The sequence below is a fragment of the Xanthomonas sp. BRIP62418 genome, assembly GCF_003993495.1.
GTDB classification, from domain to species: Bacteria; Pseudomonadota; Gammaproteobacteria; order Xanthomonadales; family Xanthomonadaceae; genus Xanthomonas; species Xanthomonas euroxanthea.
This window is the reverse complement of record NZ_QEZG01000037.1, coordinates 1-114,143: the sequence shown is the minus strand read 5'-3', so window position 1 is coordinate 114,143 and position 114,143 is coordinate 1. Positions and strand designations below refer to the sequence as shown.

Below are 114,143 nucleotides of genomic sequence, written 5' to 3'. Positions count from 1 at the left end.
CTGGCACCGGCGGATTGTCCAGATCTCCATCCCACTTCTGGAGCTCAAAGCGAGCGATCAGCTCGTTGATGACAGTCGTGTCGGAACCGGACAATGGAGCTTCATATAGCGGGCCGATGTCCCCAAACAGCTCGTCCTGCCCACCGCTGGCGTTGCCGTTTGTTCCGGACGCCTTAAAGGGACAGAAGTAGCGTGCCCTGCCCTTTAGCAGAGCCACGGAAGCGTTGATGCCGGTGGCCTTCAGGAACGCGGGAACATCGCGGTCGTATAGCTGCGACTGCAACGCAACTGTTCCAGTGCTGAGGACCAGCTTCCGTCCAGTGTCCAGCGCCAAGGGCACACCTGGAGTCAGGTAGCCTAGACTCTTGCCGACGCCCGTGCCCGCTTCAATAAGCGCTACGCCGCCAGTTGTACCCAACGCACGAGAAGCGATGCCGATCATATGGCTCTGGGAGCGACGCACGGCAAAGCCAGGTGTGTTCGCCTGCAGCTCAGCGTAAGTGCTGCGGATCCTCGTGCGCTGATCTTCGGTCAGCGACCGGCTGGTTTCGGGCTGGGACATGGGAGGGTGGACGGCATCGAGCTACCCGCGGTCGGGCTGTCGCCCGCCATCGGATTTCACCCTGGCCGCAAGCTTTCCTTGAGAATTCACCCTACTTTCGCAAGCGCAGCGTTCGGCACATGGGGGTACAGGTTTTCTGCTCTGAGTATCCGGGCCGGCTGTGGTTGCCAATCAGAGTGTCGATCTACGGCGACAAGGATGCAGCGTGCGGACGCCCTAGCTCGCCTCGCCAAATCGCGCGTGCCGGGCCCAGGCCGCGACCGGAGTGTCTGTCCGCCGCCATTACGACGCCGTGGACGAGTAACACCGCCTAATCAGGCGGGTACCTTGGTAGATGTGGACCATGGTCCTCACGGTCCACGTTCAACGGACACGAGGTTTGCCCGCTGCAGGCCAGTGAAAGCTGGGCAGCATCGCGCAGCCCAGCTTTCAATCATCGAGAAGGTTAGGCGACGAGTGCCTTCTCACCCGGATTCTGGCCATCATTCGCCGCATTGTCGCCGGCGCCGACCTCACCCGCGCCCTTGCCCGTGCCGGTGTCCGCATTGGCACCGTCATTGCGGGTGGGATCAGGATCGGAATCGGGGTTGGTCTTGACTTCGGGCTTGGGGGCTTCCAGCACCTTCGTTCCAGCCTCAAGGAGGCGCACCAACGTTTCCTGGTCGGCCAGCTTGATCTCGATGTCGCCGTTGGTCAGCGCCTCGATGGCGCTGCCGACGTTCTTGGCGCGGATCAGCACCGGCTTCTTGTTGGAACCTTCGGCGGGCGCTAGGCGGACAATCTTGGCGCCCTTGATATCGGCCTCAATGCTGGCCGGATGCAGCGTGCCGCCGGCGGCGTAGTGATTGGTGATGTCGTCCTGAGTGGCGATGCTCGGCTTCCAGCTGTTACCGGCCAGAACCAGCAGGACACCGGATTCCTTGGGGGCACGCACCAGGTTCTCGGACTGGTCGCTTTTGCGGACCACATGGAAGATTTTTTCCTTTGCCACGATTGATTCCTTGCTTACGGGGGTCGATTAGGGATGCGATCGGCTGGCCAGGCCGCGAATTAGGCGAGTATCTCCAGTGATAAGAAATTACTACTCGGTGGCCACCGACGCAGTGTGCGTGGGAGGCGTCTCAGGTCATGCGAACCGCACTTTCGACAGCGAGTCGCTGCCCAGTTCGGGTGGAAAGGGGTGCGGGCCTTGTGCCGTGCACCCCACCCCGCGTGCACGGGAAGGGCCTGCCTTAGCGCCTTCGTTATCTCCCGGCGGGATCGATCGATGCTGAAGTGCATGCGGATGAAGGAGGCCAGGCATCGTTCGCCAAAGAGCCGAAAAGGGTACTGCATGTCGTCTTGCCCTGAGCTGCGCTCCACTTGTCTTTGGGCTATTCGCAGGTTTGCTCGACGGCTCTCGTTACCGTGAAACATCAGTGCAGGCTCACCGAAGACGCTGACATGCTGGACTTGCGTGCCGCTGAGGTCTGTTGGGGCAAGCACACAATGGCTGTGATCTTCACCCGGACATCCTTCATGCCCGCTCTGATAGCCTCCGACACGATGAGCTCCCGGTACTTTGGCAGCGCTTCAGCAGAATACTTCTCGCGGGAGAAAACCAGTCGCTCGCCCTTGTTGGCACGGAACCCTTGCGCCCGGGTCTCCTGCCCTCTCAGAGCGGACTGCCAGTGGAATTCGATGCGGTAGGCGTGCATGTGATGTCTCCGGTATGCACACAGGTTATGCAGTTGAGAGGATGCGAAATTGGGGTGCAGAAAACATGCTCACAGCACTTCCCTGCCGAAGATCAGCCTGCCGACAGTGGAGTCAGCTTTCAGGCCTTGTTTTCTTCTCAGACGATGCCAGCTGGTCCAACTGCTTAGCCTCTCGCCGGCTGACCTTGGTGGTTTCCTTCAGCATCAGCTTGAATCCGTAACTGGCTGCCGCGAAAAGCGCATCGCCCTGATCCAGCACGATGTCATGGAAGGTTTCCATGAATTCCAGGTCGTGCGCGTGGCTGCCCGAATCCTCGGTGTCGTGGAGGTACTCATGCACCAGCAGATGCGCTAGTCGCATGAAGCCTGGCAGGCCCTGCTTCATCATGTCGGCCGCAACACTATCGACCACGGCTACATAGCTCTGCCCGTCTGTGTACGCATCGATACCCTCACCGCGGCCGAGCATCAGCTCCCGCCTGGCAGTTATCGTCCCGGTTTGCTGCCGGATCGACGCAAGCACAGTGTTGTGGGTTTCTTCCGCACAGCGCAAGAACAATCGCTGCTTGCTCGAAAGCTCAGTCGCCATGATCTTGGACGACTGCATTTGTTTGTAGCCCGGGCAGTCCGCGAAGTTCTCGTAGATCGTCAGCTCTTGACGGTTGCTCTGCAGTGCATCCCATGCCGCAATGACGTCTTCGCTAGCCTTAAGGTGCTCAGGGAGGCTCCACGTCAGCCGATCGCCGGCCGCTTCCAACCGACGCCTCCAGACTTGAACCAATGCGGCCACCGACTCAACCCCGAAGCGTTCCAGTGTCACCTGCCCAAGCACCACAGCCGTCTTATCGCGGATCATTGCTTCCGCCATACGGTTACCCATCTCTGCGACTGTGATTGGTGTGCCGCCGTAGTAGCCAGGCTTTAGGACGTCATAAAGCGTGACGTGCTTGCCGTTGGAAAGTGTGATGATAGGCCTATCGAAGTTGTCAACGTTAGCCGGATCGGCAGTCTGTAACGCGAGATAGGTCCGGTCCGAATCGTTAAGGCGCTTCGACTTAGTTCTAGACGCCAACTCCGCGATCTTGGGCCGAAGTTTGGCCCAAACCGGACAGCTCTGGCGCATGATCTCATTCCGAGAAACGTTAAGCGTGAGGTCGTGACCTCGGCGAGTCACTAGCGTGCCAGCGATGCCCACGTTGCTAGAAGACAAACTTGCGACAAATATGCCCTGATTGTAGATGGCGAGAGAATAACCATCGGAGACGCGCAGGAATGCTTCCTCCGTGGAGATCGTCCACATGGACTCAGAGGGCGCTCTTGACAGCTGCTCGCCGTTGAACATGATGGGTACTTCCGAGTAGCGGACCAGCTTCTCCAGCTCAGTGCGGAACTCCACCATCTCTACGTTCGTCAACGGTTTGTAAAACGTTGCTTCGATACGCAAACCGTGAACGTGGGGTTCTTCGGTGCCGAGATACCAGTTGAATCCGCGCTGGCGAACGTCCACGTCGAACAGGAAGTTGTGGGAGTACATCTTCGACTTGCACCACGCCCATAGCTGCGCGCGCCCAAGTCCGAAGCGTCCAAACTCACGAACATGATTCGTGTGGTCGAAGCCAAAAACGTTAAAGCATTCGAGAACTTCTTCCCTGGTCCTGAATCCATGACCGTCATCGGTAATCGACATCGCGGCGGACGACAAGTTGATGCAGATCTTGCTCGCGCCCGCGTCAATCGAATTCATGATACAAGCAAGGGAACTCCTCCCGAGGGTGCTTGACTGCGAATTTACGGCGTGTATCAGGAACGCTGAGGAGAACTCGAACGTATGCGATTCGAGCTTACTGGTGCTGGACCGGTCGGTCATTTTGTCATCCGTCAGGGAAGTGAGAGGCATAGACTTCGCTGCTGCGAAGACGATCGACTCACGTTGACGGATTCGCAGATCCGCACCATCGGGCCCGGGCTTTCTGCGACCTCAGCAGCGACGCAAGGTCAGCGACTGCTGCTATATGTCAACGATCGCATGCCCTTGCTCGGTCGCGATGCGACATCGGCAGGCACATCCATGCGATGACAACGCAGGGAGCATCAAGCCTGCGCTTAGCAACATTCCCAGACGGAAATGGACTCTTCAACGTCTATCAGTCGCGACCTTTCACTTCTTGCTCGACGCCGCCCGGCATGAGCCAGCGCCCAGCTACGACGTCGACAACATAATGGTCTTCGGATTCAGCCAGGTCGCGGGCAACTGCTTCATCGCATGTTCCCTCTATCTGCCCTTCCATCGTATTGGTGATGATGTAGCGGTACTTCATAAAATTGCTCCTTCGTGGTGCCGAACTAGATGACTTGGACGCCCTGCAGGAGCGTGGCGCGCTGGCGCGCTGGCACATCCCTCGGCGTCAGCAGGTCGATACGACCGCGCAGCAACTCCTCCAGCTCTGCATGCAGGCGTGTCATGTCTGCGTCGGATGTTCCGGGCTTGAGATCCACCAGAATCGATGCGTCGACATTTGGGGATCCCGCTCCCACCAACCGCGGGTTCGTGGCGCCGTGACTGGCCACCAAACGACGAATTGCGGAGCGATGCGATGTGACTTCTAGGCTCATGCTATTGGAAGTTCCTTGTTGGATGATGTGATTGCTGCTGCAGCCCTCTCTCAGTGTGTGGTTCGATCTGACACAGTTGTGGGCACACGGCTATTGCTTCCTCACATCCGAATGTCGCCGGCTACTCCACTTCTGAGCGAGTTCCAATTCGGTCTTTGAGAGCTCGTCGGATAGCACGTTCCATATGTCGAGCTCGACCTGAAGGTCCAAACTGTGTTCTGCAAGGGAGTGGAGATAGGCGACTTCATCATGAGTCAATGGTTGCAAGCGTTTCGCCGCTGCAAGATGAGCGCGGTGAACTGATGCATTGGTTAGCCATCGAGTTAGACCGACCAACATTGCGCCCGCTCCTAGCGTCAAACCGGCTGTGCGTAAGGACACCAACTCAAGCACGGAGATGGCACCAACCGTCATCAGGAGAAGTCCAATGGCCACACCTGCGCCGATTGCGACTCGAAGTAGGTTCTGCTTGTGGTTGAGATGCAGCTTGATCCGCTCCATGTCCCTGTCGAAAGCGGACAAGGGCGAGTGTTTGCGCAGCTCAGGGATGCCGCTCTGCCCGGAGGCTTTCATTAGGTCGCCTCTGGTCGCTTCAGCTCACCGAGGACTGCCTCAAGCAGCGCACGGGTTTCCTTGGAAAGGCCGTCGTACCCCGGGTCGCTGGTGACGGCGGATGTTGCTTCGTGGAGCCGTGGAGCCGCCTTCTTGAGCGCCTTCTTGAAGGCTGCCTGCGGCAGGTTGCGGACTGTCAGTTGCTTGTGCCCGGCGTTCTTGGCACGCTCGACCATCTCCAGCGCCATGCGCTGCGCTGCCACCGGGCCGTGCTTACGGATCAGTTCCACAGCAACCTTGGCTGAGGCCTGGCCACTGGCCACCAGTTCAGCTAGCCGCGGCGGGGCGCTGGCCAACGTAATCAGCAGCTGAAGCTGTGGTGGGCTAAAGCGCTTCTTCGCTAGCAGTTCCTCTTCGGTGATACCAAGGTTCATGAGGCGTTTGACGACGATTGCGGTTTCGTATGTGGTGAGGTTACGGCCGTTGTTACTGTCGATGAGATCGAATTCCAGCTCCTGCGGGGAGATGGTCTTAGGCTTGAAGATGACCGGGACCTCTGTGATTCCGGCGCCCTCATTGTTGGCCAGCTGCAGAGCCTTCATGCGTGAGTGGCCGCGGATCAAAGTCACCCGGTCTTCGCCGTCGATCTTTGCCACGTACACGACCACCGGCGAGTCGGCATGGAAGCCCTCAGCCTTCATAGAGTCGGCCATGCTTCGCACGTAGGAGTGATAGTCATCCCCCTCATAGCGAACGTTGTAGCCGGGAATGACGTGGATCGTGGCCGGGTCGATGAAGTACAAGGAATCCGATCGGCGGTTCGCGTTCTTGATGACCTTTACGTTGCCTGGGACCAGGCTGGTTTCGACTTCGGAGGTAGGCAGGGCTGTGCTCATGCTGGTCTCGGTGCGATTGAGTGGACGAACCCACTTTCACAACATCGGCCGCCATCAGTCGGGGGCGCGCATTTCCTGCGGAACGCAAAAGTGGTTTAGCAAGTCTGCGAAACAACTTTTCCTGCCGTAACCGGGGTTGGGGGGTAATTCGTTGGCACTGCAGATCCAGGTCGTTCGTAGCGACGCAACGAACGGTGCTGCTCAAGGACCAACGCTTCGAGGCGTGAGGTACAGATAGAGCTACTGGGTGATGTCGTCACCTGCGGCATAGAAGTGCCGAGCCTTATGAAGAACATGGTGACTGTATGCGACCAACAAAATTGGCGGCTCCTTGGCCGCCCAATTGCTTGCTAAATCAATTTCTCGTTAGTGCTTCTGATGGTCATCGCTCGAATAGAGAGTCATTTTGGCGACCTCTAACATTGCCTGGTCCAAAAGTTTTCTTCTGTAGACCGTCCGTAAATTAGGGTGAAGTCGGACGCAACGGTAGATGAGAATGACAGCCACCAGTGAAAAAACCAAAGCTAGCAACCCGTCCTTAAAAGTTACCCCATAAAAAGCAGCCACGGGTATGGTCAAAATCAGCATAGCGAAGAGCAGAACAGTCTCCACTACCCACATGAATCTGTCATGCCGGAGGATGATGAGACGACTAGGGGTCCACCCGACATCATGCGGAATCGGCTCTTTCGCGTACTTGTTTACTATCGCGAGACGTTCATCTCTTCGCTCTTTTTCATACAGTCCCAGTAGCCAACCATATACGATGCGAAATTTAAATAATAAGAATCCCATTAGTATTCACTGCGTTTAATAATTATTGTCATAATTGCCCAAACAGCACTAAAAAAAGCTAGAACTACAAGCGCCACCATGGCCCACCACTCCAGCTCGCTGCCTGAGAAATCGGGTTGGACCAGCCATGCTCCACGGGCTCCAACAAGGCATAGGGCCAATGAACCGAAGGCGACGCCGCAAGGAGGATCCTCCTTATCGCCTTCGGCAAGCGATTTAGCGAGAGGAAAGGTCGCTGCAAGTGCCGCGACAATTGCGGGGGGCCAAAATTTACCACCGAAAGTGATGATGCTGACAATAAGTTCGTTGACTGCTCTCCAGTTAGCGAGAGCCATGACCAGCAAGCTAATGCATAGCATGATGGCGACATGGAAGAACATGTAGGTAGGTAGCCTCGTGCCGGGAACTGAGGGAACAATTTTCATGTCGATGTCTCTGGATTCGGAAGTCATACCCGCACTGACCTGCCTTCAAACACCCGTATTTCATTCGCAAATGCTCGCACCTCGACCACTGCAACTGCAAGGCGCAAGCCGCCCACGAGGCAGCCTGTCAAGGGCATGATGTACAACAAGTAGTCCAGAAACGGCAACATAGTTTCGAAGTACTTTTGCATTGCGGCTGGCTGCGCTGCGGAGGCTGGTCCCTGAAACAGATCCAAGAAGAAGAACCTGAATATCGGAGCCCAGACGCAGACGAATGCCATCACTGCTGACTTTACTAATGTGTCACTCGCAACGCCGCCGACAATGAGCAGCACCGCTGCACTCACAGTTGCTAGGGTAACGAAAGACATGGGGCTTGCGGCAAGATTCCACACCATGATCGCGATTGCCGCGAACGCAAGATAAGTCCAAGCCTTGCCAAGACGAATTTGGGCAAGCGAGTGCAGCAACTTCATTTCGTCAAGGCTCAGTTTCATTTGGTTTCCTTATTTGCAGATGTGGCGATATCGGCCGATGACAAGCGAATTTTAGGGGCTGGGCAGTTCGCAAACCAGATCCGACATGCGGATGCGGGATCCTAACGAACTCACAACTCGCATTTTCTCGCACCCGTCGAGATGTGCTTGCGGGTGCACGATTGTTCTCACGCAGGCAGTAGCGGCGGCCTCCCTACAGCAAACACGCCTCCAAGCCAAAGCGGTTGGCCATCGTCGTCGACGGGGTTCGGGTAGGATACTAAGCTCTCCAATTGCTCGTTTCCCAGCCGCACCATCTCATCGAGTGGGCGCCTGGATTGATGCAACGTGTAGCCCGTGCGCTGCTCGATGTCTCTGTACTGTTTGTACAGTTCAGGGCGATACCTGGCACCGTTGGCGATATCGCGGGCACCTGCAAAGAAGCAGAACACGCACGACAAGCGGCTGCTGCCTGAGAGATAGGCTGGGTGGGGTACTTGGCCGGCGGCAGCGATCGTACGCCAGACCTCTGCGGTAGTCATGTCGTGGATCGGCAACCACTCGAACCAATCGCGGCCACGAACTGTGCCTCGTTTGTTGATCGTGAGTGCGATGCGCTTTGCCCTGGCAGGGCTCTCCGCTGCACGCATTCCCATGCAACTGACAACCGTTGAGAAGAGCTTGTCTTTTGCATATCGGCGCACCTCGCGCTCTATTGGGCCCCGCTTGAGATCGGACGTGCATTGACGACTTTTTGCCCCTGGCCAACAGCTAGAGTTCGGACCAGGTCGCACCTCGTAGCGCCGCTCAACCATTTGCAGGAACGTTTTAGGTGCACGCGCCACAAGGAACGGCAAGCCTGCAACCTCTGCCTGTTCCTTCGCTAACTCTAGCGCGCCGTGCCACTCCGACTCACCGAGCGAGGCATGGATCACCAACAACTGCGCAGGCGGAATTCGATCGATCAGCTTGATGAGCATTGCCTGCGAGTCCTTGCCACCGGAGTGGCTGACCACGAAGAGAGCGTTCCGCTCGATCAACTGCTGGATTGTGGGTAGCTCGTCCATACAGTACTCAGCGGCTCAACATCGGGTGGCTGGCATCGCGACTGCCATCGTTCATGGCGGCATCCAGCTCGCCGGGATCAAGCGATTCCAGCAGCTCGGTATCGATTCCCTCACACGCACGCATGCAAGCCAGCATGCGACGGACAGAGGCCTGTGCTCGATTCGGTCCTTCCGCATCGAGGCCGTAGGCAAACCACGCCAGCAGCGATACTTCGTCGCTGTCTATCCGAAGGCCCTTCTCGCCACGGGCGGTGCTGTCCTCCCTCGCCCGCCAGGCGTAGCCCAGCGTCATGCCCAGCTTTGCTTCCGCGCGAGAGTTCGCCACAAGCTCATGATGCGTCTGAGCTGTGACCTCGGCCATGCGCCGCGATTCGCCGGTTAGAAGCTTGGCTAGTGCTAGCAGCGTGGCCACGGAGGAGTCCAAGGCATTAGCTAGCTGTCCGGTCAAGTGTGCCGGCGGCGCCGGTGCGGTCTCAGGTTCACGCTCCAGCTGATGGACTAGCTGCTCGATAGTGGCCACGGACATATGCTCCACCTCGGCATGCTCCTCACTTGCCGGAGCCGACTCCTGCACCCTCGCGAGCAGCCTCCGATAGTCAAGCAGAACAGGGGGGATGGCCTGGGCGAGCTGGCGAGCGATTGGGGACATCGATGCGGTTCCGGTGGGTAACGAAACCAGTATCAGCCCTTGCGCTGCCGCGACACGCGGGCGCGGTATTCCTACCGCTTATCAGCTATCCCGCTCGTAGGAGATTTCTCGGCTGCGCTCCACAGATACAGATTCCGTCTCGACCAACCTGCGCTAGTAGGAAGCAAAAAAAGTGAGCGATCGCGCCACGCTCAATTGGATCGAACTCCTACCATAGGCGTAGCAAGTCCCACTCTACCTGCTGTGATCGACGGGGACGGCAATCGAGACCCAGTCGGGCAGTTCGACCGTGACGCCGTTGTCTTGCCGCATGACCAGGTTGTTAGTCCATGGATGTACAGAGTAGCGCCCAGATACCACACATGAGCGTTCTCGCATCTGTCCATTGATCGCGACGCAAGCTTGAGAGTCGAGCCTCACCGTTACCTCCGCCGGACGGGGGTGCCAATAGCTCCACCATGCGAGGGCTTGAAGGACACCGTAACAGACCGCTGCCGCTCCGATTAGCTGGGAAAGCGTGCTGTAGGTCGGCTTACGATCTTCTGATTGCATTTTCAGGTTCAATGAGGTTTCTTGAAGCGAACAATGATACCGTCAAAACGCGACCGAAGATCCTAAGCTCCAGTTTGGCAATCTGCGAGGGATCATCTCCTAGATCGCGACGCTGGTAAACGCAGTCGTGGTCTTCATAGGAAAACTGGCATGTCGCAAAACGAGGCGTAAGCCCTACACCCGGATGCCACTTTTACCTTCACACTCGGGTGTCATAGACCATCGTCAGGGTTGAAATACCGGAAGAGCGCGAACGTTGTTCGTTCGATCGCAATACATACCAAAAACGCGATAACAGGCTTCGAGCTGAAGACCATAGCCATGCAATGCATGAAGGTCCAATCTTCCCTATAAGCTTCTACCTCAGCGAAGAACCAGAATATAAGCACAGCAGTGCAGCACAGTATGCTGGCGGCACGAGCAAGGTGATTGACGACGGCAATTAATGCTATCGATATGTTTTGCAACCTCGCTCGATGTGTAGTGGTTTTCATGTCCTTTCCTAGTTAAGTGGAGACACGGCTTACCAGTCCGTACCACCGATGCTGGTGCTGTCAGACGAACAGCTGCTGAAGACGCTCCCGTCTGAAGAAGCTACGGCACTGTCAGTGCAATTTGTTGATGAAATGTTGGGTACGAGAGCGTCGCCGATTATGGCACCCGTAATCGATCCGCCTGTGGCAAAGCCTATCAACGCGTTGTTTGTCGCAGCGGCGGTTGCTAGCGACAAGCTGAAATCCTCGCTTTCATGCTTCTCACTGTAAGCGCTCCGCCTGACAGACCGCGAAGATTGGGTATCTGCCGTTGGCCGGAGGGGTTTGGAGTCTGGCTTGGAAGCGAGTTGTACAGGGGGCTGATGCAGTGCATTGCCAAACCAGTTGTAGCGGAACGCGAGAACTCCAGCAATAAAAAACGCCAGGATGACAAAGGTAAGGATCACCACCCATTCCAGATATCCAGAATTAATTATGTCCACTACGTTTTTTACCATTTTATCCTCATTAATCGTCATAATTTGTAAATCCATGTCGGACTTGCCTGGTGATTGCTGGACTGCTAATCCCCTAAATTGCATAACTTTAGGATCTTTGGGAAATACTACTTTTCATCAGCTTCATAAGTTCTACCGGCTAACTCCTCATAAATCGATTGACGCTCGGCTGGCTCTTCTAACAACAAGGCCTGGTCTTCTACTGCACCAGCTACCTCTTCAGCGGCTTCAAGGTCACGCATTCGGAAGACAAAACCGGCAGCAGCTGCTGGCCTGACCCATTCCAAAATATCGACATGAGCCTGAGCAAGCATCTTGAGCCTTTTGAGCTCTCCATTATCCAGAGGCTCAAGACTACCGCTGCGAGGCACAAGGCCAAAATAGGGAAGGAACAATGCGGTTACCGTCAGAAATGCAAGGCCCATCATCCAGTAGATGTTCGTCGATAAGGTTGCCGGGAATAAAAGAGCGAACGCGATGACTACGATAAATCCTACGTAGTATTCTGACAAAATGAAACTGACAGTTTTTTTTACCTTTCTTGCTTCTTCATCGGTATAAACAGCGTGATTTTTTGAATTGGACATATTCGTTCCGGTTTATGCATCGCCATGTCGTTTGCATGACAAGCTATAAATGTTTTGCATCACGAGTGCGACAGGTCATCTCCTAGTCGTCGCGTACCGCCTGCGAACCGCACGGGTCGGCATTTTTAAGGGGCAAATGGTAATAATGGCCACGCCACAAAATCCGGTCGCACTTATCGGGTACCTGCTGCACGAAAGCGTCGGTAAGCGTAATGGCATGTCTGCGCGGGTGCCAGTGGTTATGATCCTGCGCATTCCACACGCGAGGCGCATCACAACTGCCGCCGTTGGCTAAGTAGGCAGGACTGCACGGTTCCCACTCGTCCGGGTTGATGACCGTCATGGCAATGGTGTCGCAACTGGACGCGGCGAACGTGTCTCGCACGATTGTCTCCATCCACTGGCGGGTGTTCGGACCACTGCTGTCGCGCACCTCGTGCCCATCTGCACGCAGCGCCAAAACGAGTTCCGACCAGGCGATCGTGCAGGCCAATCCTAGTCCCCTGGGTGCCGATGAGAGAAGCTGCGCAGCGGGATCGCGCGGCATCACTGCTCCCGGGAAGAGATGTTCAGGGGTGTTTTTGTCCATGATTGATCAGGTCCAAGTTTGCACGAATGAAGGGTTACAGCAGTTTGGAGTAGATTTAAATCAGGCCAAGATGCTGGGTGGCTTCGTCTTCTTTTCGGCATCTCTGCTATTGCAGCGGTATTGCTTTCCGTTCCGAATAAGAAGTGGACCCGGCGGCATCTGCGCTAGCTCCTCCGGAGTGAACTCGATAACGCAGCTGGCGCCATTGGGAAATTGGGCACGGAACATGTCAGTGACCGTCTCATTCGGACGAACCGCACTGACGGGATCGATGACGGTGAGGGCGGCAATCAGGAGAAGTTTCATCGTGCTCTTCGGAGTTGGTATTGCTACGTTATGGCTGGGGAGTATTGGTACGAATAAACGTGCTTCCGAACGTTCATCCTACTTATTAGTAATCGATTCAGAGCTGGACCTGGTTTACTCCATCGCTGTATGGAACGTTTGCGAGTATCTGCCTCTTGTGAGCTGCCACATTGGGGCGCTGAATTTTTCAGCTATCCGGATTCAACTGTTGGTGCCCACAAGTTGTCGCGGAAGATTCGGAACTCCAAGTCTGTGCAACAGCTTGGCGACCAGGCAGGCCACGCCGTAACTCCAACCTCCGCCAACGACCGCGCAAGTCGCATAGACCTTGGCCGCAAACAATGGCCGCTCGACCCACGAGAACGGGGCAAGCCGAAGCGGCTCATCGAACGCAACGCCCACTGTCGCTCCGATGTACCCACCCAGCGGAACGAAGACGACGGCGGCACGAGGCCAGCACACCACACGGCTATAGAAAGCCCCGTTGGTCGGCAGCACCAGAAACCAAACCAGCACGCCTAAAGGTGCAAGAGTCGCCAAGTGCATGAAAACCGATGTTGCGTCCATGTTCACATTTGCGTCCATGCAACGCAGCACACCGAACATGGACCGCATTCGCGCCCTACAGCGAGAGGTTCTTCATTCATGGATCTTCACTCGTGGACGTAGCCTAACGACATGATCCGTCCTCGACCCCTCCTGCGCTAGTGGGTTTTCAACCATTTCCGGGTGCGGCCTTGCACCTATCCAGCGCAGCCAACAAGCACTCAGCTGCTGCTGCTTGATGACGGCTCTTGTATGTCGGTGCTGCATCGCCGCGTGGGTCGCACACGACGCGCCACCTCTTGTCCGGGTAGTTGCGTGAGACGCAGCCGATAGCGCCGTTGGCGTATCGAATGCTGGGGACATACCAGCCCCCATCGCGCCACGGCGTGTAGGTGAACTTGGTGGGGATAGTGTCGACCAGTGCGGCCAGCTGGTCGTCAGGGACGATCGGCATTTCCATGGGACAACCCGTTGAGGTGATGTCCCATCATCGGATCCGGAAACATGCCCACATGCGGGCGCGCGATTCCTGCTGTGACCAGCGAATCCCCCGCCACCTCCGCAGTACTACTGGGGCATGGACGGGGACGGCTACTGCTTAACCTATCGCGGCTGCATTGCTATGTGCGACCCCAACAGGGCGCCTGGCGATGGATTCGTGGCCAATGCGGTCACTGTCCGTGGCGATGAAACGTTGATCGCATCGTCTCCTGGCAAATTCTCCTCCCTAACACCAGAAGCCGCCTTCTAGTTCGCCAGCCATTGGGCAATACGCTGGATCGATACGTATACCGGGTAGGCCACCCGAAGTCGATTACGCCATTGCCCCAGCAATGCGGTCCACATTGGCCTGCCCGATCACGTCTATCGTTGTGCGATGGAGCCCGAACGGGTCCGCAGCCAGGCCTGCTGCCATCCGGTGCTCACTTCGTTCGTTTGCATCATGGATGCGGGTGATGAAGAGGTCCACGCATCCCTGAATCCCATCGCGCTCTGCAGCATCGACCATCTCGCGGACGTGACATTTGTTTAGTACGAAGAAGACACGCTCGTCCAGCACAAGGGCAGTGGTGACGCACCCATAGTCGGAAGTGTGGTTGTTGTAGCTGATGTGGAATCGATCGAAGTTTCGGACACGGTTCGTCGCCAGCTGCCGGGTGACCGGGCAGCGCTGGGAAGAGAGGCTGTTTGCGGTGTTGCGCGAAATTTGCGAGGTGTTCATGTCCATACTCGACTAATGGAGGGGCGTGTGGCTGAGTCGATGGCCCCGCTCAGAACGGCAGGATCTTGATGAAATCTTCGATGATCGCTCGGGACTCCTCCTCGGTCAGACCGTGCAAGGCATGCAAGCCCGTGGCCGAAGACACCAGGCGACGCGTAAGGCTGTTGGCCTCTGCCATGTCGATCGAGACGCTCACCCGCTGCTTGTTCTCGTAAAAGGGCTCGGACTGGCACAGCAGAAGGTAGGCAATCCCTACGGTCTCGGCATCGCGGTGCAGGTAGTGGGCCCACAAGGGCAGCATCGCTGTCAGCTTAGCGAAGAAGTCGCGCGCCTCAGGCACCTGGTAGATCTGCCGGGGATCATCGTTGTAGCCGTCGAACATGAAGAAGACACGACCCACAAAACGGCGCACATTCTCGGCGTTGTGGCTCAATGCATTGAGCTGGCCTAATGTGTCGCCAATGTCGCCCCGCTCCACGCGCTCCCGTGAGAACACGAAGATGATCGCATCGTGATTGAGGATGCTCGGATCGAGGGGAGTGCCGTCGAGGATGTGGAATATTTTCATGGATCTATTGAACTACGTTGCCAATCATGACCTTGAGGGAGCGAAATTGCTGCGCATTGCGTTTGCTTACATCAGACCCTAGGCCGTCGAGACATTCTGCGTTCTTCTGAATTTGAGCGAGCTGGTGGAGTACCTGCCATGTTGAGTGGGCGGGCCCATACTCAGCACCTTCATGCACCACCAGCCAGCCTTCTCTCACTGCGGCAATCGTTGCCGTGGTTCCATCCGCCATCACTACTCGCTTGCCATCACAAACATCGCCGTGTGTCGGATGGAACTGGTCAAAAGCAACTGCCGGCATGCGTCACCTCCTTCTCGATGAAAAGTATTCCGTCCCTCAGGGGGTCTCGTAAGTGGGGTTTTGGCTGGATTCGCTAAACCCGAAGCTGCATTGGTAGGTCCGCAGCTCTTGTGCATTTGGGAATATCTGATCGAGGTGCGGAGCTAGTGCCGCGTACAAGGCTGTTTCGACAACGTCACGACACTTGTTTGTCAAGCGACCAGTCAGATCTGTCGACAACATCGTCATTAGGGAGTCACCATTTGTGTTAACAGCATGTACGGCGCGAGCAGCTGCAGCCTGGAGATTGAATGAGCTTGGAACTCGCTCAACTCCGGTAGCCAACCAGCCCTTCAATTCGGCTTCCACCTCATCGGCGCGATAGTCGCGCTGCACCATCTCAAGAAGTCGTGTGATTCGCCAGCGCGGAACTTGGGTAAGAGTGAGAGGTGAAACCTGTTTGCCGTTCATGCCTAAGTTCCTTGTCGGGATACAGAGAGCATGTATCAGTTGCGATAGCTCACTTGGGCGTGCAAAAAACAGAACCTCGCTACAAGTGAAGATTATTCACGTGTTTCAGCAGTTCAGAGAACAGCTTCTCCAACTCCTGTCGCTGGTATCCCTGAGGATAGATGCTGTTGGCATGCGAATCGCGGTCGCGGATGTACTCGTCCACGTGTCGAACCAAGAATTCGTTGTGGACCTTTGCAGCGAGCATCCTATCCAGTGCAAATGTCTCAAACGCACGAGCAAACAACTCCCGCGGCTGCGCCCAATAGGACTTTCCCGCGTGTGTATCTCGTTCCTCGCTGCGCCGATAGAACGAGTCATTGCGTTTCCTGGTAAAAAGGCTTTCGAACAACGAGTCCATCGCGCGTACGTTGTATACATGAATTCCGCCCCGCAGCATTTCAACTACACCGCTACTGATCGTGTATCGACCATCCTCGTCGTAATAGGACGCCATTAGGTCGGACAAGAAGTACGTGTCAGCGGGCAATTTATCTGCGTCGAAAAAAGCTTCCAACATCATGGCGTCTAGCGCATGAGCAAACTCGTGGCACAGCGCACCGCCGCCGCGGGTCTTTGTCAGATGCATCAGCCATTGCTCGCGATCAAAATGTGCGGCACCTGTTGCTGCTCCCCTACCCTGGCTGCCGAAACCAATACCCAAACGCCCCGAACAAGATGCACGGTACAAAGGCGCCTGTAGGATTTCGCATAGATCAAGCGAGGCGTCGTAGAGTCCATTGAGGAATGCTTGGCGCTCGGAGGCTGTGATGCTCTTTCCGAACTCTAGCCCCTTGAAGCCAAATGCCGTAAGCAAAATCTCTTCCGTGACGTCTTCACCCTGGCGCCAGTCCTGCCCTGTTCGTTCATAGGCCAGCACGGCGGAGCCACCTTGCAGCTGGGACATCTCAGCGCGGCGCCTCAGCTCCTCTGCTGCGTCACGCGCAGCTGCAGCTTTCGTTGCGAACGGGTCGTGTCGAATAGGGACTACGCGACCACCTACCGTGGTCAGCGCAGGGTAGTAACCGTCTTGGTAGTCTGAAACAGGTTTTTCAGCCGTCACATGGATGACTCCAATATTGGAGTCATCTGGTACATCCTGGTCTTCAGGCCAACCCATCGCCTGCAAGCTGTACATCCGCATCCTGATGCTGGCTGGGAAATCAGTAGGTGACGTGCTGGGCGTGAGGCGGCCTTTTGCCGTTGCGGCAGTAGCAAAGCGACGCTCCCCTTCAGTTAGGGTTAGCGACTCCTGCGAAGCGCGAAAGGCCCGCGTTAGCCGATCGGCCGTGTGGTATTGGCGCAACTCCCACGCGCGACGCATGAATCCTACACCCGAGCGGTACATGCGCGACCAGAAGCCCAGGGTCAGCTCATCGGTCTCAGGTCTGCTCACCGCTTTGCGGCGAAGGTTGTCGTACACGGCCATGTAGAGAAGAGCAACCGACGGCTTTACGTCACCACTCAACGCCGCAGCGCGGAAGTCCGGTCGTGGCCAAAGGTCTGCCAAATTGAGTTCGGCTAGAGCCCGCTTTCGCTGAACTTCAAACTTGCGTGCACCCTTATACGCTTGGCCAAAATCACCATGTTCCATGCCTGCTGTTTTCTCTTCGTTGTCAGGCATGTTAGGTGTGCCACTACCCGCGGCCAAAGGTGCAATTTAGATTCCAGAAACGCAATTTGACATCAAGCAGGCAAACGCGCTCGTACTGCTCCAGCAGTCACCAGCTGAGCCCTGCTCTCATGAGATTCCGGAAGGTAGTCTCCCCATCCTTCCAGGGTCTTAATCGTAACACCCAAGGCTTTGGCAGCCTCAGACGAGCTTCCCAGAACCTCAATCAGATGGTTGACCTGGATCGGGCTGCAGCCATTGACGGCGATTGGTCTATCGATCAATGACTTGGAGACGGTATCCTGCACCAGGTGAAGACGACGCAAGCGTGTAATCACGGAGAGAAGATCAGGATCCAGGCCCGTCGGCAGCTCTTTTGACAAATCTGCCAAGTCCAGCAGCTCGCGCCCCGTCATGCGTTGTGGCCCTGTATCGGTAGGCTTGCGGAATTTCTTCGGCGGCACCTTCTTCAGTTCGCTAATGATCGACGACACCACCTCAGGTGAGATGGTTGGGGGCAGTGGGCCCGTCGCGTCGAGACCTAGCACTTTGCGGGTGGTTTCCACAACGATATCTGCGCCCAACTTCGTCTTGAGGATGCCGATGTAGACGGTCTGGTTTTCGGTACCGAACTTGATCTTGTCGAGCATGTTCCCTCCTCTGAGAGATTTGACAGTTGCAGCCTATCGGGCGTCAGCTGCAACGAAGGTGGGTTTGAGCGCCTATATTTCGGCGATCGCGATTCAAACAGATAGGGCCGCACAGTGGCGGCCCCAGTAATTCGCTTGTTCATTCACGACGCCATCTTTCGACTGCGCCGGGGCCTCGCATCCATCACGCTCCTGGCTTCCTGCCATTCGCGCATGTTGATCACCACATCGCTCGGATCATTTCCGTTTCGACGGTACGTCTTCCCCTTCTCGATCGGCTTCCTTCCCGTCGGATGACGAAGCGTTTGCAGCACCTCATCGACGTGCTTCCACCTCAGCGTGGCCTGATAGGACAGCTGAGCCTGGGAGTGGATGCGTCGCACGTAACCGCCTGCGCATAGCAGGGAGATTATGTGATCTACCCACACGCGAAGGGGGCGCACCAACATCACTTCGTCGTCCCAGTTCACAGCATCGGCCGTAGCGATCAGCACCATGGAGCGCGGAACCACCTGGCCCGTCGCAAGCAGCCCCTCCACCAATAGACAAGCTCGCTCGCTCGGGAGAATGTGGTAAAGGGTAAGATGCTTGTCGGAACGTTTGTTGGTTTGCATGACGTTACCTTCGGCGATTGCTGGTGGCCTGCAGCCCGTCGGCGAGCTGCTCGGAACCGGTTTTGTGGTTCTTGGCGAGGGCGCGGCAAGGCGCGGCGGAACGCTTGGGCGTCCACGTATCCAGATGGGCCTCTATATCTTTCACACAGGCCTCAAGCAGGCGTTCGCGCGTCAGGTCGCTCGCTCCGTATCCCACCGTCCGTAGCGGATTGCGCTTGCGGAAGTCTTCGACTCCCACGAGTTCGGCTTTGATGTGTGCCTTCTCCGGCAGCTGACGAAGACGTTTGTTGAGGAACGGCTGCTCCAGAATGCTGCAGCAGGTGAGCTCCACCAGGCGCGAGGTTCCATCCGGAATGCCGATCGGATCATTCCAAGATAGACGGCCTGTGTAAGCTGGCATCTGCTCACCGGGAACCTCGATGCGTACATCGAACGTCGGCTTGTAGATCGTCAACCCAGTTGCGTTTGACATACGGAAAGCGAAGATGGCGCGATTATTCGCAACCTTGACGTCGCCATCCGGCGGCGGAATAAATGAGGGCGGATTAAACTGCAGCTGATCCAGGGAGAAGTAACCGGCCTGATTGAGCGAAAGGCGATTACTCTCCAGCGCTTTCAGCTCCATCTGCATCGTTTCGACCATGCGGGAGTTGATCCAAGTCGGATGATCGGCCGGTAGCTCCGTCATCTTTGTATCCTGGATCTGGCGCGCCTGATTGATGAACTCTGCGACGGTGATACCGCTTAAAGCTTTCAGTGGCGTCGCTGTGTCCACATCAGACTGATCGCTTCCTTTCAGGTGCGACAAGTAGATGTCTAGGGCTTTCTTCAGCTCATCGCCAGTTTCTTTTTTGCTCGCAGCAGCCATCGTGGCCACGGCCTTTCGCAACCCCGCCTCGCTTCCGTCGAACTCGATTAAGCGGCCACCCTTCTCTCCACAGCCGATCAGTAGGCCGGCGCAGAGGGTCGCAGTGAGCAGTGTTTCCTTGTGCTTTCGCATCGGAACTCATGGGTTGAGCAGATGCGACACATGGTCGGTGGTGTGGGATGTAATGAACCCCCGTATGGGCAGCTGAAAAAGCCCCCACCAAAGCGCATTCGTTACATGCAATCGATCGACGCGTAGCTTGCCGGCCGCACTTCGGAATATTGGTGGCTGTCCAGCTGCAGCAGGGATTGCGAGGCGAAACGCTCCCGTCCCATATCGGTTATCGACTGTCGCGTACCGCTCTCATTGGCCTAACGGCGGGGCTCTGGGAGCAACGACTCGCAACGGGACAGTGCCGGCAGTTATCCGGCTCCCGGGTGGGGAGTGCCGTCGCTCCTGCATTCACTTTCCAGTAGCGGTCGTACAGATCGACCAGCTCTCTATCAGTGAGTAGCGGCGTCCTCAGATAGACCGGGTTCCGGCCAGGCGCAATTTTGCGGATGTAGCCCCACGTCGCCACACGACCGGAGGGCCTATCTGCGGACGAACTGTGGCGCAGCACAGTAGCCTGCACTGAAAGCTCCACCATATCCTCCCGTCGAACGACACGGCGGTACCCGGTCTTCGTGTCAACGGGAACCAAAATCCCTTCCGTCGTGCGATACACCTGGTCGGCGCGAGCCCCCAAGCGACGCGGGACCTCGCAGCGGAGATACCGCTCCGACAAGACCAGGGTTCCATTGGCGATCTCGGCAGGCTGGAACTGACGCTCCTGGTCGCCATAGTCCAAATCGCCAGCCCGTCCACTCTCGACGGGCTGGCGATGGACCAAGTAGATGGCAATGACGAGCAGTCCGCCGCCAACCACCATTCCAAGCTGGAGCAAGCTCATCACTCGGTCCCCAAGTCCGGGGCTCGCTCGTACTGGACCATCAGGATCGGACCATCATCGGTTTCCTTGATTACCAGCGTTACCGACTTTGGCCGTGCGTCTTCGCACAAAGACGCCATCACCGAGCGCAGTTCCTCATAAGCGACGAGCGTCTTGGCTTGGTAGGTGCCAAGCTGGTGGCACAGGCTTGCGGTAGCCCGCGAAATGTCGCTTCGGTGAAACGCCCGCGCAGCGTGCATGCCACCCAGAAGGATCGTAGTGGCTTCTAGGGAACCCAAAAGCGCCCAACACCGCGGGTCGGAGCTAAGTTCCTGCGGATGGTCGACCCACTGCGTGATCTCCTCCATCTGGCGGAACTTGTACGGCGCAGAGTGATCCCGCAGCTTTCGCGTCATGTGGAGCGAATAGTCCCGAAGGTAGAACTCCAGCCTCTGCCATGCCGTACTGGCCGCGACTGCATCGTTACGGACGGTCTGCGCGAGCTCGCGCACCCGCAACCACAGATCCGCGACGGTCGCGATTCGCGCCACGTGGCTCATCCAGTAGGGCTCATGGTTTCCAACCGGCTCAACCAGCTTCCGGTTATTGCGTGCGCTCATGCTCTCCATCACTTCCTTTCTCCAGTAGCGGGCGAACCATCCTGGTCCTTGCCCAGTCCAACATATTGGCCACCAATGCAGCTGCTCTCGGCCTCATCGAAAGCCAGCGCGCAAGCGGTGGGCTGATGGCGTAGTAGATGACCACCGACCACGCCGTCCACTTCGTACGCAACAACACCTGATCGCGAAATGCCCGAAGTTCGTCTGTTCTGCTGTCGTCGTGCCCATACACCGCTGATGCCACGAAACAAGGGCCGCGGCGGCCTTTCACTTCCACACGATTGTTACGGTTGTGGGCCGAGGTCACCTGCTTGTGGAATCGAAGGTGCTCTGCGATACCCGCCCTTCGAGCGGCTTCTCCCCTCTCCGATACGACCTGGCCGTGCTTCCTCTCTATTTCGACCAGGTGCTCGCAACGACCGAAACGTGCCAACTCAGACGCCGGGAGGTAGTCCACAGGCTTGTAACGCCGAACTTGGCGCGAACGCTTCACTCGATCACTCCCTGCTTCGCGCCAGCGACGAACGATCGCGACACAGCTTCAGCAGTAAGCCCCATGTCTGTCATGAAGGACGACTTCGCGCGGTACTGGTAGATCCGCTTGTCTTTGAAACGGGTCAGCTTCAGGTCTTCCAGTACCGCTATCTCGTCGACCAACCCCAAGGCCACCGCGTCCTGCGCTGTCCAGATGCGGCCCGACATCAAGTCCTCTCGGCTCCCCTTGAGCCTGGGGCCGCGAGCTGCCTGCAGCTGGCCGTAGAACTCACTCGCAACCTGGACAACCAGCTCTGCCATCAATTTTGAGTCCTCCGGAGAGCTGCCCGACAGCGTGGAAGGCCCACCCTTCAACTGACCGGACTTGTACACCTGCTCGACAAGGCCTAACCGCTGAGCCAGGCCGCTTGCGTCCACGTAGCGGGTGATGGCGCCGATGGAACCGACGAGCGAGTATCGGGAGGCGTAGATCCGGTCCGTGTGCATAGCGATCATGTAAGCGGCACTGGCACCCATCGAGCCAATCACCGATATCACCGGTCGCTTAGCTGCCTTGCAAATCTTGAGTGCGGACACGATGCGGTCGGCGTCGGTGGGGGAGCCACCCGGCGAGTCGATCAGCAGTACTACCTCTGTCACTCGCTCTGCTCGACAGGCCTGCTCGATGAGAGGGATGACGGACGTGGCCGAAGCCTTGCCCATCTCGCCGATACCGCCGTTGATCGTAATCAGTGCTACCGAGTCCCGCACCGGATCGGCGTTCAAGCCCCATAACCGCCGGAAGTTATTCAGGTTTACCAGCACAGCAAACACGAACACTGCTGCGAGGGCGGCGAACTTGGCTGCATTCCAGTACCCCTTTCGGCGCTCGTTTCGAGTAGCGGTATCGGCCAATGCGGATAGCGCAAACATCGCATCTTTGATAGCCGGCGCCAGGTCTGCCAGTACGTTACGGCTCGACGCCGGCGTTTTCTCGTCCATGTTACTCATCAGGTTTCCTTGTCGTCGCCAGCAGTCGTTTCGGGACGGCGCAGCGGAAGAATGGTTGCGGACTTGTGATTCGCGTTCTCTGGAGGTGCATCGCCCTGGCGAAGGAACGCATAGGGGCGGCGCAGCACCGCTGACAGCGGGACCGGCAAGTTCAGGTAGCTACGGAGCGCATCCCACAAGCCGACGTCGGCCGCGGTCATTGGGTGGGCAGTGGCGGTGATATGCATCTGATCCAATCCTTGGTTCTCATCGTCTGGGCGGCCATTCGTTGGCTTCGTATCAGTCATACACCGCTCGCTGATGGTGGGCCAAACCGCTTTGGGGGAATTCTGCGGACGCTGCGACCTGAGTGTCATGCGCCAACACCTCGTTCGATGCCAGATCAGCCGTTGGCGAAACCAGTTGCGTCACCTCCGCCGTGTCGGTGCCGCGCGTGGGCACGGCTGACAACTCCTCTACCTGCTTGTTGATCATTCGCAGGGCGAGCCGAAGCGAGACAACCCTCGACCAGAAATCCCGAAGCGAAGTAGCCCTGCGTTCGGCTTCCAGCACCAGCGGCAGTTCGTAGTCACGGGCCTTGGCCGCAAGCTTGTTCACGTCGTAACTGTGCCGCTTGCCCTTGTTCATGCGCGTCCTGAACCAGCCCGTCTTGCCGCTCGCATCGGGCTTAGTCTTCCCCTTGATCTCCGACCAATAGATCTCAAGCGTCCCCTTGTGCATCCGTGCATGGAGCGACAGGGGTGCAAAGCGCTCACGGTATTCCTGCTTGGTGGTTGCCGCCCCCAGCAATGCTTGGATTTTTTTCCGCTCCTCTTTGAACCACTCGCACAGGTCTTGTGCCTGCATCTCTGCGAGCGTCTCCATGACCGCGATCTGGTTGTTTATGGTCTCGGCTGGCTCCATGACCAGCTTGACGTCGAAATGTTGCGGGTGTTGTTCGTTCTCTGTCCTCATCCCATCTATCTACTTTACGTGGGACTGAGGAAAATCCCACTAAAGGAACGCAAAGGTAAGGTAGGTTTGGGGGTGATTCGTTTGGCGTCTCTACACTCTAGTGTGGGGAATGGATCACGGTCCTTTTCTTATTAGTGGGGAACGCCTCATAGTCCCACTCCTGCCTCTCTACCCCACTCGCGTGGACTGCATGCCCAGCCCCACTAAATTTAGTGGGATCGCATTACTCTCCCCACGTCTAGCTGCTCGCGAGCGCTTCAATCCCTTGGTCGTGCTGTCTCATTCGCTTTTCTGAAGCGATCGGGAAGTCTTTTTTCCGCGCTGCCTCGCTCGCTTTCGCTGGAGCATGACGAAATCTGCCCCTGCTCTCTCAATCATCGAACAGGTCCGCTCCTGGTTGACGAGTGACCGGCGAAGTACAGATTTCCGTTTGCCGCCATAGCTTTGTGCAGCAAAGAATTTGGCGCATTCCGCGGTGAGTTGTCCCGCTTTAAAAGTGCAGTTTCGCCTGCCGCCAGATTAGAAGCCACGTTGGAATCTGCACTTTTTGTGCCCGAAGTACAGATTCTCAGAACGCCGAAACGCCTGCGAATTATGACTCATGCCGTGATTCTGACGTTTTGATCGAGACGGAAGAGTCGAGATTTTTTTGAAACACCCTGCAACCCTACTTACGCGCGCATATTGAGCAGTCAACGCTACCCATGTGACTGAAAAGCGGAATTCCCCGCCCACACGGAGTAGTTGCAATGAGCGCTTTCCCCTTTACCGCGGCCGGACTCGATGTTGGATACGGCAACGTCAAGCTGAGCGCTCGCGCCGCTGGAGAACCCATCCTGCGCGAGCTGACCATGCCCATCGGCGCCGTTCCTCTAGAGCAGGCGCCGAAGAAAATCGTCGGTGGCTACGATATTCGCGACGGCGTGATCGTGTCTATCGACGGCCAGGCGTGGGCAGCCGGCATGGAGCCTTCGCACCTGCAGGGCTTCTCACGTCCGACGCACGAGAACTACCCGGCCACGAACGAGTACAAGGCACTGATGATCGGCGCACTCGTCAAGGCTGGCCTGACCGAGGTCGACATGCTGTACACCGGCATTCCTGTGGCCCAGTACTACGGCCATAACGGCGTCGCCTTACGGACGCAGATTTGCAACACCATGACCGGCACCCACTGGATCAATTCGACCACCTCGATCAAGGTCAAGGCCACGACGGTCGTGCCACAGGCAGCCGGTGCCTACATGGATATCTTGGCGCGCAGCCCGGATCTAAAGCCCTCCAAGGGTTCACCCACCCTGGTTATCGACGTTGGCTACTTCAGCGTGGATTGGGTTCGCGTCATCGACAACGCGGTGCTTGACCGCTCCAGTGGTTCGTCGCTCAATGCCACCTCTGTTCTGCTGGAGAAGGCTGCGGCGCTGATCGGCATGAAGTACGAACGCCCGATTTCTGCTGCCCGCTTGGAGTCAGCGTTCCGCAGCGGCGAGGAGACGCTGAACTGGGGTCAGGTTTCCCTGCATGTCGGTGAGTGGATGGAAACCGCGGCAGAGGAGATTGCACCGAAGGTGTTGAATGACGTGGTGCGTATGCAGCGCCATGAGGAGGACTTTCCGAACCTGGTCGTCCTTACCGGAGGTGGCGGATCCCTGTACAAAAGGGCCGCCGAGCAGTTCTTCCCTCACTCAAAGGTTGCGCTGAGTCGTGAGCCGGTCATGGCCAATGCCCGGGGCTTTCAGCACTTGGCACACCATAAGATCTCGGCTCAGCAGAAGGCCCAGGCCAGTGCTGCCACAAGCCAGGCGGCGGCCTGAGTAAGGGCATGCGCGGCTACCTTCCGAGTCAGAGTGACGACAGCAAGCAGCCCCCCCGAACCTCCCTCCTGGTTCGGTGGCTGCCGTCTGATCATGTGCTTCTAGATGCCCTTCGGCCTTTCAAGGCACGAGCGAGGGGCCGGCGCTTCAAGGAGCTGGCCACGCTCGGGGCCGAGCTGGAGCGTCGCGGCTTTCGCCTGGAGGCCTCCGGCGACGGCTATCGGCTGATGCTTCCAGTTGAAATGGCAGCCGGCCTGGAAATTAGGGCAGCTGCTCTGGTTAGCCTGGATCAGGCCCGCCTGATTGACACCGCCCCGCTTCCGCCCGCTTCTGCTGCGAGCGTCGTGGCCGTGCAGGACGCAGCACTCGAACTATCGGTGCATGCGGCGATCGCCGAACATCAAACGGGACCAGTCACCCCGTTGGTCGACGACGACACTCTAGAGTTCGCGGCCAGTTTCGGTTGAACTCCAGGGCGAATGTACAGGGGGCTTCGGCCCCCTTGGACTGCTACCCACACTGCGCTCAGAGCCCTGTCTCCCAAATCAGTCCTCTCGATAGCCCATTTGCTCCAGCAATCCATCGAGCACGTCGTTGTCCGTAAAACTGAACGTAAGCGTTCCACCCATTCCAGGCCTAGTTTCGATCGTTACGCCCGATCCAAACGTGTCCGTGAGCTTTCGTTCCAGGCTGGCTACATTGGGATCCTTGCTTGCCTCCTCCAAGAGGCGGCGGCCCTTGGCTTTCATGACCTCGCGTCGGAGAGTCTCGGTGGACCATCCTCGTGCCATTGCTCTACGTAAGAGCTCTTCCGCGAGATCCGCTCTGAGAGCTAGCACGTACTCGACGTGCTTCAGTTTCAACCGTCCTACGTCCACCCACTGAAGCCATTCAGGCCTAGCTTTCCTAGAGATTCGGGCAATGTTGGCTACGCGCGACCTAGACATACCCATGTCGCTAGCGATCTCGCGCTGTTTCGCCTTGGTCAGTAGCTGGCCTTTGACACGTTCGACGTCGGAGGTTCGTCCTTTGGCCACCGCGATACTCCTCTATTGTTCCTCAGGAACATTATAGTGGAGTTGAATCATCCGCATTGTGTTCCTGGGGAACATTATGTGCCAATGCTTGCTCTGCGGACCCGACACTTCTCCCTGCTTTTGTTCCTCAGGAACATTATAGGAATACGATGGCGCGCCAATTTGTTCCTGGGGAACAATTTTGCGTGTTCACTGCATCGTTTGCGGGGCTCTCGCCGCGTCGCAGGACGTTTCCATCACAGCTCGTCCTGGCGAGCCAGGTGTTCACGCTTAGCCGCAGCCAGCTGTAATCCTTACCCACCGGGACTGATGAGGAATCGTGCCCCTAAACGAGCCCTCGCCTTCACAGTCCGAACCTCCCAGCAGGATGCGTAATCTGTAAGCCAGGTTCGCGTCATTGGCGAATTAGATGGAGCTGCGTCGGCGTGTGTACCTAACCCCGAGAGAATTGGATGACGCGCTCGGCTGAGCCAATGCGCCGAGGTGCAGATGGTCAGAAGGACCGGCTGGAGCTGGCTATCGTCTTTGAGCCGATGGATTTGGCGAAGTAACTGGCATCTGTACCCTGGAGACATCTTGTCTGGCCAGCGATGCGTTCCGAGACGGTCGGGGGCCCTGTCGGCACAGACCATCGCATGCAGTGATGTCTGTGCGGCAGATTTACTAGTGGCAGCGCCGGCAAGCCGATGTCAGTTAGAGTGTGACGGGCACCTGGACTGGATCGATGTTCTTGAATGCTGTCGGTACACACATGCTGCTTCTTGATGATTTCGTACGTCTTGAAATCGCCTAGTCGTTGGTTTGTCTTTGCGCCCAGGCATTCCGTCTGCAGTTGGTAACGCACCTCATGGCCCAATGCGGTCTGGCCGTGCAGGCCTTTTGCTGATGGCAACCGGAATCAATGGCAATTAACAGCACTAGTTCCCCGGGTAGCGTTGGCGTGGCTGAGGTTCTTTCAAGCCAGTGGGTGTTCTCAACGTCGGGGCACGTCAGGGCTTAGCGGCCCTTTTTTCCGACTCCGGATGTTCTGCAATTCTTCCGCTTGTTACATGGGGCCGCGTTGATCTTTTTTCGCCGTTTCAACCAGGCGAGTGGGTCTTGAGGTAGCCGGTGTTTTTGACGTACGGCTTTTGCATATCTGCTCTTGGCGTAGCTTAAGAGCTGCTTATAGAGTTGCTAGATCAAAAGCTAAAAGACTGCTAGCCGAGCCCAAGAATGCCTGGAAAGGCTTGCGGCACTTGGCTTGCCGGTTCGCTGCTGTGGAGTAACTATCGCACTAGTGTGGAATAAGCGTCGCAGGTCCGTGGGGAATTCGTCGCATGCCCGTGGATTAACCATCGCAGGGCCGTGGAATAATCGTCGCCCCTATGGGGAATCGTGCACCCTGATCCATCTTCTGGTGTGGAGAAATCGTCGCGGCATCGCTGCAACTAGCGGCTTTTGGGTGCTTCAGACCCTCCCAATTCCTTGTATTCAAAACATGACGGTCGTCAAGTTTCCCGTGACATGGAGAAGAGCACGAGCTGCTTGTATTGCCTCGTCCCCTGCCCTGTCTGGGACGGTCTAGCTATCAATTGGGCTCACCACCGGCATGTGTGGCGTTGTCGACATGCTGTCGGGGCTGAGGTGCGACGATTTCTCCACGCTTTTCATATATTTTGGGGCCTGGAATTCGGGCTAGGTGGACACCGTAGTGCGACGATTTCTCCACGCCTGCGGCGAGACACGAGCTGATGCACTGCGACGATTACTCCACACCTTGGCAATCACAGAGAAAGCTTTAATTCCTCGGCTGCCATAGTGACCGACCGAGTCCCTTCGCTGTTGCTTACAAAGTTAGCCGATCGGCTCAGGGTGGTGTTCAAAGAGGCATAGGAGAGGAGAGGCAGACATCCGAGACCGGCAAGAGGGGATGCGGTTGTGTTGAAGCTGCTAAACGGGGAATGCTTTAGCGCATGCCAGGCGCTGACGAATGACGTGTACGGGGGCGCTCACGCTTGCTATTAAGCATCCGTCGTTGGGCTTTGATGTGGCCCAATTACGCATGGTTTGTTGCGACGGTGACGCATGCAGAGCTGGCGTACCACGCACCAGGAACGTACGGGGCTTGTAGCAGGCCTGGCCGTGGGTAGCGCAGGCGCGGATGCCGCACGGAGGCGCCGATCGTACTTAACCGTTCTCCGCTGTATGTCTCGATGCATCGAAGGCGTGAATGCTTGTCGATCGCCAAATGGACACAGCCAGCCACCGCCATCGAAATCGACATACCGGCCGCCGGCGACTGACGCTTGTATTCGGAGATAGCCAGCATTGTGGTGCCCAACTCAGCTATTGCCACGGTGGGTCATTTCCTGCCAGTTGTGAGGAAGCCCAGGCTCTAGCTCGGCCAGATAGTGCAGGCCATTAAGGCACACCAACTGGGGACGTAGTGTCTGCTGCAGCAAGCTTCACGACGATCTGAAACGTCACGATCAGTTAGCAGGTCCTTTCATTTGTCTTAGTGGAAAGGAATGCGGCATGGCCAGCCGTGAGGTGGGCCCATCAACGGATTCTTCGTGGTTTGCTCTGCGACTTGTGGCTACTCTGGGCAGGTAATGCCGGAGTACCTGTGTAGGGGATCTTCCACCCGTGGTGGTCAGTCCCAGTAATGGAGAACATGGTTCCGCAAACCCAAGTATTTCGAAACAAAAAAGCCCCAAAATTCCTGCTCGGGGCGATAGTTAAGCGGATCCAGTGGAACAGAGCTCAAGTCAGTTGCTTGTAGGGTTCCTTTTCGACTTTGATCTTGTCGTCTTCGATTTCCCAAGAGCTGATTGCGTTTACGGCCAAAAGTTCGTTCAGCGCATTTTTCAAAGCCCGGCGAAACTCGCGAAGGCTCATGTTAGTACCTGTAAAACTCCGCATTGTTTCCACTTTGATGGGGTAAACGTGCTTCGTGTGCGATGAATAAAAGCGAAGCAGGTATCGAGCCAGGCTCGACTTTAACGCTCGGTCCATCTCCAGGAGGTACCGGGTCTGAACCCCTGGCCCAAGCAGCTCCAACATATGGGTGCCAATTTCGACGCGCCAACGTTCTGCATCTTTCGTTTCCTTGTAAGAGAAGGAGGCGATCAAGTTCCCGGAAATCGCCGTCTTCTCATCGGCACCTTTGCGGCTGATTACGATACGAGTGTCGTGCAGGCGATGAAGTGATTCGCGCACTCGCTGGATGCTCTCACCGCTGGTGCTGAGGTCCAAATCCGTGCAGAGCTCCCGTAGCGAAAACCAGATTGTTGTTCCGAAGGGCTGGTTTCGTGCGTAGTGAAGGATTTGCGCATGCACCTCTGCATCAAAGACGTTCGTCTCAGCGCCTGTTACCCGGATTTCGAAATTCGACATGCTGAACAGCAGAGTTTGCGAACGCATTGGTCGTTTGGCTTGTAGCCCGTAACGGTTAATCGTGAAGAGTGAGCTTCGCAGGAAGTCAGCAGGCATAGCCCGCATGTCACGAGGCCAGATGTTCGACAGCATGCCTTCCACTTGAGCTTGCTGGGAAATCTGCTTCTTCCGCGGTGAAGTCGGCGGAACCGCTGCAACGTGCTTAGACGGCACTGTCGACGTGTTCGACTCAGCCGCATGACGAGGAGTTTCCCCGGGTTTGGGTGGCTCCCCAATGGTTATTACAAAGTCTCGTATCCCTACAGGTAGGGCGGCTCTGATCTCTGGGGCAACGCTGGCAATGACCTCTGAGACAAACACGTTCGGCGCGAACAGGATGAAGGAGTCGTCTTCAATCCAAGGCTGAAGTGGGGTGATGTTTGTTGCGATCCAGTTGGGATCTCGGCCCTTAAATGCCTGATCCTGGATAGATTTCCATAAGGTCTTCGGCGTCATTGCTCTTGTTGTTCGTGACGAACAGTCTGTGGATAAGTAAATAAGCTGTTGAATTAAAAGGAAAAACCGAACTAGTTGGCGATAACTTTACCACTCTGTGTATCGATTAACCAATACGGTATCGCGTACCGACTGTTGCACCAGAAAAGCATTGCGCCGTAAAGTAGCACATCGAAAACAGCCGGGCTCCGAGCTCGTAGGGTCAAGGAGTACAAGATTGAAGATTCTCAGCGTCTCTCAGCACAAGGGCGGAGTAGGGAAGACTTCCCTTTGCAAGATCCTTGCCGTCGGGTTTGCTCGCATGGATCAACGCGTATTGGCTATTGACTTGGACTCGCAGTGCAACCTGAGCAAGCGATTCCTTGAAATGATCCGCGACCCTGACTTGCCAGACGGTAGCCGGCCGCCGGTACATCCGGAGTACGACTCTGCCGATATGGATTGGAGTGGCACATCTAGCAGCGCCGATATTTTCATGGGCAGAGAGGTCGTCCCATACCCCACCGGAATTCCGAATTTGGATGTACTTCCAGGCAATGGCGAAGACCTTCGGGCCATCGAGCACGTCACTTTGGAAGATGCCGTTGCGAGAGTGCATGGAGCCCTGCGCGAGTTCCTGCGCACTGATGCCGTCGAGAGCCAGTACGACATCATCATTGTCGATACGCCGCCGTCGAAGAACGCCTTGGTCCATGCTGCCATTCGTGCGGCAACCCACGTGATTGTCCCCTCTGTCATGGAGCCGAACAGCGTTGACGGACTTGAGGGGATGATCGCCCTCTGGACCCAGGAGTCCAGGAACAGGGCAGAGAATGACGAGATTGTCATGATCGGCATCCTGCCGAACATGTATCGGAGCAACGTTGCTTTGCATGCAGGCGTACGAAAGAGCCTCATGGATGATCGCTTGATCGGGCCGATGATGATTCAACTGCATCTGGCACAGCGAGCTGCATTTGCCGAGTCGGATCACGACAGCGCACGTCCAGGCTCAGTGTTCACGCTGCCAGCCAAGAATGCTGCACGAAAGGAAGCTGAGAACGTGGTTAAGCACATTGCGCAGGTGATGAGAGTGTCCGCATGAAGAAGCTCGGTTCAAAGGCGGATAGGTTCGCACAACCAACACAAGCGACCACAAACATTGCTGCGATGGTTGAGGGGCATACGGCCCCGAAGGACGCGGGAACCTTCATAGAGATTCCTATCACACAGATCATTCCCGATCCGAAAAACCATCGAGACATCAAGCTCGACTGGGACAACCCGGAGCAGATCGCCGAGGATGATCCGCACTCGGGGAAGAAGCATGCTGAGCTGGAGCTTCTACGTGAAATGGCCAAGTCAATCGCCAACCCACAAGTTGGGTTGATCAATGCGATTACAGTGCTTCGGCGAGGTGATTCTTACCAGCTGATCTCCGGCCATCGTCGCACCCTTGCTCATAAGCTGGCGGGTAGGACGGTCATCCGTGCCAACGTACGGTCGCGGATCCTTACACGACTGGCTCAGCATGTTGAGAATGCGCAGCGTCGCGATATTGATCTGGCTGAACTCATCACGTCACTACGAGCCGTGATGGATGAGGTCGGCATTCCGGTCGTGTCTGGCATTGACCACAGTAGATTGCAGGAGGCGCTTCAAGAGGAAGTCGGCTACGCCCGAATTCAGGGCTATCGCCTAGCTGTCATCTTGGTTGCTTCGGAGTCGTTGCACGAAGCCATCAACTCTGGTCTGGTGACCAGCATGATGGACGCATTCGACCTCGCGAAGCTTTCAGTCGACGAGCTCGCGCTCGAATTAGCCTCGCGAGTATCTGAGCACCAATCGTCAAGTGCTTCCAGCGGCGTTGATGCAGATCAACCAAAAGACTCCCGAGATGAGCGAAAGGGCAAGACGCAGCGCCGAAGCAAGGACTTCGTCACGCTGGGCAAGGTTCGGAACACCAATGTGATCAAGTTGGTCATGACCAAAGTGCTTGGTGATGACGTTCCTCCTGACATCAATTGGAACGACTTGAAGGCCGTCGAAAAGGCGTTCAAGAAGATGATCAACAAGCTGGCTGAAACTACCCAATGATGGCAACCGCACCTAAGCCGCCACGTACCAAGGCAACTTCGTTACGCATGACTGCGGCAATGGCGGAGAAATACGTCAGTGCTTACACAGCTATCTATGGCCCGCGTGGGGCGGCGCGGTGGGTCGAAGAGGCACTGGGCCAACTGCTGAAGCATCCGAGTTTCGTCACCAAGATCGGGGCAGGGGAGGTCAATCAAGAGTTCGAAGCTAGCCGCTATATTGGTCTTACTCCGCTATCGCAGGCTCAGCTGGAAGATGCAATCCGAAGGTACAGACGGGTTGATCTATTAGTTGAGGGTCTGCCTTCTATGATCCTGCGCGCGGCGATCCGTCTTCGACTCGAAACGGAGCAGACCACCCCATCTCAAGTGGTGGTTACGCCGCAAGCCGAGATATCGCCAGGCAAGCTCAGACGTCGGAAGCAGTGATGACCTGCTCACGTTGATTTGCAACAGCGGGAAACGTCACCGTTTGCGCACTTGGTTGCAAAACCGCGGAACACGCACTGATCACACAGTGACGAGCGTCATACTTTAGAAAGAAAAACACTGGTGACGAATTTCCGTCACGGATGTCAGCCAACTGCCGCGTAGGCATTCGGGAAAGTTGTTTCCGCTTGATCCTTGTCAGGCGGATTCCTACATGCGACGGTAACTTTATGTCGACACATGGCATTTATGCCAAAAAACGTCGATAAATTGACGCAATTGACACAGTGACGTTCAGCGAGCAATAGCGGCCTTCGCACAGTCTTGTCGCGACGTCGGGTAGCGATGCCAAAAGAACCAGTACACTCGCCGCACTTTCGGGAAAAGGTCTTTACGCAATTGGGCGGTTCGCTCAGCTGCGTAACCCCCCCAGACTGAATTGACGGCGGACATCGCCGTTACATACTGAACTTGTCAAACAACTGAAAGCGTGGCGATGGACACAGGGTTATGGAACGCCGATCTGGTCGAGTTCAACCAGGCTTTTCTGAAGCTTCTTCGGATGGCCATGCTTGATGACCCAGCGGCTGCAGCGGAAGCATTTGGTTACGTGGGCCATGAAGAGAAGCTCCGTACCCTGACCTTCCTGGATGATGAGCAGCTCATGATGCTCGCTAGGAACGACATCCTGTTCGGATGCAACGACTTGGATGAGCTCGAGCGGCAATTGGAGGCAGCAAGTCTTCCGGGTCCGAGCGAACGAGCCATTGACTTGCTCGATGCTGGCAATGGTAAGAGGCTTTCGAGTTGGCAGGCCGAGCGTCGATTGTTCGACCTCCAGTGGTGGTTCGTCTTGCGTGGCTTGACGAATGAGAACCCTCAGGTGGCCAGCGCTGTCTTCCGCATGCCCAGTCCGATAGTGATCCATCGCATTCGCATGCTGACACGTAAGGCGGTTTTGCGCCTCGCAAGCTGGGGTGGGAACTCCCGCCTACGCCTGTCGCCGGCATTTCTAAGCTATGTCCAGATGTTGTCTGGCGGCCTGAAGCAAGACCACTTGCGTATCGCAGGTGGCGCAATTCTGACGAGCAGCCGCCATATCAACGCCGACGCCTTGATCTAACTCGCCATGTCCAATCTTCGCAAACTCAAGCCCCGACGCATGCCGCTCAACGCAGTTGATGCTGGCCAAAACTCAGCGCTCCTGTTGATTCGCGCTGCCCTAAGGAATGACGAAGTTTCCAAGGAGCTTGGAAACGCCGTCAAACTGATGAAGATGAAGTTGAAGTCACCGGACATCGCGGACCTGACCGGCCTGACTCGCGAGATGGTGACGCGCCTCGGAAAGAAGGAGGCGCGCGCCTTGGCGCCGACTGGTAGGAAGATTCAATCAGTGGGCACCGTCGTCCAAGATGCGAACACGCACGTCAAAGCATCAGGGTTCTTGGTCATGCTGGAGCAGGTACTAGCTTCGGACTCCCACTACACGCTCACTGCAGACGTCTTCATTGCGGCGATCGACGCTCTTGAGGTGTTCACCCATCAAGACGTCGAGTCGACGCCATATAACCTCTACGTCGTGCTAGCTCGCAGGTTCATGAGTCGCGAGATATACCTGACCGACTGCCCACGCTGCAAGAACCGATTCCTGCAGCTCTCGTTTGATCAGCGGGACCTACGTGAGCCACTAGAAGGTGAGTGTCCTCATTGCCGCTTAGTCAGTTCGGTCATGGGTTGCCGGCCCAATGCCACCCGCGGTGAGCCAACGCTGCGCCGCGTGTCGCGGATCAAGCGAAAGATCAGTGACCAGGAAACGACGACCAAAGCCTTCCGGATGATCGTCGGAGACGGCTGGGGCTAAGGTTACGGCGGCGCCACAAGCACGCCTAGAGAACCCCCAAAACTCCCGCTCATACCCGCATTCGTTACATGGATGCGGAGCCAAACTGGCTGGTATGACCAATGCCAGAAGCCACCCACGTCGTAGGAAGCGCCAGCACGGCTGGGCGTCGTGCCTGCTATCACTCGCTCTTTTGGCAGACCTGCAACAGGCCTATGCCCAATCTGCCCCTGATCCAAAGGCAGTATTCGATCAGGCCTTGAACCGGCCGGTAGGGCAAGGTGCCGGCGTGGCACCGGCCGGTCCGCAACGCACGCAGCTGCAAACTCAATCAGCGCCTACGGCGCATACGACGGCGCCCCCTTCGGCGACGAAAAACCAGTTTTTGAGTCGCCATGAGGACGGCTGGTTCTGGTACGTGGAGCCGCCGGCGCCGCCACCGAAGAAGCCTATAGAGCCGCCAAAGTCGGCAGGCACCCCCACTGAGTCGCAAGATAAGCCGCTGAGTGTGGAGTGGATCAGGAACAACATCGATCGCCTGCGCGATCAGGCAATCAACAATCCCACGAAGGAGAACGTGGAGATGTTCCTCTATGTCCACAAGTACATGATGGATCTGTCCGAACGCTTCGCCTATACATACCGGTCCGTGGCCGAGCAGAACACGGCGTTGGACGAGACAATCTCGAATCCGGTGACTGCGGTTTCACGCCGGCAGATTTCCGACGCAACGGAGGGCGCTCAGAGCGAAATCATCCAACGGCTCGCTGGTCAAGTTGGCGTTTGGTACTTCTTCCAGTCGACCTGCCAATACTGTCTTCGCCAGAACCCGATCCTCGACTACATGCGTCAAGAGGTGCCACTGTCGATTCTGCCGATTAGCCTGGATGGCTTGCCGATGGTCGATGGCTCCCATCCGAACTGGGTCGTCGACAGCGGACAGGCTGCGCAGCTTCAAGTGAGCACCACACCCACTCTCTACCTGGTCAAGCCGGACACCAATGAAGTGGTGCTCTTGGCCGCCGGATTGAGGTCGCTTCCAGAGCTGAAGCAGCGGTTTGTGGAAGTCGCCCGAGCGCAGAACTGGATTAGCAAAGACGAATACGAAACTGCGATGCACGGGTTGCCGAGGCGCCTGCTCACAGATGGCGTTGACCTCGAAGAAGTGCCTACGGGCACTTCTGACCGCGATTTGCTAGACATCATGCGCCGAGGCGGCATCCACGGAGGCGGGGAGCAAATCAACACACAGAGCGAAGGCGGCAACACGCCGTGGAGGAATCGGTAATGGGGAAGCACATCTACAGGATGTTAGCCGCGATAGTGATGGTTCTTTCGTTCTCGCTTGCGTCCCAAGTGGCTCGCGCAGACACAGGCTTTGATCGAGCCGTGGGCGACATGTTCGGTGCCATGTCGAACACTACGGATCCGCACGTCTTCATGTCAGCAAAGCGTGGAGTTGTGTCCGGCGGTGGAATTGAGGTTCGCAACAAGATGATGAACATCAATGCCTACAATTTTCAACCGCCAAGCCTGTCGGTGGGTTGCAATGGCATTAGCGCCTTCTTCGGCAGTTTCTCCTTCATCACGAAAGAGCAGCTGCAGCAGGCCATGCGAGCGATCGCCACAGCAGCGGTGATGTACGCGTTTAAGATAGCGCTCGCCGCGATGTGTCCAACTTGCGAGGAAAAGCTGTCGGCACTTCAGGACAAGATGGACAAATGGAACATGGGCAACCTCAACGCCTGTGAGATCGGCGAGAAGCTGGTAAGAGACACAAAGCTGGAAGGTGCCATCCAGGAGAAGTCGAAAGCTTTCGGCATGGCCACCGGTCTGCGCGATGACCGCGAAGACGCTTCAGCCCGTGGCGAGGGACGTTCGCCTTCGGCATGGACGAGCTCTCGCATGACCAACGCTATGCGGAACGAAGTGTTTAAGGGTAACCAGGCTTGGCGTTTGATGAAGGATAAGGGCCTAGGCGCTTGGGGTGTCGGCGTCACCAAGGAGCTTATGGAAGACGTGATGTCGTACACGGGCACGATCGTGGCCTGTGTTCCGAACGTGGACGCAAGTTGTCCGGCCCGCGCCAAGGCAAGCGGTGCTGCGGAAGATGTATCCGTACACTACGTCGAACCGTCGATGACATTGCGCGAACTCATCAAAGGGCGCAATGGCAACAGGAACGTGACACGCATTGTCTGCAATGACAATGAACTGTGCCTCAATCCGCGTGCTACGGAGATCCCTGCGTTTAAGGGTGTGGAGGAGCGCATCAAGACTGTCTTCGTCGGTGAAACCGGCAATGGCGGCATTGTGGCAAAAGCTCGGATACCAGGCGCGACGGAACCAACGGCTGCGGAGATCGGTTGGATCACCAATACGGGTTCTTACGGACAGATCGTCCTGAGCCTGGCCAAGACAAACCCCGATGCGGCGATCGCCTTTGTCGATACCTTCTCCGAGGAGATGGCGGCGACTGTCGTATCCCAGGTGATGAGTCAGTACCTGCAGTCGATCCTGATCTCTCTAAGCTCTGAGGAAGGGGAGGGGACGCAGGAATTCCGCGAAAAGGCGCGGGAAGCTACGACCCGGCTCAGGGAAGAATCAAAGCCGTTCTTCGAACGAACCAAGAGTCGCACGGCACATCTGGACTACTACATGCGAGTGCGTGATACGTCGTCCGAAAAGCCGTATCTGGCGACCACACCAGCCCAGTAATCAAGGAAGGAATGTATGTTCGAGATCTACTCGCTGGGCGATGGCCTTTTCATGAAGCGCGTGCTCGATGGCGTGGCCATGATGAGCAGCAGTGGCTTTCTGCTTGCCCTTGGCGGTTTCGGCATGCTCGTCGGGCTGCTGTTGACGGGTCTAAAGGCGATTGAAACGGGTGGTCAGAAGGTCGAACTGCCAAACCTTTTCGTCAGCTTTTTGCTGATCCTGGGGATGTTCTCTATCAAAGTGGACACCACGCTGTATGCGTTGGACGGCGCGCCTGGAGCAAATACACTCCAGACTTACACTGTCGATAATGTTCCTTTCGGAGTTGCCGCGCCGGCGATGGTTGTATCGACAATCGGCAAAGTAATTACCGAAAAGATGCAGCAAGCCTTCGCGGTTCCTGGCATGGAGGAGTTCGACGTCAACAGCGGCATGTTCGGTAACACGTTGAAGTTGTTGGACATGACCAGACGGTGGGACTTAGACGGTTTGAAGGGAACACAGAGCAAAGTATCGACCTTCAAGACTAACCTGCGTTCGTACTACGCTGAATGCACTATTCCAGCAATTCAGCGTGGCGCGATAGATCAGAACGCAGTGATGTCGGCTGCCAATCCGCTCAGCTTTCATGAAACCGACGGCGGGATTGGCTTCCGGGACAAGTGGACGTCCGTCAACTACATCACCAGCACCGGCCCTGCCGTGCTTGATTGTGACGTGGCCATGGAACGCCTAATTGTTGACTCCAATGACGCTGGCATGGAGTCGTCGTTCTTGAACTCTGCCATGGCGATGACCGATGCCAGATCGAACTCCACGGATCCCACTGCTGCAGCTAACTCGGCATTCGCAGCCATTGGTGCCGGGACGAGCAGTATCCACAATCACGTCATGGCATCCGCGATCCGCGAGATCATGGACGAAGCTGTTGCGGGATCTTCCACATTGACGCCTCAGGACATTCAGGCGCAATTGATGCTTATCCAGGGCAACCGTCAGCGGCAAGACGAGTGGGGCGCTGGAGAGATCATGTTCCGCAAAGCCATGCGTCCATTCATGGCATTTCTTGAATGCATCGTGTTCATCGCCGCTCCCTTCATGGCGCTGATCGCCGGGATGGGCACCTTCGGTCAACGAGTCGTGGGTAAGTACTTCGCCGTCATCCTCTGGGTAACGACGTGGGCGCCGATGTTTGCTGCGGTCGATCTCTTTCAGCTGACGATGGTGCAGCATGCAGTCACGGCAATGGAGCGCTTGCACGCCGCAAATCATGGTGTTCCTCTTTCCAGCATTGCCGGTGCTGCGGCGCTCAACTCCGAATTGACCACTTGGATTGCTGTCGGTGGATGGATGGCTACGCTGGTTCCACCAATGGGCTACCTGTTGCTGAGTGGTGGTGCCGTTGCGATGACCAGCTTTGCCGGGCGCCTTTCCGGTGGCGATCACGTGAACGAGAAGATGACCTCGCCGGACCTCGCCAAGATGGGCGAGGTGATGAACGTGAGCTCGCGCATGGCTCACTCTGGCGGCGCCGGCACGTCAATGACGGGAGTCGAGAACCTGGGCGGTTCCTTCAACATGGGTGGATCTGCCAGCGCATCAGTTGAGAGCGCACGGAGTGCCATGGAAACGGCCAGTAGGACGGCCTCCACTACGCTCAACAGCGCGATCAATAGCTCCCTCACATCGACACAGGGCGTTACGACGTCAAGTGGCGTTACCTCCCAGGTGAGCGACAGCATCGGCGATGGAACCAGCTTTACGCGTGGTCAGTCCGTCGGTTCGGACGTGAGCGACCAGTCAAGTCGGGACAAGAAGACCAGCGATGCAACCAATCTGGACAAGAACATAGGCTTGTCGGCCAACGGAGCCGGCAGCGCCTCTGGTGAAAGTGCCTCCCGGTCCGGTGGGAATGGCGGGGCCCAAGGACAGGGCAAGCGCGGCGGCCAAGCCACCGGCATCGTTTCCGGCGGCATTAGCTCGTCGAACAGGCAGTCATCAAGTGAGGACTCATCCTTCGGTAATACCAGCAGGCTCTCGGGTTCAGAGCGAGCTGGGCTCGACAGAGTGATGAAGGCGGAAACAGCAGCCCAGAAAGTCGACATGTTGGGCCGTATGGCACAGGAAGGCAGTTCTGCCGCACAGGGAATCCTCGATTCCTACTCAAAGTCGCAGGCAGCCCAAGACCTCAAGTCCGCAAGCGAGAACTACTCGGAAGCGGACCGGATGTCGCAAACAGTTAGCAATCTCACTGGTACTTCTGTGCAAGATTGGAGCTGGCAGGTGAGCCAGCGCGGATCAGGCGCAGTCGGTGAAGCGGTTGCTGCTGCGGTCGACACAGGCGGTGCGGCGGCATTTCAGAAGAACCTGAGCCAAGTACAGGATTGGAGGGGCGCCGGACTCTTTGCTGGCGACGACAACCAGGCTCGCGCCATGGCGGCCGGTATGACGCTCGCGGGTAATGGTGCAGGCTATTACTCAACGAACGCCGGCAGCGAAGGGGATCGTTTCTCCGCGCTTGCTGAGCTCACCAACAAATACTCGGTCGGTGCAGCAGGTGCTAGCGTCGGAAACGCGAGCGCCAATGCTGGGCTTCAAGATTCCGCTCCGGCCTATGGCCAGGCGACCGAAGCAACTTCCGGGCTCTCGATGTCCAATGTCCCCGATGCTGGCGCTATTCGAAGCGCCGTCAGCGGCGACATTGCCTCCGGGTCTGGTGTCGATGCTGGTCGCGTGAATACAGGTGCGGGTGGTGCTGCGAACCTCGGAAATCGCGGTGAGCGTGATGACTTCTTCAACAACAACTATGGTGCTGCTCGCCAGGATGTTCAGGAGGGCGGACGAGCTGCGCTACGAGAGAATCTCAACCAGGGCGTGAATACGCCGGATTTGACCTATGCACGCTCGATCGGTGACTTCTGGGGCGCTGAAGGCTCCAACCCCTCGGGGCTTGCGATCTTCAATGGCTACATGGCCAACGGTACGGACGGAACGATTCCTCAGGCCACAGGAGCGAGCGGGCCCGTCCTCCAGCGTGATGACGATCGTGCCATGGTCGGGGATTCGGGCCTGACGCGATACGAAGAGCTGAGGCGAGAGATCTATGCCGAGAACGGCTTCTCTAAGAACGTTGCTGATCAGGACACGGTAAACGTCATTGCTGCAGCTCGACTGCTTAACGAAAGCAGGGGTGAGTTCAGCAACGCATACCTGACCGGCTCCGATGCCGACAGGGTTGAGGCTTCAATGCAGAACCTGTCCCAGCATCAAAAGAATGCGATGTTCGGCGGCAACCCGACGACGAACGACATGATGAATGTTGCCGGCGGTGGCGGATTCACTGGGTCTGGGATTGGCTCGGCGATGGTTCGAGAGTCGGCGGCAGAACGGCCACTACCTAAACCAATTGCAGAGTGATCCCAACACTACAAGGCCCCCGGAAGGGGGCCTTGCTCATTAGTCGTCCAAGCCGTTTTTGACGCCCCAGGCCTTGGCGTACAAATCATCGTAAGTTGCCCGAACTGGATTGAACCTCGACATATCGTCGTCGGCAATCGGATCCTCCTGGACGGGGGCGGGCTTGCGAAATGCGACATACAAGAAGATGGCGGCAACAAGCAGAATGATGAACGCATATGCCATTTGGCACCTCCTGTGGTGTTTCCACTATATCGCAGCCTATAGGCAGGCGCCTAGGGCGCTTGATTCCTGCAGGTTGGGAACTTAGGATTGCTGGGAATCTGCCACGCAGACGATGACTGGGGTTCCTTCCCCCTTTTTTCCAGCCTCTGGGCCATCCGCCCAAAGGCGCATGGTCCTTTTCCATTGTGGAGCGACCATGATCTCAAATGCTGCAGTTTGCTTAATTGTCCTACCTATCCTGATAGTGGTCTTCACTCTCATGGATCCGATTGGTGCCCTTCGGGCCAAACGGCCCCCTGAGCCTGAAGCGCTACCGGTCCTGCCTGCTGCTCAGGCTTTACCAACGCCCGTGCTGCTGCCGAGGCCTGTTGACGCAAACAGGCTTGGTCTACAACCAGTCACCTCAATGCAGGAGACGCTGGTGGTTCAGCAGACCGAGGTTCCAGTTGTGATCGCCGAGCATCTGGAAGATCCTTTCTTCGATGAAGATGAAGATGCTCCGCTTGTAGAGCCCCCAGACTATTGGGACTACATGACTGAGTATCAGGGTCGAATGCCGACATTCGATTACTCAGAGAGTGACCGCTATAACATTGCCGACGGCGTAATGGCCGTTGACGAAAGCAGTGATGAGTTCGTTGACGACGAGCGAGGTGTCTACCAGACACGGAACAGTGAGTTCGAGCCGCAAGCAACGTAAAGAGAAAGCCCGCATCCGCGGGCTTTTTTTTGCCTGCGCGTATGGCTGCACCGCCGGCTGTAGCGCACTGTCCGGCATGACCATTTCAGGACACCGCGTCCAATATGGACTGCGTGCTTGTCGGCGCGCTGGTACAGAGCGGCTCCTGCGTCGAAGGCACGCAATTACCCCCTTTTTTGCACATCCAAACGCTGATTCGTTACATGCGGGGCCGTCTACCTTGTCCCCACTCCCCAGCAAAGGACAGACGTGTCCCAGATCATGCCCTTCCCGAGGTATTTGAACACGCCCCAGCGGCTGCTGTTCTGGACCCTGGACCAGCTGATTCCCTTCGGCTTCTTCATGTGCGCGGGGATCATCACCGATCGTCCCCTGATCTGCATCACTCTCGGCATCGTCGCCAGCCGCTGGCTCACGAAGTATCGCGACAGCCGCCCCGATCACTTCATGTACCACGCCCTCTACTGGGTCGGGATGATCAGTTACAAGGGCCGCTGCGCAATCAACCCGTTCATTAAGCGAGTTTATCCCGCATGAAACTGCGACTCTTTACCAGCACGTGGAATGGACTCCACCTGCAGAACCATCTACTTCTGGCCTTCAGTGTACTGATGATCATCTGCAACCTGTTTCTGGGTATCGCGCTGATCGCCAAGGACAAGACCGTCGTGCTGGTTCCGCCTCGTCTTATTGGCGAGGCCAGCGTCACGGCCAACGACGCCGACGCTGCATTCAAGGAGTCGTTCGGCCTATCGCTTGCGACCATGATGGGCAATGTGACCCCGACGACGGCTCCATTCCTGGCCGACAACGTGGCGCGATACGTCGCCCCCGAAGCCCATCGCGAGATGATCGCAGCTGTCAGTGAACAGGCTGAGCAGATCAAGGGCGAACAGATTTCGATCCAGTTCGCTCCGAAAGAGGTTTTCTATCATCCCGGCATCAAGAAGGTCATCGTCAGTGGCGACTACTGGATTCGTGGCGCTCGAAACAGCGAGCAAAAGATGGTTCGCACCTACGAGTTGGGTCTGACCGTTCGCAACTATTCCGTGCAGCTGTCCAGTCTGAAGACCTACGAAGGTCCGTGGACGCAGCCGAAAGAAAAAGAACTCGAAGCGCAAGTCGCCGCCGCGTCCAAAAACTGATCCCTGAAGGTACTCAATGAATATCTGTATACGTCAAATCGTCGTGGGCGTGGCTACAGCCATGTTCGTCGCGGCGGTCCAGGCACAGGTGCTAGCGCCGCAAGACATGAAGCCTGGCGCCGCAGCTGTAGCCACTGCCAGCACGCTGCCGGGTGAGCGTCCGCTGGGTGTGACGCCTGAGCCACGCACGCTACCGGCCTCGCCAGCTCCCCAAGGCCAAGTCAATAGGCCCTTGAATCCAGGAGCGCTGCAGCAGGTTGAAATGCAGGCTCAAGCCGCGGCAAATCAGATACCGGTACGACCGCGTAAGACGCTTCCGGCCCCGCCGCCGGTGATCGAAGTGCAGTCCGGTCAGAACAAGGCTTTCGGTATCGCACTTTCGCACGTAAACCGGATCATCACCCCGTTCCGTGATCCGGAGATCAAGACCACAAGCGTGGCGACGATTTCAGCAGAGCGTGGTGTGATCTATGTGTCGACTCTGCTGCAAGATGAAATCGCATTGATGGTTTACGAAAAGGGTGATCCGTTCAACGCGATCTCCATCACCATGGTTCCTGATGCAATCAGTCCGGTGAGCGTCAAGGTCAATGTCGCAGGCTACGTCGCCAATACCGATACCGGCCACTCAGTGGCCAATGGCGACCTGGCTCGGGGATGGGAGTCGGATCAGCCATTCGTCGAAGTGGTGAAGTCGACTTTCCGCGAGATCGCCCTCGGTCGCGTCCCGGAGGGTTACGGCTTCCAAGCCATCAAGCGCGTACCTGCGCAGATGCCAACCTGCGATATCCCCGGCGTAGAGATCGCTCCCCAGCAGCTCATTACTGGCAATGCGATGGTGGTAATTGTCTCGCGCATCACCAATCGCAACTACAAGCCCATCAGTGTCGACGAATCTAAGTGCGAGTCGCCGGCAGTAATCGGCGCCGCCACCTGGCCTAGCCAGAAATTGGGGCCAGGCCAATCCGCAGAACTGTACGTCGCGGTACGGCAGCACGTTGAGACGGAAGGTCACCAGCGTCCGTCGTTGCTGGGCACTGGTGTGAGTAACTAAGGGACAGACATGAAGAAGAACGGAGTTCTGCAGCAGAAGTGGGAAAGCATGCCTGCGGGGCAGAAGAAGATTGCCATCACTGTGGGCATCTTCGGATCCCTGATCCTGGTGTGCATGCTCATCGTGATCTTGACCGGTGGCTCGGACAAGCCACGAAAGGAGCGAGTTGCGGCCTCGCGAATCGAAAACGCGCTACTGCCTGGTGGGGATTCGGCGAAGAAGATGGGCCTGAGCTCGCTGCCTCGCGAGATCGATGCGATGAGTCGTGATCGTGCGCGCGACAAGGAAATGATCGACAAACTGAAATCTCAGGTCGAAAGCCAAGCCCAGGGCGACAGTGGCGCTTCCCAGGCCCAGGAGGCGACACAGGCTCTGCGCAAAGAAGTCACCGAGATCCGTGACGTCGTTGAGCAGCTGGTGAAACTGCAGCAAGCGAATGGAGCCGCAGGCGCTGGTCCGGCGGGGCAGGGTGCTCCAGGTGCAGGCACGCCAGTTGGACAGCCCGCACCACAGGCCTATGGCGGCATCCGCACCATCGGTGCTCCGCAAGTGCCAAGTTCACTTACGAGCGTGCCCGTTTCAGCGCCGTTGACCGCACCACGATCGGACAGCGCTGGCACGGTCGATGCACCACCCAAAGCGGCGAAGGAGAAAGAAGCGGGTAACCAGGCCGAAACCTACACGCCGTCAGGCTCCATGATACAGGGCGTTCTGCTGACGGGCCTCGACGCCCCAACCGGTCAAGGTGCCATGAAAGAGCCAACGCCGGTTCTGATTCGCGTGAAGAAGGAATCGATCCTTCCCAATCGCTATCTCGCGGACTTTCGCGAATGCATGATCCTTGCCGGAGGTCATGGTGACCTTGCATCGGAACGGGCAATGCTTCGTGCCGAGAACCTCTCCTGCATACGCACAGACCGGTCAGTCATCGACGTGAAGCTGCAGGGTTGGGTTGTAGGCAATGACGGTAAGGCCGGCGTTCGTGGTCGTCTGGTAAGCAAGCAAGGTGCTGTGCTGGCCAAGGCTAGCTTGGCTGGTGTGGCTGATGGTATCTCGCAAGCATTTAGCGGCAACGTTCGCGGTGTGGCGCCTGGCAATGGTATCGACTCCGCATACGCTGCCCAATCCGGTGCGTTTGGTGGTGCCAGCACGGCGCTTGACCGCATTGCGGAGTACTACCTGAATCTCGCTGATCAGATGCACCCGGTAATCGAGATCGATGCCGGCCGGGAGGTAACGCTGGTGTTGGTACGTGGCATCTCACTCCCGCCATTGCGTGCGCGAACCCCTGCAAAGTAGGCCTTATTCACCCACTCATACGTGGGTTCATTACATCACCGACGACTTAGCCTGATTAGGTCAGGAGGACCCATGTTGAATATGAAAAACCCGCTTCTCGCTCTGAAGTGCCTAGCGGCGGCCAGCTGCCTCCTTATGCTAAACGCGTGCGCCACCGGCTCCAGCGGCAAATTCGCTTGCCCCGCTCCGGATGGCTTTAGCTGCATGAACCCGGTGGAGGTCTATGAAGCCACCAACGACATGTCAAACGCAGACGAACAACCGCGCGTTAAGAAGGGTGGCAAGCTGGCGCCGCAGACGATTGTGGTGCAGCCGGTAGCCCCGGCAGTTGCTGAGGCAGTCGCGGTCGGGCCGGACCGCTGTTGCAATCCAGTTCTGACTGGATTGTCGGTCGGCAAGAACGACTCTCTGTCCTTGGCACGACCGATGTCCCCAATCGTCCCCACGCAGCGCCAGGCTGATGCCCTCAATCGCGGAACACGCGCCTCACCTCAATTGCCGGACGGTGAGGCTTACCGGGAGTCGGCAAAGATCATGCGGATCTACGTCGCCCCCTGGGAGGACGAGCAAGGAGATCTGCACATGGGCGGAATCATCTATTCGGAAATTGAGCCGCGGAAGTGGCGGGTAGGGCAGCGCATGCCTGATGCATCCAACACGTTTGCTCTTCTGAAGGGACAGGCGGCGGCAGCGGACGACGAGGTGGCGTCGAACGAGCCGGTCACAGGAACCACCAGCAACAAATTCAACCCACCGCGCTAAATCTTTAAGAGGAATGCAATGAACAATATCAATCTGGACACGGGTGCTGCCTTTGTCAGCAAGCCGGAAAGCCGTGCAGTCGTTTTCGTCAAGGACAACGGCCTGCTGTTGTTGCTGGCCGCCGTAGTCGTCGGTCAGGCTTTGGCCTCGAGCGGTGGTGCCGCCACCGGTGGTGCGGAATTCCAGGACCTGTACGACCTGGTGCTTGGCTGGACGGAGGGGGTGCTGGGAAAGACCATCGCAGTCAGCGCATTTCTGATCGGCATGATCATGGGCGTGGCAAAGCAGAGCATCTGGGCTTTTGCGATCGGCATCTTGTTCGCGGCCGCGTTCGCCTTCGGCCCGGGCATTATCGACGGCGTGTTCACCGCCGGTTTCCAACTGTAAGTCAAGGGGCCGGTCAACGTGAAAGCACAAGAACGAGCTGAAGTTCGCGAGAAGGTGTTCGGTGTCATGAATGCCTTCGACAGCGACAACGATATCTTCGTCATCTCGCCGGACAGACTCGGCTTCGGCTTCATTTGCAATCCGTTGACCGGCTTCAGCGATGTGACGCAGCAGAGCATGAATTCTCTGTTGAACACCGCACTTCCAACTGGGTCTCTCATGCAGTTCGTGCTGTATGCGAGTCCCGACCTGGAAGGCAAGCTCCACCAATACATGGTGCTCCGTCAGAATCAGAAGGACGAGACCTTGCAGGGGCTGGCTCGCGCACGAGTGGAATACCTTCGCTCACTAACAGGCGAGCCGATCTCAAAGACCCACCAGGCCAAGCTGCGGAACATGCAGCTTTACGTGACGGTGCAAGTTCCGCATGGCAAGACGCCACCGAACGAAGCACAGTTAGCCCGGTTGACCGAGCAGATGTCCAGCATCAAGGCCGGCCTGAAGACCGCGGGATTTAGGCCCGAGACCATGACCGCCAAGTCCTACAAGCGCGTCATGGAAACGATCCTCAATCATTCGCCGCAGGCCGCCTGGAGAGCCATGCCTTGGTCGCAATACGACGAGGACAAGCTCCTATGCGATCAGTTGCTCGACCTCGACACGTGCGTAGACATTGAGCGCAACAAGCTACATCTAGGCGAGTTCGCCCAGGTCCGCGTAATGAGCGTGAAGCATTACCCGGATGACGTCTACCCGGGTATGGCAATGAAGTACGTCGGTGACCTCATGCGTGGAACCCGCGCGTTGCGCGAAGCCACGGTGATCACCGTCAACATAATCTACCCTGATCCAGACGACGAACGGGCCAAGCTCTTCGCCAAGAACACCTGGGCGACCAAGAACGCCGACGGTCCGCTCTCGAAATATATCCCCGACTATGGTAAGCAGAAACAGTCCTCCGACATTGCGGTAAAAGCGGTCAACGACGGCGACAGGATGATTCGTGCGTATGTGGGAGCAGCAGTATTTGCTCAGGACAGCGACAGCCTCATTCAAGCGTCCAGCGACCTGAAAAACGCCTTCCAAGAGATCGGCTTTTCGCTGCAGGACGACGCATTCATGGTCGGCCCGATGTTCTTCCAGATGCTTCCGTTCGCGGCAAGCGCCGACATGGAAGATGCGCTTGGACGCTACAAGCTGATGCCGACGCGGCACTGCGTGGCCATGCTGCCGCTGGTTGCCAGCTGGTCGGGCACCGGGACACCGATGCTCACCTTGTTCGGCCGCGACGGTCAGTTGATGTCCTTCTCCCCGTATGACTCGGACGGCAACTACAACTTCCTGATCTGCGCCCAGTCCGGCATGGGAAAATCTTTCCTCGCTAACGCGTTGACGACTAACTTCCTCAGTATGGGTGGCCGGGCGTGGATCATCGACAAAGGCTTCTCTTACAAGCAGATCTGCGAATTCCTGGACGGCCAGTACATCGAGTTTGATTCGAACTCCAACGTCTGCATGAATCCGTTCTCGGGGGTCCGCAGCTACGAGGAGGAAGCAGACATCCTGTGCGGAATCTTGACCGTTATGGCAGCCCCCGGCCAGGGTTTGAGTGACTTCCAGCTCTCGGGCTTGAAGCGAACACTGAAGGGCTGCTGGGATAAGAGCGGTACGTTAACCACGGTTGACATGATCGCGGACCTATTGATCGCCGAGGAAGACAAGCGCCTCAACGACATTGGTCACCAGTTGTTCTCCTTCACGTCGGCTGGAGAATTCGGTCGCTACTTCAATGGCGTGAACAATTTGCGGATGGACGCCCGCATGGTTGTGCTTGAGTTGCAGCAGCTTTCCGGCCGCATGCATTTGCAGCGTGTGGTCCTCTTACAGTTGCTCAACCAAATCCAGCAGGCGATGGATGGTTTGCCGCGCGACATGCCGAAGCTGCTACTGGTGGACGAAGCGTTTGCCTTGCTGGCTTCGAACGAGACCCAGAAGTTCATCGAGACTTTCTACCGTCAGATCCGAAAGTTCGGCGGTAGCGCGGGCATCTGCACCCAGTCAGTTAACGACTTGTACGTCAACGCCGGCGCAATCGCGATGGTCGAGAATTCGGCCCACATGTTGCTGCTTGGCCAGAAAAAGGAATCCATCGCGCAGGTCAAGAAAGAAAGCCGTTTGGAGCTGGGTGAGGTGGGCTTCCGTCTACTCGCGACGGTCCACACGGTCCCCGGTGACTACTCGGAAATCTTGATCAACAACGCTTTCGGTATCGGCATTGGCCGCCTAGTCGTCTCTGATGTGGAGAAATTGATGTTCTCATCAAAAGCGCAGGACGTGATGGCGATCAAGTCGTATCGAGACAAGGGAATGAACCTAATGGACGCCATCTATGCGGTACTGCGGGACCGCGGCATCCACGTCAAGGACGCGGGCCAGCGGCTGGCAAGCTAACTCCAAGGATTTACCATGGACAAGAAACTTCTCCTTTTTTTGTTGATATACCCGCTCGCAATCGGTGCGGCAAACTATTTCGTCTGCCACTCAGTTATTAAGAGTGAGCTCGCAGTGCGACCGCCAATTGCTGTTGTTGATGAAGCCACCTTCATCCAGCAGAACCTGAAGCCCAATGCGACGACACAGGACCTTGAGCAACTACTTCTGCGTTCGGAGCATGCGGCGACCACGCTCACTGAAAATGGCTACCTGGTGCTGAGGAAGAATCAGGTGTTCTCCTCACCCGCTGAAATTGAGGCGAAGCCGTGAGCTATGTGCAGACCCCTGTGCGTCCGCGGTGGTCTGCACGCTTCGTAAAAAACCTGTTTGCAGTGCTGGCCATTTCGACGATGGTGGCCGTTTCCTACGTCCAGAGCACATATACACTCGGCTTTGACCTCCAAGCGACGCGATGCTTGCCTTGGTCAGTCTATTGGGTAACGAGGGTGGTGCCAGAAGAGGTTAAGCGCGGGATTCTGTATCAGTACCGCTTTACTGGCGACGAGAAACTATTAGGCCGCAATCTGGTCAAGTTCGCGGCTGCCGTGCCGGGCGACCGAATCAAGCTTGATCCACGTGGTGTGTGGATCAACGGCGAGTACTGGGGACCAATGCACCCGCTGCAGGTCGAGCGACTGATTGCTGCAGGTCAGGCGCCGTTTGCAAGTTTCGTGGTCCCCAAAGGCAAGGTGCTGATGCTTGGCACATTGCCACAGACGTACGACAGCCGATATGTCGGTTTGGTCGACATATCCGCACTCAATGGAACCGCTACGCCGCTATGGTAGTTCGCCAGCTTGTATCTCTGCTTCTCGCTACGGCGTTTACGCCGCTTTCGTCTCTATCTGCTTACGCCCAGCAAGATGCCAGTGCTGTGGACATCGGCACCAAAGCAGCCGAAGGCAAACCCGCCGACACCTTTGCCCACGACCTGATGACGCAATCGGTCGAGGTGCTCAACAACAGTGCCGCCTACGTCGGCGACGCAAACGAGTTGATGGCCACCGAGAAGGTTTTGCAGGTTCAGCGTGAGCAGGAGGCTTACTTCAAGTCGCTGCTGCAGGCGGCCACAAGCTACAACGCTGACGCTATGAATGCGGCGGCCGTGAAGTACGGTTTGAAGCCTGAATCCAAAAAGCTTGAGGTGGAGCAGGGCAGTGGTGCTTCCAAGTTTCGCTACCGCCTTCATATCTCCTGGTCCATGGGCGACGCCGCTATAAGGCAGGCGCTGGAGTACGGACTTAAGTATCGGGAATCGATGGTGCTCTCGCTGCGCGGACCGCGCCCTGGCGAAAAGCTTGAGCCGCTGATCTTTGCCATCGTCAAGCTGATGGGCGAAGTGAAGGAGGGGTCGGTGGTACCGAACATTGAGATCAATCCACCCTCGTTCACGGACAACGATGTAACCGTTGCGCCGACTCTTGTGGTCATGAATGAGCAGGGCCAGCCTATCGCAAAGGTTGCCGGGGTGATGAATCCGGAATGGGTCGAGTCGGAGATAGAAGCCGGACGCCGAGGCGATCTTGGCAAGCACGGACAGACGTCAGCTATCGGCGAAATCGACATGATGCAAGCAATGATCGAGAAGGCAAAAGCAACTGACACAAAGGCCATGGCTGAGCGCGCGAAGGCACGCATCTGGCAAAACCTTCCGATGATTCCTCTCCCGAAAACCACGGTGCCTCGTATCCGTGAGCTTGACCCAGGCTTCTACGTCACCGAGGACATTCCGCTTCCAGATGGCACGTTTCTCGCAAGAAAGGGTGACTACGTAAACCCGCTTGAAGACGAGTTGATGGCTTTTGACGACGTCATAGTCATCGTGGATGCGAACGATCCCGAGCAGGTCGACTTCGCGGCGGCAGTGAACTCGGCATATCGTTCGACCGGCGTAATCACGATGCTGACAGATCTAGACCGCAGCAATGGTTGGGATGTTATAGGGCGACTCACACAGCGCTTCAAGGACCAGCCGTTCTTGCTGACTAGTGACGTTAAAGAACGCTTCCGCGTAGAGCGCGTTCCAACAGTAATCACTGTGGTTGATAAAAAAATCCTTGTGCAAGAAATTCCCGCTGAAAGCGTAAAGGTGAAGCAATGAAAGGACTATTGATTGCCTGCGCACTTATGCTGGCAGCTTTCGGCGGTGTTGCACAAGCGCAAGATGGCGGGGACGGAAAGTTCGGCTGCCCGGACTCCAAGTTCTTGGGTTCAGCCTTTTTCAATAATGTTTGCTGGAGTTGCATATTTCCGATACGTGTCATGGGTATTAATCTTGGTCCGGCAGACGGTGCATCAAACTACGGTGAGAGTGGCGTCGGCAACATGCTTCCGGATATTTTTGGATCTGGCAACTCAAGGCGGATTCCAAATGGAACGGCTGCCCCTATCTGTCTTTGTCCGGGAAGGTCTGGATATCCAGCGATCGGCATCACATGGGGATATTGGGAGCCATCGCATTTAACCGAAGTGGTCCGAAAGCCATACTGCGCTCCATTGTTCGGAACTACCTTGTTGAAAGACAGCGCGAAAGGAATGCCTGGCGGCCAAGACGTCACCGCTGGTCAAACGGCAATGAAAATGATTCGCTGGGGTGGCCCCAATAAGGCTTCTGACGCTACCAGCGAGAACCTGGGCCAAACCTTCTACCACTACCACTGGCTTAAATCGCCATACGGCTATGTCAGCGACTGGATTCAGTCGGCACTTTGTTCGTCGGGCAGTGGCGGTGACATGGACTATCTGTGGTTGAGCGAGATCGATCCTGTCTGGACCAAGGAAAGGCTTGCAAATCTGACCCACCCTGAATCAAAGCTATTCGCTAATCCTGTGGCGCAGCTGGCCTGTATGGCTGATGCAGTTACCAGCACGGTCAGTAAGCCCTCGGAGCTTCTCTTCTGGTGTGCTGGCTCGTGGGGCGCAATTTATCCACACATGGGATACCTAGGCTACGAGGCAAGCGCACCTCGTGAGACCTCACTCCTTGCGACCCGTGTTTGGGCGCAGATGCACCGTCGGGGTTTGGCAAAGAAGCGCTATGGAAACGGATCGGTGTGTGCTGCCCGTTTTTACTTCACTCTACCCAAACAAGGGTATCGGCTGCAGACGTTCTATCCATTACGTGAAACTAAGAATAATCATTGGATAGGAGCTAGTCCATTTCGGTGGGGAGAATGGCGGAATGTTCCTTACACGGGAGAAGATTATATTTATCTATCATCTTCATATAGTGAATGCTGTTTTACATTCTGGTAATAGCGAGAAACGAACATTGGATATTAAAAATCAAATTCTTCTCTCGCTGATCCTATTCGCCTTTTCAGCAACGGCGACAGGTCAGTCATCGGTCAAAGATGCAACCGGAACCGTAGAGGGCAGCACGGCCCAGGCTGGCTTCACAGATGGTGCTGGCAAAAATGGCACAGGTATCGTCCAGATCAATGGGCGCTCGTATCAAGCGGATGAAGTTCTACCTTCGGGCGCCAACAAGGGGTACGTCGACCGCTTGAAGCAAATCGATGGCTCCAAGAACTTGCAGGGCCTGCAGTCCGCGTATAACGACCTTAGTCCGCAGATCGATAAGGACCCTTCATCCTGGGCCGAAGCTACCCGCACCTCTACCGTTGTGCCGAGGGACATGCACCGCGTACAGGATGAATTACGCAATGACAATACGCTTTGGGAGCAAAGTCTTCAGAAGTTGAGTGATGGTGGAGCGCGCGAAACCCTTGGAGACATGCTCACAGAGTGCAAAACGACCACTGTTGTAACGCCGGGTAGCAAAACGCACACGTATACCGAAGAGCGTTATTGCGACACTGTCAACATACCGGCCGAGAACGGTAACAAGGATGTCTGCGAGCGCCAGGCTGAGTATACGGAAACGCCAACAAGTGATCGCAAGCAAAAGGTGTCCCAGTTGTTTGTGTCCGCTGAGGGCAATGGAACAGTATGTAAGCGCGAAACCCGCGCGGAAAACTACCGGGACACATTGTCTGGCACCATTACCTCGACTATCGATCTGACCGCTGAAGTCGGCGGATTGTCTTGCCGTCGCGAAATTATTCCTGAGTCAGTCACCACGCAGGTGACGGGAGAAAAGTCCGTAGCGTTGCCGATCGACCAGCAAATTCCGGCGAACCTATGCTCCCGGGAGGTCTTCAGCGAGCTGCGTGAGGCGCATACGTCGAACTCGATGGATGCTGCGCTCAACGTCAACAATGAAGTTGGCGGATTGTCTTGTACCCGCAGGCGAACGTTGTATCGTCAGAACCAAACGATCACCAAGACCTACACGGCGCAGCAGACGTTTTCTAGGAGCGGCTCAACTGCTAGTGCTGCTATCTGGATGGCTGGACCGCCGGAGCCGAACCAAGCACAGCCGGTTTTTGTTTCTGCTAGAAAGATCTCCGGTACGTTTGGACCTGGCAGCTTTGGTCCCGGCGACGGAAGCTGGACGAACTCGGTAAGCATTTGGTGGGACGGTGCGAGTTGGGCGCTAACGGGTGATACTCCTGGCAACCATCTGTGTCGGAGTGGCAACTGCACTTCGACCTACGAGATCACTTATCAAGTTCAGGCAGTCTCCAATGTTTGGGGTATCGCTGAGAGTGGTAACTGCTGGGACGGTGGTACGGCTCAGTGCCCGACACAGTGGGGTTGCACACAGGCTGCACCAACAGGTGTTGATGGTATCTGGGTCTCGGATGCGGAAGTGGCCCAGCTTGGCGCACTCTATCCAGGTTCACCGAATACTTGCGTCAGCTCAACGCTGACCCGGACCTGTGGCGGCGCTGCTACAAGCTCAAACGAAGTTAACATATCGAGCCGTCTTGCTTCGGGTACAACCTCGATATCGAACTTTCGGGTTGAAGTTCTCAACCCACAAGATGGGATCACCGTGCAGACCACGCAGGTTCCTAGTGCGGGTAATGGATGGCTAGCCCGGTTTAACGTTGTGCGTACTAACTTCTCCTATTCACCTGCAGCACCGCAAATCCGTCTCTATTGGATTTCAAATGTGTGGACAACCTTCATCGGAACACGCGATTCTGGCAATTGCAGCGCAGCAGGAAGCCCGAACTGTCCGACGAGGTGGAGCTGTTCCGCCGGCGCACCAACAACAGTGAACGGCGTGACGATTAGCGCTGCCGATGCTGCTAGCCGGGCACCCTTGTTTCCTGGTGCTCAAAACAACTGCGCGCGTGCGAGTCTGGACAAAGTGTGCTCTGGTACCGCTAGCATGAGCTCAGTCATCAGCATCGCCGATAAACTTCCCGAGGGCACGGTATCTATCAGCGACTTCCAAGTGCAGACTCTAAATCCCCAGTCCGGTGTCAATGTTGTATTGACACAGACGCCATCCCGGGATAACGGTTGGAACGCGCATTATCGAGTCGATCGTAGCAATTACAGCTATCAGCCGGTCAGTCCACAAATCAAGATGACGTGGGGCGCGACTGTCACTATCATCGCGACCAAGGTGACCGACACGGGTAACTGCAGCGACCCAGGGTCTACTGCATGCCCGACCCGGTGGACGTGTGCAGCGAACGCGCCAACAACAGTCAACGGAATTGCAGTATCCGCTGCGATGGCGCAGAAACATGCGCCATTGTTCCCTGGAGCGATCGCCTCTTGCACAACCGGTCATCTCACGCGTGTATGTGATGGTAGCTCCGCGCTAATTACCTCCATATACATCGGACACCTTCTGTCATCCGACTCTACAGAGATCTCTCAATTCGCTTGGAAGGTCAACAATCCACAAAGCGGTGTAACGATCGAGCTAGTAGAAGCTCCGTCGTTATCAAATGGTTGGCTAGCCAAGTTTCGCGGTACCCGAAACTACCCCGTCTCAACAAACCCGGTGAAGCCAAGTCTGACGCTGAATTGGAACTTCTTATCGGAACTGAAGGTACGGACAAGCATCATCACCACTGGCGATTGCACTAATCCCTACGGCTCAATTGCTTCTGCCGTAACGCAGGAAAATAGAAAGCCAGATTCTGTCCAGATGATGCTTGCGAAGAGCGATGAGGCAGAAGTGGAGAGCGCTAGCGTGTTTGAGCGCACAGCTCTAGCGGTCCTAACCGGGTTTGTTCCAACAGCAAACGCCAGTCCAATGATGCTTGCGAGCATGTCGGCATTGGCTGCCAGCAGCTGTCCAGTGCAGTGGTACTGCACGAAGACCGCGCCTGGCACTGCCAACGGGGTCTATGTCTACCCCGCCGACTTGCAACAGCGGGGTGAGTTGTACCCGGGTGAAAACTTCACCTGCCTTGATGCTGAATACCGAAGGGAGTGTGAGGGCACTGGCTCAAACCAGACCCATATTTCACTTGCAGATCAGATTCCCGCAAACGTGAAATCAATCGCCAATTATGGCTGGCAGATTGTTGATCCTGGTCAGGGAGTGGGCGTGCGCCAGATCCAAGCACCTAGCTTGGACAATGGGTGGAGAGCAATTTTTGAAACAACCCGTACTGACTGGACCGTTGATTCGAAGCCGCCGACGGTTCGTCTTGTCTGGGATCAGATCGGTATTCCGAATTGGAATGTCGATACTGTCGATCAAGGGAATTGCGGACAAGACGGTGATGAATTCTGCAAAACGCAGTGGACTTGTCTGGAGAGCTATCCGCCGGATCCGCCGAAAATTTCAGAAATAGTATCGAGAGAGATTGATCTAGTTGGTTCGGATTTAATGAACGGTACCGTAAGTATAACTATTAGTCTGCGTGAATATATGGGCGATGTCGGAGCAATCCATGACTTCAGAGTCTCATCTCTTTCAGGCACAGTAGACGTGGCGATAGTGGTTGAACCGTCAAAGGCGAACGCCTGGAGGGTCAGCCTGAATGCGACGACAAAAGGTTTTCAGTACCAGTACGTGGCAGGCAAAGGTCTCCAAACGTTTTCCCGCGGCAAGATCAACTTTGCGTTCAAGCTAGGTGCTCGCCCCCCGTATGTCCCTCCCCCGTACCGCAGTCAGAGCCCTGGCCCGCTCTATCCGGGCGATGACGGCTCGTGCAAGCGTGCTGAGAAGACGATGAACTGCAGCGGTATTTGGGAGGGTGAGCAGTGCTTCATAGACGAAGACGGCAAGCGTGAATGTGTGATCCAGCCCCCGACCGGAGAGGTTCCAAACGAGTGCAAGCGTCTGGCCGATGACGAATCGTGCACGGAGGTGCGGGAGGAGTGCTCTGAAGGCGGCATGTCGTCCACCGGTCACTGCTACACCGGCACAAAGGTCTACGCTTGCAAGGTGACCGTGGTTGGTGATGACGTTGAGATCAAGGAAGAGACCACTTGCGAAGGTGCCCAACCCGTTCCATGCGCAGACGGCAGCTGCAGTAATGACGACAAGGGCACGGTGAGTGTCTCCAAGGCCGGGGCCGAGCTGGTCACTAGCCAGACTATCCTCATGGACTACAAGGTGGATGGCGCGCCGGGCGGTGTTGGTGGCATGGCCAAGGCTATTCCCATCGAGAAGGGGGCGCACGTTGACTCCATGATCGCGAAGGTGTTTGAGGCAGCACTGAGCGGCATCATCCCGAGCGCAGTGGCTCAGGAGAACAAAGATGATGCATTTGGCGTCCCCCTTCCGTTTCCGGTCCCAGACCCTGATCCACCAGGTAACCCGGATGATGCTATGGCCATGGAAATGCTCTCTAAGGTCAAGCTATTCACGGGCACGCGGGATTCGTGCAAGAAGATGCTGGGCGGTTTGCTCGATTGCTGCACCAAGGATCCGCCTGACAGCCAAAAGCAATGGTGGGAACGGTATGGAAACTTTGCTCGAGAGAACGGGATGGCCGATCTAGGCGAGTTTTCCGACGAACAAAATGGCGACGGAACAGGCGTATGGGATAACTACGATGCTAGCTCAGACTCCATGACATTGAATCAGTCTTTCACTTCACTTGCAGAGAACATCAATGGTGGAGGCACTCCTGGAGCAGGCGATCCGAACGCGACGCTTGAAGACTTTGCAAAGAAGTTTTCCAACTTCTCAGCAAGCAATATCCGTCCGAAGCTGGGTTGGTACTGCAAGGACCACGAGAAGGATTTGGCGATCAAGAAGAACCTAGGCCAATGCACTTATCTCGGCTCCTACTGCCAGACTGAATCACTGTTGGGCATCTGCATCGTGAAGATGCATGTGTCGTGCTGTTTTAATTCCACAGTGAGTAAGTCGATCCGGGACCATATGGCTAAGGACGGGCGCTTTGGCATGGGCACGGCCAAGCGACCGCAGTGCGGCGGCATTCCTCTCACGCAGCTGATCAACGCCAACATGGAGAATTTCAGCACGGATGAAGTAGAGGCACGCATGGCTGCCGGCGGATTCACCCCGGACATGGCCGAGTTGTCGGGTCTGTCGGGTGAAGAATTCGACGTGGAGATGTTTGGCGCAGGCAATTCGCTCAATGACCCAACCCGGAAAGGCCTTCAGCAGCGCACGGACGAACGAATGGATGCGGTGAGTCCAAATATCGTGGAGGGTTATGACGCGATCGACGGAGCAATCAATAAGCGATCGAATATTGCGAACACCGATGTTGCGGATCCTGAAAGCTCGGGTGCAATCACCTTTAATCCGGGTTTGTACTTTGTAGACCAGGGGCATATCGCGAATGTCAAGGTCAATCGTAACGGCGGTAAGGGAACCGTGAGCGTCACTTTGCGGACCATTTCCGGAGGCACGGCAGTTTCAGGCACGGACTTCACTCCTGTGAACACGACCTTGACCTGGGCGGCCGGTGAAGTGGGCACCAAGTCGGTCGGGATTCAGACGAGCAATCGCAATCGTTCAGCTGCTGCGACGATCACGCTCGAAATCTCAAATGCAACTGGTGGTGCGGTCATCAATCCTTTGAACAGCGCTACTGTCGAAATCAATAAGGCATCGGATTAATAAAATGCAACATAACAATAGAGTTATTGCGACCAGCGCTGTTGGAATCATTACCGAGGCCCTGCGACAGATCGTTCCTGATGTTGGTCTGCGTGTGCGTAGGACGTTTGCTTATGACGAGCACACGATGACGCCGACCGAATTTGTGCGTTCTCTGATGACCTTTTCCACTGGCGGTTTCAATGCCTACACAACCCGTGGTGTCGGCTATCTTCTTGTTCCCATGGTTACGGTCTTTGCTCCCATGACACCTGGTGAGGCGAGCGGGGTGAATGTTCTAGTTCGCCGCCTTGCGTTCATGGAAACATGCGTGAAATACACTCATCAGTTCTACCGGGAGACGATCGCCCGAGAGATGGAGACCGCTCCGTTGCGCGATGTGGATGATGGTGCTCCTGCACTGGTAAAACGAATCAGCGAGCTTTGCTTGCAGCTCCTCGATGAGGAAGTGATGGTCGAGGCGTTGTCATTGTTCTGGCTTGAGAGTCAACACCAGTCCACAGGGTCGGTGCGGACTGTTCACGAGCTGTCGAGTGAGCGGCTGATCTGGTCGGTTGGATCTGATCGGTTTAGTTTGACTGAGCGCGGATTGGCCTGGGCCAAGAACGGCCAATACTGGTTCAGCTCAACTTGCATCGATGGTACAGAACATACGCTACGTTACTTACCGCAGACGCTACTGGGCGCACAGCTCGCAGACGCGGCACGTGAGGTGAAACCGGCGCTGTCGGTGGTGACCTAAATGCTGCGCTATTTGCCCTTACTGGCGTACCCGCTACTCCCCGCATTAGTCGGCGCACTCTTTGCTAAGTCGCCTCTGTGGTTGTGCGGAGTGCTGGGGGTGCTTTTATTGGTGCTGCACTACACCTTGGGCAAGAAGCAACTTGTCAAATCCCTTGTGCTGCCAGGACTTCCTCGTGGCTTCCCTGGAGCGATTGCGGCATTGTGCGTCACTTGTCTATTGACGCAAGCAATAGCCGCTTTCCTGCTGGGCGTTGGCCTGGTTGCCGGCTGGCGCGTCGGCTGGCTGCTTCCATACGCCCTGATCCCATCAATGCTGCTTTCGATCGGATTAGAGATGCGAAGGAATCTGCACCGGTAGCTCGGCAATATCGTAAGGCATGGCCGACAGTAGTCCGGCGATTACACGGGGATTTTCCGAGAGCGAATGGACGGGATGGAAGATTTCCTGCTGTGCACAGGCTTGCATATAGTGCGACGTGGCCGAAACCACCTTCTCGAGCCACCAGGCTGGCACCTAATGCCTCGCATGTGCGCCGGCTTCCTGGTCCGCGGCGCGGATGACAACCTCATCGTGCGACTGGCAAAAATGCGTGTTGACATGACCTCCTGGTCGTCCTGCGGTGGGCACACCCTGCACCATTCCTAATGCTGTGATCGCGATCGCCAGTGGCGTAGCCCCTGAACACGATGCTCTAGTCCCGGCGAGTTGAAATCATGGATGATGAAGATGAGCTGCGCACCACCTCCGCTAGACAATGGACCTGAGAGATGAACCCTAGCCCGATCCTCCAGCACATCCTGGCCAAGTCCCGGGCCGCCGCCGCCGGTGAGCTTGGTGTGTTGTCCACTGGTGAGCAGATCGCCGCCGCACTTGCGCTGAATCGGCCGGATTGGCTTGTAGCTATGGGATACACCCTCGCCGAGGCGGTCGACCGCCTCGGCGCCGACTGGCTGGCGCAGGTCCCCGAAGCGGCGCGTCAGCTCGCTGACGAAGCTGCCAAAGCCGCGGACGCGCACGCGCTGGAAGCGCAGCAGCTGCAACTCGACGCACTGCTCGAGGCCCCAGGCGACGAGCCGGTGCGTCTGCTTGCCGAGTTTGTTACCTATGGCAACTCGCCAGGCTATCGCGACGTAGACGTGCATCTGCGCGTTACTCCGCTGTACCTCGACATTCAGGCGGAACCTCGCTTGCTCGCGCTTCGGATCCGGCCAGATGATGCACCGCTCATCGTCGATTGCATCAGCAGCGTGCACGCCTTCGCATGGCACAATGAACGTGGGCCGATCGATCGACGTGTAGGTGAGGTGCGCCCTCGCTGGGTCCCTCAGTACGAGTGAGCAGCTTTTACGACTACTTGGACACCGCATCCATCGCCTCGATGCCGGCGCCGCCTGGCCCGCACGTAGTAGTACCTCTGCCGCAAGAGTGCTGCGCCTTGGCCAATGTGCTTACCCAGTTGCTGCGGCGGGTGGTCGACGAGTCGCATACCAGCCGCTCGGCGCCGCCGGCAGACGCGACGGATGTCTCCCTGGCATAATTCTAGCGCCGGCACCCGTGCCTCCTGCAGCTGCATGATCGTTGAGCTGTCAAGCGTAGCCGGCATTGAGGGGGGGCGATGCCTCTGCAGGTCTGCACTGTAGAGCGCGGTTGCGCGGGGAAGCCTTTCGTCAATGTCAGCCGCATATTTCATGATCTAGTCGCATCAATCGTGACCCGTGACACTAGCGCCGGGTGAACTGGGGCCACGCCGTTGGCGATCGCCATGGCCGCATAGGAGGCATGCAGCGGGTGGCCGCCCGACGTGGGAAACAGGGTGGGCTCGTTGCGAATCTTGGCCAGGCGCACCGTGAGGTTATGCTCGGCGCCACGCAGCAGGAAGCGGGCGCACATGCGGGGCGGCTGGCACCGGCCTAATGGCAGGCGAAGGTTGACGGAGCCAGGTCGTACGCGGTGCCCGCCGAGTGCACGAACGCCTCAGGCGGGAACTCGCCGACCGCATCGAGTCGCCACGGGCAATCGCTGCAGGGGCGGGTGCAGTGCGGGGCGCGATCGCTGTGATCGCTAGTAACGGTGACGACCTTGTGGTGGTCGCCTGCAGGGCGGACCTGCAGGGTTCGTGTAGTCGCCGCAGACAAGGTCCTGCTCACGGCCCCGTTCCTGGCACTGGCGGCGTCGGCGTCGCGGTGGTTGCCAGAGGCGCGGCCCACGTAAACCCGGAGCTCGCCAACGCAGCGGCCACCAGAGGATAGCCTGTGGCGGGATCATCCAGCGAGATGGCGGACCCGACCACCTGCCACCAGCTGCTATCCATCGGCTTTTCGTAGGCCAGATAAGCCGTGCTGGGGTGGTGCATCCGTGAGGGCCAGCTCAGCACCGGCATATCGGAGATGCCCACGGCCTGCAGTTCGGCGTGGAGCTGCGCTGCCTCGGGGTGAGTCACTGAATGGTCGGGCTGGTGGAGCAGGGTGGCCACGGCTTGAGCGGCTGCACTGTCGGGTTTGGGGTACAGGGCCCGGAGTCCGGGCTGGCCCAGAGCGAGCAACGGCAGATCCGACCGCTTCGCTTGAATCTGCACGATGTCGTAGCCTTGCAGATGCATCGGCAACACGTGAGCCTGCAGATTCGTGCCTACCGCCACGCTGCGAAGGACCGTTTCCCACAGCGCCCCCGCCGCCGAGTCGGCGGCATAGAACATCTTGTGCGTTCCTACTAGGGCCATGCGGGCCTCTGACTTCGCATTGGGCGCAAGGGCACCAAAGCGACGCTTAAACACGTGCCACAACGGGATCCGTGGAACCACCTGCAGCGCCGGGGTCACATCACACCACTTACTACCACCGGGCATCGTCGGCCCCTTCGTCGAAATCGGCGTGTGCGACCTTCAAAATGGCCCATGGATCGGTGGCCAGAAGTTCGGCCGGGGTGCGGCCATCGGCCAGCGCATGCGGTGCTAGAAACCACTCCAGCTCTTCCCAACCAGAGGTGCGCTCGCCGGCGGCCACGCCGGAGCGGCTGCGCACGAGCGTGAGGATCTCGGGCAGAACTGGGCTGGGTTGGCCAGATTGCAGGAACTGCCAGGGCGCGAAGCGATAGGCACGCCTTTCGGGGACCCACACGCCAAACAGTGCTCCCCTACGCCTCAACCTGCTTGCGCGCTGGGCGGGTGAACCAGAACGACCAGGTAGCTGCACTCCGGCCTCTTGGGAGGTGAGCCAATCGGCGATGGCTTCAGAGCGAGCAGCAGCGCTGGCTGCAGTTTCGGCAGGGACGTGTCGTGTTGAAAAAACAGAGGACACGTCATGGCTATTGCCAACCAGCCGCTGCAGCGCGTGCTCTAGGTCGCGTTCTGCTTGCACTTCTTGTCTCACTGTTTCCGGAGGAAACAGCGTCACCAGCACGTCGTCGTCGTGGGACGTGCGCAGCCATTCGGCCATGCTCTCGTGCAGGCTTGAGTGAATGACAAACCGATACGGCCGACGTCGCGCCGCATCGAGCCGAAACACCAGCGGCTCGCGGCGAGGTCCAGCCAGCACGTGCTGGCGCAAGTGGCCGTGGATCAGGATTTCGCGCGAGAAACTTCGCACCGCGTCGGTCAGTCGTTGCAGCTCGGTCCACGTTGGATCGGAAGGAGCCGTGCCGCGAATCCAAGCGTGCAGGCCCTGGCGCAGCGCCGGCAGCACCAGCTCATAGACCCCCAGCGAATCGGCGTCGAGGTGTCCCAGACGCGGCGTTAGGCTGTCGGGCGCGTGTCCGGTCAGATCCGGAAGCCCTAAGTACTTCAGCGTTGTCATGGCGATCAATCCAGTAGGTGGGCGCAGCCGCACCCATGCAGATCGACCCTACGAAAGCGACGACGGTTCGTCAAATCCTCGAAATCCTGCCTATCAATACAATACCTGTCGGTTCTCTAGTGTCGAGTACGGAACGCCCCAATCACGCGCTGTCGTGTGGTGTGCGGCCGTGGCCATCGCGCAGGATCAAGGCGGCCTGGATGCGAGCAAGTGCAGTGAAAGGTGACATCACGTTTGAATTCAAGGATTTGCCAAAGGCATGGCTTGTGTCGGAACGATTTCCTGCCGGCCCTCCTTCTTTACCTCTGCAATCGCGCGGATTGCCGGTGCTGCCCTAGTGCTGCAGCTGCTAGGCGCGGCAGGCCTGCCTAATCGGTCTGCGAAGCATGGGCAAGCCTCGCAAGTGATTGAGCGCAGGCCACCACGTCGTAAAGTTCTGCCTCGGTGGACACAGAAGAATTTCTTCTATTTATTTGATGTGCAAAGAAGCAAGGTCCGTCGTTTTGTTTGATAACCAGTCGCTAACTTTGAGGGCTTGACGCGAATTTGCCGTCCCTTCTATACCATCCAAAAGACTTATTAAGAAGTTTCGAATATTATTCTCAAAGTGACGCTCGTCGGTGAATAGAGAGGTCACGTAAGCATCCCCTTCATACGACCTTGTGATTACGCCACTATGGGCGACACAGACTGTGTTTGCCATGCCCTGCAGATCTGAAATATTCTCCCAATCCGTTTTGAAATGAGAAATACGAGTTGCATAAGCGAAAAGAGCTGGGAATGCGTAATACGATCTGCCATTCTCTAGATTACCGTACCCCTTCATCTTGAGTCCTTCCGGATTGGTCGGATGTATCGACCTAGCGAGTTTTGCGAACTGCTCCAGACCCTGTTTATCTAGTAAACTTTTTACTTCGATGACCCTTAGTACGGAGTCAAACGGATAGATGCCATGGCCACCAGATTCATAAAATGGTGGAAAATTCCGACGGTCATAGATCAGCAGATCTACTTGTGGACTTTGCTTTCCGAATCCGTCAACAATAACGCCGCTTCCAATTCCGTATTGCAAAGGGAGCACCGATTCTAGCAGCTGTCTCAAAAACGCTTCGCGGAATGCTCCTTTTTCACCTGGATGATTGAGTGGGCCCGTAGCGCCATAGAGGTGCCAAAGTTCTCGCACTCTCGCATTGAAGATTTCCTCAAACACGGCTTTCTCCGCATTAAAGCTATTGAAGGGCAATCGAGATATAAGCGCAGTGACTGTGGAAAGCGTCTCGGCGTAGCTTACAGCTTGCTTAAGGCTGAGGTCCTTTGTAACTGAAGCGGCGCAAGCGCAGGTACCGAGCTTCCGAGACAGTGTGAATATCTCACAACTTTTGGGGCAGGTCTGTCAGGGAAAGCCTTACCAGCACATCAGAAATGGCCATGAACGTCTGCTTCAGGATTGAGCACTGCGTCCCACACTACGAGACTAGCATTCGTTGCGCTCGTGTGACTATCTCAACACGGACAATTCCTGTGCTCACTAAGGTATGCTCTGACGTCATCAGAACTTCGGGTAACCCATGGAAGGGATGAGGTACGCAACGCGAGGCCTTTTGACGGCCACTGCTTACTGTCTAGCGTTTCAGCTAACTTGGCACTGTTCTCTCGACCAATGGTATTTGCCAGCTGGACTGCGGATTGCGTCTCTTCTTTTTGTTCCGTATCGCTTGGTCCCGTGGGTGTTGCTTGGCGACGTTTGTGCACTGCTTATGCTTAGGGTTCCAGCAATTGCCGGGATGGGTGTCAATCCTGCATGGGCATATGGCAGTTCGTGCATCCTGGGCCCGGCCATTTCGCTGGTGCCCATCGCAATTCGCCACAAGTTACGTGAAGTACACAGCAATGAGGCTTTACTTATCCCGCTACTCTTAGTAGCGGCACTATGGGGGGCGCTATGCACGCAGTCCGTCAATATACTGCTCGATGGTCCTTCAACGGCAATAGGAGGGATTAAACTTGTCCGTTTCGTCGTAGGCGACTACCTGGGCATGCTGATGATTGTCCTCCCAGTACTGCTTTGGTTACGAAGGGAAGATGCGGAGACACCTGGCCGCCTTACTACACACAGCGCTTTGGCTCTTTTCGCGACGGCCTTTCTATTCGCGCTAGCGACGTTGCCTGAGAGTCAGCTAGTTAGATTTGGGATGATGTCTCTTTTGATCGTACCTGCCATTCTTCTGACTTGGCTGCATGGCTGGAGGGGAGCATCAATCGGATTGGTCATTTCCAATGCTGCTTTGGGATTTTCGTTGAGGAACACCGGTGTTTTCGGAGCATATGACGCAACTGGATTTGTTGTTCAGACAATGCTCGCAACAATCGCCACAGGCATATTTCTACTTGGCACCCGCATTTCTAGTGTCTTGACAGAGACACGAATCCGTTTGAGGGGTGAACAACAGGCTCAACAGAATGCAAGATTGAGTTACATGTGGGCAGAAAAGGAGTTGCGTGAGCACGTGATTGGGTTTGTGGATGTCCAAGTCCATGTGAACATGTTGCGCCGGGACATAGAATCGCACCTAAAGTCACGCGGCCAGAATGAAGCCGCTATGCGCATGATTCGAACTGGCTCAATTCAATCAAGAATGCTTCACGAGTACATCAACTCATTGTATCCTTTGGAAATTGAGACACACGGTCTCTATCATGTTTTCTGTTCTGCAAGCTTCGCACGTGTGAGTCACACCGAGGTAAGTAGCTCCATGCTCCGTGGCGACCCCAGGGTGCTTTCAGTTGGGCTCCAGCTCGCTGTCTATAGATGCACACTGGCAGCTGTCAGCTCGCTACTGCATGGTGGGCGATTTATTATCAAAGCACGTGTTGGCAAGACGCGTGGCATTCAAGGCGTAGCTGTAGTAGTAGTTGTTGAACATGCTCAGTGCACTCCAGTTGACCGAGTGACTTACGAGAATGCGTCCGTTCTGTCCAGACGAATCAAGACGTATGGTGGTGCTTTAAAACACCACCATACGAAGATCAGCTTCTATTTAACCGAACCTCTAGGCTCTAAATTACTATTTCGGTACGACGACCCAGTTGTTATCGGGCAATAGAAAAACCGTCATTCTTTCCCCCTGGTATACGATAAGACCTGTAGGCATGGTGCCCGGTGCTAATATTTTGGTGCGGTCAGCATCCACCCCAATCGGCATCACCCAAACAACGCTATCGATCCAACCGATTGCGGTTCGTACGATTCCTGTCGGGCCGTTGACTTGCAAGTAGCGGATTCCATCACGCTCGAAGGCATATACCTTCACGCTGCCCACTGCTGAAAGATCGGCAGCCGCGGGACGGCTTGTTCCAAGCCCAGTTGCTGCTGTGTTGGGACTGTGACCGACATCTGGGCAGCATGCTGACGTGTTCTGCATAAGAGTCAGTGCGATGATACTGATAACAACTTTCGCTGCAGGTTTGAAGTAACGCATTTCTCTAACCCTTCCCCTCGTATGAGGGCGCTCGCCTGCGGTTCAGGCAGCTGCGACGGTACGCGATCTTGAGCACCACTCCGCGAAAATTTGTTTTTCGTTGGACGAAGTCGTTATGAGACATGTATCACATGTGGCCGGCGCAAGCTGCTTCTATTACATACAGCCGACTTGAGACCACACAGGAACTAGAATTAATCGTTTGTATCCGTTGCACTCCTCCGATATCCCCTGGGAGGTTCTGCCCAGGGTGCCTGGGCGTCGAAATCTTGCTTCGACCCTTCTTCAAGACCTGTTCTCTGTGGACCCTTGACGCCCCTGCTGTCGGAGGTCTAATCTGCGTGGAGAACGCGCTTGCGCATCTCCGCTGTGGCCGGTGCCACCTCAACGCTACATACTTTAAAACTACTTTTCATCCCATCGGGCGAACTCGACTTCGCCTGTTGGGGCGCAGTTGGTTTGCTCACTCTGCTTGGAGCTAACCAAATGTTTACCGTTAATTTCTCTCGTATCGATGCAGGTTTCGATGCCGTCATTGCTGGCATTCATAAGCATGCTTACGATTGCAAAGCCGAGTTACTTGGTCCGCTTGATGAAGACGCTTGGTTTCAAATTTGCCAGCAGGAATGGAACATTGCTCACCGAGGCTGCGGACTATCTTGGTCTTATCTTGTAAAACTATTCAGTTCCGCTATTGACCGTCGTGTTTCAATGTTGCCTGAGCATCAACGTTTACGTGCCATTGCGATTGCTGCTGATAAGGGATACGAAACACTTGAAGTGCGCAACGAAGATGATGCTATTAATCTCGCAAACCGCTGCTGTATCCACGGCATTACGCTTGATTGTTGCCCTTTCGGATGTGGCACTTTATAGTGCTTTTTGATCGAAGTGACGGGTCGCGCTTTTAAGCCACAATACTTGCGCGATCTTCAGGTCTTGGCTAGCGTTTTAAGCCAAGCCTGTCCATAAGGCGGCTATGAAGGCCGTGCAGAAGAATGCAATGCTTGTTATTTTTGCCAGACGGCCGCGTTATGCGGCCGTCTGTGTTTCTGCGATCGAATTTCCGGGGTGGGGTGCTATTTAGCAATCGTTGACTCATCTACTGCGTTTTTGGCGCTCGTTATGAGATCTGCAGCCACCTCTCTTATATATGCATGCAGCGGCGCCAGCTTGTGATCTTCCAGCTGATCAAGCCAAGTAACAAATGCAGCACGGCCACCCGGATACGCGTCATGAACCTCACGCATGAGATGCCCGAGCTCACGGCCTTCGAGGCCTGTGAGCTCCGACACAATCCGGCTATTGAACAGCTGCTTGCGGCGGCGTGCTCCAGCAAGTGCTTCCTGGGATTGCGAAAGTGCCTCCGCGAAAGCAGGAAATTGTTTCAGTGCTCGCTGTAAGTGGTGTGCGCGCTGGAGGTCTGCTGATGCTCCTGCGGCTACACCAGCCGTCTGCAGCCATTCAAGAAATAGGCGATAGTTCTGCAGCTTCTGGTCACGAACGCGGTCGCGGTGCCCACGTGACTCCAGTGGATAGGCGGCCGGATTGAAGTGGGTAGAGCTGGCAGCGAAGGCAAATACCTCTTCCAGGGTGTGGAAGCCTTGATCGAAGCGGCCATAGTCATAGCCGAGAAACGCGAAAGCTGCTGGCATCTCGTTTGTGATTGTAAGATCGTCCACCAGGTAGTCGCCGTCCAGGACCTTGTAGCGCAGCCCGTTTTGGCCATACGTGAATCCCATTCTTTGAGCCGTACGGCCCATTAGATTGCCCAGATCGTTGAACGCAAAGTAGTCGCGGGCGGTGTCGTATTCGCTGGCGGGCACACAGACTAGATCGACCTGGAACGCGGCTACATCGAAGCTGATGACATTTCCGTTGCTCACCACCTCGTGTGGGTTGAATAAGTAACTCATCAGCGCTGGAACGTCTGCCGGCAGCGTGCTGCGATCGGCTATCACACACATATCACCGAAATCGGCCTTGGTGCCAAAGTTGCGCACGAGCTCAACGCGGAGGCCGCTTTCGCTTTGCAGCGTGTCCATGACCTGCGCGGCCAGCTGAAGGTAGCTCGCGGCCGGTAATAGGTGAGTTGCCACCGCCTTCAATGCATTTCCGCCCATCCGCATGTTCCTTTTTCGCGTGGCGCCGATGAGTCCCCGTGTGCTCAAAACTGGGAACTGAAAGGAAGTGCCAGGTGCAACGTTGCTTGGGTGTGGCTGATTTCTTGCTCAGAGTCGTCGTCCTCGTCCTCGTCCGCATCCGTCAATTGCCAGCTGGCAACAAGGACGGTCGATCTCGAGATCCCTTTCGCAAATGTCCGACGGAGTGCTATGCCGCTCAGATATCGAAGCGCGGCCAAGGTCTCATCTACCATGGGCTCGGGAACCTGTATCAGGCACTGTGCAGGTACGTTCCAGGTCACTCGCAACGTTGTAGTCGTGAGGTCGTAGCTCGCAAGGACCGGGAGTCCATTGTGCTCAAGCCGGGTGAGCGTGTTGAGCGCGGTACGGGCGTCGAAGAGCCCCGACTTCTCGGCTAGCTGATGTGTGCCTTCGTTGGTCAGCATCTTTGCTCCTTAAAATGTGTTGCAGCGATGTGCATATCTTGACAGCCGCACGTGCAGGATGTGGTGGTCAGCTGCTCCGTAGCTTTGCCAGTGCCTTCTGCCGGTTTTTACCGGCCCGTGTAGCCAGCTCGTTCTCTGCATAGCGAGCAGGCATCGTTGGCGTCTTCCACCGACCAGCCTGCATGATGGCTGCTAGGTCCATACCGGCGCGCGTCATGTCCTGCGCAGCGCCGACGCGCGCAGAATGAGCAGATAACTGTTCACCGGTAGCTCGCTTGATGATTCGATCAGCTTCACGCACACATAAATGCGTATCCCAGCGCAACCGCTTGGCGTCTGCAGCCGGAGCCGGCTCGAAAAGCCTATGTCGAGGTAGCCGATGAAAGATGTAGGGGTTGTTTAAGTACTCACGACGCGCAGCTGGCCAGAGATATTTCTCAGCGATCAAACGTTGCGTTTGCCACGTGAGCAATAGTTGGGCCGAACGCGGCGTTAGGTAAAGCGTGACGCCGGCGCCTTGCTGGTCCGTTTTTGAACGTAAGATGGTGCATGTCGCTCCGCCCTCCACGTCAGCGCCGAAGTGAACATCGCTCCACCGCAACCGCACCATCTCTGAGGCGCGTCCTAGTAGATCGTAGGACACCGCCACATAGACCATGTCGCGAAGCTCGAGCAGCCCGGCAAGTCCTGACGCACTGTTCGGAGCTTCGACGACATCGTCGACGGTCTCAATATTCAGAGCCGGTGCCTGGTGCTTCCGCGCAGTGAGCTGCTCGCGGCATTGTTGTCGCCAATACCACCGGAATTGAAGTGTATCGGTCGCGCAGGTGCAGCTCCACAAGCGACTGGCAAGCTTGAGGGTGAAGAGCAAATGCTCCAGCGTTGAGCGCTTGTAGCCTGCTGCAATCAGACTGTTCAAAAACTCAATGAGGTCATCGAGTTGAACTGGCATGCACACGCGATCACGTTCAGCACAGAAGGCGATCCAGTGCCGCCAATCGGTGCGGATAGACTTGCGGCTGTTGTCCGCGTACGGCTGGATTTCGTGTGTGAACAGGTCTCGAAAGATGGCCTGAGCCTGCGCGAGCTGCTTGATGGTGAGCTCGAACCGAACGCCGGGAACCTGTACAGGCAGGTCGACAAGCTCCAGCTTTCCATGGTGCGGCGCCGGCAATGCTTCGAGGGCCGTCTGGACAGCTGGTGCAACTGGGACCCCTTCACCTGGCGTCATGAAGGGGGACTTTGCATATGTGCGCTTACGCCGCCCCTCAACTGCTGCTGCTGGTCGCCCTGATGTGTCTTGCTTAGAAGTCATAAGTTAGTTCGGCACGGTGCGTACCCGCGTGCACACTCTCCGCCCAGGTGATTGCAAGTTCGCAACTCGATCTTCCGCTTCCACCGGCGGAGAGGAGGCAGTCCATGCCGTAGGGATCCACTCCCCAGATCACTTCCTCCGCAGGGTCTGGATGCAGGGATGCCTGGCCAATGCTCACCGGTTGGCCAGCGGCCAATGCCTGTAGCGCGTCGTCGCGCTTTTCCTCAGGAACGGGGTAGGGTATGCGAAGCATTTATTTTCCATCCTCGGCTGGCGCGCCTGGGGAGGATACTTTCACTGGCGCCGATGGCGTCGCACGGGTTGGAGCAGATGCCGCCATTGTGTCTCGGATCTGTTCCAGCACTCGGAGCTGCGCTTCACTCTTGCGCTGCGCTGCCTGGCTGGCCTGCAGGAGGGCTGGGGTGACGGCATCCTTTTCAGGCCACCTGCGCTGAATCAAAAAAAGAGCGATACCGCTGAAGGCGACGGTTGCTACCCAGAGCAGCAGTTTGCCAGCAATCACCTGTATCTGACGTGGTCGTACGACGCCGCCGATCGTGCGCTGCTTTGTCAGGTGTAGCCACCAGTACCGGCACCTCTGCAGCATGGTCGGAGAGCCATCTAAGCTGGTCACAGCCATGTAGGCAGCAAGGGTTTTCAGGTGGCTACGGAGCAGTCGATCGTTGAGAAGATTGGAAGGATCGTTAACGACCTTGAGCACCACCATAGAAACCGTTTTTGGCTCTCGCTCCGATGAGGCAGGGTAGAGGAGACACATGACATGGCCATCGTCGCCACGTTGATACAATAGTGATGCGCCCTGCTCAGTGAATACACGCAGGCTCTTTGACATTTCGCCATAGACCAACTGAGGCTCACCATACGCAGTGAGATAGGGGCGGCTGCCGAATTGGACTTTAACAACACTATCATCCCAGCCAGCTGTCTTCCCGCCTTCGAGCACGTAGAATCCATAGGAGAGGAAGTACGCTATTTCTTCGTTCTCGGAGGCAAGCGTGTGGAGTCGCGCTGCGGCATGATCGCGGAACTTGTCGAAGTCGAGATAACGCTTGATGCGTCGGTCGATAGCCTTTTGGAAGCGGGTTAGGGCGCGTTCGGTGAGCTTTCCGAGCACCGGTTGGTTCACAGGAAAATCAGAGCCCTCAGGAGCAGTGGTCATTATTCACCCGAATCAACTTGCTGTGCCTCGAAGTAGCTTTCGCGGCATGCCTGTAGTGCTGGATCATTGCTTGGTACCCCATTGGCGACGGCCATGGCGACGTAGGATGCGTGAAGGATCTGCCCGCCGTCTTCGACATCGCGGCCCACACGACCGTGCATTCGCTCAAGGCGGACGCTCAAATTATGGTCTGCGCCTCGCAGAAGGAACCCTGCGCATAGCCGCGGGTTGGTGGCGCCGGTAGAGTGGCACGCGAACGTGTGCGTGGCCATGTCATACGCCGTCTCAGCAGATGCACGAAATGCTTCTGCTGGCCACTTGCCCACCGCGTCGACGCGCCACGGGCAATCAGGGCATGGGCGCTTGCAGTAGCGTGCACTGGCCTGTTTTGGGCTTTGGACCGTTACCACCTGATGCTCGCTGCCGGCCCGGCGTACGCGTTGGATCCTGCTGGAGGGGACGGTCATAGCGGCGCGATCAGCTTGCTCATGGGTGGATCACCAGGAATGGCTCGACGGTGAAATTCTCCGCTTCCAGCCCCTTCGCCAGAGCAGCCTCGCGGGCGTAGGCGGCGGTAGAAGCGCACAGGTCGTAGCGATAGGCCGCACCCCCAACCTTCACGATGTAGCCATTCGGCGCGCGGATCGCGGCCGCTAGCCGCTCTAGATCTTCCGCATCGCCATCCCGCTGAACGCCTGTGCGGTCACGCAGCTTCTGCGCGCTCGCTAGCAAGGTCTTGGTCCAGTATGAGGGTTCTTGTTGTTGAGGGATGGTTGGTATTTGGTCGGGCTGCGTGGACAGGTGTGTGTAACCGGCAGCCTGATCGGTCAGTGCTTTACGGGCGATATCTTCCCAATGCACCCAGGTTTCTTGCGTGCCATCGTGACCGAAGTGCGGCCCTTGCGTAGCAATCAACTCCAATGCAGCGCGGAGTCTGCGGATGGTCGTGATCGTAGACGCATCGCTTCCATCCGATGCCACACCTGCTTGCCGCAGTGCGCTGAAGGCGGCGCGGATGATCACCTCGCAGTCGGCATGTGCTTCTTGTTGAGCTCTGGCACTCAGTAGGTTCCACTCTACTGCGCCGCCGGCGGATGCGATCGCAGCAGCCTGAATTACCTGGGGCGGGATGCTCACCAGCTGCGGTGATGTCTCTGGCGCCGTAATGGCCTCATTATGGGTCATCGCGTCGTGCTCCCGGTCGTTCCGCCGTGTTTGGTGATGAGGCTTAGGATTTTGTTGCGCGCATAGTATGACCACCCTGCGATCACCGCCTTGTCCGTGAAGTCCCAGGTGATCTTCATCCGGCGCAAGTCTTCGCACAGAGCGAGGACTTGATCGAGCGATGCGAAGCCGCTGCCGATCCGGTAACCGGTGGCTATATGCGACAAACAGTAGCTCTGCCCATCAGCGCCACGATGGATGCCAAAAGGCGTGCTCACCACTGCTTCTACAAGCCTGTAGACGAGCCCGGTGTCGATGTAGATGGCCGTTACCGGTTTGAGCGGTGGGGTGATGGAATTCGGACTGCTTTCGGTGGCTCTCGCTCGTTGAGGGTGCTCGGTGCCCCTTTCAAGACCGGCTGTAGGCATTTGTGTAGTTCTCGCAAAGTAGATTGGTACCTGGACAGAGGTCACTTCGGTTAGCTGCCGAGCGTGACCTTGAAATTCGTGCGGCCTTGACCGAATTGCGTGAGCAATTCTTGTAGTGCCTGCACGTCATCGTTGCTGACCTGGACGCTGACGAATTGCGTGGTTTGGGCTTTCTTCCATCGGTTGAAGTGCGACGTCGCCGAACAGCCAGCGCGGTCGTTCTCATCAGCAAAGACCACGCCTCCATTGATGACGATCTTGTCGGCATCCTTAACCTCATCAAGGGCGATGTCATCCACGACGACGCCGTTGATCAACATCTCGTACTCCTCCCACCAGGCGCTACCCCACTCGGATGACTGCCAGGCCTTGTACTCTGCGCCGCTCATTTTCACTGCATTGCTCCGTCGTCTTGATACTTGCCTGGAGTTTGTCAACCCATGCTCCGGCGCGTTGAGCCACACGGTCTATCGTAGCGGTGGCCATCCACCATCGTCGCGGGCGCACGCAACCTGCGCGTGCCGCGCGATTGGCGCACAGATGTTGCTAGGGTAGCCAGCGCTTGACGCGGACGTGGGAGATCTCGGTGATTGCGGTGCCCTGGGAAGTGATGTGCTTTTTGATCTTGAAGCCGGCATCAAAGCGGCGCTCGCGATTGGCGCGGCTCACGAGCTCCGCCGGCGCGGCAGCGGTCCGCCAGGTGAAGCAGTTGCCCTCGTCGTCAATTAGACTCAGGCGTTCCTGCGGCCCGTAGTGTGTGTCGAACGTCTCGACCTGGTAGACGCGCAAGGGACGCTCCAACTTGTCGCCCTCGGCGGCCACGTGGGCCGAGCGGGCGGCCCGCAGCAGCTGCTGCGCAGCGCTCTGGTGCCGCTGGTAGGTCGGCACGGCCGCGGCGGCGATCGCCAGGTGCCGTGCGTCCACCTTGATGGTGTCGCTGGCCAGCACCGCTTTGACGTTGGCTTCAAAGTCGTCCTTAGGCTCGCGGCCGGCAAACCAGGCGACCATCGCGGCAGCTTCGGCCCGCAGGCGTTCCCGCGCGGCGGCAAAGGCGCGGCCAGCGGCCGGATTGCGTCGATGCGCTTCCGAGAGCTCGGTCGCTTGCAGGTAGGTGGCGTCAATGCGTAGTTCCCGTGCTTTGCCAACGGGGATGAAGCTGCTGGACTCGCACAGGAACAAGACGCGCGCCAGATAGTCCAAGGTGGCGACCGCCCCGGCCACCCCCGCGGCGGCCTGGTCGCCCAGCGCATCGGCGTAGCGCTCGAAGTCGGCCAGCTTGGCCAGGAAGAGCGCCCGGGCCGGATCGATCCCAGTGAAGTCCTGCAGGCATGTGCTGCCCACTTGCTGATAGGTGCCGGTGCTGCTGTTGCGGAGCAGGTAGATCTGCTTGCGTGCCCGGGCCGTGTGGCAATGCTCACAGTGCATGGGGTGGTCACGCCGGCGTGCCGCCTCGGCGCGATCGGCCGCCCCATCCGTCACCGCGAACACCAGCGCGCCGGCCGCAGGCGTGGCATCGAGCTGGGCGACAACGTGCCAGTCTCCCAGCTTGACCAGTGGGAAGCGCAGGAGCAGGCTGTGCATGTCGATCAGGCCCACGGCGTCGGCCGGCAGCGGCGCGCTGGTGGTCCACGGGACCAGCGTCACTTCTTCGCCTGCGGCGCGCACTTGGCGCTGCTGCAGATAGGGCGTGACGTGCGCCAGTTCGACCGTGAGGGCATCGAGCCCGAACTTGGCCGCTTTCGTATTGAGTGCTTCAAGGCGCTTGGTGAATTCAGGCATCTTGGCGGCGGGCACCAGCACCGTCGCCTGCCGCAACGGCGGCGGTTGTGTCTTCTCGATCGCGGCGTTCGTGCCCATCGACTTGCTCCTAGCGCGGCGACCCGCGGACTGCGGGCCCAGCATACCGACCTTCTAAATCACCGACGCACAGCCACAGCCGGGCGATGCGTCATGCTCGCATACCTGAATGGCGTCCGACAAGTGTAATTGTACGACATTGCTCATTTTATGATGTGATACGTAATACGATGTGTAATCTCATTGCACAAGGGCCGAAAAAGCCCGTAGAATGGACCCACCGCCAGATACAGCGCAGGAGATCGACGATGCCGAAGTACAACGACGGAAGTGCCCTCGCAGTGCTGTTCCGCTTGCCCCAGGCGGACGACGGCCTTTATGTGGTGGCCACCACGGACGACAACGATCAGGACCTGTGTCAGGTGTTTGTGGCTCAGAAAGTGCCGAGGCGGACCGGGCATGGTCCTGCGCGGTACGAGCAGCGCCCGATGACCCAGCGGGTCCGCGATCGACTGCTCGCCGGCGGGTTCGCTGACGAGCAGCTGCTCCCATGACCGCCGTCGTCGCGTACTGGGTGGCCATTGCCCGGGAGCACCACCGCTGGGCCGCCGATACCCGGGCCCAGCTGCAGGACTGCCGGCGTCACGGGCTGGCGGATCGACGCAAGCAATTGCGCAAGGAACTGCAGCGCCAGCGCGATCGCCGCGCACTGGCGATGGTGAAAGCGCGTCTTACGCGGGATGAAGTCGCCCGCGTCGATGCCCTGCGACTGGCCGAGCTCGCGCGCCTGCCCGCCGGCCTCGTGCCCGGGCTGACGATCGGCGGGCGCCCGGTGCTGGCCACCAGCAGCGAGACACCGCCGTGAGCGCGCCCATGACCCTGCACGCAAGCCGCCGCATCGAGCGCATGAGCATGACCAGCGTGTCCCCATTCGACGTTAAGGTCATAGAGTAATGGCTGAAGTTAGCCGCATTACACCAGAAGAAGTGTCTGACGCAATCGAGAAGTTACTCGCTTCCGGCCAGGCTCCTACGCATATGAGCGTACGCGAGATATTGGGGAGCCGGGGAAGCGGCCCGGTGCTGTCTAAGTTCATCGGCAGATGGTTTCAAGAGCACGGCGCGGACTACTTCGTAAAGGTCTCGGACGCCCGCTCGCGTAAGCCGATCGCCGACATTGGTGCGCAATTGCGACAGGCTGCTGAGCAGGCAGCACAAGTAGTCTCCGACGTGGAGCGTGAGCGTCACGAAGCGCTGAGCGCTCGTGAGAATGCTGTGGAAGAACGGTCGCTGCTGTTGGACGCCAGAGAGGAAACATTACTCGCTGAGCAAGCAAAGATGGCCGAGCGCGCCAGTGAGCAAGAGCGACTGATTCACGAGCTACAAGCGGATAAAACCAACCTCGCGTCGCGTCTGGATCAAGCGCGTCTGGATCGGCTGCAGGTTGAGTCAGAACTTCGAGAGCTGAGTTCCGCCATGGCCGGCGTGCGAGATAAGCTGGGTGTTGCGCTGCAAGAAATCGCAGTGAGCAAAGAGCGTGAACAGGCAAGTCAACTTGTATTGGCTGAAGCCCGCCGTGAGCGTGACGCGACAAGTAAGCGTTTCGAGCGTTTTGAAGATGGATACGCGAAGATATTGAATGCCATACATCGCTTGCGCGAGTCGGGGCAAGAACAGGGAACGAATCTGCTTGACTCACTCCAAAAGCTTTCTGAACGCCTGGAGCTACATCAGACGCAACTCGATGCAAAGGCTTCTGAGCTAGCTGCAGCCTCGCTTAGGGCTACGACATTGGAGGATAGGCTCCTGCAGTCAGAAACGCTGCTCGCAGCAGCGCATGGTGAGGCACGCACTCTCTCCGCGGCCTTAGTTGAACATATGCACACGATCGATCAACTGCGCGTCGAGCGTGATGCGGCTCTCGAACTTGCTACATCGGTTTCTTCGAGCCTAGCGACGATCTCCAGGTACTTTGAGAGTAATGGTAATCATGGGACAGAGGATGATCCAACGTGAGCGCACCGATTGAGACCGATTTTGAAGGTATGCCCACAACCGCCGCCTTGGATGCCATCTTGCGCGAAGCACTGGCGCTTGCTGGTAGCAGAGGTCTGCGGGTATCCGACTTGCTCACTCGTTCACCGCTCCGTCAATTCGTGCTCAAGCACAAGGCGCAGCCTTTTGCGGCACAAGGTGAACCGCCTGTTACGCGAGTGAAAAGACACCTTCAAGCGATGCGCGCCTCCGGCGCCGCGCATGTTGACGCAGGTTGTTGGACGCTGACACAAGCGCCGCAGCACTGCCAACTTTATCAACTCGATGTGACCACCTATCAGCCTGACAAGTACGTCCTGCTCAACACCGACGACGGAAGTGCCTGGCGTGGTGATGTCACCACGCCAGGGATCGCACATGCGCGATGGCTTCGGGCTGCGGATGGTGCTGTGGGAGCAGTCCATATCCTGCGGCAGGCTCTAGAGGGCGTGCTGGAGCATAGCGATCCGGACAACTGCCCCAATACCAAAGCGCCGGATCGCCGTAACCCTGACTGCGCTGTGTGCCATGCAATGCATATTCTAGGAACAAGCGTCCATGTTTAATGCCATCCCAATGAAAGCCGCACTGGATTTCCTTCGAGAGCTATCTAGTACATCTGCAGCTGTGTCGCTTCCTCTCTCATTACTGTCAGCAGCACTATGGTCGACGGTTAGGTATGAGCCAGGATCAACGGACGGCTCAGACTTCTGTCTAACCGTTTTTAAAATGAGCGCACTGTATTTCGTAGCCTCTATAACTGGCTATGTAGCATTCACCCGTAAAGCAGGTCGGATCGCGGATTAAATATGGACAACCAAGCCGTATCACTATTGTGGCAGTAGGCGTCGTTGGCGTACTTATGCCAATTCTCTTTATCAAGGGAGTACCGAGGATTATCAAGCTTAGTGCTATTGCTAAGCATCTGAAGCGGAAGAGGATGATTTTTCATGCAGGTTGAAGACCAATTGCTACCCGTTGTACTGGTTGCCAGTACTACCGTCCGGTGTGTCAGCTGCAACACCCTGCTGGCGACGGCATACCCAAACGACATAGCTATGACCGTGCCCGATACCCATCTTGCCGACGATGGCGATGCCATCCCGCGTGCACCGCGCCAGGCCGACGGCGCGCCCTGCATCTCGATGGCGATGCTCGGTGCTTGCCCGCAATGCCACACGCGGCAGTGGTATTTAGAAGTCACCCGACATCCCGGCGGGGAGAGCAAGATGTACGACACGCTCGCCAGCTATGACACGTGGGAGCAGCTGTTTGTCACGTCGACGGCGGTAGACGCGCGACCGTGGCGGATCTACGCAGTGGACACCGCCGATGGTGCGGTGCATCGGCATGTCATCGGCCCGATGCCGATTCTCGACATCACCGGAGCCATCAATGCGAGCGGCGTCAGTGCGTGCGGCAGCGGCACGTTTTGGCGCGACGCGGCGAGCGTCGCCACAGCCCTGCTGCCACAGCTGGAAGCTGTGGAGCGCCAGCTAGCAAATCGCACTGGCTATGCTCATTCGATTTTTCGCGATGAATCCTGGCTGTTGACGAGCCAGATGGGAGCTGAGCGAGTTCGCCTTAGCGATGAGTTGCAGTCAATCGGTTTTGATAGTGCCCTTGTCATTCACGTGCCAGAGGTGTCCCGTGATGCGTAACTTCGACTGGTCCCAATTCTCCCCGCTCGATCATCTGATCGCTCTGGCGCTGATCGTCGGATGGGTGGTGTTGACTTGCCTGTTAGCGTCGCTCGCGATGAACCTCGCTTCACGCGTGTGTTCACTGGTATTTGGACCACGCTCCGGCGATCGCAGCCCGTGAGACGTGGGTGCGTAGTATGGCAAAGGTATTCACTAAGAGAGGCAAGCCGTGGATAGGAAAACCAGCACTGCGTTTCTAACTCTATTTGCTATCGGCGCGGTCTGCGGTGCGTCCCTTGTCCTGAATGCAATCTATCTCACGCTTGGGGGCGCACAGGCCGACCCGATGGTGCTGGCGCTTGGGTTAGTCGCTGGCGTGCTGCTGCTGGCCGGCATGGGCCGCGCTGCCTTCAGCGCTGGATATGACTTGCTGGATGATGTTATGGACTCGAGCAAGACAACTCCCACAACCGACGAGAAATGACACCATGACGAAGAATTACCCTATGAAATTCTTCCAGCGGCTGTGGGACTCGGGCGCGTGGATATTGCCCGTCATCGGCGTGGTTTCGTTCTGTTGTGTGGTATGGCCAGCCCAGACGAGTGGTTGCATTCATCTGGTGATGGCTGGTCTGACGCTCTGGGCGATGGTTGTGTTCTATCAGAACGAGTTGCGCGATACCGACGAAGCACCCTTAGTCGAATTCAAGCCATCGCGGGGCCGACCGAATGACTAAGAGCGACCCCATAAAATTCCTCCGGTGGCTATTTGAGTCTGGCATGTGGACCCGCACGTGGCCTCGCTTGGCGTTGGCGGCGGGGAACCTGGTGTTCGCTGGGCTGTGCTTGTGGGCGGCGTATGCGATCCATCGCGGGCAGCTCCTTTAGAGCTGATCTTGATAGAGCAGTGTCAGCATGCTGCTCTAGGCAGATCATCCAAGGAAGTAGTGAATCGACCAGACAAAAGATTCTGCCGCGATGCCCATCCGGGTGATTTCTGCCAGCCGCTTGCACCCAGCCCGGCCGTGCCGCGGCCGAACCGCCGGTTGATGGCATCCAGGGTGCTCATTAGCTTGTCGTCGCCTATGCGTGCCGGGGTGAAGAGGTCGCCCTGCAGATCCTCGGGTGCGGAGAGATCCATTAGGCAAACGCCGGCCTTCTTGTATGTGAAGCCATCTCGCATGAGGCCCTGGAGCAGCCGGCGGACAACCGTTAGCACCACGCGGCTGTCGGATGTAGCCGAGGCAAGCGGCGCGGTGCGTGATGGGTTGTGCTGCGGCACGCCTGGCTTGAACGAATCCGTCTCGGCAAAGATGCCAATGGCGCATGTGGTCAGCCCGCGAGCGCGCAGCTTCTCGGTGGCACGCATGGCGAAGGTGGCCAGCGCCTCTGACATGGCTTGCGGGTCGCTTACCCATGTCCCGAACGATCGGCTGACCATGATTTGCTGCCGGTCTGGCTCGACCTCTTCAAGCTCGAGGCAGGCGTGACCCTGCAGCTCGCGCTGCGTGCGCGCCATCACCACTCCGAACTCTGCAAGCAGGTCGTCTGCAGCCGCATCCCGCAGATCCGCTGCCGTATACACACCGCGTGCCTGCAGCCTGGCGCTCCAGCGCCTACCAACGCCCCAGATGTCGCCAACCGACGTTGCCTGCAGCACGGCATCGAGCTCGCTTGCACTGAGCGCTGCCAGGTCACAGACGCCGGCCAGATCGGCCGGGTAGCTGCCAGGTTTGCGCGCCGCATCCTTGGCGACCCGGTTGGCCAACTTGGCCAGGGTCTTCGTCGGCGCGATGCCGATGCAGTTCGGGATGCCAGTCCATTGGTGAACGCGCTCGCGCAGGTCGACCGCCAGCTGCCGGCGATCGCGGATCCCGGCCAGGTCAAGGAAAGACTCGTCAATGGAGTACACCTCCACACGCGGCGCGGCTTGGCGAAGGATCACGCTGATGCGCGAAGCGATGTCGCCGTACAGACCGAAGTTTGCGGAGCGCAACGCCAGCCTCCGGCGGATCTGCGTGGGCACCTTGTGGATGGGCTGTCCCATTGTCACGCCTAGCGCCTTGGCCTCGTCAGATCGAGCAATGGCGCAGCCATCGTTGTTGCTCAGCACGACCAACGGCCTGCCACGCAGTTCGGGCTGGAACACCCGCTCGCAGCTGGCGTAGAAGTTATTGCCGTCGATCAACGCGAACATCAGCGCCCAGCCCGGGAATGGGCGCGCGTGATCTGGCGGACCACGCCCACGACCGCGAAGACCTCGACCTCTGTGCCTGGCGCCAGGACGATCGGCGCGCAGTGTGGGCTCCGGCTGTGGAGCTCGATGTGGTCGACCGCGACTTGAAGGATCTTGCAGACCGGCTGATTACCATCCCAGATGGCGAGCACCATGTCTCCGTTGATCGGACTCACCGAACGGTCCACAACAAGGATATCCCCGTCGCAGACGCCGGCCAGGATCATGCTCCAGCCCTCGGCTCGATACAGGAACGTCGCCGGCGGATTCCGGATCAACACCCGGTTGAGATCGAGCTCGTCGTCTTGGAAGTCTTCAGCCGGCGAAGGGAAACCGAGCCGGATCCGAACTGCACTTATCGGCAAATTGAGGGGCGCCGGATCGATGCACGCGGGGCCAAGCAGACTGGCGTAAGTGTGAGCTGGAGGAAGACGCATCATTTGCCGAACTTTTGAGTTTAGGAGTCTCAAAGTCCGAGACGGCAAGCTACGTTAGCAAAATTACTAACAGTGAGCTTGTTGACTTTCCTGACGGCGTTCAGGAACTAGGAGGTCCTAGTCCCAAGATGTGTACCCAATTACGCTAGTCACTCGCCGCCAGGCGCGAAGGCTTTCTAGACATGCGCCACTTCTACTTGGTCCAGTGACCGCCCTCTTGTTTCTCTGCCGCCAAAGCGCCGGCACTGCCGGCGCTTTGGCGTCTTATCTGCTACTCGAAAGTGCTGACATCCATGTTCGATTGATGCCTATACACCATGGCCTCAGCATCATCGAAGTCACATTCAACGCCGGGGACTTCAGCGTACCCAAGCACTAGTGCAGCGAGGCATCTCTTACGTCCATCTACAACGTCGAAGCGCCCTGCAGTTACTGCAGGGCGCAGAAGGACGGGAAATAGCATGCCGTTGACGCGAATAGTAGGCAATCACCTAAACCGGTGACAGGCAGCGGCCAGCAAGGATGCCAACCCAGAGTGCGAGACGGGAAAACCAAGCACTCATTCCACGCCACGTATCAATGACCGCAGAGAGTTCTGTCGTCGAATTTGGGGCAGCTTGCCGGTAGCGCTCTGAAAAAGAGGCAACTTGTTGGAGGCCTATCGACGTTGGGGCATTTGTCGGTGCCAGTTGGGGCATATGCTGGCTGCCAGTGGGGCGATTCAGTGTCGGCAATCACCGGCGCCGTCCGGCGGTAACGCTGCAGCACGGCCGGATTGGGCGGCGTCAGACCGGCCGGGCTGGCCTTTCAGTACACATATAGGGGAGCCCGCAGAATTCGGAAAAAATCGTACGCTAAGGTTTTCCGGGCAACCGTAGCGGCCTGAACTTCCCGTCCTCCAGCCTGCGGCTCTGCCGCCAGACGTAATCGCCGGTCAGGTTGATGTGTTCCCAGCCCAGCGGCGACAGGTATTGCAGCAACTCACCGTTCACCGGCTTGCCGACCTCGACCAACCCCTGAGTGGCGCGCTCCAGGTACACCGTGTTCCACAACACAATGGCGGCCGTCACCAGGTTCAGGCCGCTGGCCCGGTAGCGCTGCTGCTCGAAGCTCCGATCCCTGATCTCGCCGAGGCGGTTAAAGAACACCGCCCTGGCCAGGGAGTTGCGCGCTTCACCCTTGTTCAGTCCAGCATGCACGCGGCGGCGCAGTTCGACGCTTTGCAGCCAGTCGAGGATGAACAGGGTGCGTTCGATCCGGCCCAGCTCGCGCAGGGCCACGGCAAGGCCATTCTGGCGTGGATAGCTGCCGAGCTTTCGCAGCATCAGCGAGGCAGTGACGGTGCCCTGCTTGATCGAGCTGGCGAGGCGCAGGATGTCGTCCCAATGGGCGCGGACGTGCTTGATGTTCAGGGTGCCACCAACCATTGGGCGCAATGTCGGGTAGTCCTGGACGCTATTCGGCACATACAGCTTGGTTTCGCCGAGGTCGCGGATGCGCGGTGCGAAGCGGAAGCCCAGCAGGTGCATCAGGGCGAAGACGTGATCGGTGAAACCGGCCGTGTCGGTGTAGTGCTCCTCGATCCCCAAGTCGGACTCGTGGTACAGCAGGCCGTCGAGCACATAGGTGGAGTCACGCACGCCGACATTCACCACGCGGGTGCTGAACGGTGCGTACTGGTCGGAGATATGGGTGTAGAACAGTCGCCCCGGCTCGCTGCCGTACTTCGGGTTGACGTGCCCGGTGCTTTCGCCCCGGCCGCCCGCCCGGAAGCGCTGGCCATCGGAGGATGAGGTGGTGCCGTCGCCCCAGTGGGCGGCGAAGGCATGGCGGTACTGGTGGTTGACCAGCTCGGCCAGGGCCGCCGAATAGGTTTCGTCGCGGATGTGCCAGGCTTGCAGCCAGGACAGCTTGGCGTAGGTCAGGCCGGGGCTCGACTCGGCCATCTTGGTCAGCCCGAGGTTAATCGCATCGCCCAGGATTGCTGACAGCAGCAATGTCCTGTCTTTGGCCTCGGCACCGTCCTTCAGGTGGGTGAAGTGGCGGCTGAAACCCGTCCAGTCGTCCACATCCATCAGCAGTTCGGTGATCTTGATGCGCGGCAACAGCTGACTGGTCTGGTCGATCAGCGCCTGCGCGGTATTGGGCACCGCAGAATCCAGCGGGGTGATCTTCAGCCCGGACTCGGTGAGGATGGCATCGGGCAGCTCGTTGTCCTTGGCCAGCCGGGTTACGGTGGCCAACTGCTCGTCCAGCAGCTGTAAGCGCTCTTCCAGGTACTGGTCGCTGTTCGGGTTGATCGCCAGGGGCAGGGCCTGTTCCCGCTTGAGCGCGGCGAACTTCTCTGCCGGCAGCAGGTAGTCGTCGAAGTCGCGGAACTGCCGTGAACCCTTGACCCAGATGTCACCGGAGCGCAGGGCGTTCTTCAGCTCGGACAGCGCGCAGATTTCGTAGAAGCGTCGGTCGTGGCCTTCCGGGGTGATCACCAGCGGCTTCCAGCGCGGCTTGATGAAGGCGGTAGGGGCATCCGCCGGCACCTTGCGCAGGTTGTCGGCGTTCATCTCGCGCAGGGTCTGCACGGCCGCCAGCACGCCTTGCGCGGCCGGTGCAGCGCGCAGTTCCAGCACCTCCAGCAGGGCCGGCGTGTAACGGCGCAGGGTGGCGAAGTTCTCGCCGACCAGGTGTAGGTGGTCGAAGCCCTCCGGCCGGGCCAGCAGCTCGGCCTCGCTGACGCTCTCGGTGAATTCGTCCCAGGGAATCACCGCCTCGATGGCGGCGTACGGATCGCTGCCGTTTTCCTTTGCCTCCAGCAGAGCCTGGCCGATCTTCGAGTACAGGCGCACCTTGTCATTGATCGCCTTGCCCTGCTTCTGGAACTGCTGCTGATGCTTGTGCTTCGCGCCGCTGAACAGCTTGACCAGGATGCGGTCGTGCAGATCGACCAACTCATCAATCACAGTCGCGGTGCTCTCCAGCACTACGGCGGCCAGGGTCGCGTAGCGCCGCTGCGGCTCGAACTTGCCAAGGTCTTTGGGCGTCATCTGCCCCCCTTCGCGGGCCAGCTTGAGCAGGCGGTTCTGGTGGATGTGCCGGCCCAGCCCTTCGGGCAAGTCCACCAGCTGAAATGTCTTCAGCCGCTCGATGTGCTTAAGCATGTGCCGAGAGTTGGGTTTCAGCGGTGCCTGGCGCAGCCAGGTCAACCAGGTGATGCTGCTGCCGGCCTTGAGCTTCAGCAGTTCGTCCAGCTTGGCACGGTGCGAGTCCGTGAGTGGTTCGACCAGGGCGCGGTAGACCCGCCGATTAGCCCGCGCAATGGCCTCCGAGCAGGCCCGATCAATTACGCTCAGCGCCGGCAGGATGCGCCGCTTCTGCCGCAGGCTCTCCAGAGCCTGGCTGGCCAGCAGCAAGCCCTTGTCGGTCTGCTGGGCCAACTCGGTCAGCTCGCGCACGAGGTTGCGGAAGTCGGACAGGCCAAACGGGGCCAGTTGCAGGTAGGTGCGCAGTTCATGGGCGTGCTCGCGGCGGGTCACGTCGCGTTCGCCGTACTTCGCCCAACTCGCCGGGTCGGCCTGAACCTGCTTGGCCACCCACAGGATGACCGGCTCGGGCGGCTCGCTGTCGGTGCCCAACGCATAGCCGGGGTAGCGCAGCAGGCTGAGCTGCACCGCGAAGCCTAGGCGGTTGGCGTCGCCGCGCCGCTGGCGGATCAGCGACAGGTCGGAGTCGTTGAAGGTGTAGTAGCGGATCATGTCATCCTGGCTTTCTGGCAACGCAAGCAGGGTGTCCCGCTCCGTGGCCGAGAGGATCAAGCGACGCGGCATGTATCAGTCGTCCGTGCGGAGGTACTGGTAGAGGGTTTCCCGGCTGATGTTGAACTCGCGGGCAAGCTGCGCCTTGGGCTCGCCGGCCGTCGCTCGCTGCCGCAGGGTAGCAGCCTGCTCATCGGACAGGGCTTTCTTGCGGCCTCGGTACGCGCCACGCTGCTTGGCCAAGGCGATACCCTCACGCTGCCGCTCGCGGATCAGGGCGCGCTCGAACTCGGCGAAGGCACCCATCACCGACAGCATGAGGTTGGCCATCGGCGAGTCCTCGCCGGTGAAGACTAGGCCCTCTTTCAGGAATTCGATACGCACGCCGCGCTGGGTCAGCTTCTGCACAAGGCGGCGCAGGTCATCGAGGTTGCGCGCCAGGCGATCCATGCTGTGCACTACCACGGTGTCACCTTCGCGGACGAAGCTCAGCAGCGCTTCGAGCTGGGGGCGCTGAGTGTCCTTGCCCGAGGCCTTGTCGGTGAACACCTTGCTCACCTCGGTCTCCTCCAGCTGGCGTTCCGGGTTCTGGTCGAAGCTGCTGACCCGGACGTAGCCAATGCGATGTCCCTGCACGCCTACTGCTCCGCCGAGAAATGGCGCTCGGGCCAACGCCAACGGCGGATGCGCTCCCACAACACTTTGCCGCCAATCCCAACATCGTTCTTGTCGGGATCGAGATTGAGTAACAATGCCAGTCGAGCGATCGCGCTCTGCATCGGGTACATGTTCCCGTAGCCAGCGATCTTTCGCAGGATTTCATTCTCGCTCTTCTCTAACTCTTCGGGAGTATTGAAGGTGGTGGCATAGTCAGTGATCACTGCTGAAGCGGCATCCAAGGCGCTGTAGGTTTCTCGAAGCACTTCGAGCACTTCATGAGTGAGTGCCCCCAGCTCGACTTGGGTTCCATCCGGCAAGGTGGCGATCCCCTTCTCGAAAAAGATCACCCCGTCACGTAGATAAAGTGCCTGGAGGGCATCTACCCCAACGAACGACGGCGCGTCCTGGTCTACCGCAGGCCTGCCGAGAATGTGGCAATGCAAATGCAGGCTCGCGGCTCGAAGCAAACGCCGCGCCTCGGGAGTTGGTGGATTTATCCAAGGGTCTGCCTGCTCCCGCCGCCAGACAACCGTTCCCCACCACAGCCCGGCGACTACCAACCCTAATCCAACCCATAGAAAGGTCATCAGAACAACTCCGCGTTGAAGGTGAGCAAGGGGGCTAAGTGCACTTTCTGTTCCGTTGCGCCTCAAGCCCTGCTTTTGTCAGGCTGAAATCTATGACCTTTGCGGGCATGTGTCAAAGAATGCGAAAGAAGATGTCGTTTTCAGAAGACGGCTGCACTGAACGTCAGAAGCCGACTGCACTATAGCAGCGGAGGGGTTGGATCCATCAGGCAACGACGGGCTGCTGCCGGCCAATAGCCGACAATGACGACACTGGAAATCCCCGCCTGTGAGCGTCGGCTCAGGGCGGGACAGCGTCATCCAGCTACCTGCGCCACTGACTCAGCCTTGTCCAGCCGGCCGCGCCGCACGAACAGACTGACCAGCCGTTGACGGATCGCCACCTGGAGTTCCGCCAGTTGTTCCGGCGTGATGCGAATTTCACCCGCTCGACGAGCGCAACACCGGCGCCGCCTACGCCAAGAACCGGCGAATCGAACTCAAACTCACGAACCGCTGAGCGCCGCGTCACCGCGCTGCTGCGCCAGCCAGTCGCGCGGGGCGCAGCCCATGCGCACGCGGAAGGCGCGCGCCAGAGCGTTCGGGCTGCCGTAGCCGACGCGGTCGGCCACCACCGCCACCGGCCGCCCCTGCTTGAGCAGGGTGCAACTGACGTTCATCCGCCAGTCGGCCAGATAGTCGCCCGGCGTGACGCCCACCGCGTCCTTGAACGCGGCGGCGAAGCGCGCGCGTGACATGCCCGCCTTCGCCGCCAGCGCCTCGAGCGACCACGCGGTCTGCGGCGCATCGTGCATGGCGGTTATGGCGCGCGCGAGTTTCGGGTCGGCCAGGCCCGCCAGCAGTCCGGTGGCGCCAAGCCGCCCATCCATCAGATAACGCAGCAACTGGATCAGTAGCAACTCGCACAAGCGGTCGATGGCGGCCTGCCGACCGCACTGGTCGCGCTCGGCTTCGGCAAACAGCAACTCTAGCGTCGGCCCGAGGCCGGGCAAGTCCGCCAACGGAATCAGCAGCATCGACGGCAAGGCCATGGCCAACGGATTGCCCGTCGAAGCGCCCAGGTCGACCTCCGCACACAACTGCTCAGCGGTATCGCCGGGGGCGGCGACAAAACGATGCGACGCCACGCGCGGATAAAACAGCAGGCTCGGCTCGGTAACCAGCAGATCTTCATGCACGGGCGAACGCGCCGTAATCGGGCCGCGCCGCACCAGATGGATATAGCCATGCGGCGCCGCGTAATGATGCTGCCCACAGAAGGCGCCGCTGTGAAAAACGCGCGCCGAAAGCGAGTAGTGCCGGAGCAAGCCGGCCAGTCGATCCGCCATTCCACTCTCCATATAAGACGATAGGTTACGTATTTGATACTTTACGTGCCATATCGTACCAAACAAAGGGCGATCATGCCCACGTGCTCTTGCACCTCACCCACTACGGAGATAGACATGACCCAAATCGCCCCCCTGACCATCGACACCGCTGACGCCGCTACCGCTGCCACACTCAAGGCCGTCAAAGCCAAGCTTGGCATGGTGCCGAACCTGTTCGCCACGCTGGCCCACGCGCCGGCGGCGCTCAATGGCTACCTCGGCTTGTCCGAAACGCTGGGCACCGGCCGCCTGAATGCCTCCCAGCGCGAGATCGTTGCGCTCGCTGCCGCTCAAGCCAATCGCTGCCAGTATTGCCTGAGCGCACACACCCTGATCGGCAAAGGTGCCGGACTGTCGGCAGAGGCCATCGCCGCGGCCCGCACCGGCCAGGCGGCCAACGCACTTGACGATGCAATCGCCGGCTTTGCCCGCGCGCTGGTCGAGCAACGCGGCGTGGTGTCGGCCGACGCCATGGCCAACTACCGCCGCGCGGGGCTCGACGACGGCCTGATACTGGAAGTGATCGCCAACGTCGCGCTGAACACGCTCACCAACTACACCAACCACATCGCCGACCCCACGGTGGATTTCCCCGTGGTCGCCGTCTGATCTCCATAGGCATATAAGGAGAACACGATGAAAATCGCACTCACCGGCGCTCTGCTCGCCAGCGCCCTCGTCCTGCCACTGGCCGTCACGGCCGGCGACTAAAGGCCTCGGCCGAGCACTACCGCAAGACCGGCAAGTTCTTGGACGGCGCCACGCTGGTGAAAGAGATCCGCAAGCTCGAAACCAGCGCCATGACCACTGGCAACCCTGTGGTCTGGGGTTCCGATGCGGCCGTGTGGTTCGTGATGGTCAAGGACGCCAAAGGCCGTTTCGCCAGCAACCCCTTGTGGGGCGACGGCTGGGGCTGGGCGCTGTTCAAGGCCGACGCCCCCGCCAAGAATGTCGCCGTCAGCTACGAAGCCGACTGCATGGGCTGCCATGTGCCGGCGGCCAAGACCGACCGCGTATTCATCCAGGGCTATCCGACACTGACCCAGCACTGACTTGCTGCCGGGTTACGCTTCGCGCAGGATGGCACCTCCGTCCTGCGCGAGCCACCCTTTCCGGAAGCGCGCCATGCCGACACTCGACGCCTTTCTGACCGACGTCCGCGCCTGCACGCGCTGCGCACCGCATCTGCCACACGGCGTGCAGCCGGTCTTCCAGTTTCACCCGAGTGCGCCCATCCTCATCGCCGGCCAAGCACCGGGGGCCCGGGTCCATGCCTCAAGCGTGCCCTTCGACGACGCCAGCGGCGCGCGTCTGCGCGCCTGGCTGGGCGTGGACCGCGACACCTTCTACGACCCTACCCGCATCGCCATTCTGCCCATGGGCTTCTGTTATCCGGGCACCGGCAAAAGCGGTGACCTGCCGCTACGCCCGGAGTGCGCCCCCCGCCTGGCGCGAAGCCTTCATGCAGCGTTTCGAGCGCCTGTCGCTGGTCATCGTGCTGGGCAGCTACGCCATGGACTACCACCTCGGTACTGAGGGTCGGCAGGGAATCGTTACGTACAGGGCCAAAAACCACCTAAGCGATTGAAACGCAATGATAATTGCCTTGTCCCGATAGCGCATCTCCCCGTCTATGGGGCCTGTTCAAGGACTTTCGCTGTATAGCTCAGCGGCGCCACTTCCCTATCAAGGTCGAGATGGTAGTCGCCGAAGCGGTTGATGTGGCTGGTCCGAAACGGCGACAGTCCGGCCAGGATCTCGGGCGTCAGTTCAACTCCCTCCTTCCGCATCTCAGCCAAGGTCCGGCTCATGCCTTCTACGTTGTGGAGGATGATCATGTTAGCGACCAGCTGGCTGTACTTGATGATCTTGCGCTGCTCGTGTTGGACGTTCTCAGCAATGATCCCCTGGCTGCCAAAGAACACCCATTTTACGAAGCCGTTGTACTCCTCGCTCTTGTTGGTCGCAGCATGGATCGTTTTCCGAATCTCGTTGTCATCGATGTAGCGCAGCAAGAACAGCGTTCGGACGGCCTTGCCAAGTTCCCGGAAGGCGAAGTACAGCTTGTTCTTCCGGCTGTAGGTGCCCAGCCGGCGCAGGATCGAGGACGCGGTGATCTTCCCCAATCGGATCGAGATCACTACCCGCAGCATGTCGTGGAGATGGGTGGCGATCAGTTGCCAGTCGATGCTGTCTCCGAACAGTGCCTGGATGTTCTTATAGGTCCTGCCAGGTTCAGGCCGGAAGAATGTGAGATCCTTGATGTTTCGTATCCTGGGCATCAGCTGGATGCCCAGCATGTGGGCCAAACCGAAGACCGGATAGCTTTGGGCCTGCGTGTCGCCATGGACGATCTCGGGCTGGATGTCGGACGTGTTGGCCAGCAGGCCATCGAGGATGTAGATGCCCTCGTGCACGCCACAGGGAATGAAGTGGCTGAACAGCGCCACGTATTTGTCGGACACATGGTAGTAGCCGATGCCGCCGTAGCCGCCGTAGCGGATGTGGTACTCCGACAGCAGGTTGTCCTCGTACACGCTCCACTTGGTGCCATCTGCTGACGCGCTCTTGCCGCTGCCCCAATAGCCCGGCAGGTCAAATTTGTTGTAGGTATTGATGACCTCCACGATGGCCTTCTCAAGGACATCTTCGGTCACGTATTTGAGGTTGAGCCAAGCGACCTGGCGACGGCTGAAGCCCTTGATCGACCGCGCCGTCTGCGTCGGACCCAAGTTGCAGCCATAGCAAAACAGCGTGGTGATCACCCGTCGAGGGAGATCTTCAACCTGGCTCTCGGTGCCGGCGATCGGACGGAAGAATCGGTGCAGATCCAGCCATTGGCTGGCGTCGATCAGGACATCGACGATGCTGGACTCCGGGAGCCGTTCGGCGATGAGGCGGTCCACGGTGGCAATGGCGCTTGAGACCTCGGCGCGTTGCCCCTTCCGCAGTACCAGGCGTCCTTCCAGAATGTCCGCATGAACATTCTCGGGGAAACGCTCGTCAACTTCGTCGGCCAAGTCGGTCAGTTGTGCGCGCAACCCGGCCACGAAAGTCGCAGCGTCGGTGGGCAAGCCTGACACCTGGCCATAGGCTTCCAGTTCCTGGGCCAAGGTGGCTTCATCGACCAGCTGCTCGCGGTAGTCGTCAAATCGTTCGCTGCTCGGGATGAAGAGATCTCCCGACTTCAGTTCGTCCTTGACCTGCACCAGCACGGCCAGCTCGAAGTACTTACGGTGCATCCAGCCGGCGCCTGCCGCGCTGGCCCGCTTGCCAAACACGTGCTGACGCCAGAGCTTGGACATCCAATCGAAGTCCTTTTCCGGGTCCAGGCCGAGGGATGCGACCTCGATCAGCTCACGGCGTTGGTTGCGCAGCGACAGCACCGCTGCAATCAACGGCTCCATGCCGGCATCGTGGCTGGTTGCCCGCAAGTTCATCAGCTCCAGCCCATTGAACAGCAGCGGCCTGACCGCGCCGTAGGGTTGCAGCATGAAAGGCAGATAGTTCTTTCCTGCGTATGCCATATGTTCTTCGCATTCGGCCAACAAGGTCGACACTTCCGCTTCCAGACTGTTATCGATGGCATCCACGCGCTGACTATCGCTGCCGTCGAGCTGATAGGCCTGCAGGATTTCCTTGAGCTGGCCGATCAGGAAGTCGGCCCGCTTGGCATGTTCGAGCTGGTAGGCCAGCAGCTTTTGCTGGGCCGTGTTCTCCAGCCCGCGCACCTGCTTGATGAACAGCTCGGCTGCGTCATCCAGCGTCTTGGCATGCTGGGCGCGAATGAAGATGGTGGCCAACGCATAGCGCTTGTCCGGAGCCAGTTCGGCTAACTCGCTGGCGTCATAGGCGCGAGCCATTGCACGGAATTGCTTGAGCTTGGGCACCGGCACATCGATGGGAGGCAGCTGCTCGGCCAACTGCTGCAGCATGCGGATGTGCTGCAGATAGAACCGGACCTCCTTGTTGGTCGGTCGGCCAGGCTCGCGCTTGAGCGATTGCCAGCCAGTAAATCTGGAGCCTTCCGGTGCGCGCAGCAATTCGTCAATGAGCGTGCGCGTGGCAGGCGTCAGCGCGTGACTGATGCTGCGGTAGTAGCCCAGATTGACCCGTTCACGTGCGCCGATGGCGGCCAGCTCCAGGGTGCGGAAGCCTGGCAGTTCGTAGCGGTGGTGCACCAGCTCTTCGAGCAGGACGTTCACGATGTCCGGGATGGTGTGCTTGGTCTGGGCTGCTCCGGTGGCCACCGTGTCCAGCCAGGCCAAGCCTGATTTGTCCAGGGGATGTACCCCGATGAACTGCCGAAGCTGCGGCATATGGCGGCGCTGGCTACCGGAAGCGTCGTAACGTTCGAGCTGGTCGGTGTCCAATACGCGCCCGAGTCGGGCGGCCTTGGCGATGTGCTTCCGGATCCGCTCGGGCACTTCGGCTAACACCGTGAAGTAACCCAGGCGCTGGAAGAGCTTGAGATGAATCAGTACCGCCAGCTGCGGTCCCGGCTGGGTGGTCAGCTGCTTGGCGAATGCAATCTCAGCGGCGGTGGGGGTATAGATCTCCTCCAGTTCCTTGGCGGTGGGATCAGGCTTCAGTCGCGGGTAGGCGGTCTCGTGAAGGGTAGCCATTGGATCCGGAGGTTATGAGGGGATCAATCCCAGTGCCGGCCGTCGTCTGTATTGAGAGACGCTTCCAGGAAACACTGGTGCGTATCGGCCATGCGGTGCATGTCATCGAGCAACGTGGCCAGGATTTCATCCAGATCCCGGTCGGGATCGGTGGGAACAGTCAACTGGTACTCGCTGCTGGCAGTGTTCAGGCGCACAGCCTGGAACGGGGCCAAGCAGATCTCTTCGATCCGGCCTCGGGCCTTGGCCGCGCCGCGGCCCGTGCGGGCAAACGGGGTCAGCACCATGCGCAGGCGCAGCTGCAAGGCCGGTTTGCCCTCGGGCGCCGGCAGTGCCATCGCCGGTACCGGCGCGGTTGGACTGGGCAGGCTTGCTTCAATGCGGTCACGGGCAAAGGGGTCACGCCCGTCCAGATAGCGCATGGCCGACTGCACATCGCGCCAGCCCACGTACTCCATCAGCGCCTTCATGTCCCAGCCTTGGTCGTTGGCCCAGCTGGCAAAGCCGCGGCGCAACGAATGGCTGCTGTGGAGCCCCGCATCGGCAAAGCCGGCACTGGTCAGCAACTCGCGTAGCAGGCGCACCAAGCTGTTGGGATGCAGGCCCTCGGCGCTCACCTGGCCCCATTGGTTAACCGCCCGAAACACCGGCCCTTCGTGCAGGTCGGCCGCCTGCAGCCACACCTGGGTCGCCTCCACCGGGCACAACCGCGACAACGCCGGCACCTTGTAGGTGACGCCGGCGGCCTGGCGGTCGCCCTTGCTGCGCGGCAGGAAACAGGTCATCCCCTGTCCCGGCACCAGCGTGAGATGGGCCACGTCCAGACGCAGCAGTTCATCGCCACGGAAGCCCCGCCAGAATCCGAGCAGCACCAACGCTCGGTCGCGTTGATGGCGCAGCGCCGCCGCTCCGTCGCCCCGGGCATGCGCCGCCGCGATCGCGGCAGCCAACCAGTCATCGAGCTCGACCAGCCGCCGAATCTGCAGCGGCGCGGCTTGCTTGACCTGGCCCGGGTGCAGGGTCTGGATGCCTTTGAGCACCTTGCGCACCAGCGGCGACCGGGTCGGGTCGACAAAGCCGTGGTCGCGGTGCCAAGAGGCAATGGCGGCCAGCCGGTGGCGAAGCGTGCTGGCGGCTAGGGTCTGCGCATACGCGGCCAGGTACCGCGCCACGCTGTCCGGTGTCGCTGGGAGGTGGCCTTGCCATTCAACCTCGAAGTGCCGCAGCGCCGACGCATAGCTGCGCACCGTGTTCTGGCGCGTGGCTGCATCGAGGTAGCGGTCCAGTTCGGTCACTGGCGCGTGGCCTCCACAGCGACCGGCTGCCGCAGGGTCGACAGGATGGTGCATTCAGCCCGCTGCCCACCGTGGCAACTGGCAATCACCCGTTCCAACTCGGTGGCCATGCGCTCCAGGTCGGCCATGCGCGCCCGCACGTCGGTCAGATGGCTGCGTGCCAGCCGGTCCACGTCCCCGCACGAAAGCTCCTCATCGCCGGCCAGCTGCAGCAGGCTGCGGACCTCCTCCAGGCTGAAGCCTAGGTCCCGGCCGCGCGCAATGAAGCGCAGCCGCTCGATGTCGGCCGGGCCATAGACCCGGTAGCCATTGCCCGAGCGCCCCGGGCGCGGCAACAGGCCGATCCGCTCGTAATAGCGGATCGTCTCCAGGTGGCATCCACTGGCGTCGGCAGCCTCACTGATTTTCATTCGTAGTACGCTTGACTCCGTAGTAGCTACGGACTTTACACTCACCTGCTGTGTCATGCCAGCGACCCGCCCGGGCCCGGCTTCCCTGCGACTGGAGATGTTCCGATGAGTGATTGCGGCTGCCACCACGAGGCCAAGAATGCGCAGGAGCGGCGCGTCCTCTGGATCGCCCTAGCGTTGAACGCGGCGATGGCCGTGATCGGCGGCATCGCCGGCTGGATTGCCCATTCCACTGGCCTGCTGGCCGACGCTCTGGACATGCTGTCCGATGCCACCGCCTATGCCATTGGCCTGGTCGCTATCGGGCGCACGGCGCGCTTCAAGGCCAATGCCGCTTGGGTCAGCGGCAGCGTGCTGCTTGTGCTGGGTGTGGGCGTGTTGGTTGAGGTGGGCCGCCGGGTGATGTACGGCGCCGAGCCGGTCAGCGGCTGGATGATTGGCACCGCCCTGCTGTCGCTGGCGGTCAATATGGCGGTGCTGCGCATGCTGGCACCGCTAAAGTCCGGCGAAGTGCATCTGCGAGCGACGTGGCTGTTCACGCGGGCCGATGTGGTCGCCAATGTTGGGGTGATCCTGGCCGGTCTGTTGGTGTGGTGGCTGGCCAGCCCGTACCCGGATTTCGTGATCGGCGCCCTGATCGGCCTGTATGTGATCAAGGAAGCCTTCGAGATTTTAGGTGATGCCCGCCGGGCAGGTGCCGACGCGCGCAAGACGGCTGCATGACCAGGCTTGGCCGACTGAGCTCGGACTCTGGCGGCTGCGCTTGAACCCGGCACTGTCACGTGGCGCAGCTGGCCCCCGACCTAATCCGTCGCAGCTCAATCTGCGTGACCGTGCGGAAGCTCAGGCAAAACGTTAACTTTCTGTTCTTCGGATGCCGGATTCCGTCAATTTCCCGCGCCAGCTTTTGCCTGGCCACCTGACTCGCAGAGGCCACTCGAGCCCGCGAGATTGATGAATAAGCGTCAGCTTGCTGATGAGCGGGACCCAAGGTATCTTTCCGGCCTCAAATGTATCAGTCCTAGCCACACGTGCCTTCCATTGTCATCCATGCCAAGCGCTACGCTCTGGCACTGCTGCTCGCAGTGATGATCATCGTGCCTGTCGTTGATGCTTCGGTCTGCTTCTCTGAGGAGCAGTCACACCAGGAAGTGGCAGGGCCAGGCGATGGCCACCCCGATAAGGCGCATGCCGCTTGTGGTCACGGTCACTGCCACCACAGCAGCACTTTTGTGGCGTCCAACGGTTTCACCAGTGCCGAAGCCGCAAGAAATGAAGGCGGGCACACGTTCTACGAACAGCCCATGACGTCCCACATCCCGGACACGCTGATTAGACCTCCCAGGCTTTGATCGCATAACAGGCGCAACGCGCCTGTCAGTCCTTCTGCGATCACCTTTGTGTAGGTCTTTCCATGAACACATCTTGTTGCTGGGCGCTCCGTGCGCTCGGCCGACGCGTGGCTGCACGTGCAGTCGCCGGCCAGTACTGCGCCGCCTTGAAGAAGGCGACCTGAATGCCCTTCTCAACATCTACCAATCTCCGAACTGCACGCGATCGAGCGGCACTACTGATGGCAACCTCCGTGCTTGCCATCGGCGCATCTCTTGGTGTGCGCGATTTTGGGCCTGTCGACGAACCGAGATTTGCCTTGGTTGCCACCCAAATGGTGGCAACCGGAAGCTCGCTGTTCCCGCGTCGGGGAGCGGAGCTGCAACCAGACAAGCGTCTCTTCATGTGGATCTCGGCTGCACTGCTGTCACTGACCCAAAACCTGCGGACCGCGGTCCTGGCCCCTTCGCTGGTGTCAGGCGTTGCATATGTGTGGATGGCTTTCCATCTAGGAACGCGCAATGGCGGCCGTGTGCGCTAGGGGCGCGCGCGGTGGTCAATAAAAAGGAATCACCAATGCATTACGTGAAAACAGAATTCAACCGAGGCAGTTCGCGCGGGGGCCTAGGCTCAGATCCACTGGGCCGTCTTGGCAAGCCCATCTGCGGCCCGCAGCTGGGCGTCAACACGTTGATTATCATCGTGGCGATGTACTTCACGTTCTTTCTCAACAGCGCGTTCTTCGCAGAAGTAATTGCGAAGAGTGGTGCGGACGGAGCAGCTCGTGCGCTACTTGTTATCTCTACGGGAGCGATCCTCACTGCCTTGAATGTGCTCATTCTCGGATTGCTATGCGTTCGATGGACGGTGAAGCCGGTTCTTGCATTGCTTCTCGTCGTGTCCGCTACTGCTGCCTACTATTCAGACAATTACAGCGTCTACTTCGACGCCAGCATGGTACGAAATGTGCTGAAGACCGACGGCGCTGAAGCCGGAGAGTTGCTGACCTGGGGCTTCTTTCTTGCGGTACTAATTAAAGGCGTCGTGCCAGCTATCGCGGTATGCATGGTAAGGCTCCAACGTTCTTCCAATGTGACGCGGGCGATACTTGCAAGAGTGCTTCTACTTGGCATGGCGGTTGTTGTAATCGTTGGCGCGGCAATTGCGTCATTCGACGACCTCTCATCACTCATACGCAATCACAAGCAAGTCAGATACCTTGCAAACCCTGGAAACTACATCGCTTCCATTGCGAAGGTTGTGCGAGAAGACACCCGTGCGGAGCGCGGTCCGATCCAAGTGGTTGGCCCCGATGCCATGATGACGCCTCATCCGCCAGGCGCGAAGCCCCACTTCTTGGTCATCGTTGTAGGTGAGACGGTTCGTGCGCAGAACTGGGGTTTGAATGGATACGGCAGACAGACAACGCCACAGTTGGCAGCGTTGGACGTCGTCAATTTCTCAGACGTGACCGCCTGCGGGTCAAACACCGAAGTGTCGGTGCCCTGTATGTTCTCTGCGTACGGGAGGCGAGACTACGATCGAGACAAGATCAAAGGTTCGGAGTCGCTTCTGCATGTTTTGGAGCGTGCCGGGGTCAGGACCCTATGGCGTGACAACCAGACTGGATGCAAGGGCGTCTGCTCTGATCTGGCATTTGAATCCTATCGCGTGCCGGTCAAGGATGTTCTGTGCGACGACCAAGCATGCCGTGACGAGATTATGCTGCAAGGTCTGCATGACTCGATCGAGGACAACCCTGGTGATGTCGTTGTCGTTCTACATCAGCTGGGGAACCACGGACCCAGCTACTTCAAGCGATACCCGGAAGATCTGACGAAATTTACTCCCGACTGCCGAAACGCAGACTTGGGCAAGTGCACACGCGGTGAAATCGTCAATGCGTATGACAACGCGGTCCTTGCGACAGATGACTTCCTTGCAAAGACAATTCGCATGCTTGAACAGGACAAGAGTCACGATACCGGGCTGATCTATGTCTCCGACCACGGCGAGTCATTAGGGGAGGCGAACGTCTATCTTCACGGGCTCCCCTACGCTATCGCCCCTGATACTCAGATCAAGGTGCCGATGGTGATGTGGATGTCTGATGGTATGAAGAGCAGCAACAACCTGGACCTTCAATGTGTCCGGGACCGATCAAAGCAGCCGTCCAGCCACGACAACCTCTTCCATTCTGTGCTTGGCCTGATGCAGGTTAGGACGACGGTGCTAGACGAGAGCCTAAATCTGTTCTCAGGCTGTACCAGCAACGCCGGTCACAGCCTATAGCCGACCACGGCGAGTATCGCTGTTGGAAGACCCGTGAGCGTCTCTTGGGCCCAAAAGAAGGAAACATCGAAGTGGCAGATATGTACGGTCATCGTCCGCGGAGCATTGCGCGCGTCTTTGAGGCGCTTCGCTGGTCTCTCCAGGGGCTGAGATCAGCTTGGCTGCATGAATCGTCGTTTCGGTTGGAAGTTGTTATGGCCGCGGTGGCATTACCTACAGCTATCTTTTTCGGCAACTCAGGGGTAGAGCGAGTGCTTCTCATGGGGAGCGTACTGTTCGTTTTGGCATTCGAGCTGCTGAACTCCGCTATCGAGGCAGTGATCGAACGGTATGGCCCAGAAATCCATGAGCTGGCTGGTCGTGCGAAGGACATGGGGTCGGCTGCGGTGTTCGTGGCTCTTTGCAATGTCGCCCTCACATGGGCCGTTATCCTTGTGGGTTGATTCCCTGGGTCCCGACCTGAACGGGGCTAGGGTGCGTTCAAGCACAGCCACCGTAGTGTTTTTATGTAATTGTATCCGTCCAAAAGAGGTTGCTAACCTTTCCCAATGCGTCGCTCTCTGCCTGCTATTCGTATATACCTGATGCTGCTGCTTTTGGCGGCGTTCGTGGTCGTGCCTGTGGCCGAGGCATTGGCGTGCGCGCAAGAAGCGACGGTCAGCGTGGGCGATGTGCACGCCTTGCAAAGTGATTCAGACTCCGAGTCGAGCAAGAGCAAGGATTCGTCCAGTGCCGATGCCTGTGGCCATGGGCATTGCCACCATTCAACGGCAAGCCTCCCAGCTGCCGGTCACGACGATCTGTTCGCCGATGGCCGGATTTCGCTGCACAGTACCGAGCACGGGGACGTCTACGCCCTCCGACTCGACGGACCCATGCGCCCCCCCCGTATCTGATCTGGCTCTGCCCCGCATTTGCGGGTAGTTCGCTCAGATAATTTACGGGAGTTTTTATGTCGATTTTGACGGGTCGGTCGCTTTCAGCGACCGGGTTGGCTGTCGCTGTTCTGCTGGCGTTGGTGCCAACCGGGCATGTAGCTGCTCAAACTGCACCATCTTACGAATCGTTGCTTTCTCGCTTGAACCAGATGCCTGCGACGGTCCAAGGCGTCGCGCTGGCTGAGGCAGCCGAGGCGCGGGTACAACAGGCTCGGGCACTGCCCAATCCGACGGTCTCCATCGAAGCGGAGAACGCCTACGGCACTGGTCCCTACAAAGGTTTCTCAAACGCTGACAGCATTGTCACCCTCTCCCAGCCGCTGGAGATTTGGGGTCAACGAGGGGCCCGAGTGCGCGCCGCGCGTGCGGAGGCTGGGGCTGCAGGCTTGCGGGGTGATCTGATGCGCAGTGACGCAGCGGGTCGCCTGGCTGCGACATACGCCGAAGCAGAGGCTGCGCTGCGCCGATATGAGTTGGCCAGCGAGGCATTGGCCTTGATTGAACAGGACGCCAAGGCGGTAGCTGCGATGGTCAGCGAGGGACGTGAGCCCAACCTGCGCGGTGTGCAGGCACGGAGCGAGGTCGCCAATGCAAAGGCCAGCCTAGATGAGGCCGAGGCCTACCGGGATGCGGCGCTTGCTCGCCTAGCCGGGGTGTCCTTAGTGGACAGCCCGCTGACCGACATCGGCGAAAGCCTGCTTGACCGAGTGCCCTCTCACCCAATTGACAATGAGGCCGCCCCGCTTGCCGTTCGTATCGCCCAAGCCGAAGCGGACGCCTCCGGCCGCCTTATCGATGTTGAGCGCAAGCGTGCGTTGCCACAACTGAGTGCATCCGTGGCTCAGACGCGCTTCCGCCAAGCGGGCGACCAAGCTTACAACGTGGGCATCAGCCTTTCGATCCCCCTATTCGATCGTAACCGCGGTGCGATCCAGGCGGCCTATGCGGAACAACGTGCTGCCGAAGCGGTTCTGGAGGCTCAGAGGCGTGACAGTGAGGCGGCCCGTTTGGGAGCGGTAGCGAGTCTCAAGGCATCCAACAGCCGCGCACGAGCAGCGGATGAAAGCGTACAGGCCGCAGATGAAGCCTATCGGCTGGCCCGCATCGGATTTGAGGCAGGTCGTATATCGCAATTGGAGCTGCGCAGCACGCGATCAACCCTGATCGCTGCGCGTGGCAGTGCTGTGGATGCCCGTCTTAGCCGGGTGGCAGCAGAAATCGACCTCGCCCGCCTTGAAGGGCGCGCACCGTTTGTGGAGGCAAAATGAACAAGTACGGAAACAAGACGCTCATCGGAGCGACGCTGCTGGCTACCTTGATGATGACCGGCGCGCTGACCTCATGCAGTGGCGGGGCGCAGGAGGATGCCAAATCCACCGGTACGGAGGCAGAAAAGCCGGCTGGAAAGGATGATGGTCACGACGATCACGCAGCTGACGCAAAGCCGGGCTCCGCCGAGGCGCACAGTGAAGGTGATGGTGATGGCGAACATGGCGAAGAGGAGTCCGAGGAAGGTGTAGTCAAGCTGACGCCTGACCAGATCAAGGCATCTGGCATCGGCGTGGTGGCTGTCGGCCGCGGCGGTGGCGCATCGACCCGCCTTGCAGGTCGCGTCGAGCCGGCCATCGGGGGGCGTGCTGCCATCGCCTCAACGGTCACCGGCCGCGTTGAGCGCGTGCTTGTTGCGCCGGGTACAGCCGTCAAGAGCAACCAGCCCCTGGTGATCATTGTCAGTGGAGAAGCTGCGACCTTCAAAGCCGCCGCCACTGCCGCTGCGGCGGAGGCCGAAGCCATTCGCCTGGCCTACGGCCGCGACAAGTCTCTTGTCGAGCAGGGCGTAGTGGCTCGCCAGGAGCTGGAGGCCTCGCGCGCGCGCTCTTTGGCCGCTGATGCCGCCGCTAGTGCTGCACGTGCACAGGTAGCGGCCAGTGGATCTCCGGACAGTTCCGGCCGGGTGACAATCTCCAGTCCTGTCGCTGGCGTGGTTGGCAACGTCCAAGTGACGCCCGGTGGTGTCGTCTCAGCTGGAACGCTTGTTGCGGAGGTTTCCAATCCGGACATGAATGAACTCGTATTCACTGCACCGCCAGCACTGGCCACTCTCGCGGTGCCCGGAATGAAGCTGGAAGTGACTGGCCCGGGCGGAAGCTTCGAAGCTGAGGTGATTGCCGCCGCTGCGAATGTGATGCAGCAGGGAGGCACCGCGACCATTCGCGCCAAACCAATTTCGGAGAAGTTGCCACCGGCCGGCTCCCCCGTTTCGGCCGTCATCATCGCCGATAGTGCCGCTGAAGGTATGAGTGTGCCGGCGGAAGCGGTCCAAAGCGTTGATGGCAGAAGTGTTGTCTTCGTTGCCGTCCAGGGTGGTTTCCAGGCTACGCCGGTACTCGCTGGTCGTCGTGCAGGTAATCGAATCGAAATCCTTAACGGCCTGACAGGTAGTGAGCGCCTCGTAGGCGCCAATGCCTTCCTGCTCAAAGCCGAACTGGCCAAGGGCGAAGCCGAGCACGGCCACTAAGGGAACTCATACACCATGTTCAAGATCATCATTGAAGCAGCGGTCAAGTTCCGTTGGCTCGTGGTGTTTCTGGCTGCTTCGATTGCCTGCTTTGGCTTGTTCCAACTGAGCAAGCTGCCAGTCGATGCTGTACCAGATATCACCAACCGCCAGGTTCAGATCAATACCATCGCACCTGCCCTTACTCCGGAGCAGATTGAACGCCAGGTCACCTATCCTCTGGAGACGGCCTTGGCCGGCATCCCAGGTCTGAACACCACTCGCTCCCTATCACGCAATGGCTTCTCTCAGGTCACCGCGATCTTCACTGATCAGACCGACATCTATTTCGCCCGCCAGCAGGTGGCAGAGCGGATGCGGGAGGCTGCCGGAGATCTGCCCGAGGGCGTGTCCCCCATGCTCTCCCCGGTTACAACCGGGCTGGGCGAGGTTCTCATGTGGACGGTGGACTTCAAGCCATTCGACCCCAAGAAGCTGGCCAAGCCCGGCCAGGCTGGCTGGCAAGAGGGTGAGGTCTACCTGACACCAGAGGGCGATCGTCTTGGAACCGCCCAGGAGCGCGCAACGTACCTGCGTACTGTCCAGGACTGGATCATCGCACCACAGATGCGCTCCAGCCCCGGCCTGGCCGGTGTTGATACGGTGGGTGGGTACGTCAAGGAATACGGCATCTACCCCGACAGCGCTCGACTGGCGGCATACAACTTGGGTCTGGCCGATCTGGTCCAAGCACTGGAACGCTCCAACGTCCAGGCTGGCGCGGGTTTCGTCCAGCGTGCGGGCGAAGGCCTGGTCGTTAGGGCAGACGGCCTTGCCCTGACGACCGACGACTTGGCTCAGTCGCCGGTGGCCACCAAGGACGGTGTGGTCATCCGGGTGGCCGATGTTGCCGAGGTCGGTATGGGGCGCGCCCCACGGCTTGGTGCAGCTAGCCGAAATGGTCATGAGGCGGTACTGGGCACGGCACTGATGATCGCCGGCGGCAACAGCCGCACCGTCGCTCAAGCTGCAGCTGAGCGCCTGGCACAGGTCAATGAATCTCTGCCCGCCGATATCTTCGCAGAGCCAGTGCTGGACCGTAGTGTGCTGGTTAACTCCACTGTCAAGACTGTCGCCAAGAACCTGACCGAAGGTGCCCTGCTGGTCGTAGTTGTGCTGTTCCTGCTCCTGGGCAACCTGCGTGCGGCAGCCATCACCGCATTGGTCATTCCGCTGTCGTTCCTGTTCGCTGTTATCGGCATGAACAAGTTCGGTATCAGCGGCAACCTGATGAGCTTGGGTGCGCTGGACTTCGGAATCCTTGTAGATGGCGCGGTAATTGTGATCGAGTCCACCCTGCTGATGCTTGGCAAGCGGCGTGCCGAACTTGGCCGACCCCTCAATGCCATGGAGCGACTGCGTGTAGCCGCCGACTCGGCGAGGAAGATGGCGCGTCCTGCAGCCTTCGGTCAGGTGATCATCCTGTTGGTGTTCGCACCGATCCTTACCTTGGAAGGTGTGGAAGGCAAGACGTTCCACCCGATGGCCGCCACCTTCATGCTCGCCCTCGTTGGCGCATTCATCTTCTCCTTTACCTTCGTACCGGCGATGGCTGCCCTGCTGGTCAGGGAGCCCAAGCTCCACGCGAAGAAGGAAGGACACGAGGGCGACCAGGACGAAGAACATGAGACAGCCATCATCCGCGTCCTGCGCGGCCGCATCGAACCGGTGATCCAAGCGGCGATTCGTAGGCCCAAGGCAGTGTTCGCTGGCGCCCTCGTGATGCTCGCAATGGGCGTGGTCGGCTTTACGATGCTGGGTCGAGAATTCATGCCAACGCTTGATGAGGGAAACCTCGCTATGCAGGCGTTGCGTGTGCCATCTACGTCGCTTGAGCAATCGTTGGCTATGCAGTTGGCGCTGGAGAAGGCCATTGCTGCTGAACCAGAGGTTGTGACGGTCTTCTCGAGGACCGGTACTGCTGAAGCAGCTATCGACCCCATGCCGACCAACATCTCCGACAGTGTGATCGTACTTAAGCCGAGAAAGGAGTGGCCAGACTCTTCCCTGAGCAAGGAGGATCTGATTGCAAGGTTTGAGACGATCGCCGCCTCGCAGATAGGCAACAGCTTTGAATTCAGCCAGCCCATCGAGCTGCGCTTCAATGAGCTGATCTCAGGTGTACGTACGGACCTAGCCGTCATGATTTACGGCGATAACTTCGAGCAACTGCAAGCTGTTGCTGACCAGGTCGCGCTGAAGCTGAGAAATACTCAGGGCGCAGCGGATGTCCGTGTTGAACAGATTTCCGGCCTGCCCACGCTCAATGTGGCAATCGATCATCTTGCAGCTGCGCAGTATGGCCTCACGGCGGCGGACGTGAGCGACGCACTTTCGACCGGTATTGGCGGCGCTGCGGCAGGCAAGATCTTCGAGGGCGACCGCCGGTTCGATGTTGTGGTGCGCCTCGGCGACGATGCACGCAATGACCCCGATCAGCTCGCATCGCTGCCGATTGCAACCCCAACTGGGGGCATCGTGCCGCTCTCCTCTGTCGCACGCATTGAGATCAGCGAGGGGCCGAACCAGATCAGTCGAAACAACGGGAGCCGTCGTGTCGTGGTGCAGGCTAATGTTCGCGGTCGTGACCTGGGCGGGTTTGTCGGAGAGGCCCAAGCTGCGGTGAAGGACGTGAAGCTTCCACCAGGCGCCCACATGACGTGGGGCGGTCAGTTCGAGAACTTGCAGCGGGCGGAAAGGCGACTCATGACAGTTGTGCCGATTGTCTTCCTGCTAATCGGAAGTCTTCTGTTCATGGCATTGGGCAGTGCGAAGGAGGCGAGTCTGGTGTTCACCTGCGTCCCGCTTGCCCTGGTTGGCGGAATTCTCGCATTGCTGGTGCGTGGTATGCCGTTCTCGGTATCTGCCGCTGTCGGATTCATCGCGGTATCGGGTGTTGCGACGCTGAACGGATTGGTGCTCATGCAAGCCATCAGAGAGAGGCTTGATGCCGGTGACAGTCCATTGATCGCTGCAATGAACGGTGCCGGCAGCCGAATTCGAGCTGTGGTGACCACGGCGCTGGTGGCGATCGTCGGCTTCATTCCGATGGCTATTGCGAGTGGATCTGGTGCTGAGGTGCAGAAGCCTCTCGCCACGGTGGTCATTGGCGGCCTGTTGACCGCAACAGTACTGACACTTCTTGTGCTGCCGACATTTGCGGGGCGCCTGGCCAAGCCAGATCCCAAAGGGCAACCGGGAAATGTTCCCTGATTGATGGAGTGTTTGTGTCCGGCAGCGTATCTGCCTGCCGGACTTCCCGATCCATTCTTATGACGTTGGAGGGAACACATGAACCTGACCACAGAAGTCGAATTGCCGGTCGTACTCCCAGGCGTTTCTCGCGACGATAACTGCGTCCAAAGGCTGGTGGACGGGCTTCAGGAAATGGACGGAATATCACGCGTGCACGTGCGCGGTGGTAGCGATGGGGCTTGCGGAACACTTTGCATTCATTACGCGCCCGAGCTCATCTCGCTTCAACGAGTGCGAGAGGTGGCGTCGTCCATGGGTGTCAAGCTGGGTGAGCGGTATGGTCACCTCTCCTTGGAACTGGGTTCAGCAGTTCACGCCCGGAAAGCACGAACAATTGCAGGCCAACTACAGGCTTTGCCGGGGGTCATTGAAGCCACCACCAGCCCGACTGGCGGCGTGAGCCTCGAATACGATCAAACCAAGACAAGCGAGACGGAGCTGAGAGCAGAGCTCCACGCGCTGGGTGTAGGGCAAGGCGCATCCGGTCCGAAGGAAGACTTGAAAGATCAGCACGAAGGTCACGAACACAAGGACGGACAAGACCATGGTCATTCCCACGGAGGCGTATTGGGTGGCAATAGCGAGCTGATCTTCTCACTTGCCTGTGGCCTGCTCCTGATCTTGGGATTTGCGATTGAAAAGCTCGGCTTGCTCCAAACGCCATGGATTCCTACCGCATTTTACGTAGCTGCCTACCTCTTTGGCGGCTGGTTCACGCTTGGCGAAGCGATTGAGAACGTCAAGCTGAAGCGTTTTGAAATCGATACTCTGATGCTGGTTGCAGCGGTAGGTGCGGCAGCGCTGGGCGCATGGGCCGAAGGCGCCTTGCTTCTGTTCCTCTTCAGTCTAGGTCATGCCCTTGAACACTACGCGATGGGCCGGGCTAAGCGCGCGATTGAAGCTCTTGCAAAGCTTGCCCCAGAAACCGCCAGGGTGCTGAGGGATGGGCAGGTCGTGGAAGTCAAGGTTGAATCGTTGATACCTGGAGATGTGGTGGTTGTTCGTCCCAATGATCGGATGCCGGCAGACGGATTCGTCGTCAAAGGCACTAGCAGCGTTGACCAAGCCCCTGTCACCGGGGAAAGCATTCCGGTAGATAAGTTGCAAGTCACTGACCCTGCTCAGGCACGGGGTCGGCCTGATTCGGTGGGAATGGAGTCCCGCGTCTTCGCCGGCACTATCAATGGCTCCGGCGTCCTAGAGGTCGAAGTCACGCGTCGATCAGGCGAATCGGCACTGGCCCGCGTAGTCAAGATGGTGAGCGAAGCCGAAACCAGGAAATCGCCAACGCAGCGCTTCACAGACAAGTTTGAGAGGGTATTCGTTCCCGCTGTTCTGATCTTGGCCGTGCTGTTACTTTTCTCATGGATCGTGATCGATGAGCCATTCCGCGACAGCTTCTATCGAGCGATGGCGGTACTTGTAGCGGCAAGCCCTTGCGCACTGGCAATCGCGACTCCAAGCGCGGTTCTAGCGGGAATTGCGCGAGCTGCGCGAGGTGGCGTACTCATCAAGGGTGGCGCACCACTGGAGGAGCTGGGCATGGTCCGTGCCATCGCGTTCGACAAGACTGGAACGCTCACTGAAGGCAAGCCGCGAATTACCGACATCAAAGTGATGCAGGGAACGACAGAGCAGGAACTGCTTCACGTTGCCGTCGCCGTCGAGGCTTTAAGTGACCACCCTTTGGCCGCAGCTATCGTTCGAGATGGTAATACTCGCCTGGGCGATGGACCGGTCATGGTAGCGACAGACCTCGCTAACTTCGCTGGAAGAGGCGTTCAGGCGAAGGTGAACGGCATTGACGTGTGGATAGGAAAGGCAGAAATGTTCGGTAACGACGGCATTGGCGCTCTATCCGCGGGTGCGGAGTCTGCCATTGAGGAGCTCCGTAACGCCGGCAGAACCACGATGGCCGTTCGCCTAGGTGATCGCGACCTAGGTGTCATCGGCCTTATGGATACGCCCCGGCCAGAGGCGCGTGAAGCCCTGGACAAGCTAAGGCGCTTGGGCATCCAACGAATGATCATGATCTCTGGCGACCACCAGACTGTAGCTCAAGCCGTGGCAACGGACGTGGGTCTAAACGAGGCATGGGGAAATCTCATGCCTGACGACAAGGTGAAGGCAATACGTCAGTTGAAGGAGACGGAGCGAGTGGCAATGGTCGGCGACGGTGTGAATGACGCACCCGCAATGGCTAGTGCCAGCGTCGGAATTGCAATGGGTGCCGCCTCTTCGGACGTAGCGCTGGAGACTGCCGACGTCGCGCTTATGTCTGAGGATTTGAGACAGGTTGCATTCTCTGTAGCGCTTAGTCGACGCACGAAACGGGTGATCCGTCAGAACGTGTATGTGAGCCTGGGCGTCGTAGCGTTGTTGGTTCCTGCGACCATCCTAGGTCTTGGCATTGGACCGGCTGTGGCAGTGCATGAAGGTTCAACCTTGTTGGTTGTATTCAATGCGCTGAGGCTCCTTGGCTTCCGTCAGTCGTGACATGCGAATTCTAGTGATTGAGCGCGATCGAGAAGTCGCTTTGAAGATTCTGGCCTACTTCGAGGCCCGAGGGCATCAGCTTGATACCATCGGGGACGGCATCGCCGGCCTTCACTTTGCGGCGTCCAATGGTTACGACGCAGTCATTCTTGATTGGATGCTTCCTCGCATGGAAGGCCCGGAGGTTCTGAGAAGGCTGCGGTTGAATCACGGTGTTTCAGTTCCCGTTGTGATGTTGGCTGCAAAGGTTGCGCTCTCGGACAAAATCATCGCTTTCCGCTCCGGTGCAGATGACTATGTGACCAAGCCTTTTGAGCTCCCGGAGCTCGAAGTTCGCCTAGAGGCGTTGGTTTCCCGTACGGAGGGACGCGTAACAAGGAGGCGGCTGCTGATCGGAGAGCTCACGTTGGACCTGAGTACGTTGGAGGCCACACGGGCTGGAAAACGACTGCATCTGTACCCAGCTTGCAGGAAGCTCCTTGAAGCGCTGATGCGGGCAAGTCCTGCCGCTGTGACCAGGCGGCAGCTTGAGCACACTCTCTGGGGTGACGACCTGCCCGACGGGGATCTTCTGCGATCACAGATGTCCAGCCTGCGGCGAAGCATTGATGGTCCGTTTGAGGAAAAGATGATCCAGACGCTGCCGCGGGTTGGGTATCGACTGATACCGCCATCAAGGCCTATGCCCCCCCCCGGGGAAGGGAGGCCCTATGACGGTGAGGCGTAGACATGGCTGCAGAGCCGTCAGTGCAGACCTTGAGCGCCTGACTATTTGGCCACGTATTCTGATCAGAGTATGACCATGTGGAAGCCAGCCGCACTCCCAATTGGCGCGTTCTTGGCCGCAGCGATTTGGGGCGCAGCGGCCATGGTGCCCTTCGCGCCGGCATCAGAAGAGATGATGTTTTGGATACCGGTGTCGATTGCGCTAACGAGTGCGGCTGCTGCATTGGTAGTTGCGATGATGCAAGACATCATTCTGGTCGCGGTAAAGAGATGGCCACTGTTCGTGAAATTCTATCCAACCCTCTGCTTGGAGCCACTCCCCTTTGCATTCCTTCCAATCGTGCTGTCACTCGCCGGAATTGCGGAGTTCGGTCCAGCGATGCTGAGTGCAGCTCTATTGCTGATCGGCTTCTCGTTTGCGGAGACTCTCTTCGCCGCCGCCCTCCACAGAGCCCGGGCGACGCCGACCGCGGTTGTGATCTCGACGCAGTGCGCTGCTCTGGTGTTTGCAGTTTACATGTACAAGAAAGGCATCCAAGCGAACGTCAGTGACATCAGTTGGCCGTGGTTCGCATCGTCTGTCACTGCCATGAGTCTATTCTCCTTCCTAGTCGGAAGGTATTGGGCCAACCTGCTTCGTGATGCTGAGGTGGGGTTCTCTCCCTTACTGAAGTGGGTTCTGGTCACCTTCATAGCTGAAGGATCTACTAGTGAATGGAGCCGGTGGAGATTGAAGCAACCTATTAAGCAACGCAGACCACCGGGGCTTCGGTCCAAGCCTCGCAGGAAATAGGATCCGATCAACCAATCCAAATCATGGAGGCTAATTCTTGACAACTGCGAGCGCGACAAATATGACGCAAGGGCGGATGGGACCACCCGTCGTCAGTCTCGCTCTGTGAGAGGTGGCGCATCGAGATCACGTTTGTGGAGGTCTTCTACCGGCCGGAAGCAATACCCCGAGGTAGGTCCGTGGTGGCGACTTCTGGTTTCAATGCGCCCGAAGCCCACCGGAGCCTCAAAGATGCGCGCTCAGGGTTGCAGCGGTCGCTGGCGACAGTCGTCATCGGCCGGAGCCTGTCCCCCGCCTACCAACCTTGCTGGCAAGGCCGGTGTTTTTTGATTGCAAGATTCAGACCTATCCCGCCTGACAATCACATTCCCTGGAGTCACCGCCAACATGAATGAAGCCGAGCTGGAACAAGTGCGTACGGCGATGTTTACCGACCCCGGCGTGAAAGCGGTGGATGACCTGCGCCTAGTCCCCGCCAAAGAGCGCGGTCGTGCGATCGCGGCCACCATCACCGTCGCTGCGCCCTCGGTCGACCTGGACCTGGTGCATGCGGTGATCGCCCGCGTGCTGGCCGATCAATTTGACATCGATCAGGTCATGCTGTGCTTCAACGACCCGGGTCCGGTGCCACCACAGCCCACCGCGGCGCCCTTGAAGAAAATGTGATCGCCCGTGGCTCTATGCGTCTGCGTTGGCGGGCGCATAGAGCTGATAACCCGGCAACGCGCACGCGCCGGCATACACAAAGGCCACGCTTTGCCGCGCCCGGGTGAAGGCCACGTAGTACTTTGGTGGGGCGGTGATACGCGCTGCATCTGCCGTGCGCAGGTACTGTGTCAGCGGGCCGTTCGGAAAGATGAGGACCCGGCTGTAGGTGCGGCCCTTGCACTGCCCAAAGTTCACGGCCGGTAGTCCGTCGCACGCTTGCCGCCGGTCATGCCGGAGCACGGTGGGCGCAAACTCCTGCATGTACGCTTCAACATCCGCTGGAGCGACGAGGTAGATGCCATCGTGCCCGGTGACCTCGCCATTGCCTGATTGGGTTCGCGGCATCTGCGGATAGAGCGTGTCCGCCATATCGCACAGGGCCTGGACGCAGCGAAGGCTGATGAGGCGGTGATCCAGCTGGCATAAGCCGTCCGCCTCCCAAATCTGAAACAGCGCTGCCAGATTGGGTCCACGATACTGGCTGTGCCTTTGAGCATAGTTGGTGGCATACGTCGCCTGCCGCGTATCACCCACCAACGTGATGGCAATGCCGCTCTTCAACAGCCGCTCGACCAGATCCAGATCAAAGCCGGCGAGGTCCTGAACTTCGTCGATGTAGAGCTCGTCGTACATGGCCGCCAGGCGTGCCATGACCTGACCTTGGGTGAGCTCATCGCAGCGCACAGCGAAATCGGCCGCCCGGTCCGAATACATCCGGTTGCCTGCCAAGTAGTGGCGCGCCACCTGGGTGCGTGGGGCCCTGTTATTGGTGACACCTTCTACGAACAGGATGGTTTCGATGCGAGGCTCAGGGCAAAGCGCTGCCTGGTACGGGCGGATGCACTGGCACAGCAGGAAGCCATACCAGCTGTGCAAAGTGACATGCACGGGGACCGCACCGGCGTGGACCTCAAACGAGCGCCGGATCTCTTCTAGATTCTCCAGCGTGTAGGTGACAATCGCGATGCGACGCCCAGGCCGCTCCAGGGCCTGCCGGACCAGCAAGGTGGTCTTGCCCGAGCCGGCCGCCGAAAGCAGGACCCGGTTAGGTGATGGCGCGCTGGACATAGTCCGGGAACCTGATCGAGTGCGGGCTGTTGAAGATCGCCAGGGCCGTATCGGTCTTATGGCCCTTCATGTACTTGAGCAGCGCCACCTCATCGGCAAACGTCTTGCCCAGCACGGTGTTGAGCTCAGCCAGCGAGTTGGCTTTGATCAGCTGCTCTTCCAGCGATGGGGCACTTTCGTCGGAATCGTAGTAGATCGCGGTAAGGTGCTCGGCGTAGCGAGCCTGCACAACGGCGATGTCGCCATCGTTGTCGGTGATCACCTTGGCCTGAATTTTCAGCCGATCTGCAATCTGCAAGAAGCGTTTGAATGCCAGCGATTTGACCGAGATGATGTCCACGCCATGGGCCATCGGCGCCACGCCGTGGTGGTCGCTGTAAGCACGCTGCACGATCAGCTCATCGGACGGCCCTTCCACCAGGATCGCCTGTTTGGCCAGGATCAGCCGCAGCGTGTCGTGGCCAGGCAGCTTCATGAAATAGTCGTGCGTATCGGATGGCAGCTGGTCCAGCTTCATCTGGCCCTGCGCACTGAACAGGATCACGTTGTCCACGCCCAGCTTGTTCAACACGAAGCTGCTATGGGTGGCGATGATTACCTGCTGGGCGGTTGAGAGGGCCGCAATCCTGTCGATCAGCTGGGTCATGCTGGAGAAGGACAGATGGTTCTCTGGCTCCTCAATCAGCAGCACGTGGGCGGCCCCGGCCGCGTGCATGGCCAGCTTCATCTTCACCGCGCTCTGTTCACCTTTGCCGGCCTGGGTGAAGGGGAGCTCATCCAGGTACGGTGACAAGCTGGTTTCCCACGTTGAGCGCGGCGATGTGTCCACCCCCACCGTGAGCGCCCGGTGGCTGATGTCCCCGGTATGCTCGGTGAGATAGGCATTGATGGCCGCCACATCGGCTTCTTCGGAAAAACTCTGCCGCATGCGGCGGAAGCTCAGCGACAGCGAGACGCGTTGCGCAGGCGTCAGTGCCTGCTCGATGATGCCGGCGATATAGCGATCGGCACCGGACAAGGTCTTGATGCCGTGCGTGTCGATGATGGTCGAGTCGAACGGAATACTGCGGGCGGTAACGCCATTGTTGGCAAAGGAGTACCAGCGCACCGTGTAGTACTCCACCGGCAGGCTGACCGCGCCCTGGTGCTGCTGCAGGTAGGCGTTGAACTCCTCGCGGTAGTCGTCGTTGAGCTCGACCAGCAGCCGGATGCCGGCGGTATCCAGACGCAGGGAGTTGTTGGTGCCGCGTAACGACGCCAGCGCGGCGTCGGCGCCCAGATAGGCTTCGATGGAGATCCGTGGCGGCGAGGCCGGCGTGCCCGTGGCAAGCGCTCCCAAGTACTCCTGCACCGTGGGCTGGTGGAACAGGTAGGGCGTGAGCTCGTAGGCAAGATTGCGCCCATGCAGCTGGCCGGTGACCACCGCGTGGATGGCCTCCAGCAGGGTGGATTTACCGACCTCGTTGTCGCCCACGACCAGGTTCATGTGGGCATTGAGGGGCAGGTCCAGATGGCGAAACGACTTGAAGTTGTCGATGACGATACGTTCGATCGGCATGCACAGTCCTTTGATGGCCAACGGGCTCGGTGGCGGAGCCTGCCTGCACCCTGGCTGGCCTCCTTTCCGCTCTGGGCCATACTACCCAGCGATCGCCGGCCCTGGGCGGTTTCGTACTGCTTGGGACGCCGGGAAGGGTCAGAATCCGCCTTACGCGGGATAATTCCACATTATCCCGCCTTTAAATACGACCCGTACTCGGCGAGTAGTGTAACTTGATTGGTATGTAATTACGTGGTATGTAATACATTACGAAATAGTCGGAGAGTGCGATGGCACGCGGCGGCTTGTACAAGAGCGACATCCAGAAGGCCCGCGATGCGCTGCGGGCACAGGGCAAACACCCGTCGGTGGACGCGGTGCGGGTGGCGCTGGGCAACACCGGCTCCAAGACAACCATTCACCGCTACCTGAAGGAGCTGGAAGAAGATGAAGGGCAAGGCCTTGGCGCCAAGGTCGCGGTCAGCGACGCGCTACAGGACCTGGTCGGTCGGCTTGCCGGTCGCCTACACGAGGAGGCCGAGGCTGTAATCGCCGAGGCCCGGCAGCGCTTCGAAGCGCACTTGCAGGAGCGTAGCGAGGCGCTGGAACGCACCCAGCAGGAGGCGTCCACGCTGAGCGCGCAGCTTCAGCGCATTGAAACTGCCTTACGCGAAGAAAAGACGACCCACGCCGCAGCCCAGCAGGCCTTGGCCGAACGGGTCACCGAGGTCGCGCAGCTCGGCGAACGGATCGCGGGACTGACCGCGCGGCTGGCGGAGCACGAGGCGCATGCCCAGTCGCTGGAGCAGAAGCACCAGCATGCTCGCGAGGCGTTGGAGCACTACCGCACCTCGGTCAAGGACCAACGCGAACAGGAACAGCGCCGCCACGAGCACCAGGTGCAGGAACTGCAGGTCGCGCTGCGCCAGGCCAACGAGGCGCTGACCGCCAAGAACCACGAACTGGTTCAGCTCAACCGCGACAACGGGCAGTGGCTGGAACGCCACAGCCGCCTAGAGAGGGAACTGGCGCAGGTGCGGCAAGCTGCGGACGACCAGCGGAAGGAGCTGGACGCGCTGCGGCTTACGGCTGCGGAGTACCAGGCCTTGCTGGCACGCTGGACCCAGGACGCCCAAGCGTTGGAGAGCGCACGGGTCAAGCTGGCCAATGCTCACGCCGACTTGGCCAAGGAGCGAGAACGGCGTGAACAAGCCGAGGCCGAAGCGTTGCGTGCCGGTGTGCGCCAGGACACCTTGGAGCAGTTGCTGGCGCAGTTGCGGCCCGATCGCGCCGACAGTTCAGGTACCAACAAAAATCCGGCAACCAAATGATTTCACGGAAGAAATCAAATTCTGGGGGGCATTTTTGCACGTATCTCGGCTTAACCCCACATCCGCCATCCTTATGGGGTTTCCATGGGGGGGGGGGCGCGTGACTTTGTCCGTCGACTCAACACCGACCTTCGCTCGACGCCTCCAACAAGCCCGCCTGCACACGGGTTTGTCGCAGAAGGAGTTGGGCATCCGGGCCGGTCTGGATCCTTACGTGGCCAGCCCCCGAGTCAACCAGTACGAACGTGGCAAGCACGAGCCCAAGCTGGAGACTGCTGAGCGGTTGGCCCAAGCGTTGGGGATCCCCGCCGCCTTCCTTTACACCGACGATGATCTGCTGGCCAAGTTGCTCCTGCGCTGGGGCTCGCTAAGCAAGCAGCAGAAGCGGGAGTTGGTGAAGCTGATCGAGGCCACACCCGAGAAGTAAACCGAACAAGCGCTAGCCCTATGGGCAACCCTTCGCCTCAACCCGCCCATTGGGCGCTCCTGGAGGGAGCTGCAGTGGCCGTGACTAGTGCGACTGACAAGTGGCGGCATCTCAGGCCTACTTGAGATTTTGTTCACGACCGATACACACGCGCCTTGTCTAAAGTGATTTACAATGTCGCCCGTGTCAGCCTCCTCACTTCTACTGCGACTGCTCCTGATCGTCATGCTCGTGCTTAACGGCGCGTGGTCGGCATTTGCGTCGATCAGTATGAACCCGGCCATGGAAGCGCAGGCCAGCGAAGTGGCTGCCGCGGTGCAAGGCGAAGAAGACTGCGTCGCCCATCACAGTGCTGAGAATCATCCCGATGCCACCTCGATTGAAAGGGCTGGCACTGGGCATGGCGACCATGCCGGTCCCGACTGTTGCAAGTCTTCTGCGTGCCGGTGCGCCTGCGTACACGCGTGCGCGAGCGCACTTCCGGCGCGCCTGCATGTTTCGGTGCAACTGGCCTTGGGCCTGGATGTCATGCCGCTGCCCCTAGGGCATGCGGCACCTGCCTTGCCTCATCTGATCCGACCACCGATCGGCTAAGCGTCCCTAAGCGCCGCAATGGCGCCGTTGGTGTGGCTTGCATGCCTATTTATAGGCCAGCCGCCCGCTCTGTACCACCGCCCGCCGGTGGCAACACGACGCTTGGAGCATTTTCATGTCGCATGATGATTTTCGTGGTCCACACGGTGGACCGCCGCTGCTACCTTCGCGGCGGCGATTTGTCCAGGGCTTGGCCTTGGGAGGCGCAGTCGCAGGATTAGGTTTCTGGCCCAAAGCCAGTTGGGCGCTCAAGGGCCCGGGACAACCCAACGTACTATCGGGCACCGAGTTTGACCTAACCATCGGCGAGACGCCGATGAACTTCACCGGCAAGACCCGCACCGCGATCACCGTCAATGGGTCCGTTCCGGCGCCGTTGCTGCGTTGGCGGGAAGGCACCACGGTCAACCTGCGTGTCTCCAATGCATTGCCCGCTAACTCCCTCCATGGCGCGGACACCTCCATCCATTGGCACGGCATCATTTTGCCGGCCAACATGGACGGCGTGCCGGGCCTGAGCTTTGACGGTATCGGACGTGGTGAGACCTACCACTACCGGTTCACCCTGCATCAGGGCGGCACCTACTGGTACCACAGCCACTCGGGGTTCCAGGAACAAGCCGGGCTCTATGGCCCGATCATCATCGACCCATTGGAGCCGGAGCCCTTCAGCTTCGATCGCGACTACGTCGTGATGCTGAGCGATTGGACAGACCTGGACCCGACGGCCCTGTTCGATCGTTTGAAGAAGATGCCGGGCCATGACAA

Annotated in this window: 114 protein-coding genes (1 of these 114 running past the window's edge); 55 read left to right on the top strand and 59 right to left on the bottom strand. The window is 58.3% G+C overall.

What is annotated here, in order from left to right; all coding sequences use genetic code 11:
* The 31 genes from dinG to mobI form a co-directional block, all read right to left on the bottom strand.
* A protein-coding gene (gene dinG / locus EO174_RS11670; RefSeq protein WP_005989564.1) for an ATP-dependent DNA helicase DinG crosses the window boundary here: on the bottom strand, positions 1–562 show its beginning. Its footprint begins 1,547 nt before the window's first position; 562 of the gene's 2,109 nt are visible here — the first part of the coding sequence; the start codon lies at positions 560–562; its stop codon lies beyond the left edge, outside the window.
* Between the two features lie 445 nt (positions 563–1,007).
* On the bottom strand, positions 1,008–1,553 hold the full coding sequence (locus EO174_RS11665) for a hypothetical protein (protein ID WP_005989563.1): 546 nt from the start codon (positions 1,551–1,553) through the stop codon (positions 1,008–1,010).
* A 424-nt stretch (positions 1,554–1,977) separates the two neighbouring features.
* Positions 1,978–2,259: a hypothetical protein gene (locus EO174_RS11660; protein ID WP_005989561.1), complete on the bottom strand. Its 282-nt coding sequence runs from the start codon at positions 2,257–2,259 to the stop codon at positions 1,978–1,980.
* Positions 2,260–2,371: 112 nt separating this feature from the next.
* Positions 2,372–4,003, bottom strand: coding sequence for an ATP-binding protein (locus EO174_RS11655; protein WP_005989559.1), 1,632 nt, complete (start codon positions 4,001–4,003; stop codon positions 2,372–2,374).
* 400 nt (positions 4,004–4,403) lie between these two features.
* A complete protein-coding gene (locus tag EO174_RS22935) occupies positions 4,404–4,577 on the bottom strand; it encodes a hypothetical protein (protein ID WP_005989553.1) in 174 nt (57 codons plus the stop codon).
* 25 nt (positions 4,578–4,602) lie between these two features.
* Entirely contained in the window at positions 4,603–4,872 is a 270-nt protein-coding gene (locus EO174_RS11650) for a nucleotidyltransferase (protein WP_005989551.1), read from the bottom strand.
* A 90-nt stretch (positions 4,873–4,962) separates the two neighbouring features.
* The gene (locus EO174_RS11645; RefSeq protein WP_005989549.1) at positions 4,963–5,445 is read right to left on the bottom strand and encodes a hypothetical protein; all 483 of its coding nucleotides are present in this window, start codon (positions 5,443–5,445) and stop codon (positions 4,963–4,965) included.
* Entirely contained in the window at positions 5,445–6,320 is an 876-nt protein-coding gene (locus EO174_RS11640) for a ParB N-terminal domain-containing protein (RefSeq protein ID WP_005989546.1), read from the bottom strand. The genes EO174_RS11645 and EO174_RS11640 overlap by 1 nt, the downstream gene beginning before the upstream one ends.
* A gap of 794 nt (positions 6,321–7,114) precedes the next feature.
* Positions 7,115–7,540 carry a hypothetical protein gene (locus tag EO174_RS11635; protein WP_074053050.1) on the bottom strand — a complete coding sequence of 142 codons (426 nt, stop codon included), beginning with the start codon at positions 7,538–7,540 and terminating at the stop codon, positions 7,115–7,117.
* A 23-nt stretch (positions 7,541–7,563) separates the two neighbouring features.
* Positions 7,564–8,037: a hypothetical protein gene (locus tag EO174_RS11630; protein ID WP_005989538.1), complete on the bottom strand. Its 474-nt coding sequence runs from the start codon at positions 8,035–8,037 to the stop codon at positions 7,564–7,566.
* 167 nt (positions 8,038–8,204) lie between these two features.
* The gene (locus EO174_RS11625; RefSeq protein WP_005989536.1) at positions 8,205–9,083 is read right to left on the bottom strand and encodes a phosphoadenosine phosphosulfate reductase family protein; all 879 of its coding nucleotides are present in this window, start codon (positions 9,081–9,083) and stop codon (positions 8,205–8,207) included.
* 7 nt (positions 9,084–9,090) lie between these two features.
* On the bottom strand, positions 9,091–9,732 hold the full coding sequence (locus EO174_RS11620; protein WP_005989534.1) for a hypothetical protein: 642 nt from the start codon (positions 9,730–9,732) through the stop codon (positions 9,091–9,093).
* A gap of 764 nt (positions 9,733–10,496) precedes the next feature.
* The gene (locus EO174_RS11615; protein WP_005989530.1) at positions 10,497–10,778 is read right to left on the bottom strand and encodes a hypothetical protein; all 282 of its coding nucleotides are present in this window, start codon (positions 10,776–10,778) and stop codon (positions 10,497–10,499) included.
* A 29-nt stretch (positions 10,779–10,807) separates the two neighbouring features.
* On the bottom strand, positions 10,808–11,311 hold the full coding sequence (locus EO174_RS11610) for a hypothetical protein (protein WP_074059005.1): 504 nt from the start codon (positions 11,309–11,311) through the stop codon (positions 10,808–10,810).
* A gap of 71 nt (positions 11,312–11,382) precedes the next feature.
* Positions 11,383–11,862, bottom strand: a complete 480-nt coding sequence (locus tag EO174_RS11605) for a hypothetical protein (protein ID WP_005989526.1) — start codon at positions 11,860–11,862, stop codon at positions 11,383–11,385.
* A gap of 82 nt (positions 11,863–11,944) precedes the next feature.
* Positions 11,945–12,451, bottom strand: coding sequence for a hypothetical protein (locus tag EO174_RS11600; RefSeq protein WP_005989524.1), 507 nt, complete (start codon positions 12,449–12,451; stop codon positions 11,945–11,947).
* Positions 12,452–12,511: 60 nt separating this feature from the next.
* Positions 12,512–12,757, bottom strand: coding sequence for a hypothetical protein (locus EO174_RS11595; RefSeq protein WP_005989523.1), 246 nt, complete (start codon positions 12,755–12,757; stop codon positions 12,512–12,514).
* Positions 12,758–12,958: 201 nt separating this feature from the next.
* On the bottom strand, positions 12,959–13,363 hold the full coding sequence (locus tag EO174_RS11590; protein ID WP_074053047.1) for a hypothetical protein: 405 nt from the start codon (positions 13,361–13,363) through the stop codon (positions 12,959–12,961).
* A gap of 109 nt (positions 13,364–13,472) precedes the next feature.
* Positions 13,473–13,763, bottom strand: a complete 291-nt coding sequence (locus EO174_RS11585; protein ID WP_005989519.1) for a hypothetical protein — start codon at positions 13,761–13,763, stop codon at positions 13,473–13,475.
* 354 nt (positions 13,764–14,117) lie between these two features.
* Positions 14,118–14,525, bottom strand: a complete 408-nt coding sequence (locus EO174_RS11580; protein WP_125459552.1) for a hypothetical protein — start codon at positions 14,523–14,525, stop codon at positions 14,118–14,120.
* A gap of 49 nt (positions 14,526–14,574) precedes the next feature.
* The gene (locus EO174_RS11575) at positions 14,575–15,093 is read right to left on the bottom strand and encodes a hypothetical protein (protein ID WP_005989513.1); all 519 of its coding nucleotides are present in this window, start codon (positions 15,091–15,093) and stop codon (positions 14,575–14,577) included.
* Positions 15,094–15,097: 4 nt separating this feature from the next.
* Positions 15,098–15,394, bottom strand: a complete 297-nt coding sequence (locus EO174_RS11570) for a hypothetical protein (protein ID WP_005989511.1) — start codon at positions 15,392–15,394, stop codon at positions 15,098–15,100.
* Between the two features lie 36 nt (positions 15,395–15,430).
* On the bottom strand, positions 15,431–15,844 hold the full coding sequence (locus EO174_RS11565) for a hypothetical protein (protein ID WP_005989510.1): 414 nt from the start codon (positions 15,842–15,844) through the stop codon (positions 15,431–15,433).
* Positions 15,845–15,923: 79 nt separating this feature from the next.
* Positions 15,924–17,507, bottom strand: coding sequence for an LPD1 domain-containing protein (locus EO174_RS11560; RefSeq protein WP_005989509.1), 1,584 nt, complete (start codon positions 17,505–17,507; stop codon positions 15,924–15,926).
* A 62-nt stretch (positions 17,508–17,569) separates the two neighbouring features.
* Positions 17,570–18,145: a Cro/CI family transcriptional regulator gene (locus EO174_RS11555; RefSeq protein ID WP_005989508.1), complete on the bottom strand. Its 576-nt coding sequence runs from the start codon at positions 18,143–18,145 to the stop codon at positions 17,570–17,572.
* Between the two features lie 143 nt (positions 18,146–18,288).
* Positions 18,289–18,759, bottom strand: a complete 471-nt coding sequence (locus EO174_RS11550) for a hypothetical protein (RefSeq protein WP_005989507.1) — start codon at positions 18,757–18,759, stop codon at positions 18,289–18,291.
* 4 nt (positions 18,760–18,763) lie between these two features.
* Positions 18,764–19,759, bottom strand: a complete 996-nt coding sequence (locus EO174_RS11545; protein ID WP_005989506.1) for a hypothetical protein — start codon at positions 19,757–19,759, stop codon at positions 18,764–18,766.
* An 819-nt stretch (positions 19,760–20,578) separates the two neighbouring features.
* Complete coding sequence (locus EO174_RS11535) at positions 20,579–21,178, bottom strand: hypothetical protein (protein ID WP_005989503.1); 600 nt, start codon at positions 21,176–21,178, stop codon at positions 20,579–20,581.
* A gap of 489 nt (positions 21,179–21,667) precedes the next feature.
* Positions 21,668–22,663: a S49 family peptidase gene (locus EO174_RS11530; RefSeq protein ID WP_005989501.1), complete on the bottom strand. Its 996-nt coding sequence runs from the start codon at positions 22,661–22,663 to the stop codon at positions 21,668–21,670.
* The gene (locus EO174_RS11525) at positions 22,663–22,890 is read right to left on the bottom strand and encodes a hypothetical protein (protein ID WP_126936945.1); all 228 of its coding nucleotides are present in this window, start codon (positions 22,888–22,890) and stop codon (positions 22,663–22,665) included. The genes EO174_RS11530 and EO174_RS11525 overlap by 1 nt, the downstream gene beginning before the upstream one ends.
* Before the next feature lie 52 nt (positions 22,891–22,942).
* Positions 22,943–23,617, bottom strand: coding sequence for a conjugative transfer protein MobI(A/C) (mobI, locus tag EO174_RS11520; protein ID WP_005989499.1), 675 nt, complete (start codon positions 23,615–23,617; stop codon positions 22,943–22,945).
* A gap of 749 nt (positions 23,618–24,366) precedes the next feature.
* Between mobI and EO174_RS11515 the strand changes: the two genes are divergently transcribed.
* Complete coding sequence (locus tag EO174_RS11515; protein WP_005989498.1) at positions 24,367–25,431, top strand: ParM/StbA family protein; 1,065 nt, start codon at positions 24,367–24,369, stop codon at positions 25,429–25,431.
* A gap of 8 nt (positions 25,432–25,439) precedes the next feature.
* The gene (locus EO174_RS11510; protein ID WP_005989497.1) at positions 25,440–25,898 is read left to right on the top strand and encodes a hypothetical protein; all 459 of its coding nucleotides are present in this window, start codon (positions 25,440–25,442) and stop codon (positions 25,896–25,898) included.
* A gap of 78 nt (positions 25,899–25,976) precedes the next feature.
* Here the strand turns inward: EO174_RS11510 and EO174_RS11505 are convergent, their stop codons facing one another.
* A complete protein-coding gene (locus tag EO174_RS11505) occupies positions 25,977–26,468 on the bottom strand; it encodes a hypothetical protein (RefSeq protein ID WP_005989496.1) in 492 nt (163 codons plus the stop codon).
* Between the two features lie 2,745 nt (positions 26,469–29,213).
* Positions 29,214–30,341: a plasmid replication initiator TrfA gene (gene trfA, locus EO174_RS11500; RefSeq protein ID WP_005989491.1), complete on the bottom strand. Its 1,128-nt coding sequence runs from the start codon at positions 30,339–30,341 to the stop codon at positions 29,214–29,216.
* Positions 30,342–30,558: 217 nt separating this feature from the next.
* On the opposite strand from trfA, the gene EO174_RS11495 reads away from it, so the two are divergent.
* The 8 genes from EO174_RS11495 to EO174_RS11460 all read left to right on the top strand — a co-directional run bounded on the left by EO174_RS11495 (position 30,559) and on the right by EO174_RS11460 (position 40,820).
* Entirely contained in the window at positions 30,559–31,425 is an 867-nt protein-coding gene (locus tag EO174_RS11495) for a ParA family protein (protein WP_005989488.1), read from the top strand.
* Positions 31,422–32,417 (top strand): ParB N-terminal domain-containing protein, encoded by a 996-nt coding sequence (locus EO174_RS11490; protein WP_005989486.1) that lies wholly within the window; start codon positions 31,422–31,424, stop codon positions 32,415–32,417. The genes EO174_RS11495 and EO174_RS11490 overlap by 4 nt, the downstream gene beginning before the upstream one ends.
* Positions 32,418–32,476: 59 nt before the next feature.
* Entirely contained in the window at positions 32,477–32,845 is a 369-nt protein-coding gene (locus EO174_RS11485) for a hypothetical protein (RefSeq protein ID WP_039428884.1), read from the top strand.
* A 490-nt stretch (positions 32,846–33,335) separates the two neighbouring features.
* Complete coding sequence (locus EO174_RS11480) at positions 33,336–33,968, top strand: hypothetical protein (protein ID WP_031424475.1); 633 nt, start codon at positions 33,336–33,338, stop codon at positions 33,966–33,968.
* A 6-nt stretch (positions 33,969–33,974) separates the two neighbouring features.
* Complete coding sequence (locus tag EO174_RS11475; protein ID WP_005989480.1) at positions 33,975–34,706, top strand: hypothetical protein; 732 nt, start codon at positions 33,975–33,977, stop codon at positions 34,704–34,706.
* A gap of 94 nt (positions 34,707–34,800) precedes the next feature.
* Complete coding sequence (gene traF / locus EO174_RS11470) at positions 34,801–35,973, top strand: conjugal transfer protein TraF (protein WP_005989479.1); 1,173 nt, start codon at positions 34,801–34,803, stop codon at positions 35,971–35,973.
* Positions 35,973–37,403, top strand: a complete 1,431-nt coding sequence (locus tag EO174_RS11465) for a conjugal transfer protein TraH (RefSeq protein WP_005989477.1) — start codon at positions 35,973–35,975, stop codon at positions 37,401–37,403. Before traF ends, EO174_RS11465 begins: the two co-directional genes overlap by 1 nt.
* A gap of 15 nt (positions 37,404–37,418) precedes the next feature.
* The gene (locus EO174_RS11460) at positions 37,419–40,820 is read left to right on the top strand and encodes a conjugal transfer protein TraG N-terminal domain-containing protein (protein ID WP_005989476.1); all 3,402 of its coding nucleotides are present in this window, start codon (positions 37,419–37,421) and stop codon (positions 40,818–40,820) included.
* A gap of 39 nt (positions 40,821–40,859) precedes the next feature.
* On the opposite strand, the gene EO174_RS11455 is transcribed toward EO174_RS11460, so the two are convergent.
* Positions 40,860–41,045: a hypothetical protein gene (locus EO174_RS11455; RefSeq protein WP_005989475.1), complete on the bottom strand. Its 186-nt coding sequence runs from the start codon at positions 41,043–41,045 to the stop codon at positions 40,860–40,862.
* Positions 41,046–41,241: 196 nt separating this feature from the next.
* Between EO174_RS11455 and EO174_RS11450 the strand changes: the two genes are divergently transcribed.
* From EO174_RS11450 to EO174_RS23215, 16 genes are all read left to right on the top strand, one after another.
* Positions 41,242–41,745: a hypothetical protein gene (locus tag EO174_RS11450; RefSeq protein WP_126936943.1), complete on the top strand. Its 504-nt coding sequence runs from the start codon at positions 41,242–41,244 to the stop codon at positions 41,743–41,745.
* Between the two features lie 249 nt (positions 41,746–41,994).
* Entirely contained in the window at positions 41,995–42,282 is a 288-nt protein-coding gene (traL, locus tag EO174_RS11445; RefSeq protein ID WP_050812845.1) for a type IV conjugative transfer system protein TraL, read from the top strand.
* Positions 42,279–42,890 (top strand): TraE/TraK family type IV conjugative transfer system protein, encoded by a 612-nt coding sequence (locus EO174_RS11440; RefSeq protein WP_005989466.1) that lies wholly within the window; start codon positions 42,279–42,281, stop codon positions 42,888–42,890. The genes traL and EO174_RS11440 overlap by 4 nt, the downstream gene beginning before the upstream one ends.
* Before the next feature lie 16 nt (positions 42,891–42,906).
* Positions 42,907–43,944, top strand: coding sequence for a type-F conjugative transfer system secretin TraK (locus tag EO174_RS11435; protein ID WP_031424465.1), 1,038 nt, complete (start codon positions 42,907–42,909; stop codon positions 43,942–43,944).
* Between the two features lie 9 nt (positions 43,945–43,953).
* The gene (locus EO174_RS11430; protein WP_005989461.1) at positions 43,954–45,243 is read left to right on the top strand and encodes a TraB/VirB10 family protein; all 1,290 of its coding nucleotides are present in this window, start codon (positions 43,954–43,956) and stop codon (positions 45,241–45,243) included.
* A 72-nt stretch (positions 45,244–45,315) separates the two neighbouring features.
* Positions 45,316–46,005, top strand: a complete 690-nt coding sequence (locus tag EO174_RS11425) for a TraV family lipoprotein (RefSeq protein ID WP_005989459.1) — start codon at positions 45,316–45,318, stop codon at positions 46,003–46,005.
* An 18-nt stretch (positions 46,006–46,023) separates the two neighbouring features.
* Positions 46,024–46,392: a TraA family conjugative transfer protein gene (gene traA / locus EO174_RS11420; protein ID WP_005989457.1), complete on the top strand. Its 369-nt coding sequence runs from the start codon at positions 46,024–46,026 to the stop codon at positions 46,390–46,392.
* 66 nt (positions 46,393–46,458) lie between these two features.
* Positions 46,459–48,843 carry a type IV secretion system protein TraC gene (gene traC / locus EO174_RS11415; protein ID WP_046932294.1) on the top strand — a complete coding sequence of 795 codons (2,385 nt, stop codon included), beginning with the start codon at positions 46,459–46,461 and terminating at the stop codon, positions 48,841–48,843.
* Positions 48,844–48,858: 15 nt separating this feature from the next.
* Complete coding sequence (locus EO174_RS11410; RefSeq protein ID WP_005989453.1) at positions 48,859–49,155, top strand: hypothetical protein; 297 nt, start codon at positions 48,859–48,861, stop codon at positions 49,153–49,155.
* Positions 49,152–49,673 carry a S26 family signal peptidase gene (locus EO174_RS11405; protein ID WP_031424457.1) on the top strand — a complete coding sequence of 174 codons (522 nt, stop codon included), beginning with the start codon at positions 49,152–49,154 and terminating at the stop codon, positions 49,671–49,673. The genes EO174_RS11410 and EO174_RS11405 overlap by 4 nt, the downstream gene beginning before the upstream one ends.
* Positions 49,667–50,986 (top strand): TrbC family F-type conjugative pilus assembly protein, encoded by a 1,320-nt coding sequence (locus EO174_RS11400; protein WP_005990034.1) that lies wholly within the window; start codon positions 49,667–49,669, stop codon positions 50,984–50,986. Before EO174_RS11405 ends, EO174_RS11400 begins: the two co-directional genes overlap by 7 nt.
* Entirely contained in the window at positions 50,983–52,140 is a 1,158-nt protein-coding gene (locus EO174_RS11395) for a TraU family protein (RefSeq protein ID WP_074059631.1), read from the top strand. The genes EO174_RS11400 and EO174_RS11395 overlap by 4 nt, the downstream gene beginning before the upstream one ends.
* Positions 52,141–52,156: 16 nt before the next feature.
* Positions 52,157–57,805: a conjugal transfer protein TraN gene (gene traN / locus EO174_RS11390; protein ID WP_164736898.1), complete on the top strand. Its 5,649-nt coding sequence runs from the start codon at positions 52,157–52,159 to the stop codon at positions 57,803–57,805.
* 4 nt (positions 57,806–57,809) lie between these two features.
* Positions 57,810–58,547 carry a hypothetical protein gene (locus EO174_RS11385; protein ID WP_005990030.1) on the top strand — a complete coding sequence of 246 codons (738 nt, stop codon included), beginning with the start codon at positions 57,810–57,812 and terminating at the stop codon, positions 58,545–58,547.
* A complete protein-coding gene (locus tag EO174_RS11380) occupies positions 58,548–58,907 on the top strand; it encodes a hypothetical protein (RefSeq protein WP_005990029.1) in 360 nt (119 codons plus the stop codon).
* Positions 58,908–59,317: 410 nt separating this feature from the next.
* A complete protein-coding gene (locus EO174_RS23215; protein WP_074053042.1) occupies positions 59,318–59,887 on the top strand; it encodes a hypothetical protein in 570 nt (189 codons plus the stop codon).
* 349 nt (positions 59,888–60,236) lie between these two features.
* Here EO174_RS23215 and EO174_RS23355 read toward each other — a convergent pair whose 3' ends face one another.
* From EO174_RS23355 to EO174_RS11360, 3 genes are all read right to left on the bottom strand, one after another.
* Positions 60,237–60,440 (bottom strand): DUF6283 family protein, encoded by a 204-nt coding sequence (locus EO174_RS23355; RefSeq protein ID WP_005995778.1) that lies wholly within the window; start codon positions 60,438–60,440, stop codon positions 60,237–60,239.
* Between the two features lie 253 nt (positions 60,441–60,693).
* Positions 60,694–61,395, bottom strand: a complete 702-nt coding sequence (locus tag EO174_RS11365; RefSeq protein WP_005995776.1) for an RES domain-containing protein — start codon at positions 61,393–61,395, stop codon at positions 60,694–60,696.
* Positions 61,382–62,341 (bottom strand): hypothetical protein, encoded by a 960-nt coding sequence (locus tag EO174_RS11360; protein ID WP_005995774.1) that lies wholly within the window; start codon positions 62,339–62,341, stop codon positions 61,382–61,384. The genes EO174_RS11365 and EO174_RS11360 overlap by 14 nt, the downstream gene beginning before the upstream one ends.
* Before the next feature lie 35 nt (positions 62,342–62,376).
* Here EO174_RS11360 and EO174_RS22930 point away from each other — a divergent pair, with 35 nt between their 5' ends.
* Complete coding sequence (locus EO174_RS22930; protein WP_126949253.1) at positions 62,377–62,679, top strand: hypothetical protein; 303 nt, start codon at positions 62,377–62,379, stop codon at positions 62,677–62,679.
* Positions 62,680–62,810: 131 nt separating this feature from the next.
* On the opposite strand, the gene EO174_RS11355 is transcribed toward EO174_RS22930, so the two are convergent.
* Positions 62,811–63,551: a DUF6602 domain-containing protein gene (locus tag EO174_RS11355; protein ID WP_126941430.1), complete on the bottom strand. Its 741-nt coding sequence runs from the start codon at positions 63,549–63,551 to the stop codon at positions 62,811–62,813.
* A 358-nt stretch (positions 63,552–63,909) separates the two neighbouring features.
* Here EO174_RS11355 and EO174_RS11350 point away from each other — a divergent pair, with 358 nt between their 5' ends.
* Positions 63,910–65,445 carry an MASE1 domain-containing protein gene (locus EO174_RS11350; RefSeq protein ID WP_005995770.1) on the top strand — a complete coding sequence of 512 codons (1,536 nt, stop codon included), beginning with the start codon at positions 63,910–63,912 and terminating at the stop codon, positions 65,443–65,445.
* Here the strand turns inward: EO174_RS11350 and EO174_RS11345 are convergent.
* Complete coding sequence (locus EO174_RS11345) at positions 65,407–65,820, bottom strand: hypothetical protein (RefSeq protein ID WP_074053041.1); 414 nt, start codon at positions 65,818–65,820, stop codon at positions 65,407–65,409. The genes EO174_RS11350 and EO174_RS11345 overlap by 39 nt on opposite strands.
* A gap of 354 nt (positions 65,821–66,174) precedes the next feature.
* Here EO174_RS11345 and EO174_RS23205 point away from each other — a divergent pair, with 354 nt between their 5' ends.
* A complete protein-coding gene (locus EO174_RS23205; protein ID WP_228998201.1) occupies positions 66,175–66,696 on the top strand; it encodes a hypothetical protein in 522 nt (173 codons plus the stop codon).
* Between the two features lie 203 nt (positions 66,697–66,899).
* Here EO174_RS23205 and EO174_RS11335 read toward each other — a convergent pair whose 3' ends face one another.
* From EO174_RS11335 to EO174_RS11295, 9 genes are all read right to left on the bottom strand, one after another.
* Positions 66,900–67,943, bottom strand: a complete 1,044-nt coding sequence (locus EO174_RS11335; RefSeq protein WP_126936941.1) for a hypothetical protein — start codon at positions 67,941–67,943, stop codon at positions 66,900–66,902.
* Positions 67,944–67,987: 44 nt separating this feature from the next.
* Entirely contained in the window at positions 67,988–68,389 is a 402-nt protein-coding gene (locus tag EO174_RS11330; RefSeq protein WP_005995764.1) for a hypothetical protein, read from the bottom strand.
* A 67-nt stretch (positions 68,390–68,456) separates the two neighbouring features.
* Positions 68,457–69,620, bottom strand: a complete 1,164-nt coding sequence (locus EO174_RS11325; RefSeq protein ID WP_005995762.1) for a tyrosine-type recombinase/integrase — start codon at positions 69,618–69,620, stop codon at positions 68,457–68,459.
* Between the two features lie 337 nt (positions 69,621–69,957).
* A complete protein-coding gene (locus EO174_RS11320; protein ID WP_005995758.1) occupies positions 69,958–70,884 on the bottom strand; it encodes a hypothetical protein in 927 nt (308 codons plus the stop codon).
* Positions 70,884–71,351, bottom strand: coding sequence for a DUF6283 family protein (locus tag EO174_RS23200; protein ID WP_039423716.1), 468 nt, complete (start codon positions 71,349–71,351; stop codon positions 70,884–70,886). The genes EO174_RS11320 and EO174_RS23200 overlap by 1 nt, the downstream gene beginning before the upstream one ends.
* 19 nt (positions 71,352–71,370) lie before the next feature.
* Positions 71,371–72,069, bottom strand: a complete 699-nt coding sequence (locus EO174_RS11310; protein ID WP_005995755.1) for a hypothetical protein — start codon at positions 72,067–72,069, stop codon at positions 71,371–71,373.
* Positions 72,066–72,476, bottom strand: coding sequence for a hypothetical protein (locus tag EO174_RS11305; RefSeq protein ID WP_005995753.1), 411 nt, complete (start codon positions 72,474–72,476; stop codon positions 72,066–72,068). The genes EO174_RS11310 and EO174_RS11305 overlap by 4 nt, the downstream gene beginning before the upstream one ends.
* Before the next feature lie 50 nt (positions 72,477–72,526).
* Entirely contained in the window at positions 72,527–72,796 is a 270-nt protein-coding gene (locus EO174_RS11300) for a hypothetical protein (RefSeq protein ID WP_039423730.1), read from the bottom strand.
* 226 nt (positions 72,797–73,022) lie between these two features.
* The gene (locus EO174_RS11295) at positions 73,023–74,333 is read right to left on the bottom strand and encodes a hypothetical protein (protein ID WP_039423719.1); all 1,311 of its coding nucleotides are present in this window, start codon (positions 74,331–74,333) and stop codon (positions 73,023–73,025) included.
* Positions 74,334–74,581: 248 nt separating this feature from the next.
* On the opposite strand from EO174_RS11295, the gene EO174_RS11290 reads away from it, so the two are divergent.
* From EO174_RS11290 to EO174_RS11260, 8 genes are all read left to right on the top strand, one after another.
* Entirely contained in the window at positions 74,582–74,827 is a 246-nt protein-coding gene (locus tag EO174_RS11290; RefSeq protein ID WP_039423721.1) for a hypothetical protein, read from the top strand.
* Positions 74,824–75,138 (top strand): hypothetical protein, encoded by a 315-nt coding sequence (locus tag EO174_RS11285; protein ID WP_039423723.1) that lies wholly within the window; start codon positions 74,824–74,826, stop codon positions 75,136–75,138. The genes EO174_RS11290 and EO174_RS11285 overlap by 4 nt, the downstream gene beginning before the upstream one ends.
* Before the next feature lie 88 nt (positions 75,139–75,226).
* On the top strand, positions 75,227–76,288 hold the full coding sequence (locus EO174_RS11280) for a DNA-binding protein (protein ID WP_039423725.1): 1,062 nt from the start codon (positions 75,227–75,229) through the stop codon (positions 76,286–76,288).
* Positions 76,285–76,872, top strand: a complete 588-nt coding sequence (locus tag EO174_RS11275; protein ID WP_126936940.1) for a hypothetical protein — start codon at positions 76,285–76,287, stop codon at positions 76,870–76,872. The genes EO174_RS11280 and EO174_RS11275 overlap by 4 nt, the downstream gene beginning before the upstream one ends.
* A gap of 492 nt (positions 76,873–77,364) precedes the next feature.
* The gene (locus tag EO174_RS11270) at positions 77,365–77,967 is read left to right on the top strand and encodes a hypothetical protein (protein WP_224096881.1); all 603 of its coding nucleotides are present in this window, start codon (positions 77,365–77,367) and stop codon (positions 77,965–77,967) included.
* The gene (locus EO174_RS22925; protein ID WP_155767704.1) at positions 77,960–78,130 is read left to right on the top strand and encodes a hypothetical protein; all 171 of its coding nucleotides are present in this window, start codon (positions 77,960–77,962) and stop codon (positions 78,128–78,130) included. The genes EO174_RS11270 and EO174_RS22925 overlap by 8 nt, the downstream gene beginning before the upstream one ends.
* Before the next feature lie 48 nt (positions 78,131–78,178).
* Entirely contained in the window at positions 78,179–78,433 is a 255-nt protein-coding gene (locus tag EO174_RS11265; protein ID WP_039420065.1) for a hypothetical protein, read from the top strand.
* Between the two features lie 4 nt (positions 78,434–78,437).
* On the top strand, positions 78,438–78,686 hold the full coding sequence (locus EO174_RS11260; protein ID WP_039428403.1) for a hypothetical protein: 249 nt from the start codon (positions 78,438–78,440) through the stop codon (positions 78,684–78,686).
* A gap of 173 nt (positions 78,687–78,859) precedes the next feature.
* On the opposite strand, the gene EO174_RS11255 is transcribed toward EO174_RS11260, so the two are convergent.
* From EO174_RS11255 to EO174_RS11215, 6 genes are all read right to left on the bottom strand, one after another.
* Positions 78,860–80,146 carry a Y-family DNA polymerase gene (locus tag EO174_RS11255; protein ID WP_039420069.1) on the bottom strand — a complete coding sequence of 429 codons (1,287 nt, stop codon included), beginning with the start codon at positions 80,144–80,146 and terminating at the stop codon, positions 78,860–78,862.
* Entirely contained in the window at positions 80,146–80,625 is a 480-nt protein-coding gene (locus EO174_RS11250; RefSeq protein WP_039420071.1) for a S24 family peptidase, read from the bottom strand. The genes EO174_RS11255 and EO174_RS11250 overlap by 1 nt, the downstream gene beginning before the upstream one ends.
* Before the next feature lie 851 nt (positions 80,626–81,476).
* The gene (locus EO174_RS11235; RefSeq protein ID WP_126941428.1) at positions 81,477–84,443 is read right to left on the bottom strand and encodes a Tn3 family transposase; all 2,967 of its coding nucleotides are present in this window, start codon (positions 84,441–84,443) and stop codon (positions 81,477–81,479) included.
* Between the two features lie 3 nt (positions 84,444–84,446).
* Positions 84,447–85,007 carry a recombinase family protein gene (locus EO174_RS11230; protein ID WP_014003957.1) on the bottom strand — a complete coding sequence of 187 codons (561 nt, stop codon included), beginning with the start codon at positions 85,005–85,007 and terminating at the stop codon, positions 84,447–84,449.
* Between the two features lie 2 nt (positions 85,008–85,009).
* Positions 85,010–85,618: a hypothetical protein gene (locus tag EO174_RS11225; protein ID WP_014003956.1), complete on the bottom strand. Its 609-nt coding sequence runs from the start codon at positions 85,616–85,618 to the stop codon at positions 85,010–85,012.
* A gap of 485 nt (positions 85,619–86,103) precedes the next feature.
* Entirely contained in the window at positions 86,104–86,946 is an 843-nt protein-coding gene (locus tag EO174_RS11215; RefSeq protein ID WP_003830784.1) for an AraC family transcriptional regulator, read from the bottom strand.
* A gap of 117 nt (positions 86,947–87,063) precedes the next feature.
* On the opposite strand from EO174_RS11215, the gene EO174_RS11210 reads away from it, so the two are divergent.
* From EO174_RS11210 to EO174_RS11200, 3 genes are all read left to right on the top strand, one after another.
* Complete coding sequence (locus EO174_RS11210) at positions 87,064–87,597, top strand: carboxymuconolactone decarboxylase family protein (RefSeq protein WP_003830783.1); 534 nt, start codon at positions 87,064–87,066, stop codon at positions 87,595–87,597.
* A 158-nt stretch (positions 87,598–87,755) separates the two neighbouring features.
* Entirely contained in the window at positions 87,756–88,040 is a 285-nt protein-coding gene (locus tag EO174_RS11205; protein ID WP_229006821.1) for a cytochrome P460 family protein, read from the top strand.
* A 73-nt stretch (positions 88,041–88,113) separates the two neighbouring features.
* Positions 88,114–88,524, top strand: a complete 411-nt coding sequence (locus tag EO174_RS11200; protein ID WP_206514246.1) for a uracil-DNA glycosylase family protein — start codon at positions 88,114–88,116, stop codon at positions 88,522–88,524.
* A gap of 95 nt (positions 88,525–88,619) precedes the next feature.
* Here EO174_RS11200 and EO174_RS11195 read toward each other — a convergent pair whose 3' ends face one another.
* Genes EO174_RS11195 through EO174_RS11185 form a run of 3 tightly spaced genes read right to left on the bottom strand, consistent with a single transcriptional unit; the run spans position 88,620 to position 93,318 of the window.
* Positions 88,620–91,613, bottom strand: coding sequence for a Tn3 family transposase (locus EO174_RS11195; protein WP_099539826.1), 2,994 nt, complete (start codon positions 91,611–91,613; stop codon positions 88,620–88,622).
* A 23-nt stretch (positions 91,614–91,636) separates the two neighbouring features.
* Positions 91,637–92,908, bottom strand: a complete 1,272-nt coding sequence (locus tag EO174_RS11190) for a site-specific integrase (protein ID WP_017355000.1) — start codon at positions 92,906–92,908, stop codon at positions 91,637–91,639.
* Positions 92,905–93,318: a helix-turn-helix domain-containing protein gene (locus tag EO174_RS11185; protein WP_014159604.1), complete on the bottom strand. Its 414-nt coding sequence runs from the start codon at positions 93,316–93,318 to the stop codon at positions 92,905–92,907. The genes EO174_RS11190 and EO174_RS11185 overlap by 4 nt, the downstream gene beginning before the upstream one ends.
* 105 nt (positions 93,319–93,423) lie before the next feature.
* Here EO174_RS11185 and EO174_RS11180 point away from each other — a divergent pair, with 105 nt between their 5' ends.
* The 11 genes from EO174_RS11180 to EO174_RS11130 all read left to right on the top strand — a co-directional run bounded on the left by EO174_RS11180 (position 93,424) and on the right by EO174_RS11130 (position 108,373).
* A complete protein-coding gene (locus EO174_RS11180) occupies positions 93,424–94,041 on the top strand; it encodes a cation transporter (protein ID WP_014159605.1) in 618 nt (205 codons plus the stop codon).
* A 1,185-nt stretch (positions 94,042–95,226) separates the two neighbouring features.
* Complete coding sequence (locus tag EO174_RS11175; RefSeq protein ID WP_055765228.1) at positions 95,227–96,942, top strand: phosphoethanolamine--lipid A transferase; 1,716 nt, start codon at positions 95,227–95,229, stop codon at positions 96,940–96,942.
* Between the two features lie 71 nt (positions 96,943–97,013).
* Positions 97,014–97,385, top strand: a complete 372-nt coding sequence (locus EO174_RS11170) for a diacylglycerol kinase (protein ID WP_027080084.1) — start codon at positions 97,014–97,016, stop codon at positions 97,383–97,385.
* A 141-nt stretch (positions 97,386–97,526) separates the two neighbouring features.
* Positions 97,527–97,838 (top strand): hypothetical protein, encoded by a 312-nt coding sequence (locus EO174_RS11165; RefSeq protein ID WP_126941536.1) that lies wholly within the window; start codon positions 97,527–97,529, stop codon positions 97,836–97,838.
* Positions 97,839–97,894: 56 nt separating this feature from the next.
* Positions 97,895–99,148 (top strand): TolC family protein, encoded by a 1,254-nt coding sequence (locus EO174_RS11160; RefSeq protein WP_062167469.1) that lies wholly within the window; start codon positions 97,895–97,897, stop codon positions 99,146–99,148.
* The gene (locus tag EO174_RS11155) at positions 99,145–100,398 is read left to right on the top strand and encodes an efflux RND transporter periplasmic adaptor subunit (protein ID WP_126941535.1); all 1,254 of its coding nucleotides are present in this window, start codon (positions 99,145–99,147) and stop codon (positions 100,396–100,398) included. Before EO174_RS11160 ends, EO174_RS11155 begins: the two co-directional genes overlap by 4 nt.
* Positions 100,399–100,413: 15 nt before the next feature.
* Positions 100,414–103,650: a CusA/CzcA family heavy metal efflux RND transporter gene (locus tag EO174_RS11150; protein ID WP_126941534.1), complete on the top strand. Its 3,237-nt coding sequence runs from the start codon at positions 100,414–100,416 to the stop codon at positions 103,648–103,650.
* A gap of 78 nt (positions 103,651–103,728) precedes the next feature.
* Positions 103,729–106,188: a heavy metal translocating P-type ATPase gene (locus EO174_RS11145; RefSeq protein WP_126941533.1), complete on the top strand. Its 2,460-nt coding sequence runs from the start codon at positions 103,729–103,731 to the stop codon at positions 106,186–106,188.
* A gap of 1 nt (position 106,189) precedes the next feature.
* Positions 106,190–106,915 (top strand): response regulator transcription factor, encoded by a 726-nt coding sequence (locus EO174_RS11140; protein WP_051176182.1) that lies wholly within the window; start codon positions 106,190–106,192, stop codon positions 106,913–106,915.
* A gap of 69 nt (positions 106,916–106,984) precedes the next feature.
* Positions 106,985–107,707 (top strand): hypothetical protein, encoded by a 723-nt coding sequence (locus EO174_RS11135; protein WP_126944578.1) that lies wholly within the window; start codon positions 106,985–106,987, stop codon positions 107,705–107,707.
* A 387-nt stretch (positions 107,708–108,094) separates the two neighbouring features.
* A complete protein-coding gene (locus tag EO174_RS11130) occupies positions 108,095–108,373 on the top strand; it encodes a hypothetical protein (RefSeq protein ID WP_027080079.1) in 279 nt (92 codons plus the stop codon).
* A 12-nt stretch (positions 108,374–108,385) separates the two neighbouring features.
* Here the strand turns inward: EO174_RS11130 and EO174_RS11125 are convergent, their stop codons facing one another.
* Together EO174_RS11125 and EO174_RS11120 are read right to left on the bottom strand one after the other, a co-directional pair.
* The gene (locus EO174_RS11125) at positions 108,386–109,483 is read right to left on the bottom strand and encodes a UvrD-helicase domain-containing protein (RefSeq protein WP_017354990.1); all 1,098 of its coding nucleotides are present in this window, start codon (positions 109,481–109,483) and stop codon (positions 108,386–108,388) included.
* Positions 109,461–111,041 (bottom strand): AAA family ATPase, encoded by a 1,581-nt coding sequence (locus EO174_RS11120; RefSeq protein ID WP_049436412.1) that lies wholly within the window; start codon positions 111,039–111,041, stop codon positions 109,461–109,463. Before EO174_RS11120 ends, EO174_RS11125 begins: the two co-directional genes overlap by 23 nt.
* Positions 111,042–111,313: 272 nt before the next feature.
* Between EO174_RS11120 and EO174_RS11115 the strand changes: the two genes are divergently transcribed.
* From EO174_RS11115 to EO174_RS11100, 4 genes are all read left to right on the top strand, one after another.
* Entirely contained in the window at positions 111,314–112,354 is a 1,041-nt protein-coding gene (locus EO174_RS11115; protein ID WP_017354988.1) for a DNA-binding protein, read from the top strand.
* A 73-nt stretch (positions 112,355–112,427) separates the two neighbouring features.
* Positions 112,428–112,781, top strand: a complete 354-nt coding sequence (locus EO174_RS11110; protein ID WP_126941175.1) for a helix-turn-helix transcriptional regulator — start codon at positions 112,428–112,430, stop codon at positions 112,779–112,781.
* A gap of 174 nt (positions 112,782–112,955) precedes the next feature.
* The gene (locus EO174_RS11105; protein WP_126941173.1) at positions 112,956–113,375 is read left to right on the top strand and encodes a CopL family metal-binding regulatory protein; all 420 of its coding nucleotides are present in this window, start codon (positions 112,956–112,958) and stop codon (positions 113,373–113,375) included.
* Positions 113,376–113,490: 115 nt separating this feature from the next.
* Positions 113,491–114,143, top strand: a 653-nt coding sequence (locus EO174_RS11100) for a multicopper oxidase domain-containing protein (protein ID WP_126941171.1), incomplete at its 3' end; no start/stop codon positions are given.

What these genes read in the sequence shown, in the direction of transcription:
- EO174_RS11460 (WP_005989476.1), top strand. Translation starts at nt 37,419, where the DNA reads ATGTTCGAGATCTACTCGCTGGGCGATGGCCTTTTCATGAAGCGCGTG.
- EO174_RS11515 (WP_005989498.1), top strand. Translation starts at nt 24,367, where the DNA reads ATGAGCGCTTTCCCCTTTACCGCGGCCGGACTCGATGTTGGATACGGC.
- EO174_RS11430 (WP_005989461.1), top strand. Translation starts at nt 43,954, where the DNA reads ATGAAGAAGAACGGAGTTCTGCAGCAGAAGTGGGAAAGCATGCCTGCG.
- EO174_RS11180 (WP_014159605.1), top strand. Translation starts at nt 93,424, where the DNA reads ATGAGTGATTGCGGCTGCCACCACGAGGCCAAGAATGCGCAGGAGCGG.
- EO174_RS11635 (WP_074053050.1), bottom strand. Translation starts at nt 7,540, where the DNA reads ATGAAAATTGTTCCCTCAGTTCCCGGCACGAGGCTACCTACCTACATG.
- EO174_RS11260 (WP_039428403.1), top strand. Translation starts at nt 78,438, where the DNA reads ATGACGAAGAATTACCCTATGAAATTCTTCCAGCGGCTGTGGGACTCG.
- EO174_RS11125 (WP_017354990.1), bottom strand. Translation starts at nt 109,483, where the DNA reads ATGTCCAGCGCGCCATCACCTAACCGGGTCCTGCTTTCGGCGGCCGGC.
- EO174_RS11545 (WP_005989506.1), bottom strand. Translation starts at nt 19,759, where the DNA reads ATGCGAAAGCACAAGGAAACACTGCTCACTGCGACCCTCTGCGCCGGC.
- EO174_RS11295 (WP_039423719.1), bottom strand. Translation starts at nt 74,333, where the DNA reads ATGGGCACGAACGCCGCGATCGAGAAGACACAACCGCCGCCGTTGCGG.
- EO174_RS11570 (WP_005989511.1), bottom strand. Translation starts at nt 15,394, where the DNA reads ATGCCGGCAGTTGCTTTTGACCAGTTCCATCCGACACACGGCGATGTT.
- EO174_RS11395 (WP_074059631.1), top strand. Translation starts at nt 50,983, where the DNA reads ATGAAAGGACTATTGATTGCCTGCGCACTTATGCTGGCAGCTTTCGGC.
- traC (WP_046932294.1), top strand. Translation starts at nt 46,459, where the DNA reads ATGAATGCCTTCGACAGCGACAACGATATCTTCGTCATCTCGCCGGAC.
- EO174_RS11475 (WP_005989480.1), top strand. Translation starts at nt 33,975, where the DNA reads ATGTCCAATCTTCGCAAACTCAAGCCCCGACGCATGCCGCTCAACGCA.
- traF (WP_005989479.1), top strand. Translation starts at nt 34,801, where the DNA reads ATGACCAATGCCAGAAGCCACCCACGTCGTAGGAAGCGCCAGCACGGC.
- EO174_RS11560 (WP_005989509.1), bottom strand. Translation starts at nt 17,507, where the DNA reads ATGCCTGACAACGAAGAGAAAACAGCAGGCATGGAACATGGTGATTTT.
- EO174_RS11270 (WP_224096881.1), top strand. Translation starts at nt 77,365, where the DNA reads ATGACCGTGCCCGATACCCATCTTGCCGACGATGGCGATGCCATCCCG.
- EO174_RS11625 (WP_005989536.1), bottom strand. Translation starts at nt 9,083, where the DNA reads ATGGACGAGCTACCCACAATCCAGCAGTTGATCGAGCGGAACGCTCTC.
- EO174_RS11385 (WP_005990030.1), top strand. Translation starts at nt 57,810, where the DNA reads ATGCAACATAACAATAGAGTTATTGCGACCAGCGCTGTTGGAATCATT.
- EO174_RS11235 (WP_126941428.1), bottom strand. Translation starts at nt 84,443, where the DNA reads ATGCCGCGTCGCTTGATCCTCTCGGCCACGGAGCGGGACACCCTGCTT.
- EO174_RS11195 (WP_099539826.1), bottom strand. Translation starts at nt 91,613, where the DNA reads ATGGCTACCCTTCACGAGACCGCCTACCCGCGACTGAAGCCTGATCCC.
- EO174_RS11535 (WP_005989503.1), bottom strand. Translation starts at nt 21,178, where the DNA reads ATGAGCGCACGCAATAACCGGAAGCTGGTTGAGCCGGTTGGAAACCAT.
- traA (WP_005989457.1), top strand. Translation starts at nt 46,024, where the DNA reads ATGAACAATATCAATCTGGACACGGGTGCTGCCTTTGTCAGCAAGCCG.
- EO174_RS11425 (WP_005989459.1), top strand. Translation starts at nt 45,316, where the DNA reads ATGTTGAATATGAAAAACCCGCTTCTCGCTCTGAAGTGCCTAGCGGCG.
- EO174_RS11590 (WP_074053047.1), bottom strand. Translation starts at nt 13,363, where the DNA reads ATGTTCGGTGTGCTGCGTTGCATGGACGCAAATGTGAACATGGACGCA.
- EO174_RS11530 (WP_005989501.1), bottom strand. Translation starts at nt 22,663, where the DNA reads ATGAGTAACATGGACGAGAAAACGCCGGCGTCGAGCCGTAACGTACTG.
- EO174_RS22925 (WP_155767704.1), top strand. Translation starts at nt 77,960, where the DNA reads ATGCGTAACTTCGACTGGTCCCAATTCTCCCCGCTCGATCATCTGATC.
- EO174_RS11410 (WP_005989453.1), top strand. Translation starts at nt 48,859, where the DNA reads ATGGACAAGAAACTTCTCCTTTTTTTGTTGATATACCCGCTCGCAATC.
- EO174_RS11400 (WP_005990034.1), top strand. Translation starts at nt 49,667, where the DNA reads ATGGTAGTTCGCCAGCTTGTATCTCTGCTTCTCGCTACGGCGTTTACG.
- EO174_RS11555 (WP_005989508.1), bottom strand. Translation starts at nt 18,145, where the DNA reads ATGCTCGACAAGATCAAGTTCGGTACCGAAAACCAGACCGTCTACATC.
- EO174_RS11490 (WP_005989486.1), top strand. Translation starts at nt 31,422, where the DNA reads ATGAAGAAGCTCGGTTCAAAGGCGGATAGGTTCGCACAACCAACACAA.
- EO174_RS11330 (WP_005995764.1), bottom strand. Translation starts at nt 68,389, where the DNA reads ATGCTGACCAACGAAGGCACACATCAGCTAGCCGAGAAGTCGGGGCTC.
- mobI (WP_005989499.1), bottom strand. Translation starts at nt 23,617, where the DNA reads ATGAGGACAGAGAACGAACAACACCCGCAACATTTCGACGTCAAGCTG.
- EO174_RS11605 (WP_005989526.1), bottom strand. Translation starts at nt 11,862, where the DNA reads ATGTCCAATTCAAAAAATCACGCTGTTTATACCGATGAAGAAGCAAGA.
- EO174_RS11550 (WP_005989507.1), bottom strand. Translation starts at nt 18,759, where the DNA reads ATGCAAACCAACAAACGTTCCGACAAGCATCTTACCCTTTACCACATT.
- EO174_RS11145 (WP_126941533.1), top strand. Translation starts at nt 103,729, where the DNA reads ATGAACCTGACCACAGAAGTCGAATTGCCGGTCGTACTCCCAGGCGTT.
- EO174_RS11110 (WP_126941175.1), top strand. Translation starts at nt 112,428, where the DNA reads ATGGGGTTTCCATGGGGGGGGGGGCGCGTGACTTTGTCCGTCGACTCA.
- EO174_RS11160 (WP_062167469.1), top strand. Translation starts at nt 97,895, where the DNA reads ATGTCGATTTTGACGGGTCGGTCGCTTTCAGCGACCGGGTTGGCTGTC.
- EO174_RS23200 (WP_039423716.1), bottom strand. Translation starts at nt 71,351, where the DNA reads ATGACCGTCCCCTCCAGCAGGATCCAACGCGTACGCCGGGCCGGCAGC.
- EO174_RS11660 (WP_005989561.1), bottom strand. Translation starts at nt 2,259, where the DNA reads ATGCACGCCTACCGCATCGAATTCCACTGGCAGTCCGCTCTGAGAGGG.
- EO174_RS11595 (WP_005989523.1), bottom strand. Translation starts at nt 12,757, where the DNA reads ATGAAACTTCTCCTGATTGCCGCCCTCACCGTCATCGATCCCGTCAGT.
- EO174_RS11300 (WP_039423730.1), bottom strand. Translation starts at nt 72,796, where the DNA reads ATGTTGATCAACGGCGTCGTCGTGGATGACATCGCCCTTGATGAGGTT.
- EO174_RS11155 (WP_126941535.1), top strand. Translation starts at nt 99,145, where the DNA reads ATGAACAAGTACGGAAACAAGACGCTCATCGGAGCGACGCTGCTGGCT.
- EO174_RS11310 (WP_005995755.1), bottom strand. Translation starts at nt 72,069, where the DNA reads ATGACCCATAATGAGGCCATTACGGCGCCAGAGACATCACCGCAGCTG.
- trfA (WP_005989491.1), bottom strand. Translation starts at nt 30,341, where the DNA reads ATGACGCCGAAGACCTTATGGAAATCTATCCAGGATCAGGCATTTAAG.
- EO174_RS23355 (WP_005995778.1), bottom strand. Translation starts at nt 60,440, where the DNA reads ATGTGCGCCCGCTTCCTGCTGCGTGGCGCCGAGCATAACCTCACGGTG.
- EO174_RS22930 (WP_126949253.1), top strand. Translation starts at nt 62,377, where the DNA reads ATGCAGATCGACCCTACGAAAGCGACGACGGTTCGTCAAATCCTCGAA.
- EO174_RS11320 (WP_005995758.1), bottom strand. Translation starts at nt 70,884, where the DNA reads ATGACCACTGCTCCTGAGGGCTCTGATTTTCCTGTGAACCAACCGGTG.
- EO174_RS11280 (WP_039423725.1), top strand. Translation starts at nt 75,227, where the DNA reads ATGGCTGAAGTTAGCCGCATTACACCAGAAGAAGTGTCTGACGCAATC.
- EO174_RS11120 (WP_049436412.1), bottom strand. Translation starts at nt 111,041, where the DNA reads ATGCCGATCGAACGTATCGTCATCGACAACTTCAAGTCGTTTCGCCAT.
- EO174_RS11130 (WP_027080079.1), top strand. Translation starts at nt 108,095, where the DNA reads ATGAATGAAGCCGAGCTGGAACAAGTGCGTACGGCGATGTTTACCGAC.
- EO174_RS11135 (WP_126944578.1), top strand. Translation starts at nt 106,985, where the DNA reads ATGACCATGTGGAAGCCAGCCGCACTCCCAATTGGCGCGTTCTTGGCC.
- EO174_RS11115 (WP_017354988.1), top strand. Translation starts at nt 111,314, where the DNA reads ATGGCACGCGGCGGCTTGTACAAGAGCGACATCCAGAAGGCCCGCGAT.
- EO174_RS11325 (WP_005995762.1), bottom strand. Translation starts at nt 69,620, where the DNA reads ATGACGCCAGGTGAAGGGGTCCCAGTTGCACCAGCTGTCCAGACGGCC.
- EO174_RS22935 (WP_005989553.1), bottom strand. Translation starts at nt 4,577, where the DNA reads ATGAAGTACCGCTACATCATCACCAATACGATGGAAGGGCAGATAGAG.
- EO174_RS11615 (WP_005989530.1), bottom strand. Translation starts at nt 10,778, where the DNA reads ATGAAAACCACTACACATCGAGCGAGGTTGCAAAACATATCGATAGCA.
- EO174_RS11210 (WP_003830783.1), top strand. Translation starts at nt 87,064, where the DNA reads ATGACCCAAATCGCCCCCCTGACCATCGACACCGCTGACGCCGCTACC.
- EO174_RS11140 (WP_051176182.1), top strand. Translation starts at nt 106,190, where the DNA reads ATGCGAATTCTAGTGATTGAGCGCGATCGAGAAGTCGCTTTGAAGATT.
- EO174_RS11620 (WP_005989534.1), bottom strand. Translation starts at nt 9,732, where the DNA reads ATGTCCCCAATCGCTCGCCAGCTCGCCCAGGCCATCCCCCCTGTTCTG.
- EO174_RS11465 (WP_005989477.1), top strand. Translation starts at nt 35,973, where the DNA reads ATGGGGAAGCACATCTACAGGATGTTAGCCGCGATAGTGATGGTTCTT.
- EO174_RS11640 (WP_005989546.1), bottom strand. Translation starts at nt 6,320, where the DNA reads ATGAGCACAGCCCTGCCTACCTCCGAAGTCGAAACCAGCCTGGTCCCA.
- EO174_RS11285 (WP_039423723.1), top strand. Translation starts at nt 74,824, where the DNA reads ATGACCGCCGTCGTCGCGTACTGGGTGGCCATTGCCCGGGAGCACCAC.
- EO174_RS11250 (WP_039420071.1), bottom strand. Translation starts at nt 80,625, where the DNA reads ATGATGCGTCTTCCTCCAGCTCACACTTACGCCAGTCTGCTTGGCCCC.
- EO174_RS11600 (WP_005989524.1), bottom strand. Translation starts at nt 12,451, where the DNA reads ATGGACAAAAACACCCCTGAACATCTCTTCCCGGGAGCAGTGATGCCG.
- EO174_RS11645 (WP_005989549.1), bottom strand. Translation starts at nt 5,445, where the DNA reads ATGAAAGCCTCCGGGCAGAGCGGCATCCCTGAGCTGCGCAAACACTCG.
- EO174_RS11105 (WP_126941173.1), top strand. Translation starts at nt 112,956, where the DNA reads ATGTCGCCCGTGTCAGCCTCCTCACTTCTACTGCGACTGCTCCTGATC.
- EO174_RS11350 (WP_005995770.1), top strand. Translation starts at nt 63,910, where the DNA reads ATGGAAGGGATGAGGTACGCAACGCGAGGCCTTTTGACGGCCACTGCT.
- EO174_RS11305 (WP_005995753.1), bottom strand. Translation starts at nt 72,476, where the DNA reads ATGCCTACAGCCGGTCTTGAAAGGGGCACCGAGCACCCTCAACGAGCG.
- EO174_RS11200 (WP_206514246.1), top strand. Translation starts at nt 88,114, where the DNA reads ATGCCGACACTCGACGCCTTTCTGACCGACGTCCGCGCCTGCACGCGC.
- EO174_RS11150 (WP_126941534.1), top strand. Translation starts at nt 100,414, where the DNA reads ATGTTCAAGATCATCATTGAAGCAGCGGTCAAGTTCCGTTGGCTCGTG.
- EO174_RS23215 (WP_074053042.1), top strand. Translation starts at nt 59,318, where the DNA reads ATGAACCCTAGCCCGATCCTCCAGCACATCCTGGCCAAGTCCCGGGCC.
- EO174_RS11580 (WP_125459552.1), bottom strand. Translation starts at nt 14,525, where the DNA reads ATGAACACCTCGCAAATTTCGCGCAACACCGCAAACAGCCTCTCTTCC.
- EO174_RS11565 (WP_005989510.1), bottom strand. Translation starts at nt 15,844, where the DNA reads ATGAACGGCAAACAGGTTTCACCTCTCACTCTTACCCAAGTTCCGCGC.
- EO174_RS11290 (WP_039423721.1), top strand. Translation starts at nt 74,582, where the DNA reads ATGCCGAAGTACAACGACGGAAGTGCCCTCGCAGTGCTGTTCCGCTTG.
- EO174_RS11175 (WP_055765228.1), top strand. Translation starts at nt 95,227, where the DNA reads ATGCATTACGTGAAAACAGAATTCAACCGAGGCAGTTCGCGCGGGGGC.
- EO174_RS11630 (WP_005989538.1), bottom strand. Translation starts at nt 8,037, where the DNA reads ATGAAACTGAGCCTTGACGAAATGAAGTTGCTGCACTCGCTTGCCCAA.
- EO174_RS11440 (WP_005989466.1), top strand. Translation starts at nt 42,279, where the DNA reads ATGAAACTGCGACTCTTTACCAGCACGTGGAATGGACTCCACCTGCAG.
- EO174_RS11185 (WP_014159604.1), bottom strand. Translation starts at nt 93,318, where the DNA reads ATGAAAATCAGTGAGGCTGCCGACGCCAGTGGATGCCACCTGGAGACG.
- EO174_RS11380 (WP_005990029.1), top strand. Translation starts at nt 58,548, where the DNA reads ATGCTGCGCTATTTGCCCTTACTGGCGTACCCGCTACTCCCCGCATTA.
- EO174_RS11510 (WP_005989497.1), top strand. Translation starts at nt 25,440, where the DNA reads ATGCGCGGCTACCTTCCGAGTCAGAGTGACGACAGCAAGCAGCCCCCC.
- EO174_RS11450 (WP_126936943.1), top strand. Translation starts at nt 41,242, where the DNA reads ATGATCTCAAATGCTGCAGTTTGCTTAATTGTCCTACCTATCCTGATA.
- EO174_RS11215 (WP_003830784.1), bottom strand. Translation starts at nt 86,946, where the DNA reads ATGGCGGATCGACTGGCCGGCTTGCTCCGGCACTACTCGCTTTCGGCG.
- EO174_RS11165 (WP_126941536.1), top strand. Translation starts at nt 97,527, where the DNA reads ATGCTGCTGCTTTTGGCGGCGTTCGTGGTCGTGCCTGTGGCCGAGGCA.
- EO174_RS11455 (WP_005989475.1), bottom strand. Translation starts at nt 41,045, where the DNA reads ATGGCATATGCGTTCATCATTCTGCTTGTTGCCGCCATCTTCTTGTAT.
- EO174_RS11525 (WP_126936945.1), bottom strand. Translation starts at nt 22,890, where the DNA reads ATGCATATCACCGCCACTGCCCACCCAATGACCGCGGCCGACGTCGGC.
- EO174_RS11365 (WP_005995776.1), bottom strand. Translation starts at nt 61,395, where the DNA reads ATGCCCGGTGGTAGTAAGTGGTGTGATGTGACCCCGGCGCTGCAGGTG.
- EO174_RS11575 (WP_005989513.1), bottom strand. Translation starts at nt 15,093, where the DNA reads ATGAAAATATTCCACATCCTCGACGGCACTCCCCTCGATCCGAGCATC.
- EO174_RS11485 (WP_039428884.1), top strand. Translation starts at nt 32,477, where the DNA reads ATGGCGGAGAAATACGTCAGTGCTTACACAGCTATCTATGGCCCGCGT.
- EO174_RS11610 (WP_074059005.1), bottom strand. Translation starts at nt 11,311, where the DNA reads ATGGATTTACAAATTATGACGATTAATGAGGATAAAATGGTAAAAAAC.
- EO174_RS11650 (WP_005989551.1), bottom strand. Translation starts at nt 4,872, where the DNA reads ATGAGCCTAGAAGTCACATCGCATCGCTCCGCAATTCGTCGTTTGGTG.
- EO174_RS11255 (WP_039420069.1), bottom strand. Translation starts at nt 80,146, where the DNA reads ATGTTCGCGTTGATCGACGGCAATAACTTCTACGCCAGCTGCGAGCGG.
- EO174_RS11360 (WP_005995774.1), bottom strand. Translation starts at nt 62,341, where the DNA reads ATGACAACGCTGAAGTACTTAGGGCTTCCGGATCTGACCGGACACGCG.
- EO174_RS11585 (WP_005989519.1), bottom strand. Translation starts at nt 13,763, where the DNA reads ATGGAAATGCCGATCGTCCCTGACGACCAGCTGGCCGCACTGGTCGAC.
- EO174_RS11345 (WP_074053041.1), bottom strand. Translation starts at nt 65,820, where the DNA reads ATGCGTTACTTCAAACCTGCAGCGAAAGTTGTTATCAGTATCATCGCA.
- EO174_RS11655 (WP_005989559.1), bottom strand. Translation starts at nt 4,003, where the DNA reads ATGAATTCGATTGACGCGGGCGCGAGCAAGATCTGCATCAACTTGTCG.
- EO174_RS11335 (WP_126936941.1), bottom strand. Translation starts at nt 67,943, where the DNA reads ATGGGCGGAAATGCATTGAAGGCGGTGGCAACTCACCTATTACCGGCC.
- EO174_RS11225 (WP_014003956.1), bottom strand. Translation starts at nt 85,618, where the DNA reads ATGACCTTTCTATGGGTTGGATTAGGGTTGGTAGTCGCCGGGCTGTGG.
- EO174_RS11435 (WP_031424465.1), top strand. Translation starts at nt 42,907, where the DNA reads ATGAATATCTGTATACGTCAAATCGTCGTGGGCGTGGCTACAGCCATG.